Source organism: Alkaliflexus imshenetskii DSM 15055 (assembly GCF_000517065.1).
Classification (GTDB): domain Bacteria; phylum Bacteroidota; class Bacteroidia; order Bacteroidales; family Marinilabiliaceae; genus Alkaliflexus; species Alkaliflexus imshenetskii.
The window spans coordinates 2,567,206-2,678,570 of sequence record NZ_KI912105.1; the positions used below are offsets into that span (position 1 = coordinate 2,567,206).

Sequence of the window (111,365 nt, forward strand, 5' to 3'; positions counted from 1 at the left end):
TATACCTAGTCCCATGGGAATGAGAAAGGTGTACATGCCGAAAATGATGCTTTTTTTGCTGTTCTTTTTAAAGTCGGCCATGTCTATCTCTAAGCCGGCAAGAAACATAATGTATAACAATCCTACCGTGCCAAACAGCTCTACGCTGCTGTCGCGCATGAGTAAATTCAGTCCGTTGGGGCCAAGTAATGCACCGGCTATAATGAGGCCTATCAGATGCGGTACTTTGAAGATGTTGAGAATGATAGGTGCAAACAGAATAATGAACAGGATAACTGAAAATATTAGAACTGGGTTTTCCAGAGGAAATGTCAGTCCATTGATTCCATGTACATTTAAAAACACCATACGCGAATCCTGTTGATTTTGGTTTACTGCCTCAGCGAAGAAAGCCAGGCTTCCTTTTTCATTTATGCCTGAGTGTTATTTTTTGATGCCTCTGGTTATTCTAACGATAATAAACACCTTAAGAACATTGGCATTTATCCAAAAATAAGAAAAAAGAGTAGAATGCGCATGATTAGGTTGTTAATTGTGCAGGAGAGGAGTGAAGGTAAATTATCAGTTGGATAATAAACATCTGTGAGTCAAAGGCTCAGATATGATTCAATTGGGCATAAAAAAAGGTTGATCTCAAACGAGATCAACCTTTTTGTTTTTATGGTCAATGATCTTGAACTCCAAAAATGCGAGAGAGTCGGAGGGTACAACTCTGATTCCAAAGCCATATTTCCATCTCCATTTAAGTATGGTTGAGGGAAATCCCTTTTTGAGGTAAGCATAAAGGAATGGATGTACCCACAGGGTCAATTTCTTTAACTTGAGCTGTTGCACAGCTAACCGGATGTTGTGTTCTATTTTATCATTAAACAGAATAGAGGGACCAATAACGCCTGTGCCGAGACACGAGGGACATTTTTCAGCTGTTTCGATATGCATTTCGGGGCGTACCCGTTGACGCGTAATTTGCATCAATCCGAACTTGCTAAGCGGCAATATGTTGTGTTTGGTTCGGTCGGTAGCCATGGCTTCCTTCATTTTCTCAAACACTTTTTGCCTGTGATCCGGATCTTGCATGTCGATGAAGTCCACCACAATGATGCCACCCATATCGCGCATACGAAGCTGACGGGCTATTTCATCTGCTGCGGCAATGTTTACCTCTAGTGCGTTACTTTCCTGGTTGGCAGCTGATTTGGAGCGGTTTCCGCTATTCACGTCAATCACGTGAAGTGCTTCGGTGTGCTCAATGATAAGGTAAGCACCACTTTTAAACGAAACCGTTTTGCCAAAAGAGGCCTTAATCTGTTTTTCAATTCCAAACTGGTCAAACAACGGGACGTTGCCACTGTGTAATTTTACAATTTTTTCGCGACCGGGGGCGATTAGTTCCACGTAATCCCTCATTTCCCGATAGGCATCATCGTCATTGACATAGATGGCATGAAAGGTAGGGTTAAACAGGTCTCTAAGGAAAGCTGTTGTTCTGCCAATTTCACCAACAACGAGGCCCGGAGCCTTGGTGTCTTTAAGCTTGAGAGCAGATTCCTCCCAGCGTTTTACCAATGTGCGAAGTTCCTTATCGAGCTCTGCTACGCGTTTACCTTCTGCTACGGTTCGTACAATTACGCCGTAGTTTTTGGGTTTAATACTTAGCAGTAGTCGTTTTAATCGGCTTCTTTCTTCTGGTTTTTCAATTTTTTGGCTCACAGAAACCCTGTCGGAGAAAGGAATCAGGATGAGGTTTCTGCCGGCAATGGAGATTTCGGAAGTAAGCCGTGGCCCTTTTGTAGAAATGGGCTCTTTTGCAACCTGAACCAAAACTTCCTGACCAGAGGAAAGCACTTCGGAGATTGTCCCGTTTTTGTTAATGTCGTTTTCCGGTTTCAACTTGTGCAAAGCAATTACTCCTTTTTTTGCAGATGCTGTGTTGACATATTTCTGTAGGCTGCGAAACTGGGGTCCAAGATCGAGATAATGCAAAAATGCGTCTTTTTCGTATCCTACGTCAACAAATGCGGCGTTCAGACCGGGCATGATTTTCTTAACCTTTCCCAGATAGATGTCGCCAACTGCAAACTGAACGTTACTTTGCTCTTTTCTTAGCTCTACCAACCTGCGGTTTTCGAGCAATGCAATGGTAAGTTCTTTGGGAGTAACATCAATAAATAATTCTGCACTCACTTATAGTAAATATTGATTGTTATCAAATTTCAAAGAACGTTTAATGTCAAAACAAAAGAACAAACAGACACTATTTCTGTTTGTTCTTTGATTTCTTCAGAACAGACTACTTCTTCTTCTTATGTCTGTTTTTTCTCAGTCTTTTTTTCCTCTTGTGAGTGGCCATCTTATGCCTTTTTCTTTTTTTACCACTTGGCATAGTGCTTGATTTTAAAAGTTAAACTATTACTTCACGTTGTTCTTCACTTTGGTCACGAAGCTCTTAGAGGGCTTGAAGGAAGGAATGAAGTGTTCAGGAATGATAATGGTTGTGTTTTTAGAGATGTTGCGTGCGGTCTTCTCAGCTCTTTTCTTGGTTACGAAGCTACCGAATCCTCTCAGGTAAACGTTCTTACCTCTTACCAGGTTACCTTTGATGGTTTCCATGAAGGCTTCAACAGTCTTCTGTACTGTAACCTTCTCAATTCCTGTATTTTTCGAAATTTCGTTTACAATATCAGCCTTTGTCATTGCTTGTAAAATTATTTAATTATCAGTTAATTAGAGACTCGTTTTCAAAAATCAGATTGCAAATATAAACCCTTTTGCATTCAAAAAAAAACTAAAAGAACTATTTTTGGATAAATTTTTAAAAATGACCGGTTTCGCTACCTCTATTATAAGTTGGTACAATATAAATAAGCGTGATTTGCCATGGCGACAAAATGCCAGCCCCTATCATGTGTGGATATCTGAAATAATACTACAACAGACCCAGGTTAAACAAGGATTGGATTATTACAATCGTTTTATCAGTTTGTTTCCGGATGTGGTTTCTCTTGCCAATGCTTCGCAACAGGATGTTTTACTCGCATGGCAGGGACTGGGGTACTATTCACGTGCCCGGAATTTGCATGCAGCGGCTCATCAAATTGTTGAGCGGTACAATGGTGTGATGCCCGATACCTATGCTGAGCTCATCAATCTGTCAGGAATTGGCCCTTACACTGCCGCTGCCATTGCTTCAATTGCTTTTGGTGAACCTCATGCCGTTGTGGATGGTAATGTTTTCCGACTTCTGGCGCGCTGTTTTTCTGTGGAGTTACCCATTGATACTGGCGAAGGAAAGCGTTTTTTTACAAATTTGGCTAATGAATTGCTGGATAGCACAAACCCGGGAGACTTTAACCAGGCCATGATGGAACTGGGAGCTTTGGTATGTACACCGGCCAACCCTGATTGTGCCATCTGCCCGTTACGCACAATGTGTAATAGCTATCGGTTGGGAAATCCATTTAGTTTCCCTGTAAAATCCAGAAAGACAACTAAGAGAGATCGCTATTTCTACTATTTTGTTCACGAAAGTGATAAACAGTTGGCTATTACCCGCCGCGAGAAAGGAGACATCTGGCAAGGGCTGTGGGAACTTTTGCTTATTGAGTCTGACAAGAGACTCTCAGAGAATCAAATCGTCAGGCAGCTTTCTGAATCTTTGAATATGGCGCCTTTAGCTGTGTCGCATGTTGTGGAGATGCGCCACTTGCTTACGCATCAAAACATTTTTGCTTCGTTGCACAAGGTGAAAATGCCTGAGAAGTTTAACCTTGTCACATTTAAGGATAAAATAGTGGTTTATACTGGCAGAGAGAACCTGACAGATTATCCACTGCCAAAACTAATAGAAAAGCTATTGGCGCAATATTTTGATTTGCCGCCGAAAGTTTTGTAATTTTAGCTCTCTTTTTATCTCTTAACCCTTAAATGTCAATATTATGGTAAATAAAGTAATTCTTATTGGAAATGTAGGTAAAGACCCTGAGATACGCTATTTTGACAACGATCAGGCTGTGGCAAATTTCACGCTTGCTACCACCGAACGCGGATTTAAAACACGCGACGGGCAGGATGTGCCCGAAAGAACCGAATGGCACAACGTGGTTGCATGGCGCGGTCTTGCTAAAGTTGTAGAAAGCTATGTGAAAAAAGGTACCCAGCTATATGTGGAAGGTAAACTACGCACCCGTACATACGATGATACCAATGGTGTGAAAAGATATGTGACTGAAATTGTTGCCGACTCACTCAACCTGCTCGGACGACGCCCCCTGGGCGATGGCGAATCCGCACCCATGACTCAGGCCGCAGCAGCTCCAGTGCCACCAAAACAACCGGTGCAGAATAGCGGCAATGAATCTCCTTTTTTAAGTGGCGATAATGGTCCGGAGGACGATTTGCCATTTTAATGTAAACTAAAATCATCATCTACGAACTTGGAAACAGATTCGGTTATTCAAATACTTATAGCAGCCCTACCGGTGGTTCAGTTTAATGCACTCACCACCGGTATGATTGCAGCCATTATTGCGATAGGGCTCTTGTTGGTGAGCTCAGCACTCATATCAGGTTCCGAAGTGGCCTACTTTTCACTTAAGCCTTCTGATATTTCAGATATGAAGGAGAACAACTCCCGTTCATGTCGAATGGCACTCAGGCACCTTGCCAATCCCGAACTTTTACTTGCATCTATCTTAATCGCCAACAACTTTGTTAATGTGGGCATTGTTATTCTCTCATCTTATGTGGCGGGAGAATTGATATTGTTTAGTCAGCCCGGGGTTCTGCAGTTTATTTTTGAGGTAATAATTATTACTTCCATGATTCTTTTCTTCGGGGAGATAATGCCAAAAGTATACGCAGGACAGGCATCGCGAAAGTTTTCTGCTTTCATGGCGTATCCACTACTGTTTATTACCCGGTTTTTTTTACCGCTGAGCATGATAATGGTGAAATCTACCAATGTGGTGAACAGGCGTCTGGCCCGTAAAATGAAGGGGATATCACTTGACGACATATCCCATGCACTCGACCTTACTGACGATGAGCTTACCGAAGGAAAAGAGATACTGAAAGGCATTGTAACTTTTGGTAACATCAATGTGGAGAAAATAATGACTGCCCGAGTGGATGTGGTGGATGTGGACATTAAAAGCGAGCTCTCAAAAGTAATTTCTGTTATTGTTGATTCAGGATACTCGCGAATGCCGGTGTATGAAGATGGACCCGACGATGTGAAGGGTATATTGTATGTGAAAGACTTACTTCCACATCTTGGTAAGGACAATACCTTTAAGTGGCAGGATTTGATTAGGCCGGCTTATTATGTGCCTGAAACAAAGCGTATAAATGATTTGCTCCAGGAGTTTAAAACCCATAAAATCCACATGGCTGTGGTGGTTGATGAATATGGAGGAACCTCTGGTATTGTTACGCTTGAAGATATTCTGGAAGAGATAGTGGGTGATATCAGCGACGAACTGGATGAGGAGGAGGTGAATTTCTCCATATTGCCCGATGGTGATTATCTTTTCGAAGGCAAAACACTACTCAAGGATTTCCTGAAAGTGACTCTGCTGCCAGAGGATACTTTTGATAAAATAAGCGGTGAAGCTGAAAGTCTGGCAGGGTTGCTTCTCGAACTAAAAGGAGAAATACCTGCCAAACATGAGTTAATAGAGTACGGAAGTTGCAGATTTACCATCGTGGCGGCCGATAACAGGCGCATTAAAAAGGTTAAGTACACAAAATTATAATCATCAGAAATGGTTAATTTGATAAAGAAAGGCATACTCCTGATGGCCGGAGTTGTGGTGTTTGCATCCTCTTGCCGCGACATAGGCACGCCAAAGCCCAGAGGCTTTTTTCGAATTGATTTGCCCGAGAAGGCTTATAAGCTTACAGAAGTAGAGATGCCCTATCGTTTTGAATATCCTGTTTATGGACGAATTGAAACCGATGTTTCACCAACTGCTGAGCCATACTGGATAAATCTGTTTTTTCCCGAATTCAAAGCGCGCGTGCACATCAGTTATAAAGAGGTAGAGGATAACCTCTATTTTCTGCTGGAAGACAACATCCGGTTTGCATACAACCATGTGGTTAAGGCTGAAGCCATCGATGAACATATCTTTTTTGATGAGGAGAATGATGTGTATGGGATGTTATTTGAAATCAGGGGTGATGCGGCTTCGCCCGTACAGTTTTTTGCCACCGACAGCGTGCGGCATTTCCTGCGTGGATCCTTATATTTTCAAACCAAACCCAATAAAGATTCTCTGGCGCCTGTGGTGAGTTTTTTAACCGAGGATTTGGTGCATATGATTGAAACTTTGCGTTGGAACGATTAACAAAGCACTAGAGTTCTTAATATCAAAGGGAAATTGAGTGAATAGCCTTTTTATGCACCCATAATGATTCTTTTTTGCGATGTTGAGGTTTTTGTATTTATGCGTTAAGCATCAAATTTTTATGTAGTTGTATGCCATTAATAGTAGATGTTGCCAACAGTAATGGCGGACGACTCGCGGTCTGGCAAATAAATGAGACTGAACAGTATCTTTTGGATGCCTTGTCTCCCACGGATGAGATGGTGCTTCAACTCAAGCGTATAACGTGTGAAGAAAAGCGCCTTGAATGGTTGGCATCAAGGGTTTTGTTGCATAAACTTACCGATGGCTGTGCAGATGTATACTACAATCCCAACGGAAAGCCTTTTATTCCTGATTATTGCGGCACAATAAGTATTTCACACACCCGCGGGTTTGCTGCCGTGGTGCTGTCGCCAGATTTGGCAGGTGTCGATATGGAGTATCCATCGCCCCGCATCTCCAGAATTGCTTCAAGGTTTATTCATCCATCGCACGAAAACTTTTTTACTACGCACGAGGCTGATTTGTATCATGCGCTTATCTGGTGTGCAAAAGAGACTCTATATAAGATGGCCGATTGTCCAGGTCTTATCTTTAAAGATGATATGATTGTTCTGCCTTTTGTTGCAGAAACGAATGGCGTTTTTAGTTGTAGACTGAGAAAAGCAGATGTGTGGCACGAGTATAAACTTAATTATTGTATTACGCCATTGTACTTCATTGCTTGGCATTGGTAACAATCTTATTTTTGCATTACTTTGTATAGTAAGCATTCCCCGCTTTTTTGAGAATATTTTGGCATGATTTACGATTTCATTACAGATAAAATACGCCGCAAGGAGAAAATCCTCGCCTTGTTAATCGACCCTGACAAATGCAGTGGCGAGAAACTCGATGGCTTTATTGCTCAGGTGCGACGCAATCCGCCACAACTTATCCTGGTGGGTGGCAGCCTTATCAGCAATCCGGTTGAGCCGGTTGTTGCTGCTCTTAAGGATGGATTGAACATGCCGGTTGTTCTTTACCCCGGCAACCCCAATCACTTGACCCCAAATGTAGATGCTGTCTTATTTTTGTCGATGATTTCCGGCCGTAATCCGGACCTCTTAATTGGCAGTCATATAATTGCTGCGCCATATATCCGAAAGCATGGCATAGAGCCTATCCCAACCGGATATATGCTTATAGATGGAGGATGTCCCACTTCGGTTGAGTATATCAGTCAAACGCGCCCGATTCCTGCCAACAAAACGGATATTGCTGCTGCAACCGCAATGGCTGGTGAAATGCTTGGGCTGAAAATGATTTATATGGATGCCGGCAGTGGAGCGGTTAACCCTGTTTCGCCAGCGATGCTAAAGGCGGTGCGTGCCTCAGTCGCGATTCCTCTGATGGCCGGTGGTGGAATAACATCGGCTGAAAAACTGAAACTTGCCTTTACTAACGGTGCGGATTTGGTGGTAGTTGGAAACGTTCTGGAAAAATCACCTGAGTTACTCAATAGTTTTCTGAATATTACGGCATCTGTGTAAATCACAAACCGTTATCGTTTAGTGTATTTCACTGTGTTTAATGATGATTTTCGTGTCATCGTTCTGAATCCATAAACCATTGTAAAGTTTGCCGGCAGGTGCGTTTTTTGAGTTGGTATATCCCCCGCTGTGTTCAATGGTCGTCCATTTAAGGGTCACTTTTTGGGCTTTTTCTGAGCATTGAATGCCTCCCCAAAGTTGAGCGGATTGATTTCTGTTATCTTGAAGATTTTCGGCAACAGTGATAAGATTGGGATTGGCTGCTGTTCCCAGGCTGGTGAAGGTTCCGTGGTTGATTATCCTAATTGGAGGCGCCAGTTGCGGCACTTCTATAAGCAATGTTACCCCTTCCTCCATAACAATCTCACCATTGAATGGTATAATTAAATCTGCAGTAACCCGATATGTGCCACCTCCTCGCAGGATGCCGGTCATTGGCCCTGTAAGTTCAGTTGTACGTGAAGAAATTTGTGTGATGTGAACCGGTGATTCATCAACTTGGGTGCAGCTCTGAATCAGTATCGAAATGGTGAGTAGAATCTGAATTATATTGTATTTGCTCATAGTGTCTGATTATTGTTGTCAGACACAAATGTTGCATTTTCACATTCAAAAGAGGTTACATAAGTGTTATAGTTGCTTTAAAAATGTGTTAACGATACTATACTTCTGTTGTTTTTAATGGGCTTTCTTGAAAATGGGGACATCGGGTGTATTGACATCAGATGGATGACTTATGCCAAGTTGTTTGAGAATGATTGGTGTTACCATGTAATGAGGGAGATTGTTGAGCCATGCTCCTTCTGAAACGTTCCAACCCCGAATAATAAACGGGAGGGTTGTTTTGCCACTACGTCCACTTTGTCTGGTACCTGCTTCGGTGGCAGGTGTTTGCCAGCCGGGCGAAAGTGTGATGATAATATCGCCGGTGCGCATTGGAAACAGATTTGAGGCGTATAGGGTTTCTGCATGGTTGTTGAACAGCAAATCGTATGTTGGCATGGTGCGTTCAATGCCTGAAACCTGCAATAGAAATCTTGCGGAAATCTCTTGTATCTCTTTTAGTGAAAGACCTTTCTCGTCTATTAGCTTGTGGTTCAGATATACGTTGTTGTCGTGAATGTCGAGAACCCAACGTCCCTGTCCGTGAATGGCCATCAGATAAAGGTTTAGCAAAGCTGCTGTTTTCGGAAATTCAACCACGCCACTGTTCAGCCCTTGACGGCCTGAGGTGGATTGGTCATGGGCACTGCTTGCTCCCGCTGTAAGTATCAACAGATAGTTGTTTCTGCCAAATTCTACATCCATAAACTCAATTAACGATGCGATGTCGCCATCGAGACGAATCAGCATGTCTTCTTTCTCGGCCGGAAGCAGCACACCGTTGGTTTTAACAAACGGACGGGCTGTAAATCCAATTGTCAGCAAGTCTGGCGTATTGTCCTTCCCAAAATCTGAATTGGAAAGAAATGCCACAGTAAAATCTCTGAGTAACGTATTGGCGTAAGGTGAACCTGCAAACTGCCTGAAACGACCGTTGTTGCTTCCATTTCCATTTAAGCCATAGTAAAAGCTTCTGAAATTCTGCTTGTGTTTATCGTCCAGAAACCGATATTCGGTGTAGGAGGTGATGTCGTTGCGTGGGCCCCAATAGCGTTGGAGGTAATTCGTCTTACGTATTTGGTTGTTGAAGTCGGCAAACCATCTTTGCTCTACATAACCTGATGAACAGGCATCTTTAAAGGTTCCGTTATCCAAATCGAGAGAGAAGAAGGCATCCGGTGAATAACCCAGCGCGTGGACCATCCATGGCGTGTTTAGGGTGATGGCCGCCGCCCGCGATGTGGGGCCGAATACTGATTTTAGATAATCGGCCATGGAAGGCGACTGGCTTAAGCTGGAGCCAATTTTAATTTGCGCGGCATCATTTGTAACCGGTTCAACATATCTGTTTGTGCGCTGGTCGAACCATCTTTCGCCAATTACGCCGTGTACCGATGGTGTGGTTCCTGAGAACAGCGAGGTGATGCGGGTGCCCGGATAGCCAGAAATATCCGAAGAGGTAACCGACATCAACCTGAAGCCCTGACGCGAAATGCGGTTTATTCCATTTTGAGAAAGTGATGGCTGTAGCATAAGCAGTTGCTCATTGTCCAGCTCATCAATAACCAAAACAACAATTAGTTTCGGATGTTTTGGACTGTTAGGCAACACCGGGCCTGTAACTAAGAATAAAAGAAGAAATAACCCCAACTGCCGCAAATTCAACTTCATACTTCTTTTTTGAAAAAATAAATCATCTGTTTGTTCGACCGGGGTATACGGATAATGCCTCCCTTAGGGTTTCAATGGCGTTGCGCAAGTCATCGATATTTAATACGTATGCGATGCGCACTTCATCAATTCCTTTTCCGGGTGTGATGTAGAATCCGCTCGCGGGAGCCATCATCACCGTCTGGTTTTTATAACTGAAGTCGCTCAGTATCCATTGGCAGAATTTGTCTGCATCATCTACTGGTAACTTGGCCACAGTATAAAAAGCGCCTTTTGGCATTGGCGTGTAAACCCCTGGTATCTTATTTAGTTCTTCAACGAGAAAATTACGACGTTTATTGTACTCGGTGTTTACTTCTACAAAATAATCATTGGGCGTATTTAATGATGCTTCCCCGGCAATCTGACCCAGCGATGGCGGGCTTAAACGGGCCTGGGCAAATTTTAACGCAGTTTCCAGAATGGCTTGATTTCTGGTCACGAGCATACCTATCCGCAATCCGCACTCACTAAAACGTTTGGAAACAGAGTCTATCATTACCGCGTGTTCATCGAGTCCTTCAAGCTCCATTACCGAGGTGTGTGTGGCACCGTCGTAACAGAACTCACGGTACACCTCGTCAGAGAAAAGGTAGATGTTGTGCTTAATGACAATTTCTTTGAGCTGTTCCAGTTCTTCTCTGGTGTATAGATATCCGGTAGGATTGTTTGGGTTGCAGATGAATATGGCTTTGGTACGTGGGGTAATGAGCTTTTCTATCTCAGTGAACGACGGTAACGCAAAGCCGCTGTCAATATCTGATGTTAATGGAACTACCTTTACACTTGTGGATGAGGCAAATCCATAATAGTTGGCATAAAATGGCTCAGGTACAATAACTTCATCACCGGGATCGAGGCAGCTAAGGAATGTCAGTGAGATGGCTTCTGAACCACCCGTTGTCACCATTAATTGGTTGCTGTTGATTTGGATGCCGATGGTTTGATAGTATTCGGCCAGTTTTTTACGATAAGACTCATTGCCGGCTGAGTGACTGTACTCAATCACTTTAAGATCCAGATTGTGCATGGATTCAATGGCTACTTCCGGTGTCTTTATGTCGGGCTGGCCTATATTGAGGTGATATACCCGAGTGCCTTTTCGTTTGGCAGCCTCTGCGTATGGAACCAGTCTCCTGATGGGAGAAGCTGGCATGATTGTTCCTCTTTTTGAGATGGTTAGCATAGGGGGTGTTGTTTGTTCAGTTGAGGCAGCTATATGGTTCTGCTTCGTAATTCTGTAATTGTTATATAATTTTATAATAGTTACACTACAAAAATTATGATTTATGACAGGTTTTCGAAATGCGAAAGTAAAAAAAACATTACTCCTTAACTACTAAGATAAGAATTTAATTTTTGCCCGACAGCTTAACTGGTATTGATGTTATGGCATGATGGCACTAATGTGTATGGTTTGATTTTTGATGATAGTTGTAAACCAATTACCTATCAATATTTTTATGTTGAAAAGATACGCTTTTATTCTCTTGTGTGCTCTTTTGTCGTTTTTCATCACGGATGTGATGGCTGGTGGTCTCAGGGGACGCGTGGTGGACGAACAGGATAATCCAGTTCCCGGTGTCTCAATTTTTATTGCGGAACTCATAACTGGCACCTCCACAAATAACGATGGGGTGTATGAAGTGCGCCTGACTGCGGGAAACTACAATCTAAGCGTACAGTCATTGGGGTTTTCGCGGCAGGATTTCACGGTTTCTGTTGAACCGGAAAAATGGATAGAACTCAATGTGGTATTGCGTCCGGTGGCTTTTCAAATTCGTGAGGTACGGGTTTATTCGGGTGGCGAGGATCCTGCTTATGCCATGATGCGTAAAGCCATTGGTTTGGCACCGTACTATCTTCGTCAGGCTCGCAGCTACGAGGCAGAGGTTTATCTGAGAGGTTCTTTAAAGATGGATAAGGTGCCACGTTTGTTGGGACTGGAGGTTAATGGTGAGCGGCTAAAATCAGGCCAGTCATTCGCGGCCGAATCACTAAACCGCATTCGTTTTGCAGCACCGGATACTTTTCATCATACGGTTCTACATTCGCGCAGCAGTTTCTCTTTTGGTGAGGAGGCTTCGCCAATTGGTTATATCACTTCCAGTGTTTACGACCCTTCAAACGAGGTGTTTATTTCTCCACTCTCACCCCAGGCCATGCGTCACTATAGGTTTCGGTATGAGGGTTTTATCGATGATGGAGGTCTAATTATAAATAGAATACGGGTTATTCCCCGTCGCAAGAGTCAGCAATTGCTCGAAGGGGAGCTATTCTTGGTGGAGGGTTACTGGAATGTCCATTCTCTCGATTTTACTTTAAATCCATTTTTTGGTAAAGTGCGCATGCAGCAGGTTTTTGCGCCGGTGCTTGGCGACATCTGGCTTCCGATTAACCATCGGTTTGATGTGGATTTGTCGACCATGGGCGTGAAAGGGCGATTCGATTATGTGGGGTCGGTAAAATATCTCACCGTTGAACCTGATCAAACCATTGCGCGCCCATCAACTCTTACTCAGGTGGATTTGGCCCGCATGGATGCTGCCAATGAGATGCCTGTGGAGCAGCCTGTATCTAAAAACCAGCAGCAGATAGAGCGCATTCTCGAGAAAGAGGAGATGAGCAATCGGGATATGATTCGACTGGCTGCTCTGGTCGAGAAGGAAGCTTCTGTTAATGAGCGTTCTCGCGAGGTGCCTTTGCGAATAGAGGGGCGCTACCGTATCGATTTTCAGAAAGATTCAGTAAGACGCGATTCTCTCTTTTGGTCGGGTATACGTCCTGTTCCGCTTACAAACACGGAGCAACGCTCTTTTGCACGTGGCGACAGTCTCCTGGCCTTGACAAAGGCATCTAATAACAATGACACGCTGAATGCAAAGAGCCGGTTTGCCAATACCCGAAAGATGATTCTGTATGGTGGTAGTATCCCCAGAACGGGACCAAACCAATTCCAGTATAACGGACTTGTTGATTTCTCAGCCATAGGTTTCAATGCGGTAGATGGCTGGAGGTATGCACAACAGGCGGGCTTTATATGGGGCAAGGATTCTCTATCTCAATTAAAGGCCGAGGCCTCCCTTGGCTATGCATTTGCCCGGAAATCACTTTTTGGAAGGGTGGCAGTTTCTCAGTGGTATGCTCCTTTGCGCCGCGGTGTTCTCAAATTGGAAGCCGGCTCTGGTGCCTCCGATTTTAAGGGTGATGCAGGCCTCTTTCCGCTGGTAAATATGGCATCGTCTTTACTTTTTAAAGAGAATTATTCGCGCTATTACGATCATGATTTTGTTTCATTGACCAATCAGGTTGATTTGGTGAACGGATTTGTGGTGGATGCAAGTATGGCATACCATCGTTTCGCGCCATTGCAAAATCAAACGAACTACTCTTTCTTTAAGAGAAGCAGTCAGTATCATCCCAATCAGGTAGTGCATACGTGGGCCTCTGATGCACATTTTAAGGCACAAGATGCTTTTGTATCCAGAGTGGAATTGTCATACACTCCCCTACATCACTACATGTTGCGTAATGGCCGAAAAGTGATGCTACACTCAAAATATCCCACATTTGTGTTGGGTGCCGAACACGGCGCGTCTCTTTTCGCAAGTTCTTCTGATTATCTCTTGCTTGAGGGTGGCATCTCCAAGCGCTCAGGCTTTACCTTTCAACCTGCACTTTCGTGGGCGGTTAACGCGGGTCTGTTCTTGCGAAATAACAATATGCACTTTTCGCGTTTTAAGCATTTTGCGGGTTCTGCTGCACCGCTGGTTGTTGGCAATGGAATGGGATCGCTCTATCTGGTTGATGATTATGAAATGTCTACGGCACGAAATTATTTGAAAGCAGATCTGTTGTATTCAACGCCCTGGCTGGCATTGAAGTATCTGCCACTATTCAGTAATCGGCTCTGGAATGAAGATTTATCCTTTACCTATCTTCCTACACCTGAGAGGCCTCACTATGTTCAGGTTGGATACGGCATTAGCAGAATATTTATGGTAGGCGGTTTAGGCATATATGCCGGATTTGACAAAGGACGTTATCAACATTTGGGCTTGCAGGTTACATTTTCCGGATTTTAACGCAAATTTGACTTTTCCTTTCCAACTTATTCTTTATTAAAATTTCCTATTTTTGCATTCTTATGCCTTATAGTTTAGCTAAATGATATTTAGCAAGGGGCATACAGATTGTAATCATGAAACTTTAGAATCAAACATACATCATGGAGATAGCAAGCAAGTACGATCCTTCACAAACCGAAGACAAATGGTATGCATACTGGATGGAAAAGGGCTTTTTCAGGTCTTTGCCCGATGAACGTGAACCATATACCGTAGTAATTCCTCCGCCTAACGTTACCGGCGTGTTGCATATGGGACACATGCTAAACAATACCATTCAGGATATTTTGGTGCGCAGGGCGCGTATGTTAGGCAAAAATGCCTGTTGGGTGCCCGGCACCGACCACGCTTCCATTGCTACTGAGGCTAAAGTTGTTAATAAACTGCGTGATGAGGGCGTTGAAAAATTCAGCCTGTCGCGCGATGCTTTTCTCGAGCACGCCTGGGAATGGACAAACAAGCATGGTGGGATTATTCTGGAGCAGTTAAAAAAACTGGGTGCTTCATGTGACTGGGATCGCACCAGCTTCACCATGGATGAGGTGCGCAGCCAAGGTGTTATAAAAACGTTTGTGGATTTGTATCGCAAAGGTTACATATACCGCGGTATCCGCATGGTTAACTGGGATCCCAAGGCTAAAACCGCTGTTTCCGATGAGGAGGTGGTGTATAAGGAGGTTAAGTCTAAACTCTATTATATCAAATATCAGGTGGATGGCTCCGCCAACGAGTTTGTGACCATTGCAACTACACGCCCTGAGACAATTCTGGGCGACACAGCAGTCTGCGTTAATCCAGCCGACGAAAGGTTCGCCCATCTGGCCGGCAAGCGGGTGCTTGTGCCACTCATCAATCGCTCAATTCCTGTAATTCTTGATGAGTATGTGGATATGGAGTTTGGAACAGGATGTCTGAAAATTACGCCTGCTCACGACATCAACGACTACGAAATAGGCATGCGTCACAATCTGGAGTCTATTGATATTTTAAATGACGACGGAACATTAAGCGAGAAAGCTGGCATTTTTGTGGGAGAGGATCGCTTTGTGGTGCGCAAGAAAATTGAAAAATCCCTGGAGGAGTCTGGCAACCTTGCCAAAGTGGAAGATTATACCAACAAAGTAGGCTACTCTGAAAGAACCGATGAGGTTATTGAACCCAAATTGAGTACACAGTGGTTTTTGCGGATGACTGATATTGCAAAACCTGCTCTGGATGCTGTGATGAGCGATGAGATTCGTTTTCATCCACCAAAGTTTAAAAACCTTTATCGCCACTGGATGGAAAATGTGAAGGATTGGTGTATATCCCGTCAATTGTGGTGGGGACATCGAATCCCTGTTTATTATCTGTCCGATGGTACGTTTGTAGTGGCTGAGTCGGATGAGTTGGCGTTGGCTGAAGCTCAAAAACTTACTGGCAACGCGGCTCTCACCATGGCTGATTTACGTCAGGATGAGGATGTGCTGGACACCTGGGCTTCGTCATGGCTCTGGCCAATTACTGTATTTGATGGCTTTAGCAAAGATACCAAGGAGATAGATTACTATTATCCTACCAACGATTTGGTAACCGGCCACGACATTATTTTCTTCTGGGTTGCGCGTATGATTATGGCCGGATATGAATTTAAAGATACGTATCCTTTTAAAAATGTTTATTTCACGGGTATGGTTCGCGATAAAATCGGACGTAAAATGTCCAAATCGCTGGGAAACAGTCCTGAACCGCTTGAGTTGATTAAAACATTTGGTGCCGATGGTGTGCGGGTGGGTATGCTGCTCTGCTCGCCGGCAGGTGGCGATCTCAGGTTCGACGAAAGCTTACCCGAGCAGGGACGAAATTTCTCGAATAAAATCTGGAATGCATTCAGATTGGTTAGACAGTGGGAAGTTGATGAGCAAATAGATCAGCCCGAGAGTGCTGCTTTGGCCATCGAATGGTTTGGCCATCGTTTGCAACAAGAGATGGAGGTGATTAACGATCATTTTGAGAAGTATCGCGTGTCCGATGCCCTCATGTCTGTGTATAACCTCTTTTGGGATGAGTTTTCGAGTTGGTTCCTGGAGATGATTAAGCCTGCTTATCAAATGCCGGTTGACGGGAAAACTTATCGTGCTGCCATAGGCTTTTTTGATGATTTGATGCGGCTTTTGCATCCTTTCATGCCTTTCATTACCGAAGAGATATGGCATCATATTGCAAACCGAAAGGATGGCGAAAGTATCATGGTAAGCCTGTTGCCGGAGGTGAAATCTTATGACGAATCAATTCTGAAGCAGTTTGAATTGGTGAAGGAAACCATAGTTAACGTACGAACAGTGCGCAAAGAACGTAACATTCCCATACGCGACCTGCTCAAAGTAAATGTGCTTGTTGGAGATGATGGTTACATTGAGCGATTCAATCCGGTAGTGCAGAAATTGGTGAATTTGGAGTCTGTTTTAAAGGTTGATAAAAAAGTTGAAGGCGCCGTATCCTTTTTTGTGAAATCATCAGAATTTTTTGTGCCGCTGGAGATGAATATAGATGCGGCCGAAGAGCTGGAAAAACTTCAGAAGGAGCTGGCGTACACCGAAGGCTTTTTAGCTGGTGTAATGAAAAAACTGAGTAACGAGCGATTTGTTGCCAGCGCTCCGGAGCAGGTTGTGGCCTTAGAGCAGCAGAAAAGAGCCGATGCTGAAGCAAAAATCAGCGCCATTAAGGAGAGCATTGCGCGATTGAATTAGTGCTTTTAAGATTTATAGCAACAAAAAAGGGATTGTGTTTTCACAGTCCCTTTTTTTGTTGGCTTAACGCCATTTTATTTTTACAAACTCCTTAGGTCGGTCGATATGAGGTGGCAAAGAATCGCGGATTGCAGATTTTAACCGGTCGATAAGCAGTGAACGGTTAAAGCTGGAGTGCGTTACAATGCTTATTTCTCGCACCGGCTCCGGTTTTTCAAATCGTTTGTAATGGTTCTTATCAATGCCGTTGATGGCCAGTTCGGGAACCAGTGTGTAACCCAATCCCTTTCTAACCAGACTTTTTAGCGTTTCAATGGAGCCGCTTTCGTAATGAAAACCGATACTTTTTTTCTTGAGGTTGCTTTGGCAAATGTGAAGAGCCTGATTTCTGAAACAATGGCCTTCGGTCAGTAACAGCAGATTGTTGGTGTCTAACTGTTCGGGCAATATGGTTTCGCTTTTGAGCAGTTTGTGGGTTTCCGCCGCATAAAATACAAACGCCTCGTTAAAAATAACTGTCTCTTTTAAGTCGCGTTCTCCGGTAGGTGTAGCCATAATGGCCATGTCGAGCCGGTTTTCGTTCAAAGCTTTAATTATCGATTCTGACTCCATATCTTCAATACGCAGAATGGTGTCCGGGTTTTCTTCGATAAAACGTTGGAGAAACAGAGGCAGAAGATGCGGGGCTAGTGTTGGTATTATGCCCAGCCGGAACTCTCCTTTAATGCTTGATTGCTCATCTTTAATGGCTTCCTGCAGGTTTTGGAGTTCCAATAGGATGCGCCGTGCACGACTAATGAAAACGTCTCCTTCTGGCGTTGGGCGCAACGGTTTTTTTGTGCGGTCGAACAACTGTACGCCAATCTCTTCCTCCAGCTTTTTTAACTGCATGGTAAGGGTTGGCTGTGTAACGTGGCAGGCATCGGCAGCACTCACAAAATGTCTGTGATCGTCAAGCGCCACAATATATTCCAGTTGTTGAATGTTCATCTTAAATTAGGCGTTGCCGCCAGAATTGGTTAGTCAAACATGTTTTTCATACGGCTAAAGAAGTTCATCTCTTCGCCTTCCTTCGGCACGAATGAAGCTGAATCTTTCAGTTTTTCAACAGACCGAATCTCTTCTTTTGTGAGGTCTTTGGGAATGTATACATTGATTCGAACCAGCAAGTCGCCTCTGTGATAGCCATTTACTTCGGGGAGTCCTTTGCCTTTCAGACGAAGTATTTTTCCCGGTTGTGTGCCAGCCTCAATTTTCACTTTTACCTTTCCTTCAACTGTCGGAATTTCTACCGGTGCACCAAGAATTGCATCAGGAATGCTTAGCGTGAGATTGTAAATAAGGTCGCTGCCATCGCGGATTAGTTCAGGATGTTTCTCTTCCTGAATGAGCACCAGGAGATCCCCATTGATGCCGCCTCTGCGTGCTGCGTTTCCTCTGCCTGATACCGAAAGCTGCATGCCTTCTTCTACGCCGGCAGGTATGTTAATGGTAACCACTTCATCCTGACGCAAAAGGCCTTCGCCATTACATTCAGCACATTTTTTTGTAATAATGCGGCCTTCTCCGCTACAGGTAGGGCAGCTTGATGTGGTTTGCATCTGCCCCAGAATGGTGTTGGAAATACGTGTTACCTGTCCGGTTCCCCGACAGGTATGACAATCGCTGAAAGAAGATCCCTTGTCGGCACCTGTACCATTACAATGGTGGCAGCTCACATATTTCTTTACCTTAATTTTTTTCTCTACACCGTTGGCAATCTCCTGAAGTGTAAGCGTTACTTTAACCCGAAGATTTGAACCTTTATTTACCCGCTGTCCGCGTGACGATCCAAACCCGCCAAAGCCACCAAACCCGCCAAAGCTGCCGCCGAATATATCTCCAAAATGGGAGAAAATATCTTCCATGCTCATTCCCCCACCAAAACCACCGCTTCCGGATGCACCGCCAACACCTGCATGTCCAAACTGGTCATAACGCCTGCGTTTCTCATCGTTGCTCAACACTTCGTATGCTTCAGCAGCTTCCTTAAATTTCTCCTCAGCATCCTTGTTTCCTTGATTTTTATCAGGGTGAAATTGGATGGCTTTTTTTCTGTAAGCTTTTTTTATCTCTTCGGCCGAAGCATTTTTGCTTACTTCCAGTATTTCGTAGTAATCTCTTTTTGACATGACAGGTGGCTTTAATTTATTCTCCAACAACTACTTTAGGATACCTGATGACTTTTTCGTCTAACAGATAACCTTTTTGAACACAATCCACAATTTTACCTTTCATATCTTCCGATGGTGCAGGTATTTTTGTTACCGCTTCGTGCAAATCTGCATCAAAATCCTGGTTGTTTGTGTCAATTTCCTTAACACCTTGCTGGTCTAAGAAATTGATGAATTTGTTATAAATGAGTTCAATCCCGGCTTTCACCGCATCGAGGTCGCTTGCTTTGTTAAGGTGCTGTAATGCACGATCAAAATCGTCAACTACTGGCAGAATGCCAACAATCAGCTTTTCTCCTGCTGTTTTCGCAAGCTCCATCTTCTCTTTCAGGGTGCGCTTGCGGTAATTGTCGTATTCAGCGATAAGTCGCAGGTGCTTGTCGTTGAGTTCTTCAACTTTTTTCTCGAGCATTTCTATTTTACTGTCGCAAGCGTCATCTTTAGCCTGAGTCTGGTTGTCACCATTGGTTTCTGATGTGTTGTCAGCTGCTTGCTCAACTGTTTCATTTTCTGGGGTTATCTCTTCCTGCTCTTTATGCTTAGCGTGTTTTTTACTCATGTCGATGAATAGTTTCTTGTTTTCTGTTTAATAATCTCTCAAATAGTCGTGAACGATTGCATTTTGAGACCTGCAAAAGTACTCAATTTTTTTGCCAATTTGTTAATACGGGACATTTTGACAGTATCTTCAGGTGTGAGGCTTTGTGCTACTGAAATAATGACAAAGACAGCATCAGAAATACTGACACTGTCTTTGTTTTCTCTGTTTGGCAATATATTCTATTACCTGATAAGTTGTTTTAAAAACTGGTTTAGTTCTTCACCCTTAATGTTTTTTGCTAAAATAATACCGTCTCCGCTTATCAGCACGTTAGATGGTATAGAGTTAATGCCATATAACCGTGCTGCGTCTGACTGCCATCCGGCCAAATCGCTTACATGCGTATTCCATGCCAGTGCGTCATCCTGTATTGCTTTTTTCCATGCATCGGCGTTTCTGTCTAGTGACACGCTGAAAATGGTAAAGTCATTGCCATTTTTAAACTGTTTATTTTTAAACTCATTATAGATGGCCACATAATTTGGGCTTTCTCTGCGGCAGGGACCACACCAGGATGCCCAAAAGCTTATGAGAACCACTTTGCCTTTTAGTTCCGAGAGTGATAATTGTTCACCGTTTGGGTTCTTGAGGCTTATCTCAGGTGCTTTATTCCCAATTTCCAGACCGGGTTTGGGTTGTGCTCCAAATTCAGGAAAAGAAAGAAAAAATAGTAAGCCAATCAATGTGATTCTGAGAGTAATGGTTTGCATGTTTAAACAGATTAATGTGGATGATTCAGTTTGTAATTAGCGTCTGTAAGCGGCAAATCGGTTTCTGTCAACCGACTGGAGGCGCTCCAGGGTGGCTTCAATTTTATCGAGGTCAACGCTTCTCTCAACAATGCGTCCTTCTCCATCGATAAGAAAATTGGTCAGTTTCTCGCTGACTCCAAAAGTGCTGGCTAGCTCTGATTCGCGACCGCTAAAGTCACAAAGGTGAAAAAAGTCGTGTAATTCATCTCGCTCTATGGTGCTAAGCAATGGCGTCCTAAACCTGTCAAGCGATACACTAACAATAACAAAACCGTCACTGTTGTAAAACTCAGTGTCATGGTATTGTTGCAATAGCATCTTCTTTCTGAAATTGTCAATTCTTGATGGCGCATCGTAGGATGCCCAAAAGTCAATCAAAACCATTTTCCCTTTCAGGGAGTCAGAGGTAAAGCGTGTGCCATCGAGTAGTTGAGAGGTAATTTGTGGCGCTTTGTCTCCTATTTCGAGCCCTATGGCCGGAGTAAAGGCGCCATTCATGAATGAGAGAAATGCCAGCCCTGCTATTAAAGTCAAAATCACTGCTTTAATTCTCATATAATTGTTTTTGGTGAATAATCACGGAACAAATTTCTGCCTATTTTTTGGTTTGTCTGGTATTTTTTAGATGAATGGCAGAGATTCGTTGACCGGTGTTTTATATGCAGCAAAATTATGCTACAAAGCAGGTATTTTCCAAATCGAAGTGTTTGCTTAAGTTAAAATGTATGTTTATATTATAAAACAAAAACACCAATCGCCTGTTAGTAAGGTGATTAGTGTTTTGTTAAAAAGGCACAAAAATGACCAACGAACGTATTTCTTATGTGAACGACGCCTTAGATTCTTCGGATGGATGCGCCCAATTGATTTAACCGGGTGTCAATGTTCTGATAACCACGGTCTATCTGTTCAATGTTGTGAATAATGCTTTTCCCCTGTGCCGAAAGGGCGGCAATAAGCAGTGCTACGCCGGCACGAATATCAGGAGAAGTCATCACACTGCCCCTTAATGGCATTTCGTGGTTGTTGCCTATCACTGTGGCTCTATGCGGATCGCAGAGTATGATGCGAGCTCCCATGTCAATAAGCTTATCTACGAAAAAGAGACGGCTCTCAAACATTTTTTGGTGTATCAGCACACTCCCTTTTGCCTGGGTGGCTACAACCAGAAAGATGCTTAGCAAATCAGGGGTAAGTCCAGGCCAGGGTGCATCGGCAATGGTCATTATAGACCCATCGATAAAGGTCTCAATAACATACTCTTTTTGCGAAGGGATGTAAATGTCTTCTCCCCTGATTTCCATTTGAATGCCCATTCGGCTGAAAGCCAAAGGAATAATGCCCAAATGGTCTGGGGCAGCATTTTTTATGGTAAGTTCGCTCTGGGTCATTGCAGCCATGCCGATGAAACTGCCAACTTCAATCATATCTGGCAAAATCTCATGTTTGCATCCGCCCAAGGAAGTTACACCTGTGATGGTAAGCAGATTGGATCCTATGCCACTTATTTTGGCGCCCATACGTGTTAGCATTTTGCATAATTGCTGTATGTATGGTTCGCAGGCTGCATTGTAGATGGTGGTGGTGCCGGGTGTTAAAACTGCTGCCATAATAATATTGGCAGTTCCGGTTACCGAGGCCTCATCGAGCAGCATATAGGTGCCTTTCATGGATTCGGCATGCACGGTATAGAAAATCTCATCCGGATTAAATTCAAAACGCGCACCAAGTTTCTCAAAGCCATAAAAGTGGGTGTCCATTCGTCGGCGTCCAATCTTATCACCGCCTGGCTTTGGAAAAAAAGCTTTTCCATATCGTGACAGCAGTGGCCCCATAATCATGATGGAACCTCTTAACGAAGAGGCTCGCTTACGGAACTCCATGCTTTGAAGATACTCCAGGTTGATGCTGGCAGCCTTAAAAAGGCATGTGTTGGCAGATGTTCGCGTGATTTCAACGCCTAACTCGCCAAGTAATTCGATAAGGTTGTTTACATCCAGAATATCCGGGATGTTTTGTATTTCAACGGTTTCGGGTGTCAGGAGTGTAGCGCAGATTATCTGAAGGGCTTCGTTTTTTGCTCCCTGCGGAATGATTTCACCCGACATACGACAGGGGCCGGCTATTTCAAAACTGTTCATGAATCAGGAGTTTTACCTCAATTGTTTGATTAGTCGCGGGTTTTACGAACAAAATGTTTTTTTCTCTGACGGTTCTGGGGTTCACGCGTTTCCAGTGTTTTGGTCTGCTGAACCGATACTTCCAGTTTGCCTTTTGACAGGTATTTTATATCCTGAACAATGCGCTCATCGGTGGCATAATCTTTATTCCAGTTGAGAAGTGATTTGCGCATATGGTTAGATATGAGGGCTATGAGGTGATTTTTAAGCTCTCCTTCCTCCATTTCAATGGCTTTGTCAATCATCTGCTCAATGAGTTTGCCGTAGTGGCGAAAATTCATGCGGTTGACGCTATAAGCAACTTTTTGCGGCTTCGAAGTAAAATTGGCTGCTTCGGGCAAATCATACGGAAAGTCGATGTCTAACTTAAAATCGGACATGATGGCAAGATGATCCCAAAGTTTATGCTTGAAATCACTCACATCGCGAAGGTGGGGGAAAAGATTGCCCATTACAGTAACGATGCCGTGCGCACAACGTGTGCGTTCTTCGCGGTCTTCTATGCTCAGCGCATGTTCAACCATTTTGTGGATGTGCCGCCCATACTCCGGAAGAACAAGCGGTTTGCGTGTTGAATTGTAATCCATTTATTGATTCAAATGAAGTTTAATGTTTCTTGTATTAAGGAAAGCTATCGTTTTATCAGTAACAATCTGTATCACATGCAACTGGCAGGGTCTGTCAATATTCGGAACGTAGAGGTCAATGTGTAATACATTGTTCACGTTTAGTGATACTATTTGAGGTTGTTACGGAGAGTGCAACGGTGGGTTTCGTCAAAGTCTCAAAATTAGTTCAATATTTTAAGTTTGGCAAACTTTAGCAATAATTGTTTTTCACCGGCATTTTTAAAAACCACTGTGGCTTTTACGTTAGGAGGGTTTCCTTCGAGCGCAATTACTTCGCCATATCCAAAACGTTCATGCTCAACTTTTGTTCCAATAGATATTTGGGCGCCACTGGAGGATGCGGTTTGCGTAAACCGGGGCTGTGGGGTTTCACGCTGTTTAAAATTGTATGCCGGCTTGGTTTGTGCCGACTGGGTATTGCCAAAAGGCGCTTTCTTTTCAAACGGGGGCTGGCTTCGTTCCTGTTTTTTGAAAACCGGCAAATCGCTCGCATTGTCTATGTAGTTCTTGTCTATGTCGTTAAGAAAACGGCTTGGGCTCACAAAGTTGTGCTCTCCATATTTAAATCGGCTTCTGGCATAGGACAAGGTGACACTTGCTTCGGCGCGGGTAACAGCAACATAAAACAAACGTCGTTCCTCTTCAATGGATTGCTCCGAATGGGATGCCATGGGCGAGGGGAAGAGTCCCTCTTCAACTCCAACAATATATACATGGTTGAACTCAAGACCTTTTGCCGAGTGGATGGTCATCAGGGTTACTTTGTTCAAATCGTCAGGGTCTTCGTTATCCTGGTCGGTGAGTAGCGAAACCTCTTCCAGAAAATGGATGATGGTGTTTTCTGAACCACTCTCTTTTCTTTCGTCGGTAAATTCTCTTACACCGTTCAATAATTCATCCAGGTTCTCTACTCTTGTTTGTCCTTCGGTTGTTTTATCCTGATGCAGCTCCTTTAAAATGCCACTTTGTGTCACAATTTCAGTGGTAATTTCAAAAGCATTCATCACGGGTACTAGTCTGCCAAATTCATTTATCAAAACAATAAATGCATTGAGTTTTTTTAGTGTGCCGGCATTGAATCCCAGGCTCGGCAATGCAGGGTGATTCAGCACTTCCCAAACGGATACCCCATGATGAGCAGCGGCAGCTTCCAACTTGTCGAGCGTGGTTTTTCCAATGCCTCTTGCCGGGTAGTTGATGATTCGTTTTAGTGCTTCCCCATCCTTGGGGTTAACAGCCATGCGCAAGTATGCAAGCAGATCTTTTATCTCCTTGCGCTGGTAAAATGAGAGACCTCCGTAAATCTTATATGGGATGTTGTTTTTCCGCAGCGCCTCTTCGAAAATACGTGACTGGGCATTGGTTCGGTAAAGTATCGCAAAATCGGCGAATGTACAATGTGCCGTTACTCTTTTTGAGACTATATCATTCACAACCAGGAAACCCTCTTCAATATCAGAAAATGCATTGAGGAGCCTGATTTTTTCACCCATATCGTTTTCGGAGAATACAACTTTTTTTATCTGCCCCTTATTGTTGGCTATTATGCTATTGGCCGCGTTAACAATAGTTTGGGTGGAGCGGTAGTTCTGCTCAAGTTTAAAGAGTTTGTAACCAGGATAGTCGTTTCTGAAGTTGAGTATGTTCTCAATTTTTGCACCTCTAAAACTATAGATACTCTGTGCGTCATCGCCAACTACGCACACATTTTTATGTTGTTCGGCAAGTTTGCGCACAATCAGATATTGTGAGAAATTGGTGTCCTGATACTCATCAACCAGGATGTATTTGAATTGCTGTTGATACTTTGCAAGTACATCCGGATGGTCTCTGAAAAGCAGATTGGTATTCAAAAGCAGGTCGTCAAAATCCATTGCGCCTGATTTAAAGCAGGTTCGCATGTAGCGCTGGTATATTTCATATATCATTGGCATGCGTGCTGCCTTGTCGGCCATCAATCTGTGTTGATCTCTGGCGTATGCCGGGGGCAATACCAAGTCGTTTTTTGCTGAGGATATTCTGGATAGTATTTCGCCGGGTTTATACTCTTTTTCGTTGAGATTTAATTCTTTAACAATCGACTTGATGAGGCTTTTGGAGTCAGCGGTATCATATATTGTAAAGCTTGATTGAAAGCCAATACGCTCTGATTCGGTTCTGAGAATACGTGAAAAAATGGAGTGGAATGTGCCCATCCAGAGTCTGCGTGCAGTTTCGTTTCCAACAATCGAGCCAATGCGCTCTTTCATTTCACGTGCCGCTTTGTTGGTAAATGTGAGAGCCAGGATGCTCCATGGTGCTACACCGTTGGACAGCAGGTAGGCAATGCGGAAAGTGAGAACACGTGTTTTGCCTGAGCCGGCACCGGCAATTACCAGAGCGGGACCTTCAGTGTTTATTACGGCCTCGTTTTGTGCTGTGTTTAGCTGTTCCAGATGATTTTGCACGTCGGTGTGATGGAGGTTGGTACTTTTCTTTTATCACACAAAAATAATCAAACGCCCATGTAATACAAACACAAATTTATCTGGCTCTTTGATAATTAAAATTGCAATATTCCGTTAAACAGTAATGATATAAAGATGAAAGTTGTAATTTCGCCTATGTTTTGGCATCTGCCTGTGGCTTTTGTATCAATTGTTTGGTGAGGATGAGAGCAGATTGCCATACACATGTACGAGATTGTATTTTGTAAAGAAATCAGGGTATCTGCTTCTATCTTTATTTCATTAGCTAAAGAGAAGATACCATTAATACGATATTGCCAATGAGATTGTTGGTTCACCTTTTAAAAGTGATGGCATTAGCAGGGGTTTTGACTACGTCATCGGTTCATGCCCAAATTACGGCTGTTGGCGCCTTGTCAACAGGTTCAACTTCTTATCTTCCTTCGGATCCGGTGTATTTGTTTAGTCCGTTGCAAAATGCAGTGCTTCAGTATCAAACCAATGATCCAGAAGCCAATTTTACCTTCCAGTGGACACGTCACAACCCATCAGATAACAGTTGGACGCAGGTTTTGCAGTTGCAAACCGGCAATTCAGCATCAATTCTGGTTTCCGATGCTGGTGGTTACCAGTTGCGTGTTACCCGCGCTCCCGGCGATGAAGTGGTGTTCCGGTGCTGGGTGTATGAACCTGTGTTGATGGACGCCACCATAGATGTGTTGTATGAGGATTGTTTTAAGCTGAATCTTTTGGTGAAGAACGACTCTCTGCCACTGGCATATTATGATCCTGTTTCAGGTAGTCAGGGATTTGTCAATTACAATCGTACGTATCAATGGCGAAACACGCCGGTGAGTTCAGTAGGTACGGGAGCTTTTGTAGATATAGACGCTCCGGTTGAAAACACGCAGTTTGAGGTTACCGTTCGCGACAGGGTAGGGGGTTTGGCCAATGCCGTACTTAATTATACAGCATTGGCGGTCAAGGCTGATTACAAGGCTGACTTAGTGAAAGCGGAGGTGTTACATGAGGTACACAGCAGTGCCGAGGGTTCAGCGCCTATTGAGATTCGTTTTCAGGATCAGAGCAAAGGCAATATCACAGGCTGGTCATGGCAATTTGGTCGTTTTGGCCGGGCTGTGGAGCGAAACCCGTTTTATGTTTTCACCTCATTTGGAACCGATACAGTAAACCTAACGGTAATAAATGATTTTTCGGGATGTGTGCATCAGATGGAGTCTCCTCTGGTTGTGAATGTGATGGAGTCGATGCTCGAAATTCCAAATACCTTTACCCCCAATGGCGATGGTGTAAATGATGAGTTTCGTGTGGTATATCGCTCGTTGCGTAAATTCAATATGTTGATATATAACCGCTGGGGACGAAAAGTGTTTGAATCATCCAATCCTGCCGAAGGATGGGATGGCACAGTTGGTGGAAGTATGGGTGCGCCAGGTGTCTATTTCTATTACATCGAAGCCGAAGGATATCAGCCCAACGAAAAATACCGACGCCAAGGCCCCATTCACCTGATACGAGGCAAGTAGCCTTATTTGGTGGAAGAGCTTAACGCCTGTAATATTTATTTAATGTGCGACGGCAACAGAATTGCCACCTTGCTGCTTATGCCCTGGTGAAATTCTCCTGGTGAATGAGTGGTTCGCCTTTGAAACGCAGAAACAATTGCGCTGTGGCAAACACATCCTTCTCACAATAAACAGCTATGCGCTCAATGTCACGTTCCTGGTAGTAAACCGCTGCCACCTGACTTCCATCTATGTCATCTTTAGGGGTTGGAATACCCATGATTTTGGTGAGCAAAGCCAGTGAGGTGTAGTGTTTGTAATCGCCAAATTTCCATAAATCCAAAGTGTCCAGAAATTTTATCTCCCATGGTTTTTTCCCGGCCACATCCAGTACCGGAGGAAGTGTAATGCCATGAATAATCATCCTGCGCGCTATAAATGGAAAATCAAACTCCCGTGAATTGTGACCGCAAATGTGATTTTTAGGGTCGCTTGTAAATCCGGATAAAACTTTTGCAAACTCCTCAAGAAGTGCTTTTTCGTCGTCACCAGCGAATGATTTGGCTTTGAAGTGACGTTGTCCATTTTTGTGAAAAATGACTCCTGCAGAGATGCATACAATCTTTCCGAATTCGGCATAGATGCCTGCACGCTCATATACTTCGGCAGCCAACTGGCCCTCTTTTCTGAAATAGGTTGACTTTTTGTCCCACAAAATCTGCAGCTCAGGATCAACTTCCTCAAACGCCGGATGCTGTGGCACAGTTTCAATGTCGATGAACATGATGTTTTCGGCCGGGTATTGCTCCAACATAATCTGATTAGTTACCGTTTTTTAAGTTTCTGAGGATATATTGTGTAAGGATGTCGATGGCAGCACGGTTGTTACCCCCTTGCGGCACTATCAAATCCGCATACCTTTTGGTAGGCTCAATAAATTGCAGGTGCATTGGTTTCACGGTTTGTTCGTAGCGGTGCAGCACTTTGCCCACCGTGCGTCCACGCTCTTCAATGTCGCGCTGAATAACCCGCATGAGCCTATCGTCAGGCTCCGCATCAACAAACACTTTCAGGTTCATTATATCACGAAGTCCCGGATGTGAAAGAATGAGAATGCCCTCTACAATTACCACGTCGCGCGGCTCAACACGTATGGTTTCACTTTGTCTGGTGCAGGTGAGATAGGAATAAACCGGTTGTTCGATGGTATGCCCTTTTTTAAGCGCATTAATGTGCTCAACCAGCAGGTCAAATTCGATGGCATCAGGATGGTCGAAATTGATTTTCTGCCTCTCCTCCAAAGGCATGTGTCCATTGTCGCGATAGTATGAATCCTGAGGTAAAACAGCCACTTCTCCCATGGGCAGCTGCTCCATAATTTTACGCACTACAGTGGTTTTTCCTGAGCCGGTTCCGCCGGCAATGCCGATAATCAGCATATGGTTTCTTTTTAGTATATTTACACGTAATCAATGGCAAAATAACAAATAATTCCGACAATGATTAAACATGTTGTTCTATTTAAATTCAAGGGTGATTTGTCAGAGGATGTGCGTCAGAAGAAACTGAAGTCGTTCAAGTCTTCACTGGAAGCGTTAAAGCTATCCATTTCTGAATTGCGCCATATCGAAGTAGGTCTCAACGAGAATCCTCAGGAGAGTTACGATTTGGTACTCATCAGCGATTTTGCCTCATGGGACGACCTGAAGGCCTATGTGGTGCATCCTGAACACCAGAAGGTGGCTGTGGAGATTCGTGAGATTCTGGAACAGCGCGCTTGTGTTGATTATGAATTTTAAAAGAAACGACCGGTTGTTGGCCGGTCGTTTTTCTTAGGTTTAGATAGTATCTGAAAAAAAGGATTTTGGCAATTCGCGCAGGTTGTATTGTGAAGCCATAATTTCGCCATAAGCACCGGCTGACCGTATGGCAATGATGTCTCCGCGAGAGGTGTGTGGCAACGACAATGCCTTGCCAAAACAGTCGGATGACTCACAAATTGGCCCTACTACATCATATTTTTCTTCGGTGGCTACGCTCGAGAGGTTTTCAATTTTGTGGCTGGCCTGATAAAGTGCCGGACGTATCAGTTCGGTCATTCCGGCATCTACAATGGCAAATTTGGTTTTTACACCCTCTTTCACATATAAAACCTTGGTGATAAGGTTGCCCGATTGCGCCACGAGCGATCTGCCCAGCTCAAAATGCACTTCCTGATCTGGTTTTAGCTCCAGAAAATCGTTGAAAATTTTGAAGTAAGCCTCAAAGTCAGGGATTGGATTCTGATTCGGGTCGTTGTAATCAATTCCCAGACCACCTCCTACATTGATGATTTTTGGATAAATCTGACGTGAGATGAACCACTTTTGTAATTCGTTGATTCTGACACAAAGATCGCGGAATGTGGTGAGATCCGTGATTTGAGATCCTATATGGAAATGGAGTCCTTCCAGATTGATGTGCTTCATTTTACTGATTGCATCCGTCACTTTCTCCAAATCCCACTGGTTGATACCAAACTTGTTCTCTTCCAGGCCGGTAGTGATGTAATGGTGGGTGTTGGCGTTCACATTGGGGTTTATACGTATGGCCACATTAGCTGTTTTGCCTTTGGATGCAGCAATTTCGTTGATGATTTCCAACTCGGGCACCGATTCCACATTGAAACAGGCGATGTCATTATCCAGTCCAAGTTCAATTTCCCAATCGGCTTTGCCTACACCGGCAAAAACAACGCCTTTGTTGCCGAAACCGGCCTCCAGCGCTTTTTTAACTTCATAACCGCTCACGCAGTCAACACCAAAACCAAAGCTACGTATCATTTCCAGAATGCGGTCATTTGCATTTGCTTTAATGGCATAGTGTACGGTGAAGTTGTACTTCCGGGCTTCTTCACTAACTTTTTTCAGAGTGCTTTCCAATAGCTCCATGTCATAATAATAGTATGGAGTGCGGATGTTTTGCAGTTTTTTCAGCGGGAAGTTATTGTTCATTCGAGAAGTGTTTTTTAAGGTTGTTTTTCTTAAAACGGATGATGATTAGAAAAGTTTTGCACTAAGCGCCTTTAGCGCCTCTTTTTTGTAGTCGGCAGCCACTACCAAAGAGATGTTATGGTCGCTGCCACCATAAGAAATCATGTGCAAAGGCACCTCTTTAAGCGCATCAAAAATGCGGTTTGCATATCCTTTGTGCTGTTTAATCAGGTCGCCTACCACGCATATTATTACCTGGTCGGTTTCCACGTCTACGGTGCCAAATTTCTTCAGGTCGTCAATAATATCGTCCAGATGGCGGTTGTTGTCGATGGTAACAGAAACACCAACTTCGGAGGTTGTAACCATATCAATGGGCGTTTTGTAGCTTTCGAATATCTCGAATACTTTACGCAGAAAACCATACGCCAACAACATCCTACCCGATTTTATTCGTATGGAGGTGATGCCATCCTTTGCAGCCACGGCGGTGATACGGCCTTTGGTTTCGGTACCTGAGATGCGGGTGCCGGGTGCCTTGGGATCCATTGTGTTGAGGAGTCTTACCGGAATATTGGCCAGTTTGGCTGGCAACACGCTGGTGGGGTGCAATATTTTTGCACCGAAATATGCCAGTTCAGCAGCCTCGTCAAACGATAGTTCGGCTATTGATTTGGTGTTTTCCACATAGCGTGGATCATTGTTGTGCATACCGTCGATATCGGTCCAAATCTGAATCTCTTCGGCATCGATGGCAGCACCAATGAGCGACGCAGAATAGTCGCTGCCTCCACGTTGCAGGTTGTCAATTTCGCCAAATGCATTTCGGCAAATATAACCCTGTGTGATATAGATATCTTTTTTACCTGTCTCTTCCAGAATGCGTGTCAGGTTCTCGCGTATGTAGCTTGTGTCAGGCTCGTTGTTTTTATCGATGCGCATGTAATCAAGCGCAGGCAATAGTTCAGATTTAATTCCACACTCCTGAAGATAGAAATTGAACATGCCGGTGGATAAAAGCTCTCCTTGCGCAAGAATTGTTTTCTCCTCGAAAACGGTAAACACATCTTTGGTGAATGATTTGATGTAGTCAAAATGGTTACGAACCAGCTCGCGGCCTTTATCTTTATAGTCAGTGGTAGCATAAAGCGCATCAACTTCGCTGTTATACTTGCGCTCCATCTGGCTTATTATCTCATTGGCGCCATCGTTGTTGTTTTTATAGAGATAATTGGCGATTTCGACAAGGTTGTTTGTAGTGCCGGCCATTGCAGATAAAACCACGATGTTGGTTTTTCCATCCAGAACCAGTTTTGCAACTTCTTTCATACGGTCGGCAGAACCAACCGATGTTCCGCCAAATTTCATTACTCTCATTTTGACTTAATTTTTAAATGGTCGTTGTGAAAATGATTCGCTTTTGTTTAAAGAACTGTTTTGTAAACTATTGGTTCATTGGCAGGCATCTATAAAAACAGAAAGGTTGCATACCTCGAAAACCAAAAAGCATCCGGGCGACAGAGGATGAATTTCATTTATTCTCCGGCCAATATTGGTTGCAAATTTATAGTAAACAAATCAATTTGGTGAAAAAAAATAATGATTTTCACCAAATTAATTACAGATTATATCTGATGGGTGTCTGAAATTTTAATTTTTGATTTAAAAGACAATTTACCACATCTAAATCAGATCACTGGCATGAACGTTTCCAGTATTTTGGTTTTGCCATTGGGCATAATGGTGATTTGCCTTAAGTCTGCCGGAACCAGTATCGTGTCGCCTATTTTCATGGTTTCATGCAAGTTGTTGCCATAGGTAATGGTTGCTTCTCCTTCAACACATATAAGAATTACAAATGAATCCAGAGGATAATAATCACGCGCTACAGCGTTCTCCGCTTCGAGCACGTTGGTCTGGAAATAGGGCGATTTAACTACTTCAACGGCAGTGTTGAGTTGTGGCTTATAGTCCGTGCGATAGTTATCGTACTTTTTGTAGTCAATGGCATCCACGGCCAGTTCGGTGTGGAGTTCGCGACTGTTTCCGTTGGCATCGCGGCGGTTGAAATCATAAATCCGGTAGGTAATATCCGAAGTTTGTTGAATCTCTGCAATAAGAATACCTGCACCTATGGCATGTACGCGTCCGGCAGGCATAAAAAACACATCACCCGAAGCAACCTTATGCTGCGCCAGAATATCTTCCAATGTGTTGTTTTTTACGGCTTCTACATAGGTTTCAGGTGTAACTTTCTGATTGAATCCGCTTATAAGTTGGGCACCTTCTTCCGCTTGCATAACATACCACATTTCGGTTTTTCCAAATGAGCTATGCCTCTCTTCGGCCAGTTTATCGTCCGGATGAACCTGTATTGATAACGCTTCGCGAGCATCTATAAACTTTATGAGCAGTGGAAATTCAGTGCCAAACTTAGCAAAAACGCGCTCCCCCACCAGATCGCCCATGTAGATTTCAATCAGCTCACTCAGGTTGTTTCCTTTCAGAAAACCGTTTTCAACAACTGAAATGTCTCCGTCAACGCCTGACAGCTCCCAGCTTTCACCAATGCCTGATTGTCCGTTAAGGCTTTTGTTTAATACCGTCTCCAGTTTATTTCCGCCCCATATCCGATCTTTTAGGATTGGCGTAAACTTTAAAGGATAAAGTTGTGTTGATGTCATTTTTTGTTAGGTGTGTTAATAATTTTTGTTGTGTGTTATGTGTTGCAAATGTAGGTAAAAGCTAAGGAAAATGCCGGATGAGTTTGATGTGTTTTACAGATAGTTCTGTCAATAATAGGGCATTTACCGAATCTATCGTTATTTTTGCAAGAAAAAAAGTGATTAAGGAAGCGCGTTTTTTGACGAGCAATCAGAATGCTGCAAAGTGTCCGGCGCCAAATAAACCAGAGTATGCGTTTATTGGCCGGTCAAATGTTGGCAAATCATCGCTCATAAATATGTTGTGCCGACGTAAGAGTTTGGCAAAAACATCCTCTACCCCTGGAAAAACTCAACTTATTAATCATTTTGTGATTGACGATAACTGGTATCTTGTAGATTTACCGGGGTATGGATATGCTAAAATAAGCAAAACCAAACGTGAGGTGTTCGGGAAAATGACACTCGATTACCTTACCACACGCACCAATTTGGTCTGTCTGTTCGTTCTCATAGATATCCGGCTTGAGCCGCAGGAGATTGATTTGGCCTTTTTGAGGAAGATGGCAGAGTTGGAGTTGCCTTTTGTGATGGTATTTACCAAGGCCGATAAACTCAAGAAAGGACAGGTGACCAACATGGTTGAAAAGTATTGCAATCAAATGCTGACTGAGTGGGATGAGATGCCAAAGTTTTTTGTAACCTCGTCGGAGAGCGGTGATGGACGTGATGAAATTCTTCATTTTATTAAAGAGTTGAATGTCATCTGGAAGTCATCAGAAAAATAGAGTGTCTTTTATATTGATGTTCTATTGGAGAACCAGATGTTTGTAAGTTAGATTTACGTATCAAGGGCAGCGTTTTAACCCAATCGTTCATTATTTATTATAAAACCCGCCTGTTTTGTGCCGTAATAGAAATTTATATGGTTGTCAATGTTAATCTCTTGTCATTATTCTCTTAAGGAATTATGATTTTTGTTACCTTTGCAACAACAGCTTAATTTTATAAAAATCTGATAAACAGAAGATTAATGCCACCCAAAGCACCGATTAAGATTTTCGCCGGAAGTCAAACCCGTTATCTTGCCGAAAAAATCAGCTTATGCTCCGGGCGTGAGTTGGGAAATGTAAACGTGATACATTTCAGCGATGGAGAGTTTGCCACCGCTTATGAAGAGACCGTTCGAGGTTCGCATGTGTTTCTGATTCAGTCAACATTTCCACCTTCAGATAATCTTTTTGAGCTTCTGATGATGATAGATGCTGCCAAAAGAGCTTCGGCATATAAGATAGTGGCTGTAATACCTTATTTTGGTTTTGCCCGTCAGGATAGGAAAGATCAGCCCAGGGTGTCCATTGGGGCTAAGCTGGTAGCCGACATGTTAAGTACAGCCGGCGTTAGTCGCATCATTACCATGGATTTACACGCCGATCAGATTCAGGGTTTCTTTGATATTCCTGTTGATCATCTCTATGCGTCAAGCATTTTTGTGCCTCACATCAGGTCTTTGGGGCTTGATGACCTGGTAATTGCATCGCCCGATGTGGGTGGCACCAAACGGGCTAACACCTATGCAAAGTTTCTGGAAACGCCCATGGTCATCTGTCACAAATACCGCTCAAAAGCCAATGTGATTGATGAGATGCGTATCATTGGTGATGTGGAAGGTAAAAATGTTATCATTTTGGATGACATGATTGATACCGCCGGTACCCTTACCAAAGCTGCAGAGATGATGATGGAGCAAGGAGCCAAAAGTGTTCGTGCTTTTGCAACCCATCCGGTATTGTCAGGACCAGCCTACGACCGCATCGAAAACTCTGCGCTTACCGAATTGTTTGTGACGGATTCCATTCCATTGAAACGAGAGTCGTCAAAAATTAAAGTGCTTAGTGTGGCCCAATTGTTTTCTGACACCATCGATAAGGTGTATAATTATCAGTCGATAAGTACCCAATTTGTAATTTAATTCATATATTTGCGGCCCCGTTTGGGGAAATCGTGTGATGGGAAATTAAGGTTAAAACATCATCCGAAACCTGAATTTTGAGTAGCACAACTTAATTTATTAAACATGCAAAACATTGAAATCAAAGCGGCCAAGCGTGAGAATCTTGGAAAAACCGCTACCAAAGAGTTGCGTAACAATGGCGATGTGCCTTCCGTATTGTACGGTGGCGATGAAGTAGTTCATTTCTTTGCTTCAGAGAGAGAGTTGAACAAACTCATTTTTACCCCCGAGGTATACATTGTTAAGCTCAACGTAGATGGAAAAATCTACGATGCAGTTATCAAAGATCTTCAGTTTCATCCGGTGAGCGACAGATTGTTGCATGCTGATTTTCTGCAGATTTCTGAGGACAAGCCTGTTATTATCGAGATTCCAGTTAAGATGGAAGGTTTAGCCGAAGGTGTTAAGGCGGGTGGTAAACTTCAGTTGGAGCAGCGCAAACTTCGCGTAAAAGCTTTTGCTAAAGATCTTCCAAATGAGCTGACCGTTAACATTTCAAACCTTGGTCTTGGTAAAAGTATTCAAGTGGGTTCACTTTCATACCCTAACCTTGAGCTTTTAAATGCCAAGAACTCTGTGGTAGTATCTGTTAAACTTACTCGTGCTGCTCGTGCTGCAGCGCAGCAGAAAGGTTAAGATATTTTATTTTTTCAAAAACCCCCGTATGTTTATATGGGGGTTTTTGTGTCTTATCACCTGGCCTATTTGACGCTTTGATGAGCCAATATGCGCGTTTTTGCTAATACAGCCAGTGAGAAAGTATCAATAACCTTGTTTATTACTTTGCCATGTGGTGCAGATTGTTAAATATATTCCGGAAGAATACCTCCGTAAAGGATAATGAACCTGCTGAAATGAAATACCTGATTGCAGGCCTTGGAAATATAGGCTCAGAATATGCCCATACCAGGCATAATGTTGGTTTTGATATTGTTGATGCGCTGGCCAAGGCCGAAGGTGTACCATTTGAAGACGAACGTTATGGCATGGTAGCGAATTTCCGCCATAAAGGGCGGGTTTTTATTCTTTTAAAGCCTTCTACATATATGAATTTGAGTGGAAAGGCCATCAATTACTGGATGAAGAAGGAGAGTGTGCCCATCGAAAACCTGTTGGTGATTGTGGATGATTTGGCACTCCCTTTTGGTGTACTGCGCCTTAAGGCAAAGGGGAGTGATGCCGGTCACAATGGACTTAAAAATATTCAGGAAACTTTTGGACATAACCAGTACGCACGCTTGCGATTCGGTATTGGAGATAATTTTCGCAAAGGACATCAGGTGGATTATGTGTTAGGACGATGGGACAGACTCGAAGAGGACACGTTGCCACTACGATTTGATGTGGCACATGAAATGATTAAGAGCTTTGCGACCATTGGTACGGCACGTACTATGAACTTGTATAACAATAAATAGCTCGTTCTATGGAAGCGTCATCAATTGTTCGAATCGATAAATTTCTGTGGGCAGTACGACTCTTTAAAACCCGAAGTCTGGCCATTGAGGCCTGCAAAAAAGGGAAGGTGATGATGGGCGGATTACCTGTTAAATCTTCACGGGTGGTTAAAAAAGGCGATGTTGTTGCAATTAAGGAGCCGCCCATTATGCGCCAGTATGAGGTAATAGGGTTGGCCGAAAAGCGGATGGGCGCAAAGTTGACACCCGATTTCATTAAAGAGGTGACACCTGCTGAGGAGCTGGAAATTCTGAGACTTACGCAGATTGCAAATACCATGAACCGTGGACGTGGCTTGGGAAGACCCACCAAAAAGGAAAGGCGCGATTTGGATGGGTTCTTTGATAGTGGTTATGAATCGGACGATTAATGTTCAGTAGATTGTTTTAATTGAAGATATTATTATGTATACAGCCAGACAAAAGAAACGCGACAATGTTGCTGAATATGTGCTTTATATGTGGCAGGTTGAGGATTTGATTCGCGCCAATGGTTGTGACATGGATCGTATTAAGGCCAATGTTATATCAGGTTATAGTCTTGCCAAATCCGAAATTCAGGAAGTAACAGATTGGTGGGAGAACCTGGTTGAAATGATGAAGTTGGAGCAAAAGGAGGCTAAGGGGCACTTACAGTTTATTGTAAATACCATCAATGAATTGAATACTTTGCATGGAAGATTGCTTCAATCGCCTGCGCACATCTCCTATCATGTGCGTTTTCAGCAAATAGAGTCTTTTCTGAGAGAGCTGGAAGGAGTTACGAACCCAAAGCCGTCCAACGATATAGAGTTGATGCTCGGCGCTTTGTATAATGTTTTTCTGCTTAAGTTACAGGGTCGTGAGATAAGCATCGGTACATTAAATGCAGTTCAGGAGTTTGGTAAGTTTTTAGCTTTGCTGGCTCAAAAGTATAGAGAAGACCAACAGGGCAAACTGGACATGGAGATTTAGTGTGTCCCATTTGATGGTGGTATATAACAGATGTCTCTTTTCCCAAACCATTGATAGCGGTTCTTTGCAATCAGTCGGTAAAGTTTGTTTCGCAGGCCACGCGGCATCATTGCAGCAATTGCCCCTGCAACAGGCATCCATCCGCTTAAGGAACGCATCAGATGAATGATTGCATCTGCGCCCTTATATATTTTGCCTTCACATAATAGTATTACTTCGTCGGGCATTAATGCAAGCATCTGTTTTTGCAAAATTTCTTGTCCTGCTTGGGACTGGATGGGCACAATACTCAGCGATTTACCTGCCTTTCGTATCACTATGCCTATAAAATTGCTGCATAGAACACAATAGCCATCAAAGAGCAAGATTCCTTGTTTGGTGTCCATATTTTACAATGTATTGTCTGGTAACTAACATGTAACTCTGAATTCTGTTCGTGTTAACCGAAAAAAGAAAAGCAGTCTCCTTACGTTAAAGGGACTGCTTTCCATTTTGGGTAAAAAGAAAAGATTATTCTCTGAAAACCATATCTACCCTTCGGTTGGCCATTCGCCTGATTTGTGAGGTCGACAGTTCAGAACCAACAAATGCATCGGAACTTCCTCTGGGAAAAATACGGATTGCATTGGGGTTTGCTCCCAAATCGTTTACCAGATAGTCAAGCACTTTTTCGCACTGAGCCCGGCTTGTATCATAGTGATCCCCCTTGTCTTCGGGGTCAACGTAACCATACAGTTGCAATTCTTTTTCGGGATTGTGTTTCATGAGCACCGCTATTTCGGCCATCAAAATTTGATCTTCTATGCTGAAGGATATCTCTGTATTGGGTTTGAAAAACAGAGATTTGATGTAAACTGTCTCGTAAATTGTTGTCAATGTGTTTTGTATCACAACGGAGTCTCTACCCATTGGTGGTTGGGAGGCGAGTTTTTGAATTTCGTCTTCCATCCGTTGAATCTCCTCTCTTAGCATATCTTTACGCGGCCGTCCCAGAAGATTCATCCCCAGGCCTCTGAAAGTCCAGCGCATGTGCGGCTTGTCTTTTTTACCTATTTTATAACTGAGGTTCACCGTGGTATAAAAGTAACGGTCATTAGTTGAACCAGTAAGGATGTTGTCAAGATGATCGGTAGTGGTTAGGCGCATTGTTGTTTCCACTCCAGCATCAAAATGCTCGTTTATGCGGTAGAGTACACCTCCTCCAACAGGCACCACAATGTCTCGTTTTCTTTTAACTTCTTCTTCAGGACTATACCTGTCGTAGCCGGTTACCATGAAGTGATTTGGCAGGTTAAATTCCGTGCCAGACACAAAATCACCCGTTTCTTTGAATTTGAGTGCGCTGCGATAATAGTTTGCTCCGGCTCCTGCTTTAATATAGAAGTTCCAAACATGGTTTACAGGCCCTGGTCTGGCACCAAGCTGATTGATATATAATACGGCATTCAGGCTGATATCTCTAAAGTCTCCTTCAAAAAAGTACTTGTCCTTTTCACCATACATCTCGCTGAACATATATTGCAAATCAATGGCCAGCGGTGGCACCAGTTGTTTGCTCAGGATGATGGTAGGGCCAAAATTCCAGTTGCTTTTTGGGAAAAAGGAGTAGTCACTGATATCGGTGTGCATAATTACCGGGCCATAACCAGCGGTAAGTGCCCATGAGTTAAATCTCTTTTCAACAGAATAACGCATCTTCTCGCTGATGTCCCGAGTATCGGTCAGCCTGATTTGAGCCGTTAGCTGGCCTAAACAAATAATAAAAAAGAGGTAGCAGAATATGGTTCTCTTCATCTGTTTTTAGTTTGGTCGTGTCCGGGTTCTCTTTAATCAATGTTCCTGATTTCTGAAAAAACCTGCCTTGTTATGGGAGGTTGATTCAGATGTGGGTCATGGCGATTGCCTGGATTCTAATCGTTTAATAAGATAATGTCTACCCGGCGATTAACCATGTGAACACCTCTAGGTGCCAGTCTTCTGGTATCCGATAACAATTCGTTTTTGCCTCTGGCATCAATCGTAAATCTTGACTCACTGATGCCAAAGTCTTTCACGAGCAGGTCTCTGACTGCGCTTATTCGTCGCTGGCTCAATCTAAGGTTGTACTCTTCGCTTCCACGGTCATCGGTATATCCAAGAATTAACATTTTTGCATCCGGGTTGTCTCTCATGAATCGTGCTACACCTGCCAATGAACGTTGACCGGTTTGGTTGATTTCGGTTTTGTCAAAGTCAAAGAATATCGAAACTGAGAATGATTCGTTTTTAAACAACTCCTGTGTTGAGATAAAGGTTGTGTCAGATACCGCCGTATCTCTGGTTGCCAGATGATCCAGTTGTTTTCGTAATGAATCCAGACGTTGTACAAGCGGGTCGCGTTCACGCTGACGTTCGTATGCCAGATTGAAATCTTTGTAAGTCCAGGAGGCATGGCGTTTGTTTTTCTTGCCTATTTTGTAGGTGAGCGAAACGGAGGTGTAGAGATAGGAGTCGTTGTCAGCTCCGGTCATATCCACGTCCAGATTGTCAGCCATCAGGTTACGCAGTGTTGTTTCAATACCCAGGTCAAAACTTTTGTTGAGTCTGTATCTTACGCCCATACCAACGGGCACAATGAGTTCTGTCTGGCGCGAAGTTTTTTGTAGTGGCGGATAGGATTCATTTTCTCGCTTATAGCCCATTACCAGATAATCTGTGGAATTCCATCCGGTATAAGCATTTGGATACCCTTGGCGCACCGGATCAAAGTAGCCCACGGTGATGAGTTCACCGGGTTCAAGAATGACGCCAATTGGTTGTCCATCATAATATTCCAATACGCCAAGGCTTCGCATAGTGCTTCTAAAGCCATTCACGCCTATCCCTACTTTGGCATATAGGTTCCATCTGTCGCGCATTGGTCCGTTGAAAATGAGCTGGTTCAGATAGGCTTTCACGTTAAGCGTTACCTCTCTGAAATCACCTTCAAAATACCGTCTGTATTTCTGTCCGTACATGTCGGCCATCAGAAAATGACCTTCAACCGCCCAGGAGCGACCAAATTGCTTTGTAATAGCTGCCGATGGGCCAAACTTGAGGTTGTGTTCGGGGAAGATGGTGTAATCAACGATATCGGTATAGTATATCACCGGTCCATAACCAACCGTTACCGACCATGTATTGTATTTGTTGGTCGGTCTGTAGATTTGCTCATCATCCAGGCTGCCAAAATCAATCTGTGCAAAGGATGAAGAAGCAATCAGCATAAATATCAACAGAAGTAGTAAGTGTCTTAGCATAGTACAATTATATAGTGCTCTTAGATGATAATATGTGGGTAAATGTATGATAGAAATGATATATTATCCAATTATTGAATGTGGCATTTTTATTAACTGAGCATATTGTTACATTAAATGCACTACATGGGCGACTATTATTTGTGCTTTACCCATAATAAAACACCCCGGCAGAATAATTTATGCCGGGGTGTTTTATTAGTTTTAGATAATTATGTTAGTTTGAGTAGTCGCTTAATCCCATTTGCAACCAACTTACAAATGCGGGTATGTCTGTATTATAACCTCGTGGAGCAGCGAGTGCAGTTTCGTTGTGGTCTATAAGTACATAAAATGGTTGACTGTTGTTTTGGTATCGGGCAATCTGAAAGTCGCTCCATTTATTTCCAACTGTTCTAACGCGTCGGCCGGTTGTTTCTGATACGTATTGCTCATCTAAAGGGAGTTGTTCGCGGTTGTCAACATAAAGGGAAATGATGACATAATCGTTGGCCAACATGTTGCGAACAGTGTTGTCAGACCAAACCAAATTTTCCATCTTCCGGCAATTGGCGCACCCAAGTCCGGTAAAATCCAGAAATACAGGTTTGCCAGCTTCACGGGCAGCCTGCATGCCTTCTTCGTAATCAGTGTATTTCATCAACCCGTATGGCCCTTCCTTTAAGCTTGTTCCGGAGAGTGAAAGTGTTTTTTGTCCCTGCCCGGCAGATGACGTGAAGTTTTGACTCAGATTAAAGTCTTGCGTAACGATTGAGGGAAGAAATGAACTCACAGCTTTTAGCGGTGCGCCAAAAAGACCCGGAATCAGATAAAAAACAAATGAAAAGGTCAAAATTGCCAGCATCAGTCGTGGTACGCTTAGGTAAGGCAAATCGCTGTCGTGCGAAAACTTTATCTTTCCTATAAGGTAGAGACCCATCAACAAGAATATGGCTATCCAGAGAACGATGAATACCTCTCTGTCCAGAATGCCCCACTGACCAACCGCATCGGCCACCGAAAGAAACTTTAGTGAGAAGGCAAGTACGATGAAGCCTAACACAACTTTAACCGAGTTCATCCATCCACCAGATTTTGGAAGTGACTTCATGGCAGAGGGGAAGATAGCAAAAAGTGTAAAGGGAATGGCCAGGGCAACGCTAAACCCCAACATGCCAATGGCCGGCGAGAACATGTTGCCTCCTATGGCTGCTTCTACCAGCAGCGTGCCAACTATTGGTCCGGTACAGCTGAATGAAACCAAAACAAAGGTCAGACCCATTAAAAAAACGCCAATTAACCCTCCTGCTTTGTCAGCTTTACTATCGAGGGCTGTGGACCACTTTGCCGGCATGGTAAGTTCAAATGCGCCAAAAAATGAGGCTGCAAAAAATATCAACAATCCGAAGAATATAATATTAAAGAGGGGGCTTGTAGCCATGGCATTGAGTGCGTTGGCGCCAAAAATAACCGAAATCGCCAGTCCCAGAAACACATAGGCAAAAATGATAGTGGCGCCATACGCAAATCCATCGCGTAGCGCCTTTGCTTTATTGTCAGCGTTTCTGATAAAAAAACTCACAGTAAGTGGTATCATCGGGAATACGCAGGGTGTCAGCAGGGCTGCCAATCCTCCTAAAAAAGCGAGCCAGAAAATCCCCCAGGCGCTCTCTTTGTCCGAATCGGAGTCATTACCCGGTATCGCTTCGATTGATGGGGCTGCTGCAGATTCAGAGGTTACTTTGAGTTCAAATTCAGCGTGGTCGGGTGGCAGACAGCGATGGTCGTCACAAGCCATAAACTCTACGTATCCTGAAATGGTCACCGGAAGGTCACCTTTGATTTCTACTTGTTGAACCAGGCGTGCCGTTTTAGAGAAATAGCCCAGTTCCATCTGAAAAGCTTCATCAAATGATGGTTTTGGCTCGGGAGAAACCTGAAGTGAACCCGTTGGCACATAGTCGTCGGATGGGTTAATGTTGAGTGATGTGGCAATGGGCCCTCCGTCGGGTATTTCAGTTGAATATAAATGCCAATTGTTATCGATGGTTGCTTCTGCAATGACTTCAACAGTTGTGTCATTCAGGCGGTTTACCGAAAAAGTCCATTTTACCGGTTCCAACACCTGTGCATCAAGGCGTGGCATTGCAAGCAACAGCAAAAGTGGTAATAACCATATTTTGGTCTTCATAGCAGTAAATATTTTTAAAGACGTATTTATAAAGTTAGATATTTAGAAGTTTCAAAATTAGCGTTTTTCTTTCAATATCCAAAATAAACGCATTTGCAGATAAAATCGTTCAAATCATCTGATTATATTTTGGTTTTGTGGCCTGGTGTAGTTTTTTTTTGGAACTGCTTGATGATGTTCTATTTTCCATTAATTGTATTTTAAATATACGCCGGATTGATGATTTGCCTTGTGTGATGCAGGTGTTTTAACTTTTGAATTTAATTGTTTTTCGGATGGATGTTTTTTGTAACTTGTGATTTAGTTTCCTTACCACATTTTTAGCTGTGTTGCCAGTTGAATTCAAATCTCAAATAAATAATATTGTATGAAAAAAGTTCTTTTGTTAGTGTTTGTAGTTCAGTTTTTTATGGGCTTTTCACTCCTTTCGCAACAGGCGTTATGGGGAGGGTCAGAAATTGTTTCTCCGGAGATAAATGCTGATAAATCAGTCACCTTTCGGTTGTTTGCTCCTGACGCTCAAGCGGTAAAATTAACCGGTGATTGGTTGCCTTCCGAAGGGTGGGTGCCGGGCACCGTAGCACTGGAAAAAGGGGATAATGGCGTTTGGCAGCATACCACCCTACCGCTTGCATCCAACTTGTATGGATACTCATTTTTTGTGGATGGTCTGAGACTCAATGACCCTTCTAATGTATATCTTATTCGTGATGTGGCTACCTTAACCAATGTGTTTATAGTGGGTGGCGGTCAAGGTGACTTATATAAGGTGCAGTCTGTTCCTCATGGCAGTGTTACACGGAGATGGTATAACTCGCCCGGTAATAATATGAACAGGAGGATAACCATCTACACGCCACCAGGCTATGAGGCAGGAAAGGAAAAATACCCTGTGTTGTACTTATTACACGGCATGGGCGGTGATGAAGAGGCATGGATGGCTTTGGGGCGTACCTCTCAAATTCTTGACAATTTGATTGCCAGTGGTAAGGCCAAGCCGATGATTGTTGTGATGACCAATGGCAATGTGGCTCAGGAGGCTGCACCGGGAGAGTCTGCTCTTGGATTTGTGAAGCCCACCATGCAGTTGCCAAACACCATGGATGGCAAAATGGAAGAAACATTTATTGATGTTATCCGATTTGTTGAAAGTAACTACCGAGTGGTAAATAAAAAGTCGCACAGAGCCATTTCCGGACTGTCGATGGGTGGGTTTCACTCTTTACACATATCCAGACATTACCCCAATATGTTTGATTACATTGGCCTCTTTTCAGCTGCTATCTTTCCTCCAGAGGGTGCAACTTCTGAAGTTTATAGCAACTGGGAAAGCTCACTCATCAAGCAAAAGAACAATGGATATAAGTTGTATTGGATTGCAATGGGCAAAACAGATTTTCTTTTTGAGCAAAATGTAAAATACCGTGAGATGCTTGATGCCATTCAAATGCCTTATGTATATCGCGAAAGCGAAGGCGGACATACTTGGGATAACTGGCGTTTGTATCTTTCAGAGTTTGTACCTATGTTGTTTAAGTAAATCGATTTGGGCGTGAATGGTACTTTTTGCAATCACTTGTGAAATAGTACCAGTGATAGGCAAAAAAAACAGTTAAGTCATGAGTTCTGTCAGGAATGAGGAAGCTTGGGATTGTGACAATTGTCATAATTTTTTCAGACTAAGAAATCGTGCTGATAATCATGGGTTAGTGATGTTTTTTTGATTTAAATTGTAGTATGACGTTGAAAAAATATAAGAATAATGATTTGGAATTTAAAAAATCATTACATAAACTTGCATAACAATTAGAGACAGAAATCATGAAAACAACATTTCGCAATAACAATTGGTGGTGGCGTACTTCAACCCTTTTTACCGGGAGGTGAAGCGATGCCCTATTGACCATTTGCGAAATACAAATGAAATACCAATAAAGGCTTGTCGGACTCCCGGCAAGCCTTTATTGCTTTTTAATAAATCCAAAATCCTTAAAAAATAAAATATGAATGCCTTTCAATTAAAAGTTAATTGCAGTCGGATTCCCCCTCATATTGGCGATGTGGTTACGCCCGTAAGCATTTATCTGACACTGCGCGATCTTTACCCCAACGCAGTACTGCTCGAAAGTTCAGATTATCACGGAAACAACAATTCGCTCTCTTTTATCTGTTTTGACCCCATTGCCGATTTTATCGTTAACAATGAAAAAGTACTCTGCCGATATCCCGACGGGCAAGAGGAGGTGACACAACTGCCTGCTCAAGAGTCGCTGACTGATATTTTGCAAGGATTTGTAAACAGGTTAAAAACCGATGGTGCTGCATGCCCTGTGCCTGCATCAGGACTTTATGGCTACACCACTTATGATGCAGTGCGCTATTTTGAGGATGTGAAACTGGATGTAGATCCTAATGCGCCAAATGCAATTCCTGATATGCGCTACCATCTTTATCGATGCGTAATTGCTTTTAATCATTTTACGAACCAGCTCTATCTGGTGGAACATCTGATGGATGGAGAAGCCTCGCAGTTCGCCTCTCTTCTAAATATTCTCAAGAATAGGACAGTACCTTCTTTCCGGTTTCTACCTGATGGCGATGAGCGCTCACCACTTACCGATGATGCATACCGTCAGATGGTAAATAATGGGAAGGAGCACTGTTTTAGGGGTGATGTGTTTCAAATAGTGTTGTCGCGTCAATTTACGCAACGTTTTACCGGTGATGAGTTTAATGTGTATCGTGCTTTGCGCAACATCAATCCATCACCGTACCTTTTCTTTTTCGACTATGGGAATTATCGTCTCTTTGGCTCTTCGCCCGAAAGCCAGTTAGTAGTAGAGAAAGGTGTTGCAACCATCAACCCCATTGCTGGAACGTTCAAACGTACCGGAGATGACATGAAAGATCTGGAACTAGCCGAAGCTCTTGCCAAAGACCCTAAAGAAAATGCCGAACACGTGATGCTCGTTGATTTGGCGCGCAACGATTTGGGGCGTAACTGCACGGGGGTGACTGTGAAAACTTATAAGGAAATTCAGTATTACAGTCATGTGTTACACATGGTTTCTGAAGTAAATGGCAAGCTTAAGCCAAACTCTTCGGTGCCCAGAGTAATGGGTGATACGTTCCCGGCAGGCACCTTATCAGGAGCTCCAAAGTTTCGCGCCATGGAGCTGATAAACAAGTATGAGCCACATCAGCGTAGTTTCTATGGCGGCTGTATCGGAAAACTTGGCCTCGATGGTAGTTTTAATCAAGCCATTACCATACGCTCCTTTTTAAGTAAGGACAACACCCTTTTTTATCAGGCTGGCGCCGGTGTTGTATCAGAAAGCAGCGATGTGAGTGAGCTCAATGAAGTGAATAATAAATTGGGGGCATTAAAAAAAGCCATTGAGCTGGCCCGGGAGTTTTAACATTATAATTGTGCTTAATACCATTGATATGAAAATATTAGTTCTCGATAATTACGATTCTTTTACCTATAATCTGGTACATTACCTTGAAGAGCTGGCTGGTCATGAGGTTGATGTTTTTAGAAATGATCAGATTACTGTTGAGCAAGCTGCCGCTTACGACAAGATTGTTCTTTCGCCGGGTCCTGGCATTCCTGATGAAGCAGGAATCCTGAAACCACTCATTCATCATCTGGGGCCTACACACAGTATTCTGGGAGTATGTTTGGGCTGTCAGGCCATTGCCGAAGTGTTTGGCGGTTCAATATTAAATCTGTCCAAGGTTTACCATGGTGTGGCCACACCTGTGAAGGTAATCGACAACAGTGAGTTGCTTTTTAAATCTCTGCCTACTGAGTTTCTGGCCGGACGTTACCACTCATGGGTGGTGAACGATGCCGATTTGCCCGATACACTTCAGGTGACAGTACGCGACAGTCAGGGACAGATAATGGGTTTGCGGCATAAGGAGTATGATGTGCGCGGGGTGCAATTTCATCCGGAATCCATACTTACAGAATTTGGGAAAGAGATGATTAGTAACTGGCTTAATAGTTAATCTGATATCATTTGCACCTCTAAAATGTTTAGAATCATGTTACAACCTATATTAAAGAAGTTATTTGATTACCAAACCCTGAGCCATGATGAGGCTCGCGAAATACTTGTAAACATTGCGGGTGAGGTTTACTCCAAGTCGGAAGTAGTGGCTTTTCTATCTGTTTTTATGATGCGCCCTGTTACTGTTGAGGAGCTTTCCGGTTTTCGCGATGCGCTGCTTGATCTTTGCCGGTCTGTGGATTTGTCGGGCTACGACTGTATCGATCTTTGTGGCACCGGAGGCGATGGAAAGAACACTTTTAATATCAGTACGCTAACCTCTTTTGTGGTGGCAGGTGCAGGTGTTAAAGTAGCCAAACACGGCAACTATGGAGTTAGTTCGGGCTGTGGTTCCAGCAACATGATGGAGTATTTGGGCTATCGGTTTACCACCGACAATGACCTTCTGCGCCGGCAGTTGGATGAGGCAGGCATCTGTTTTCTCCATGCTCCCCTTTTTCATCCAGCCATGAAGGCGGTGGCCCCTATTCGCCGTGAACTGGGAATCAAAACTTTTTTTAATATGTTGGGGCCAATGGTTAATCCTTCCAACCCCGGAAGTCAGTTGGTCGGCGTTTTTGATTTGGAGTTGGCCCGTTTGTATCAGTATATCTATCAGCAGGGTAACAAAAGGTTTGCTATCATTCACAGCATCGATGGTTATGATGAAATTTCGCTTACAGCACCATTTAAGGTCATAACCCAAAAAGGGGAGCGGCTGATGACGCCGGCTGATTTGAACCTCAGAGTGAATGCGCCCCACGAGATCGAGGGTGGGCATGTGGTAGAGGAAGCGGCTAAAATTTTCACTTCGGTGATTGAGGGCCGAGGTACCGATGCGCAAAACAACGCGGTTATTGCAAATGCGGCCATGGCCATTCATTGTTTTAATCCTGATTATGCGTTAGATAGTTGCCTGGAGATGGCAAGAGACTCGTTGATGGCAGGTAGTGCCGAAAAAGCACTAAAAAGGTTGTTGAGTATTTCCATTTAAAATGATTTTTTCAGAAAAGGGCAAATCAGGATGATTAGTTATTTGTCTTTTATTTTTTTTTTTTTTCTTTGCACAATGAAAAGGATATTCTAGGACGTCAATGGAGTTTAGAGTTTTCTTTTTAGCCTTAATTAATTTATAGTATGCGCCTTAACCCTCGCTTTCGCAGACATAATAATGTCTCTCAATTCCTTGCTTTGCACTACTTCATTGTGCAGGCTTACTTCACCTATTTTTGCTTCAACGACTCCTGATCAAAACATTTTTCACTTCATGATACAGGAGATAATCAATCTTTATTGGAAGTTATGAGGAGGGGTTTAGCTTCCCCCTTAATTCGGGTATTGCCCTTCACAAAAAAAATCTTTCAATAAACATCTAAATCCTACATCTTCAGTAAGTATATAAGATGTTAACCTTTTTGAAAGTGTTTGGATGATTTTAATTAAAAATGGTTTAAATTAATCTGTAATACCTATATCTCTGGTAATGTAAGTAGTTTCTATACAGTGATTTTAAAATGGCGGAAGCACAGTACGCCTTTTTATGCGGGGCAAAAAAAGAACGTCCGACCCCGAAACCGAGACCGGACGCCAAGTAATAATTATTAACGGGGTTGCAGCCCCACTAATTTTACAAAGTTATGAAGAAATTTAATTTATTGATTTTATTGGGAGTATTTATTTTTGTTGGGTGTAGTGATAATGAGCTGGATAATAATTTTAATCATGAGAATCCTGATTTTGAAGAGGTAGTTGATACAGAAAAACATTTGGTGGAATTTGCCAAAGTATTATCGAAAGCAGTGCACGAAAGAAAAGATGTACGTGAGTTTTTGAAAAATGAAGCTCTTAAGCAGTTTGATTGTAACTACAATGTGTTGTATTATTTGGTGAGTGATGAATTAATCGGGGATGAGTCTTTTAGAGACATTTTAATATCTTATTCTTCGGAAGAAGTTATTGATCAAGTTGAGAGAAATGTGCCGTTATTGAATATTTTAATTCCTGAGCTTCATTTTTTTGAAGTCTTCCCGGAAGAGTTAGATATTGAAGATGACGAAACACCTGTGGCGGTAATAAGAGAATTGGTTAATACTCTTTATTTTAATGGAGATGCAGAAATTGATTTAAAAAAGGATATAATTCCTGATTTTCATGTTTTTGTTGTTAATCAAAATAAACACGTGAAAATTCCTAAACAAGACCTTAAAAGTGGAGGAGTAAAAAGCATTGAATTTAAATCTCCAAACTTTGATGGTCGAAACGTAAGTAATGGTAATCCTATTTTGAAATCTTCAACTAACCGAGTTGATGTTTTAGGATCCAGAGCCATTGACTCGTGGAATCATTTTTATGCAAATGATGGAAGTATAAGACAAAAGGCTTTTCAAAGAGATTTTATCTATTATGGTCTTACGCCGAACAATAGGACTGGTAATTTTGATCACTCAATTAGTGAATACATTTGCTATTTTGAAGTACCTCCATCCACATATCAGCGTTTTGTAGATTCGACAGATCCTGATCATAGAAATGGTGATGGATGGAGAACGGAAACAAGTCCTGAGACTGATTTAGACGTTATATATGATAAAATCTGGGGTCAAAATTATTTCGTTTTCAGGTTTGATGTAATTAAGTCAAACGAATCTAATAAACTTCCTCTTTATGCGAGTATTAAGCCTAAGGACTTATGGGATTTTGAATACAGAACATGGAAAGCACGAAATGCAAGCTGGCGAAAAAGAGCCCATTATGCCCATGCAGTAGATGTCGAATCAATGAAGGCTAAAAAAATTTACTTGAAAGATCTTGATAAGGAGGGTAATATGGGTCCATGGAATTTAGCTAATGAAGGTTCTATTCGCACAATACATTTATATGAGGAAGATGTAGATGTGAAGGTTTCACTTACTTATGAATACACAACTGTTAGATCACATAATGGCACTGTTTCAGGTAATAGGAAGACAGACATAGGGGTATCAAAAACTGAAATTTCAGCAGCTTTTAATCATACAAATTCTCGTACTGAGAAGACTTCTGTAACTCGATCGTGGAATGAGGGTGATGACTATTTGGGGAGGTTTGATTTTTACTTTTATACACCTGTTATCAATTCGAAAAGCGCAAATAATTACGAAATCTATACAGTGAGTTATGATGGAATTAAAATTGGTATTACAGTAAAATAACGTTTGATTATTTTCTTTAAAAGCAGCTAATATAATAATTTATTGGCTGCTTTTTAGAGAAGATGAAACATCCATGTCAGGGAAATTGACCCACAGGCGGATGATTATTTAGCGTGTTCCATGTGGCCATTGAAAAACAAATTATAAATACATGAAACGAGTATGAGAAAATCGCTCACACACAGAAGAATGACTCGAACAGCGAGTTCCATGTGGCAATTAAAAAGAAATAATGGACACATGAAAACTATTGCATTGTTGTTGAAAAAAACAGAATCTAGTATGTTAACTAAATAGATTATTGGTTTCCTTTTTAACAAACAGATATTCTTTTTGATATAATCAGTTTTTTTTTAAAAAAAAAGATGAAAAAAATTTTGCTATTGATTTCCTGTGCAATCGTTTTGTTCGGTTGCAAAAAAGAAAAAGAAGAAAACAGTCAGATTCCCTTTCTGCGTGAAAAGTTCCAAGGGAAGTACAGAATACTTTCCTCTTATTCAAGTATTCCTGTTGACTTAAACAATGATGGAGTTGAATCTACAAATCTACTTACTGAGAATTCATTGATCTTGTTCGACGCCAAACTGATATGTAGAATACCTACCGGATATGATTCAGATAAAGTTTTCCTCCTTGATGAGATTTGGCCTACAGAGACTGATAGGAGACCTGAGATTACTGAAGTTATACCGATATATGGTGTTCCCACTGAAACAGGTGCATATAATCCATATATTACTCTAATTAATGCGACTTTTACCGATGATTTCAAAAGCGCCAGCGCAACTATATTTTTTCCCGGCATGTATGGAAAGACTTTAATTGATATTTATTTTGAATTTTTAGAGGACGAAATCATTAAAACTACTGCGACCCGAAAATTATATACAAGAACAGGCTGGGTTACTGTAGAGATAGAATCTGTATATAGAAGATACACAGAAGTCTTATAAGGAAAAGCGCATTAGAAGAAAGTCTGTTTGTTGCTCACATCGTTTTGGTCACGGATTAACTGTTGGTGTTGTTTTACAAATGTAGCAATATTACGGTCTATTGTCATTTTTCATGGTTTTATCAAACGCTGAAAATGAAATGGATTTTAATTGCTATCCATAAGGCTTATAAAAGAATTAGCCTTGTGGCCTCTGGGAGAAATTCCCAATCAGGATACCGGTATTATGCTTTATTTTGGGGTAAAACTACCCCTCTGGTCAAAAAAATAATTTCAATATCTTGTATTTTTAAATATCATTCCCTAAACTTGCAATGTAATAATGACAAAAATCATGATACGGGGTTTTCGTAATAATAATTGGTGGTGGCTTAGCTCATTTTCTATATCGGGAGGTGAAACTATGCCATTATGACCATTTGCGAAACAAATGATATAATCAGAAAAGGCTTGTCGGACTCCCGTCAAGCCTTTTTGTTTTTTTTGTGTATTTGTTTTGTTTTTCAAGCGGTTGAGGTGTGAAGGATAAAAAGGAATATGTCTCAAGTAACAATGATGTAGAGTATGATTTTCTGAATTAATTTGTTATTCAATAAATATGTTAATCTGATGAATATCCTGGATAAAATTGTTGCCCGTAAGCGAGAAGAGGTTCGTGAAGCCAAACAGAAGGTTTCATTAAGTGAGTTGGAGCAGTCGGTTTATTTTTCGCAGATAGTACCATCATTTAAGCGGCAGATTCTTGCCGAAGGTTCTACCGGTATCATAGCCGAGTTTAAGCGGCGTTCGCCCTCAAAAGGTGATATAAACGGAAATGCACGCGTGGAAGATGTTCTTCCGGGTTATGAAAAGGCCGGCGTGGCTTGTGCCTCAGTTTTAACCGATCGTGATTTTTTTGGTGGGTGCGATGCCGATTTAATTCAAGCCATAGAGTTGGTTAAGTTACCCATCATACGTAAAGAGTTCATCATCGACCCTTACCAGGTTTATGAGGCCAAATCTTTTGGTGCAAGCGCCATTTTGCTGATAGGTGCAATTCTCAATGCTTCACAAACGGCCGATTTGGCTGCTCTTGCCAATGCTTTGGGTCTGGAGGTGTTGTTTGAGATTCACGACGAGGTGGAGCTTAATCAGTTAAATGATCACATTCAGCTAGTGGGTATCAACAATCGCAACCTGAAAACTTTCAAGGTCGATTTGGAACAATCCATGCGTTTGGCTGGGATGTTGCCCCCAGAGATGGTTCCTGTGGCCGAAAGTGGAATCGCATCAGCTGATGACTATTTTATGCTAAAGAATGCAGGGTTTAAAGGTTTTTTAATGGGTGAATACTTTATGAAACAGCCCAATCCCGCCGAAGCATGTGCGGCTTTTTGTAACCTGGTTCGCAATGAAGCAGCAACAGCATAACCCATAAATATTCACAGGATGCTGATAAAGGTATGTGGAATGCGCCAGATGGCAAATATTGGTGAATTGTGCAAGCTCAAACCGGATTACATTGGTTTTATTTTTTATCCAAAATCGCCAAGGTATGTGGGAGAAATCCTGACGCCGGAATCAACCCGGCTGATACCCTCGGAGATAAAGAAAACAGGTGTTTTTGTAAACGAGTCGCTAAAGATTATTTTAAGTGAAGCCAAAAAATATAGCCTGGATGCCATTCAATTGCATGGAGTAGAAGGTCCGGATCTTTGCGGGCAATTGAAATCAGAGGGATATGAGATTCTTAAGGCCATCAATCCTGAATCAATTGACGTCCCGCAGAGGTTGTCAGCCTATGAAACGGTTTGCGATTTCTTTCTGTTCGATACACCATCGGTGAGTCATGGTGGAACAGGTCGCAAATTCAACTGGGATCTGCTGAACCAGTATGCAGGAAACCTGCCATTTTTCTTAAGCGGAGGCATTGGCCCGGATGATGCTGGTGAAGTGCTGAAACTTGAGAATAAGTATTTGGCAGGGATAGATATCAATAGCCGTTTTGAATCAGCCCCCGCATTGAAAAACATTGATGCCATAAAACTGTTTATTGATGGATTTATAAATTTAAAACAGTAGAAATATGAGACGTACCATTTTATTCGTATTCGTGATTGGCTTAATCGTGTCGGCTTGTAAAACTTCAGGAAGCGATAGTGCCAAAAACAATGCTCAGGATGTTCAATCTAACGGATTTGATCTAACCAAAATTCCAATAAGCACTGCTCAAATTGGAATTATCCCTTATTTTCAACTACCCGATGGCTATACTTTCTCAACCAGATACACCAATGATTACGATTATCTGAGATTCTGGACAGGCTCCGAATTTCTCTTGCCCGAAGGAAAAGTTTTTCAGTCCCGAATAACGCCTGTTTCAGGAAAATCTTTTTCATCACTTGAATTCATGAAAGGCTTTGAAGCTACTCTTAAAGAGGCAGGGGCAGTGCAAATATTTGAAGGCAAAGTGCCCAGAGAGGAAATTGGTAAGTTTGAAGAGATCAATGGAACGCAAAACCGAATCAACAACTTGGATGCTTATGGGTTTCAAGGTTATGCCAAAAGCTGGATTTATGTGGTTCGTCAGCCAAATAAGTATGTCTGGTTTCAGATTAATGAATCTGATGACAATGCCAGTATAAATCTTGGAATTGTGGAGTCTGAAATGCCTTAAGATAGTGTCACCCTGCCCCGGTTTTCGCTCTTTAGAGATTAATGATTGTCAAACTAAAATTATAATATCACCAATAAACCATGCATCAACCCAACGAAGAAGGATTTTACGGTAGGTTTGGAGGAGCATTCATTCCCGAAATGCTTATTCCCAACATCGAGGAGCTGGAAAGCAAGTATCTTAACATTATCTCATCAGAATCGTTCCAAAAGGAATACCACCGTTTGCTCAACGATTATGCCGGACGACCGTCGCCTCTATTCAAAGCCGAGAGGTTGTCGTCGAAGTACGGCGCAAACATCTGGCTTAAACGTGAAGATTTGAACCATACCGGCTCTCATAAACTGAACAACACCATCGGTCAGATTCTGCTTGCCAAAGAGATGGGGCGGCAACGTATCATTGCTGAAACCGGAGCAGGTCAGCATGGAGTAGCCACTGCCACCGTTTGTGCGCTCATGGGGTTGCAGTGCGTGGTTTATATGGGCGAAACCGACATGGAGCGTCAGGCTCCCAATGTGGCACGGATGCGTATGTTGGGCGCTGAGGTACGTCCGGCCTTGTCGGGCAACCGAACATTGAAAGATGCCACCAATGAAGCTCTGCGTGACTGGATTGCCAATCCTACAGATACCTTTTACCTTATTGGCTCTGTGGTGGGGCCGCATCCGTATCCCGATATGGTTGCCCGATTGCAGTCTGTCATCAGTTCCGAAATTAAGCAGCAACTAAAAGAGAAGATTGGAACGGAATTACCCGATTATGTTGTAGCTTGCGTGGGGGGTGGCTCAAATGCAGCCGGCAGTTTTTATCATTTTTTGGATAACCCTTCGGTAAAACTCATTGGTACCGAGGCGGCCGGACTGGGCGTGGATTCAGGTGAAACAGCGGCATCCATTGCTTGTGGAGACTTGGGGATTATTCATGGAAGCATGACTTATCTTATGCAGAGTGAGGATGGCCAAATTACTGAGCCCTATTCCATATCTGCAGGCTTGGATTATCCTGGAATTGGGCCATTGCATGCCTGGCTTAAAGATTGTGGCCGTGCAGACTACTTACCGGTGACAGATGACCAGGCTCTTGATGCTGTGATGGAGCTTACACGGCTCGAAGGAATTATTCCCGCACTGGAGTCGGCTCACGCTTTGGCTGCATTGGTCATGTTGCCTTTGAAATCTTCAGATAACGTGGTGGTTACTGTGTCGGGACGAGGCGATAAGGACATGAAAACTTATATGGAGCGTTTTAGCTTGTAGTGCGTTATTTTAAAAACAGATATTGATTATGAATCGACTTAATAAGTTGTTTGAAACCCGAAAGAATCTTTTATCGATATATTTTACTGCCGGATTTCCTAATCTTAACGATACTTTAGTAATTTTACAAGCGCTTCAGGATAGTGGTGTCGATTTTATGGAAATTGGCATGCCATTTTCTGATCCACTGGCCGATGGTCCTGTGATTCAGGCCAGCAGTACTGCCGCGCTCAATAATGGAATGAGCCTGAACTTGCTTTTTGAACAACTCCAGACGGTGCGTCAAACCATATCCATGCCACTGGTTTTAATGGGATACCTTAACCCGGTTTTGAAATTTGGCGTTGAGAAATTCATCCAAAAATGTTCCGAAATTGGCGTAGATGGTGTTATTCTTCCCGATTTGCCTTTTGAACTTTTTAACAGAGAGTATCGTTCTATGTTCGAAAGTAAAGGAATCAGCAACATTTTCCTTATTACCCCCCAAACACCTGAATGCCGCTTAAGGATGCTCGATGAGGCTTCAACGGGCTTTCTCTATATGGTGTCATCCGCTGCTGTAACAGGAGCTAAATCCGGAATAAGTCAGTCGCAGATAGACTATTTTGAAAGAGTAAATGCCTTAAACCTTAACTCACCCCGAATGGTAGGTTTCGGAATTAGTGACAACGAGAGCTTTAAGCAGGTTTGTAAATATGCAAACGGCGCAATCATCGGAAGCGCTTTCATACGTATGATCGAAAAAAGTTCTGACATTCCTGGTGATACCGCCCGTTTTATTAATGCCATTAGGGGTGGCAAGTAGAGCATCTTAGTTGTTTTGAATTTATTATGCATGCGCCTTTTCCTAACTCCATTTTTTAGTTAATGACACAATTATTTTACAACTATATTCATAAGAAAAATAAAGTTAATGACGAAAATTATTGGTGCCGATGCAAAAAGAAACCTTACCCGAATTGGTGTTTTTTATGATGGCAACTATTTTTATCACGTAAGCAATTATTATAACTACGTTCACGATAAACAGAGCAGAATTAGCATTGCCGGACTACACAACTTTATCAGACAAAAAGTATCTGATCTGGAAGGCGACTCAAAGGATATTCATCGTTGTCAGATTGTTGATGCCCACTATTTTAGAGGGCGCCTAAATGCTATGGAGGCCAGCCAAAAAGGCAATCAACTCTATTATGAGCGGGTGTTTGACGACATCCTCATGTCTGAAGGTGTTACCACTCATTATTTTCCGGTAAAATCGGTAAATGGACAAAGACAGGAGCGCGAGGTGGATCTTTGGCTGGCGCTTGAGGCTTTTGAGCTGGCCCTTTACAAGCAGTTTGATATTTTGGTATTGTTAGCATCTGATGGCAATTATGTGCCTTTGGCCCGCAAGCTGAACACACTCGGAACGCGCGTCATGCTTCTTTCTTGGGATTTTGAGTTCAGAGATGACTACGGGAATCAACGTGTGACCCGAACCTCTCAGGACTTACTTGATGTGGTAACGTACCCTGTTCCAATGCATGAGCTGATAAATGGCAGGAGCGAGCGAGATAGGCTTTTGGTAAGTTCATTGTTTGTGCCTAAAGACAACAACTCCTATTCGCGAAAACCCGCACCTGAGGTTGATTTCGGAAATGAGGATGTTCATGTAAGTTCTATTCTTTCGGTCAAGTCGGGGTATGGGTTTATTAAGTACCCACCCACCAATCTTTTCTTCCATTTTCAAAGTGTCAATGGATGTGATTTTTATGATTTGGAACCGGGTGACAAGGTGCAGTTTCGCGTGGCTCGTAACGAGAAGGGCGACGATGTGGCCATTGATGTGGAGCTGGTAGAGTAGTTCAATTTTATTGTTGACTAAATAGAATAGCAAGAGGCTGCCCTGTTAAATGGAGCAGCCTCTTGATATTAAAAACAGATTGCGTTAATCTTCTTTCTGCTCTGCTTCGTACGTAGCAAGCAATTGTTCCTGTACTTCTGGTGGCACTTTATCGTAACGGGAAAAGGACATGGTATAGAACGCTCTTCCCCCTGTAATCGAGCTCAGTGATGTGGAGTATTTATTCATCTCCTTAAGAGGCACTTTTGCCTTTATTACCTCAAAGCCTTTTTCGCTGCTCATCCCTTCAATCAGCGCTCTTCGGCCTTGTAAATCACTCATTACATCACCCATCCTGTCGCCTGGTACGCGTATTTCAACTTCATATACCGGCTCAAGAATTTTTGGTCCTGCATCTTTAAATGCGGCTCTAAATGCATTGCGCCCGGCGAGTTTAAACGATATTTCATTGGAGTCAACAGGGTGCATCTTACCATCGTAAATGCATACGCGTATGTCGCGTGCATAGCTTCCGGTTAGGGGGCCTTCTTCCATTTTTTCCATAATGCCTTTTAGGATGGCCGGCATGAACCGGTTGTCTATTGAACCTCCTACTATACAGTTGTGGAACACGAGTTTTCCACCCCAGGGCAGTTTTATCTCTTCTGTATCGCGCACGCTCATCTTAAATTCTTGTCCGTTAAACTTGTAAACGGTTGGATTTGGCATGCCTTCACTGTATGGCTCAATAATCATGTGTACTTCGCCAAACTGGCCGGCACCACCCGATTGTTTTTTGTGTCGGTAATCCGCACGGGCCTGCTTCGTGATGGTTTCGCGATAGGGGATTTTGGGTGCGAGAAACTCAATCTGTAGCTTGTCGTTGTTTTCGATGCGCCATTTCATGGTGTTGAGGTGAAACTCACCCTGGCCGTGCATAATAATTTGCTTCAACTCCTTCGAGTATTCGATTACCACAGTGGGGTCTTCCTCGTGAATGCGGTTGAGTATTTCTCCCAATTTCTCTTCATCACCCTCGTTGGCTGATTTAACAGCTACCCGGTATTTTGGATCCGGATATTTAATTGGGGCAAACACATATTCACACCCTTTAATGTTAAGTGTATGGTTTGTTTTGGTTTCTTTGAGTTTTACAGTGGCGCCTATGTCGCCGGCAAGTAGCTCAGATACTTTATGTCGGTTGTTTCCTGCAACACAATAGAGTTGCGAAACGCGTTCTTTCGATTCACGGTTCATGTTTATCAGGTCCATCCCCTCAACGATTTTTCCCGACATCACTTTAAAATAGCTTACTTCTCCAAGGTGAGGTTCAATGCTTGTTTTAAAGACGAAAATAGAAGCCGGACCAGATGCGTCAGGATTCACTTCTATGTTGTCATTGGTAATGGGTTTGGGCATTTCTGATACAAACGGGACAATGTTGCCAAGGAATTCCATTAGACGACGCACGCCCATATCCTTTAAAGCCGATACGCAAAAGATGGGGAAGAGGTCACGGGCAATGAGACCTTTTTTTATGCCACGGCGCATCTCATCTTCATCCAATGTGCCTTGCTCAAAGAAAAGCTCCATCAGGTTTTCGTCGTTCTCTGCAGCAGCTTCAACCAGTGCATTGTGTAGTTCATCTGCTTTCTCTTTTTCGCTGTCTGGTATTTCTAAGACTTCCGGGGCTCCGCCTGTAGGCGCCCACTTGTACATTTTCATCTTCAACACGTCAATTACGGCGTTGAAGTCCGGCCCGATATTAACGGGATATTGAACAACGATGGCTTTTCTGCCAAAGGATTCATGTATGGATTCTATAGATGTTTCGTAATTTGCCTTTTCATGGTCTAGCTGATTGATGAGGAAAATTACTGGTTTGTGGTACTTTTCAGTGTAGCGGAAAAGGTTTCCTGTGCCAACTTCTACGCCCTGAGTAGCATTAATGAGCATAATGGCCGTGTCCGTAACATTTAGGGAGGTAATGGCACCATTGATAAAGTCGTCAGAGCCCGGACAGTCGATGAAGTTTAGTTTCTTACCCAGCCACTCGGTAAATAGCACCGACGAAAAAACCGAGTAGCCATATTCGTGCTCTACCCGGTTATAATCCGATACAGTGTTTTTATTGCCAACATCGCCTCTCCGGCTGATGACCCCACCCTCATAAAGCATCGCTTCAGCAAGGGTGGTCTTACCCGAGCCGCTACTACCAAGCAGCGCAATGTTTTTTATTTGATCGGTTTGATATACTTTCATGGCAAAATGTTTAAAAAGGTTAATAAAAATGAGTGCTTAAAACAGGAATAATAAGGGTACGTCTTCAAAATTAATAATATTTGGTTAAGATACAACTAAAGATGTATTAAAGTTGATTGGGTTTTTTTGTGATATTTTGTGTTTCATATTCCGTTGCTGATATTTTGTAATCTGATATTTGGTGTTGCGTTTTAATTCTCCTGCATTTTAATTGTCATGAATAATAATTTGCAATAATAAATTGACTTGAATTTATAATTGCTTATTCTTAACTTGAATTATAATTGATGCGACCCTGATTTTCAGCCAAATTCATAAGTGTAAATTTTAAACCAGCCAGAGTTTATTTTATTGAGATTGGCATCATACCTAGTATGATGGGGAGTCTTATTTTCAGACTTTGCTACACTGCTATGCTGAATGTGCATCATTGTCGTTTTCAATAATCTGTTAGATGGTGGCATTTATATGCGTTATTGCTGACAAATTTTGGTCACTCTGTTTGAAAATGCCGCAGTTGTGTTACAAACCCTTAAAAGGATGATTATGAATCTGAATGGTAATGTTGTTAAGTTGAAGATCATCATCGGAGAAGACGATCAGGTATATCAACGCCCCCTATATGAAGCGATTGTGTTTGCTGCAAAAAAGTATAAACTCTCGGGAGCTACAGTTGTCAAGGGTATTATGAACTATGGTGCCGGAAGCCTGAATCAAAGCATAAAGGTATTTGCGCTATCTCACGATTTGCCTGTTGTGATTGAAATGATAGATCACCGGGAGAGACTAACGGATTTTGCAGCAATCGTGAGCCGCCTCATGGATAAGGCCGGAGCCGGCGGTATCATCACAATGGAGGAGGTTGAGGTATTGTATTACATTCAAGGCGAATCCTAATCACCCTAGCTTGCTGGTATCGTAATAAACCGTTTTAACCCAGCCGCTGTTTAGGTAACAAGCTGCTCAAAACCGATTGACCCGCAAAGAAGTTTAGGGTCTTTAAAAACCATCGGTACTTTTTTTTACCTTTGTGGAAAAGCAACCGACTTGAAACCAGAATTTTTTATAGCACAAAAAATACGCTCAGGAGGTGTGTCCGGGAAGAAGTTTGCCGGGCCTGTACTGAAAGTGGCTGTGGGCGGAATCGTTCTCGGGATGGTGGTAATGATTCTATCTATTGCCATAGGAAGCGGATTTAAAAAAGAGATTCGTGAAAAAATCGTAGGGTTTGGCAGTCATATTCATGTGGTTAACTATGACTTTAACCTCAGTTATGAAGCTAACCCAATCCGAAATGACGAAAATCTGGTTGCTGCCATCAATGCGCTTGAAGGCGTGCGGGCCGTGCAGCGCTTTGCCACTAAGCCAGGCTTGTTGAAAACCGATAGTGAGATGCAAGGCGTTATCTTAAAAGGGATAGGCCCCGACTATGATATCTCTTTTCTCCAATCGATACTTGTTGAGGGTGAACTACCGGCAACTTCATCCGAAAGCCCATCTGTCGACATTCTTATTTCGTCCGCTTTGTCAGGCATGTTGCATCTTAATGTAGGTGACCCTGTTTTTATGTATTTTTTTCAGGAGCAAATAAGGGTACGCAGGTTTAATGTAACTGGCATCTACGATAGTAATCTTCCCGATTTGGATAAGATGTACGTGGTTGCCGATATACGCCAAATTCAACGACTCAACGGTTGGGACGAAGATCAGATGGCCGGTTACGAGATTCTCATACATGATTTTGACCGCATCGATGAAGTAGGGATGGATGTTTATGACATAGCGGCCACCTACATTTCTGCTGAGGGCACTTTGCTGCGAACTCAAACCATTAAACAGACCCAACCGCAAATTTTCGGCTGGCTCGATTTACTCGATATGAACATTGCTGTTATCATCGTACTCATTGTGCTGGTGGCAGGGTTCAATATGATTTCCGGTTTGTTAATTCTGATTCTGGAACGTACCAATATGATTGGGATTCTGAAAGCTTTGGGCATGGACAATTGGCCACTTCGTAAGATTTTCTTGTATCTGGCTACCCACATTGCTCTGCGTGGGCTTATATGGGGCAATGTAATTGGATTGGGAATCTGTATTTTGCAGCAGCAGTTTGGGATTGTTAAACTTGATCCCGCTAACTATTTTCTTGATACGGTGCCGGTTTCACTTAATCTCGTGCACTTGTTAATTCTAAATGCTGGCGCTTTGGTGGCGGTATTTCTAATGATGATAGGTCCTTCTTATTTGGCTGCACGTATTTCTCCCGTGCGTGCCATTCTTTTTGATTAACTATACCGTAAACGGACAGCACGTGTACGCTTGCGTACAATTTTAAGTCTTAAATTCAAACAGTTTTCTTCCGGCCTAGGCTTTTATTCTGATTTATCTCATTCTTATTTTGGGTTGAGTTTTGGATTGCTGCTTTAACGACCTGATAATCAGTAGCTGGGGTTCTGTGCAGACAGAAAAGCCCTTTGCTATGTTATTTATGACATTAAGTTTGGCATAGTTTTTATAATACTATAAGCAGGTTTAGATTAGTAATGGGACAAAGTAAAAACCACCGCTTCAAACGTGAAGGGTGGTTTTTTCATTTCATACAACCAATGGTTTAGTATTGCATTTGGGATAAATGCGCCATGGTCCGGAACACTTCAGCTGACGCCACGTCGGTTATAATTCAACAGGTAGAAAGTTTTCTTTGCATTATCAGCAAGATAGTTACGTGTGAAATGGAATAATTCGCGGGGTTTCATTATTTTTATAGCATAATACAGGCTACCTGAGACCGTTACCAAAACCAACTGTTATGAAAGGAGGGGAGAGATGATATCGTTGATAAAGTCCTTGATTAAAGCATTGGAACCACCGTTGCCGGGTGATGCCGCGCACGCGTTTATGGCGCCTTCGGTTCGTTTTACCGGCACCGAGCCACCGGATCCGTTAAAGGCCCGGCAGAGCAGTGTCCTAATTCTTTTATATCCATCGGGAGAAAATTTTAGCGTCCCCTTCATCCAGCGTACCGATTATCCGGGTGTTCATGGAGGGCAAATTAGTTTGCCCGGTGGAAAATGTGAACCCGGAGATCAATCTTTTTGGGATACTGCTCTTCGCGAAACCCGCGAGGAACTTGGTGTGGATACGGATGATGTCGCTTTCCTGGGACAGCTTTCGCCTCTCTTCATTCCCAATAGCAACTTTGTGGTTTATCCTCAGGTGGGTTATCTTAATCAGGTGCCTGATTTTATTCCAAACTCTACCGAAGTGGCGGAGGTATTTCAGGTGCCGTTGGCAACTTTTTTTGATTCCGCGAATATCCATCGCTTCACCCGTCAGGTAAACGGATATTCCATTGAAGCACCCTATTACGCTGTGGATGGCCGCCAAATATGGGGCGCCACTGCTATGATTCTTAGTGAATTGGTGGTGGCGTTGCGCTTAAAAGCGCCTGATTTGATTAGCGCATTACATTTTTGTAATGATCATACCTTTCAAGAATCTCCCTGACATAGTAAAAGGGTTCTTCTCCTCTGCAATAACCGAAACGAACCACGGGATCGTTATAGTACTTTGGATTGGATTTGTTGAGTATGTAATAGTCCACATTGTCGGTCCAAACAGTTGGATTTTTGCCGTTTTTTTCGGCCAGTCGCATGGCATCCAGTACATGTCCCAATCCCACGTTGTAGGAGGCAAGCACAAACTTAAGTCGCTCCTCCTGATCTTCAATACGTGATATGAGACGTTCATCGAGCCATTGCAGAAATTCCATGCCGCCACGTATATTGTCGCGAGGGGAGGTGATGTTTTGAACCCCGAAACGGTCGGCTGTTTCAGGCATCAACTGCATAAGGCCAAGTGCTCCGGCCCAACTCTCTGCATCCGGTATAAAGCGTGATTCCTGATAAATTATTGATGCAATCAATCGCCAGTCCCAGTTAAATTTCTCACTTTCCTGTCGAATGAGCTCATCGTATATTGAAACGCGCCCTCCCTTAATGGAGTGAAAACCAGCATCAACAATATGCATGGAGCGTTTGTTGAGGAAATATTTCTGATAGATGCGATGGTATTGAGCTGTTTTTTTGAATCCAACCATCCAGTTGTTAACTGCATTGAGTAGTTCAGGTGCATTCTTGTTTACTGCCCACGCATGCTTTTGCGAAAAGCTGATGGCTGTTTCCACATCAATATTCGGAAAAAAGTTGAGGTTTACTCTTGCCAGATTTTCATCGGCAACCGTGTAAGGAATTTCGCCTTCTGCCACAAGTTCAATGAGTTGCTCTACTTCGTAGTCAGGTATTTCAACAATATGAATGCTGTCGCCTATCTCGTTTGAGAGGTTGCGTAAACGCTGAACAAATGCAGAGCCTTTTTGCACATAAATGCTTTTTCCAGCCAGTTCCAACTGGTTTCTTATGAGTGGATTTAATTGAGCGCCTGATAGATTTCTGTAGTTTTCGGGAGGAAATGCCTGCTGTATTAAAACCTGACGACTATAACTATGCGGCTCTGTGAAAGTAACCAACTCTTCGGTTTCGCGGGTAACGGCCAGACTACTGGCTATGATATCTACCAGCCCCTCCTGTAAATCGCTGTAGTTTGCCTGCAAATCGTTATTAACAGTCACTTCAAGTTTCAAATTCATGAAATTTGCAAATTCCTGGAGCAGTTCAAACTGGTAACCCATTGGGCGCCCTTTGTACACAAAGTAGTTTGTCGAATTGTAGTTGGTTACCACGCGAATGCGGCCAGATTCAATAATTTGCGGTAAATCAGGGATGTTGTTTGGTATAATGGATTTGCTTTTACTTTTCTGAACGGTTTCGTTGCACGATGCAAATAGCACAATTCCCAATATTACAAGTATGCTTAAGATGTGTTTCATCGAAATTAAATCGTTATTTTTTTTACCTGAATGCCCTTTTTTTCAGTGGCAAGTAACCCATCCTGTTCAAAACGGCTTTCTATATCATTCTCGTTATGAGATGCATTCTGTATCTGATACAATTCAAAATGATGATGCATGTGTTTTATGTCATGCCTTAAGCATCGTTGTCGCAACCTATTTTTTTAATACGATCCAAACGCACCATCAGTTTCAATTATCTGTTCCTACTTATAATTCAGTTGTATTAATGGCTCAGGGAGAGTGGTTTATATGCAGTGGCTCTACCTTGCAGATGAGTATGTGGTGCAGACAATCTTTAGTTTAACCAAATTGTGACAAACTTAATTTGATTTCTACATCACTTTAACAAATCTCGAACCAATGAGTTTATGGTGTTTGATTTCTGATTATTCAGGAATCTGAAACATGCTGATAGTCAATGGTTTGCTTAGTCGTAAAAATTCCACGAAACGCCAAATCTTAAACCTCTTGGATTTGCCGGGTAGTTGATGGTGTGAAAGTAGTTGTTGTCCGGGAATCCTTCATTGACGTGATCCATCTTGATGAATATTCGGGCGCGTTTGAGTTGCATGTTTAAAAATGCATCAACAAAGGGATAGTTTCCCACTTTTCGTTCGTTTTGTGCGTGAAACTGACCGGTTGCCGGCATATAGGCCGGAGCATACCATAGCGAGGTATATCTTACATCAAATCCAAGTTGCACAAACAGTACGTCGAATAAGGTGTTTTCGTAGTAGATTGAACTGTATATAGCCCATTGGGGCAGCGGAACAATATCCTGATGGCTCGAAATCTGATACAAAACGGTGTTGCGATTATGGAAATTACCTAAGCTGAAATGTTTGAATAGTTTTAATTCAATCAGTTTCAGATAGGCATTTGTTTGAGTTGGCATGGCCTCCTGATTCCAGTATATGTAATCGTTAATAAACCTGCCTTCCACAGAAATCTCAGCCCTTCTGGTCGGTATTTTCAAACCGCCTCTTACTTTCAACGTTTTGGTCTGGTTGAATCGCTCATCCCAAATAAAGTGATTGGAGGTGTATCGTGATTCAAAAAATGAGGGTGTGGTAAGAAATAAACCTCCATTGGCAAACAGTCCAGCAGTGTCATTGGCAACTTTAAAGCTGCTGCTGATGGCTCCCGTCAGCTCACTGTCGCCTGTGCGATAACCCTGAAAATAGAAGCGCATTCCGGCATTCCATCGAAAGCGTTCTCCCAGATTCTTAAAAATCTGTCCGCCTAAATGGGTGTTGGCAAATGTAGAATCAGCGCTCATGTAAACCGGTGGGGTAGAGTGTGTGCCGGGTTGTTCAGGCAATTTTGGATATTGCAGGTTTTCAATCTCATTTGTAACAAATACGCGCAAACCAAACTTTAAAAGTTCATTCGCTTCTTCGTTAAATTTTAACTGAAAACTATTTTTTACACTTGTGTGATAAATTAAATCTCGTGTTGCTGTGGAGTCAATATAGATGCCTTTGTAGAAAAACTCATCTGCTCCGGTATCAATAGCTCTTGAAAGATTGTCTATTCGGTGATTACGCCGGTTTCGGTTAAGATGAAATGTGTGAATGGCAGTGCCCAGAGGTAATTTTACCGATTCTGTATCTCTTCGGCTCACCGTGAGGTTACCAATTCTTAAAGCTTGATTCACATATAGCTGGTGGTTATCGATTCGGTTCGATGCTGAATAAAAATTTACAGGAATACTCTCTTTCTGGTCAAAATTGTATCTGCCTGGGTTAAAGATATAATCATCGTCTTCAATTCCACCATTTTCAAGTTGATCTGTTTTATTGTAAACGTATGAGCCATGCACTTCATATTTCAAACCCGAATAGCTGGAGAAGAATCTGAAATTGCGGTTTTCTACCCGCTGGGCTTCATATTTTCCAATAGATGAAATCACTTTATAATCAAATCCTGCATTCCATCTTTTATTGATATTTTGCGTAAACAGTACGCCTATTGCCTCTTCAGAACGTCTTTTGGGGCCGCCATATTGGTAGTAGAGGTTTGTGTAAGGCGTTCGGGTATTGTAGTAACGCCAGTTTTCGGGCGTGTCAAAAAAGTAGCTTAGGTTTTTGGCGAACAGAAAGTCGTTTCTGATAGACATTTCAGAGACCATCGCCGGTTGAGAAGGGGCTCCAAGGTTTCCGAGCTGAACGTTTACAGGTGATTTTCGGAAGGCCGGACTGTGAACCTGAAAACCTGTTGATAGCGTGTCCACAGCGATTGTATCCGAAAAACTACCCAATTCCTTGAGTTGCCAGTTTTTTACATGATGTTCGATGGTGGTACTGCGCGGTCTGTTTTCTGTTTCGGTCTGTGTATTTGATAATCCACCTGCTGCCTGATCCAAAGGGCGGTTGGCCCCGGTCAGAGAGCGGGATTGTGCTGTCAGCCCCATCGGGCTCAGACAGATGATTAATATTGATATCAGGATTTTTCTCATGCTGGGCAAAGATATTGAAAAATCCACAACTCAAATACATAAAGTTGTTTCACTAATTGTTAAATGAGATTTTTTGCAGTATCTATCAGATTGGATGATACCTCTTATATACTATATGTAAGCAGGTTTTATCATCGCTAATTTTTATACGAGGAAATCAACTTCAAATTGTCATTTTCCTGTCCAAAACAATAAGAAATACCTGCTTGCAAATAGGTGATTTTAGCTGGTTTGCCATTTGTCTTTCCTGCCTTTTCCAGATTTTACCAACAAATATAAGTTTGACAGCGCAACCATTAAAAAGAGTGCCGGAATATATGGTGGTTTAATTTTAAGAGGTAAAACATCAGCAGGTACGTTTGGATGTAGGTGAACATAAATACCTGTGAGCATCATTATGCTGATTGTTAGAAAAGAGATGGTTGTCAAAAAACGATATTGTTTTATTGAAATTTTCTGTCCAAAGATTAAACAGAACAAGAGCGTTACACCAACCCCAATCTCGCCCATAATACCCATCGCGTAAGATATTTGCCCTAAATCACTATTTAGTATCTGTACTGCGTACCAGTCTTTAAATGGATTTACAAATTTAAGAATGCCAAACATAAACATAGATATGGCTAAAAACCAGGTTGTAATTTTTAAGTATTTCATATTTTAGTTCTTTAAAATTTCTGTGATTGGCAAATGGTCGCCGACGTTTGTTCCGTAATGCACTGCTTTTAATATGCCATTTTCATCAATGATAAAGTCGGCAGGTAATCTTGTTAAGGATCCATCTCGTTTGAGTTTCTGGGTAAATAACCTATTTCCTTTTCTCATTGCTTCTTTTGGTTCCTTTTTAAAAGCAGAGCCTAACATTTTCCAAAAGGACTTTTCAACTCCATATTTCTTATAGAGTGTTAATTTCGAGTCTCCAATTACTTGAAACGGTACTGGTGTCTCTGAGAGGTAATTTCTTAAAGTATTGTTTTCCGATTCATAAATAGCAATAATTTTGAATCCTTCCGAATCAATACTTTCATAGTTATCAATAAGTTCGTGAACCCTATAGTTGCACACAGGGCAACCAGCATACCTAAAAAAGGCAATCACTAATTTTTGTCCTTTATAGTTGCTTAATTTGATGGTATCACCATTTGTATCAATTGCTTCAAAATGGGGAGCTTTATCTCCAATTTTTAATTTTTGGCATATAGCAATATTCTGAAACAGTATCAGGAAAATGACGAAAGGCAAGCATCTTTTTTGTAGCATATTCTGACTGTTAAGTTCAAGACAAAATTGCAACAAATGGGGAGAAGTGATTTGGTTAAAAAGTCCAATAAATGGGAAAAGAGGTTCAGTTGATTATTTCAGAACTTTAGATTTTCTGAACTCGGAAGGCGTTGAATTGTATTTCAGCTTAAATAATTTGGAAAAATGAGAGGTGTCGCTAAATCCAACTTCATAGCATATTTCACTAACAGAAAAATCAGTTGTCATTAACAATTCATTTGCCTTTAAAAGTTTTTGCTCTTTCATATAATTTGCAGGAGTATCGTTGAAGTAGTTTTCAAAATCTCTTTTAAACGTAGACAAGCTGCGACCTGAAAGTATAGCCAATTCTGGAATTGTGATGTTTGAGTATAAATGAGCTTGAACTACTTCTTTAAAATTTGCTTGTCGTGGTGTAAAAAGATGAGAAAACAAACTGATAATGTTGTCCGCATTGTTGGTTTGAAGCAGCAATAGTATTAGTTCCTTTATCTTTAGTATCAACAACTCATCGTTGACCAAAGCCGGATTTTGAAAGTAGAACTCCAGACTTTCAATATAGTGAGTGACAATGGCTTGTTTTTCATTTTTTTGAGCAGAAGGCTTGTCTCCATTCGACTTAATAAAATCAGGTATTTCATCTTTGTAAAGCGCTTTTAGGATCTCCTTGTGAAGATGTATTGCGAAAATTTCACAATGCTTATGTTCAGATTTTTGAATAAGCTCAGCAAAATAGTTGCCGCATTTCAGCAATACACTTTCTGAAACATGCAAGTTCACGTTTTCTGTCGAAGATTTTAGTATGGTTTCACCATCTTTAATAAATAGAAAGCAGGCTTCATTTTGAAATATCGCCCCATATTTAAATGGCGTCTTAATGCGTAATTTCTCAATGACACATTTGTTTTTCAAATCAAATTGTTTTCTGTCTGTTATCATCTGTTCAATTCAGGTTTTGGTGTCGCATAGGCTTACAGCTAACTATGTCATCTCCCATTGTTACATCATCCCAAATTTAAAGCACTTGTTCTGTATTATTCGAATTTTAATCAACTCTATTGCCAAAACTCTTTCAATCTTGAAAATAATCGTTTTTGTGCAGTATATCCTAAATCTTAATATGAGATGCTGTTTGTAATCATACCGTACATACAAATATGACTGCAAAACGAGAGATTTCTGTTTTGCAGTCATTATTCAGTTACCTGAAATTTAATTAGAAGTTTCTCAGGTTATTTTACTTCCCATACATCTCCTTCGATAGCCAAATCGCGAAACTTCCTGATTTCTGTTTTTCTCTGCACAAAGTTGATTTGATTGTTGAGTTCCTGGTTATAAACGGCAGCTTTTACGCTTCTGATTACGCCAAGAGCAACTGGGTATTCAGGATACTCCATGTTGGCAAGTTTTAGGTGCAGGGTGTTGTCTTCGCAAGTTGCATCATGCACCAGAATGTCTTTTTCTGTGATGCCGTTTTCGCCGATGGTGACAATTTTTAGATTAATTCCTTCAAGAATAAAACCTTTGTTGCGGTTCACGCCAAATATCATGGGTTTGCCATGTTCCAAAATAATTGTTCGGTCTTCTTTATGTTCTTTATCTGTTATGGCATCATGTGTTTTGTCGTTGTATATCACGCAGTTTTGCAATATTTCAACCACCGAAGCCCCTTCGTGCCTGGCTGCTTCTTTGAACACATCAACACAAAGCTTAAGTTCTCGGTCGATGGTGCGGGCAAAGAAGTGTCCTCTGGCGCCAATGGTCAGCTCCCCTGGTCTGAAAGGGAATTCCACTGTGCCGTATGGTGATGTTTTGGATATGAACCCATGTTTGGAAGTGGGCGAAAACTGGCCTTTGGTTAGCCCGTATATTTGGTTGTTAAATAACAGGATGTTTAAATCTACATTGCGCCTCACAGTGTGAATGAAGTGGTTGCCGCCGATGGCCAGGGCATCGCCATCTCCGGTAATGTGCCACACTTTCAGATTCGGATTGGCCACTTTAACACCCGAAGCAATGGCAGAGCCACGTCCGTGTATGGTGTGAAATCCGTAGGTGTTCATGTAGTATGTGAAGCGCGAAGAACAGCCAATGCCTGAAACCACAACTACCTCCTCGGGGTTAAGATGTAATTCAGCCATTGCTTTTTGTACGGTATTCAGCACAGCATGGTCTCCACAACCGGGACACCATCTCACATTTTGGTCACTTTTATAATCGGTGAATGTATAGTTTTTTGTTTCGCTCATGATTTCAAGCCTCCATTTGATTGATGATTTCCTCTGCAAGCTCATGAACCGTAAATGGTTGTCCATGAACTTTGTTGTATTGGCAATAGTTGAATTGTGGGTGTTTCATTCTCAGATATCCGGCAAATTGTCCCAGGTTTAGTTCGCAAATCAGAATCTTTTTAAACCGTTTCAATATATCGGCTGTGTTTTTTGGGAGAGGATTAATGTATGTGAAGTGGGCAAGCGCCACTTTTTTTCCCATAGCGTTGAGCTGATCCACCGCAGTAAGCAAGTGGCCATAGGTGCCACCCCATCCTACCACCAGTATATCAGCGCTTTCATCTCCCATTACTTCCAAATCCGGAATGTAATTGGCTACGCGATCCAGTTTTTCCTGTCTTATCGTCACCATCAGATGGTGATTAGGCCCATCGTGTGAGATATTGCCTGTTACCGCATCTTTTTCTAGTCCGCCAATGCGGTGTTCATATCCCGCCATCCCTGGAAATACCCAGTCGCGTCTTAGTTTTTCGGCGTCTCGTAAATAGGGTTTGTACGCTTTGGGTTCCTGATTGGTGCGCGGTACTTTTATTTCAGGGAAGTCATTGTCTTCGGGCACGCGCCATTGTTGAGTGCCATTGGCGAGAAATCCGTCCGTGAGCAGAATGACAGGTATCATGTGCTCCACAGCAATTTTTGCAGCATAAAAGGCGTAGTCAAAACAGTTTACCGGTGTGCTGGCAGCAATCACAACCAAGGGACTTTCACCGTTTCTGCCGTATAAGGCCTGCAACAGGTCTGCCTGTTCTGTTTTTGTTGGCAGTCCGGTGGAAGGGCCACCCCGCTGAACGTCTACTATTACAATGGGTAGTTCAGCCATAATGGCGAGACCCATTGCTTCGGTTTTAAGTGCCAATCCAGGCCCCGAAGTGGTTGTTACAGCAAGGCTTCCGGCAAAACTGGCACCTATGGCCGTACATATTCCGGCAATTTCGTCTTCGGCTTGAAAAACTTTTACGCCCAAATCTTTCCTTTCGGATAACTCCTGAAGAATTTCAGTAGCCGGAGTAATGGGATACGAGCCAAGAAATAGTTCCAATCCGCTTTTCTCTGCAGCAAGCAAAAATCCCCAGGCTACTGCTTTATTGCCATTTAGGTTTCGATAGATGCCCTTGCGCGACTCCGTGGGTGATACATGAAACGATGGCGTTATGGCTTGAATTATGTTTCCATAATCGTGGCCTGCCTGCAACACCCTTAGGTTTCCTTCCATAATTGCCGGCTTATGGCCAAATTTCTTGCGGATATACTCCTGTGTGTGTTCCAGCGGTCGGTTAAAAAGCCAATAAACCAACCCCAGTGCGAACATGTTTTTACTGCGAATAACACTCTTGTTGTCAAGGCTCAAATCAGTTACTGCTTCGCGGGTTAATGAGGTGATTGGCGCTTTAATCACATTGAATCCTTCCAACTTATCTTCGAATATTGGATCCTCTGTTTTGTAGCCTGCCTTTTGAAGGTTTTTGGAGTCGAAACTGTCAACATCCATAATGATGGTGCCGCCAGGTTTCATGAATCGTGCATTGGCTTTTAATGCCGCAGGATTCATAGCTACAAGCACATCAGTAAGATCACCCGGTGTGGTAACACCCTGGCCAAAATGAACCTGAAACCCTGAAACGCCTCCGATTGTTCCCTGAGGGGCACGTATGTCAGCCGGGAAATCCGGAAAAGTAGAGATGTCGTTGCCATAAATGGCCGAGGTATGTGAGAATAGAGTGCCTGTAAGCTGCATTCCGTCGCCTGAGTCTCCCGAGAATCGTACGGCCAGCCTGTCCACTTCTATCACTTTAGAACTTTTTCCCATAAGTATTGTTCGATAATTTAACGATAGATAGGTGTTTTTTGTAAATCGTTTCTGTTGCGAAAAACAGCCTCTAAATTACCTTTAAAATTGTTAAATAACAAAAAACACTGTGCTTTACAGCCCGTTGATGTGCTTTTATTTACGCTGTAAGGATTGGTTTTTAAACTGTCTCTTTATTAATGAGATGTGTGCTGCAATCAGCCTAAGGCTTTGTTCTTAGTGCCCTGTTATTAATAAAAAACAAGATCAGAAGTTCCAATGCTTCCGCGTATTATGCGCTTTAATGGATTTTCCGATTTGTTTTATGGCTATTGATAAAGAGAAATAGCATCGGTCGTTGTATTTTTGTAGTCTTTTGCAATACAGTATCGGCAGATGGAGTTGGTCGTTTTTAAGCTGAATAGGCCAGGTGCATATTTTTCTGGCATATCATAAGATAAACATATTGTTATAAATATAATTATGGCATTGATAAAAGAGGTGAGGGGTTTTACCCCGGTTTTTGGTGAGAACGTATTTCTTGCAGAGAACGCAACAATTATAGGTGATGTAGTAATCGGTGACGATTGCAGCATTTGGTATAATGCAGTTTTAAGGGGCGATGTAAATTCTATTCGCATCGGTAACCGTGTGAATATACAGGATGGCTCAGTATTGCATACTTTGTATCAGAAGTCGGTAGTTGAGATAGGTAACAATGTTTCGGTAGGTCACAATGTGACCATTCATGGTGCCAAAATAGAGGATAATGTGCTGATTGGCATCGGTGCCACAATCCTCGACCACGCTGTTATAGGCTCAAACTCCATTATCGCTGCCAACTCATTGGTGCTTACCGGAACCATTGTGGAGCCAAATAGCATTTATGCAGGTATTCCTGCAAAAAAGGTGAAAGACATTGAACCTGAACAGACTGCTGAGATGATTAACAAAATTGCCAACAATTATCTCATGTATGCCGGATGGTATAAATAATTCGCTCTTATAGATTGGCATCCAGATGAATCGCATCAATGTCGTTCCCAAGAAAGATGGATGCTGTTTCATTGAAGCGGCTGGGATATTCAGAAGTGTAGAAGGTTCGTGTGCCGCTTCTCGATATTTTTGCAGCCATTTCGGGATGCCGATCAAGGTAATCTTTTAAACTATCGGCTACTATTGGGCCCTGTGATATTATCCTAACGCTTTCAGGAACGTGCTGTTTTATTACGGGCATCAGCAGAGGATAATGGGTACATCCCAATATGAGCGTGTCGGTTTTTGGTGCTTTATTAAAAAGGTTCTCCAGATTTTTCTTTACAAAAAAATGTGCCCCTTCCGATTGGTATTCGTTGTTCTCCACCAGTGAAACCCACATAGGACAGGCTTCCTGCTCTACCTTGATGTGTGGGAACAATTTATTTATTTCGATGGGATATGAATTGGATGCGATGGTGCCTGAGGTGCCTAAAATCGCTACGTGTCCTGTCTTTGTAAGGGCACCCAACTGCTCCACACTTGGCCTGATTACGCCCAAAACGCGTCTCGACGGGTCAATGCGTGGCAAATCAACTTGTTGAATGGTACGTAACGCCTTTGCCGATGCCGTATTACAAGCCAGAATGATAAGGTGCGCATTCATGTTAAACAGCGTGTGCACTGCTTCCCGAGTGTATTCATACACTACTTCGAACGAGCGGTTACCATAGGGAGCTCTAGCATTGTCGCCAAAATAGATGAAGTCAAAATCGGGAAATGCTTTCATCAAATCCTTCAATATGGTAAGGCCGCCATAGCCAGAGTCAAATACTGCAACAGGTCCGGGATGAATCATGAATGGATGTTGTTTCCTTGTTTTTTAATGTAATAAAGGTAAATAAAAAGGCGATACACTGCGTACCGCCTTAAAATTGTTCCTGCCAAGTGAGTTTTTAATTACTTCACACCGAGTTTGGCTTTCACCAACGGACCGCAATCCACACTCTTGTTTGAATGGTAAAGAACTACTTGTGAGCTTAGGTCAAAAATATAGATGAACCCATTTTCAAGTCCAACAGCATCCACTGCCCTTTGAATTTTCTCAAGAATTGGCTGATACAGTTCCTGCTCTTTTCTTTGAAGGGTTTGTTGTGCCATTGTCTGATAACTCTGAAGGCGCTGCTCTATATCCTGAATCTCTTTTTCCATGGTAGTGCGAATCAGCTCTGGCAATGTTTCGCGCTGTGACAGATACTCTCTGAATTTTCTTTCATGCTCTTCGCTCATCACACGCATACGATCCTGAAGTAGTTGAGCTTCAGCCTGTAGTTTTTTGTCAGCGTCCAATTTATCAGGAAGTTCCATAATCAGTTCCTGCATGTTGATGTGCCCGAATTTGAGATCCTGTGCGGAAACCATTGATGTGGTCAGAAAAAGGGCGATGATTGCGATTAGATTAAAAATCTTCATATTACGAATGATTAAGTTGTTCAACAATTAAAGTTTAAATCTGAAATATTAGATGCCCAGTTTTGTCTTCACCAACGGGGTCACATCTACACTTTTTGATGATTGATACAGTGTTAGACCTGAATTGGATTCGAAGATATACAGAAAACCATGCTCTAAACCAACGGCATCAATAGCCTGATTGAGTTTTTCAAGCACCGGAACCTGCAACTCTTCTTGTCTTCTCTGTAGTGTTTGCTGCGCGTTTACAAAAAACTCCTGTACACGCTGTTGCATAGCCACATATTCCTGTTCTTTGGCATTTTTTTGCTCTTGAGTGTATTTGTCAAAATTGTTTTCATAGTCAATCTCGATTTTTTGCAGCTCTTCGCGCATGGAATTGAACTGCCTCTCAAGCACGGATGTCTCTGACTCCAATACTTTGCTGATGTTTTGATACTCCGGCATAAGCAGAACTACATCTGCCAAACTGATATGTCCAAATTTGACCTCTTGGGTCATCGCCGTTAAGGGTACGGACAATATCACAGCAATCAGTGTAATCCGGATAAAATTTCCTATTCTCATTTGTCCTGTTTTTTCTAACTTAATTCTTCTTGGTTATTTCGCTAATTTAAAAACTATCTTCTATGACCGAGTCGTTCCAGTACCTGATCGCTTTTGTCATGGCGCGGATCCAGATATAGTATGCCGGATGATTTGTCAAATATCGCAGCCAGATCCTCCGCACGGGCAATCTCCCGGATTACGGCCGCTACCTGATCCTGTATTGGTTGAATGAGATTTTGCTGGCGCTTCGACATCTCTCCTTCCGGACCGAAATATTTATGTTGTAACAGTTTTGCCTCTTTTTCCTTTTCAATAATAGTCTCTTCACGGCTTATACGCATCTCATTTGAGAGAAAGACACTTTCCGTCTGATAGTTTTTATACATACGGGAAACCTCTTGGTATATAGCCTCAATTTCCTGCTGCCACCTTTGTGATTGCTGGTTGAGTTGTTCTTGTGCTGCCTGATAGGCCGGAATATTTCTCAATACATATTCTGTGTCCACGAATGCGTATCGTTGGGCTACTGTTGCAAATTGCAAACTTAAAACGCCCAGCAAAATTAGAATTGTTTTTTTCATTCGTCTCTGTTTTTGTTATTTCATTAGTCGGTTGGCCTGGTTCTGTGATTAAATTTAGACTCTGGTCTGTTATGACGTTTCTTTAAGGGTGAATCCAAATCTTTTCATGAAGCCTTGCCTTCTTTGCTGTTTATGTTTTGATCTGCCTTCAAAACCTAAGTAACTAATTTTTAGTTCGCATTGTTTTGGGGTAGGCAAATATATCATGGTTTTGCAAAAATCAAACCAAAAAATGATATTGACCTCCTGGGTTAGGTTTTTTGGTATATCTTTTCGGAGGATTGCTATATAAACATGGCCGGAATGATTTAAAATACAAACCGGCCATGTGAAAACTGTTTAGAAATTCTGACCCATTACAAAGTGGAAGTTGCTGCCACTTGCTCCGGGTTGGTTTGGCACATTGTCGAATCCATATCCCCAGTCAATGCCCATAAGCCCAAACATTGGCAGGAAGATACGCAGACCTACCCCTGCTGAACGCTTCAATTCAAATGGGTTATAATCACGGAATTCAGACCAGGCATTACCTGCTTCTGCAAAGATGAGTCCGTAAACTGTTGCCGAAGGCTGAAGGGTTAGCGGATAACGCAGTTCCATGGTCATTTTGGTATACATGTTACCATCATTCATATAAGAATAGGATCCATCCTGATTTAATACTCGGGTACGAGGAGTCAGAGTGTTGTTTTCATACCCCCGTAATCCTATGGTTTCGCTACCATAGTAACTATATCCGGCCATACCATCGCCACCAAGTGTATATTTCTCGTAGGGAGATCTCAGGTTCTTGTTAAAGTATCCAAGGAATCCTCCTTCAACGCGCGCTGTGAAAACCAGTTTGTCAGCTCTGTCAAGCGGCTTAAACATACCACCTTTGAATGTCCATTTATGGTATTCAATCAAGCGGTACAACTCTTGTTCATCAGTGATTGTAGAGTAGTCTTTATCGCTAAAGATAGAATAGGGTGGTGTAACCTCTAAGCCCAATGAAAAATCGGAGCCGGTACGTGTGTAAAGCGGGTTGTCAATACTTCTTCGTGAGAGCATCACACGCAACTTCAGGATGTGTGAATACCCCGTTCTTGGCATGAAATACCACTCTTTTGAATCGTACAAACTATAACTTATCTCATTGTACAAGGTGAAGAAGTCATCGGGCCAGGATAATCGACGTCCCAAACCAACAGCAATTCCAATGGTTTTAAAATGTCGGCTGTCGTCACCTTGCATCGAATAGGGATCGTAATAATTACCGTATCCATAACCATAACCTGAGCCATACCCGTAGCTTCCAGGATAGTACCTGCTGCTTACACCCGTTTGTATGGAGCGTGAAAGTGATACACTCAAAGAGTTTGGTTTTTTACCTCCAAGCCAGGGCTCAACAAAGTTCAGACTGTATGCCTGATAGTAGCGGCCATTGGTCTGTGCGCGTAACGCCAGGGTTTGACCATCACCGGTAGGCAGTGGGCGCCATGCTTCCTTGTTGAAGAAGTTGCGCATGGAGAAGTTGTTGAATCTCAAACCGAGCGATCCTACAAACATACCTGCTCCCCAGCCACCTGAAAGCTCTATCTGGTCATTGGCCTTCTCTTCAAGGTTGTATTCAAGGTCAACTGTCCCTTTGTCGGGGTCGGGAATGGGCACCGGATTAATTTTCTCCGGATCGAAGTGTCCCAATTGCGCCAGCTCCCGAACGGTACGTATCAGTGCTGCCTTGTTGAAAAGTTCACCGGGCTTAGTACGTAGTTCTCTGCGAACCACATGTTCGTGTGTTTTGGTGTTCCCTTTGATTATGACGCGGTTGATACGTGCCTGATCACCTTCGTATATGCGCATCTCCAAATCTACTGTATCATTCTCAACGCGAACGTCAACGGGGATGATGCGGCTAAAGAGATATCCATTGTTCATATATAGGTTGTGTACGGCATCGTCGTCCATAAATAACCTTTTGTCCAACAGGGTTTGGTTAAAGATGTCGCCTTTTTCAATGCGTAGCACGTAGCTTAGGTATTCGCTTGGATAGATGCTGTTTCCTACCCATGTAATGTCACCAATGTGATATCGGTTTCCTTCTTCCAGGCCAATACGAATGTCAACGGTATTGTCATCGTTTCGGCTTATCGAATCAAAAACAATGTAGGCATCGCGGTAACCTTTTTCATTATATTTTTCGATAACAGCACGCAAATCGTTGCGATAGTTTTCCTCAACAAAACGTTTTGTTCTAAAGAAGTTTCTAAGCTTTTTCCGCTGATTGGTTTTCTTCATAATCCGGTTGAGCCGGTTGTGCGAAAACTCTTCGTTGCCCTCAAAGGCCAGATGACTTATTTTTACTTTCTCTTTTTTATCTACATATACATCCAGAATTACATGATTCACTCTGGTGGTGTCGTCACGTTGCACGATGTTTACCTCGGTGTTGAAAAATCCTTTATCAACAAAGTGGTTTTTGATGAATCTCTCGGCACGTGATATCAGGTAAGGAGTTACCTGGCTGCCTTTCATCATGGATACCTTGTCGTTTACGGCATCAATTTCGGCGCGCTTTAACCCTATATAGTTCATCTCCGACAGACGTGGCCTCTCCTGAAGATATATTTCAAGATAGACATTGCGACCTTCGATGCGGGCAGCTGAAATCTTAACGTCTGAAAACAAGCCGTAGTCCCAGTATTTTTTTATGGCATTGGTAATCTCATCGCCCGGAATGTTTATTTCCTGACCTACGCGCAGCCCTGAAAGGTTCGCGAGTATTTTTGGGTCGTTGTTGAGATCGCCAGTTACTTCAATTTCTGCTATTACGTATCGTCTGGGTTTACCTGAGTAGGATATTTCCGGTGTTTGAGCGGAAATGGATAAGATTGGCAGTATTAAAATTAAAGAGAGGAATAATCGGTGCAACATCATTATTTGTTTAAAATTAACTGGTCACTTGTTTTTCCGAATCGTCTCTCCCGGTTTTGAAAATCCAGGAGTGCTTCATAAAAATGTTCCTTACGAAAATCAGGCCACAAAACGTCGGAAAAATATAATTCTGAGTAAGCAATCTGCCAAAGGAGGAAATTACTAATGCGAAATTCGCCGCTGGTTCTTATAAGTAGCTCAGGGTCAGGCATATTTCTGGTTTCCATGTAGCCGCTGAATAAATTGCTGTCGATATCAGAAATGTCCACGTCTCCTTTTTTTACATCGCCGGCAAGATTTTTAACGGCTTGTATTATTTCCCATCTGGAGCTGTAGCTAAGGGCTAAAACCAAAGTGAGGCCTGTATTGGTAGAGGTTTGCTTCATACACGAAGCCAATTTCTCCTGCACATTGTTTGGAAGACTCTCTTTGCACCCTATTGAAAAAAGTTTGACATTGTTCTTCATGAGGGTTTTGGTTTCCGATGCAATGGTGGAAACCAACAGCGACATCAGCGCATCGACCTCATTTTTGGGTCGGTTCCAGTTTTCCGTTGAAAAGGCATAAAGTGTCAAATAGTCTATGCCCAGTTCTGCGGCGGCCTCAGTTACTTCCCTCACGGCCTTTACGCCGTTTTTATGGCCGAATACGCGTGCCGTGCCTCGTTGTCTGGCCCATCTGCCATTACCATCCATAATGACTGCAACGTGTCGCGGCAATTTTTCTGTAATCAACTGTTCTTTAACTGACATACTTTGGGATATTCCGATGTTCATTAAAATCCGTCATGACATTTGTCGCGTCGTGAAAAGATGCTGAACGTCATATACAGACCAACCACAGAATACCAGTCGTTATTGTGTGATAACGTGTTCTGGTTGAATCTGTATGGGTCGGACGGATCGATTGGGTTATTGAAGCCAATCAGGTCCAAATCATCGGTGAAAGTTTTTCTGAAAGTCCACTCTGCACCCAGTTTCATCCAACTGTTTACCTTCCATTTTACACCTGCACCGAAGGGCAAAGATAATACAAAAGTCGGTTTTTCAGTGTGATTATCATTCTCTTCTCGGTATCTTTTATAAATTGTTGTACCAAACCCCAAAGTGGCATAAGGTGTAAAAACGGCTTCACGGTTGTGCGGATGATCAAAGGAGAAAAAGTTTATCTCGGTAAGCGCTGTGATGTCAATAAGGTTGCGTTTAAAGCTATAGGTTACATTTTCAGCGCCAGGCAGGTAGACCTCCTTTGCCGGGTATGCACCACTGATACCCACAAGTGATGCACCTCCCCGAAAGGCTATTCGGTCGTTTATCGAATATCTGATGATGCCTCCAATGGCCGGATGTACTCTATAGAATTGGCGTTGTGGGTTTAAATCACCATTGTACCACGAAACACCAATGAATGGCCCGCCTTCCAGTTTTGCCTGAGCACTGATTTTCTGAGTGGTTATGATGAGTGATAGGAGTATAAATATAAGGTGTTGGAAAACGGTGCTTACCATTTTGGGAAATTTGTGTGATTAGCTTTAGTCAGATTTGAAGGAAACAAAATTGTCCTACATGCACAACGTCAAAAAATGGGTTTTATTGCTGATTAGTTTCTGCGATCGACACCCCACATCAGTTTCGACCTGAGGGTTGCGTAAAACGATGTCCCTATTCGGTCAATCACCGGTATTGTAAAATTGGCTTTGCGGATGGTGAGACTTACCGAATCATCCAGAATGCAACTTCTGGAATCGAGTGAAGCCAGATATTTGCCGCCGCGCCCTTCAATACGGAGTGAAATTTCAAAATCGTTGGGTACTACCAGCGGCCTAACGGTAAGGTTATGTGGTGAAATGGGTGTGATAACAAACTCTTTTGCCGTGGGATGCACAATAGGTCCTCCTACGCTCAATGAATATGCTGTTGAGCCGGTAGGTGTAGCCACAATGAGCCCATCAGCCCAATAGGAGTTTAAAAATTCGTTGTTCAAATAGGTGTGTATGGTAATCATGGATGAGCTGTCGCGCTTTTGAACTGCCAGCTCGTTTAGTGCAAAATTAAGTTCCCCAAAGCAGGGTACCGAAGTCTCGAGTGAAAGCAAATCGAGCTGTTTTGTGGTGTATTTTCCCTGAAGTATTTCAGATACCGCCGTTGGAAGTTCTTCCATGGCAATATCGGCAAGGAAGCCGAGCCTGCCGGTGTTGATGCCTACCATTGGTATGTTGCGGTTACGAATCATCGTCACTGCATCCAGAAAAGTGCCATCACCGCCAATGCTGAACATCATATCACATTCGGGCAAATCCGCATATCCGTTGAATAGCCCGTTGCATTCGATTTTAAGATGTGCCGTTTGAGTTAAAAACTCATAAAATGGCCGGTAGATATATATTTCGGCTTTGGCTTGCAAAAGATGTTTTAGAAGGCATGCGCACTTTTCGTAGAATATGTCTCCGAATTGCTTGCCAAACAGCGCTATTTTCATTTACGGGATATGTTAGGTTGATTATGTGTTGGCTTACATTGCCAGGTTGAAATGAACAAATATACTATGTTCACCGAAATTATTAAAAGAATAGTTAAGACTCAAAACTTTATCGTAAAAAGTGACCATGTCGAGTCCAAAACCATAACCCAGCAAAAGTGTGTTGGCCATATTGTTAGCTCCGTTTTGGTTATCATTAACCACATAGCCAACATCCAGATGCAGCTTAGCGAACACAGAGTAGTGAATTCTGGAGAATTGCGGTAAGGGCACCCATTTGATATTCTTCTCTCTTCTGGGAATAAGTTCATAGAGGAGCTTGTTTTGTAAGGCACCAAACGATGAGCCATCAATCACACGGTATTCAAAACCATTCAGATAATCCTTGTATCCCAGTCCGGTACGAAAAACGTATGGCACTTCTCTTTTGTCGATGGCAGACAGAAGCACCCTTGAGCCTGAGTAGAGTCTGTTTGCCAGTGGATATTGGAACGAAGCAATCAGGTCGCCCTGGAAAAAGCCGTCGTATTCTGAGTTTATTTCAAAGCCACGACGCGAGAACCCCACCTCATAGGAGTTGCCTGAAAGGGGATAAACCTTAGAGTCACGGCGATCCCATGAATATCGGTAGCTGATGTCGACTGCCCGGCTGTGTGTTTTGCCCTCGGGTAAAAAAGTAGGGTTCACAATTAATAAAGTATCAGATGCTTTGGTGTCGGTTATACCTACCTTTATCGAATGGATGTGGTCCAGTTGAAATCGGTATGAGTAGTTGAGATGAAACGATGTTTGTTCCAGTAGCCTGTTACCCAAAGTTTTTAAAAATACTTGTTTGTCCAACACCGTGGAGTAGGCTGTTTGGTCATATATGAGCCATCCCGCAGTGAAACCCCAGCCCGAGCGCTGGTTTAAACTCGGCTTTTGATAATCGAACAGAATTTGGTTGCGATAGCCGGTCAGTAGACGCAATTTAAGAGACTCCCTTCTGCCTCTAAAATTGTCGTGTTTAAAATATACCCCATAGTTTATATAGGCGCCATCATTAAGTCTTAAAAAGTCGCTAAAATTGCGTGCTTCCTGTTCAAATAGCGGAAACGCCCAAATGTACCAGCGTTCTTCAACTTTTATCAGAAATTCAACGGAGTTTCTGTCAGGATACCTGATACTTATTTCTACAAAGTTAAATAGTGATGTGTTCAGAAGGTTTTGGCGTGCCCTCTCAGTCATTTGGGGTATGTCTGATTCGTTAACCTGCCAGTTTAGCTGAAAAGGCAATTCGGTGAGTATTGTCCGTAGGTTGGTTTGGTGGTTTCCGATAATATCGATGGCTGTAACTTTTCGGGCGTAGGAGCGGGGTTGTGGTATTTCCTCTGCCACAATTTGTAAAGGTAGGCCAATCGCCAATATCCATATACACAATAACCTTTCAAAGCCCGATCTGCCCATTCCCCAACAGTAAGGATTGTGATTTGTAATCAGATGCTCAAATAGCGAATTAACGATTCGTAATTGCGTCTGGCTGTTTCATCTATCTGTATTTCTGCGCCATATTCGGCTCTGATTTTATACCCGTACCTTTCAAATGCGTGAACAACGGGCTGCATATCAGTTCTATTTAGCTTTATGGTGATGTACAACAATCCCAATACCTGGTCGTGTGACACATATAAGCTAAGAATTTTACTGTCTGAATCTTCAACAATGCGTGCAATTTCCGAGAGGGCATAATCACGCAGGCCAACTTCAATTTGTATGATGCCACCAGGGGTATGGGCTGCAATGAGTTCACTGAATCTTTGCATCAGATCAAATTGGGTGATAACACCCAAATACTCTTTTTCAGCACTTAACACCGGGATGATGCTCAGCTTTAGCCGCGAAGCAATCTCAATCACATCGTAGATATGCTGGTGACTGAAAATATATGGCTTCATAAGCGATAGCCGATGGTTCCCCAGCGGTTCATTGGCCGAGTTTAAGTCATATATATCACTATCGGATATTAATCCAAGAAACAAACGGTTGTTCACAATAGGCAGATGGGAAACTCTGAAGGCTTCCATCCAGTTTAACGCATCCAGCCCTGAGTCAGATGTTTTGAGAGCCGGAATAACATCCGATATCAAATCTTTTGCCAGCATAAAAATCGGAATAAAGAAATACTTGTTAACTTTGCCTTTTTGTTTTGAGCCGACATACGTTTGTAAAAAGTTTGTCGTTGTAATCTTAAACAAAAAATACCGCTAATAGGTTTAATCACTTTTAACGGATACTACAAATTAAATACCGAAGATGACAAAGTTAAGTGTAAACATAAATAAAATCGCCACATTACGCAATTCCCGCGGAGGAAATATTCCCGATGTAGTAAAAGCTGCAGTGGATGTTCAGTTGTTTGGTGCCGATGGTGTGACAGTGCACCCCCGTCCCGATGAACGTCACATTCGCCGAAAAGATGTTTTTGACATCCGAGGGGTTATTACCACTGAGTTTAACATTGAAGGGTATCCTTCCCCGGAGTTTATTCAGCTGGTGAAGAATGTTAAGCCGCATCAGGTGACGCTTGTGCCTGATCCGCCTGAAGCCATCACATCAAATGCCGGTTGGGATACAATTACCAACTTGTCGTTTCTGAAGGATGTAATTGCCGAATTTAAAGAGTATGGCATTCGTACCAGTATCTTTATTGATACAACTCCGGAATTTATTGCAAATGCCGTGGAAACAGGTACCGATAGAGTTGAACTTTACACCGAGCCTTATGCTACGGGTTTTGTGAAGGATCCTGAAATGGCCATTGCTCCTTTTGTGGAAGCGGCCAATCTGGCTCATAAGGCTGGACTTAAAATTAACGCAGGCCATGACTTAAACTTGCAGAATCTGAAGTTTTTCAATGAGCGAATCCCTTTTCTGAAAGAGGTTTCCATTGGTCATGCCCTTATCGCCGACGCGCTATACATAGGTCTGGAAAAGACCATCTCAATGTATAAAAATCAGCTGGTAAAAGGTTAAGCAATGGAGTTGTTTGGCAGGGAGACCGGCAAAGGGGAGCGTACGGTTGTAATTGTACATGGTCTATACGGAGCTTCAGACAATTGGATGTCCATAGCATCGAGATTGGAGAACAGTTTCCGCGTTTTATTGCCCGACTTACGAAACCATGGGCGAAGTTTCCATCATCCTGAGCACAACTATGAGGTTATGGCAGCTGATTTACTTCATTTTATCAGCAGCAGAACCAGTGAAAAGGTAGTTTTGTTGGGGCATTCCATGGGTGGGAAAGTGGCCATGCGTCTTGCGTTGGAACATCCGCAAATGGTTGAACAATTGGTAGTAGTAGATATTGCGCCTAAGGATTATGGCCGCTTCACTAATTATGGTGAAGTAACCAATGATCATGAACTTATTTTAAAAACTTTAATTGCGCTTCATCCAGAGAATTTCGATAGCCGAACGGATATGGATGAAGCACTGAAATCTCAGTTTAAAAGTAAGCAGTTGCGGCAATTCTTGCTAAAGAATGTGAAGCGTTCAGCCGATGGTAAATACCAATGGCAACTAAACTTAGAGACCCTCCTTGAAAACCTTGAGGAGATTATGGATGGCTTTTCAAGTATGACAACAAGTGCACGCGATTTGCCAACACTCTTTATCAGAGGCGATAAATCACCCTATGTGAGAGACGAGGATGTGTTGCCCATTTCGAGGTTTTTTCCGAAAAATCAGGTTGTTACAATTCCGGATGCCGGACACTGGGTTCATGCCGAGCAGCAAGAGCTTTTTTTAAAAACGCTCTTGTATTTTATCGAATAACTTTGGGTTTTTGGTGTCATTTTGTTAATTCAAAGGGTGGTTTTGCTTATACCTTTGATAAAAATCACTAATTTTGCAGGCAATATTATAAGTTATGAGTAAAAATCACAGCGAAACAGCTATCATTCGGATACATTGCCCGGATCAACGGGGAATAGTGGCCCGGGTAACTGATTTTATCCATCGCAACAATGGAAATATTGTGGCACTGGATCAGCATACCGACCGCGATGAAAAGCGTTTTTTTATGCGTGTTGAATGGGAACTTGATGGTTTTGAAATTGCCCGTGATCAAATTGAGCCTGCCTTTGAGTTTGCCATTGCCACGCCATGTAAGATGACCTGGAAACTCCATTTCTCTGATAAAACACCAAGGATGGCCATCTTCGTATCTAAAATGGCACACTGTCTTTATGATATTCTGGCTCGATACCAAAGTGGAGAGTTAAATGTTGAAATTCCACTGATAATCAGTAACCACAAAGATTTGGAAGATGTGGTAGGTAAATTCGGAATTAAATTTGTCTATGTTCCCATCACATCTGCCAACAAGGATGAACAAGAGAAGATGGAACTGGAAATACTGAAGGAGCATCAGATTGATTTCATAGTGCTTGCCCGGTATATGCAAATATTGTCTCACGATTTTGTAGAGCACTATCCTGAACGCATCATCAACATACATCACTCATTTTTGCCGGCTTTTGTAGGTGCAAAACCTTATCATGCGGCGCACACCCGGGGGGTTAAAATTATTGGTGCAACCAGCCACTATGTTACTTCTGATTTAGATGCGGGTCCAATTATAGAACAGGATGTGTCGCGTATCAGTCACCACGACAGCGTTGAAAGGTTGGTGCAGAAAGGTCGTGACATTGAAAAAATAGTGCTCTCACGTGCAGTGATGGCACACGTGGAGCGAAAAACACTCGTGTATAAAAACCGGACGGTGATTTTTCAATAGAAGCAGAACCAACGTCCGGCGAAAGAATACAATAAAGATATGGCTAAGCAAAATATTGTAATTATTAAGTATAACGCCGGAAACATCCGCTCAGTTAACAATGCCTTGTTACGTGTTGGGTACGATGCCGAAATTACGGCTGATCCGGAGAAAATCCGAAGTGCCGACAAGGTTATCTTTCCCGGGGTTGGTGAAGCGAGCACCACAATGCGATACCTTAACGACAGTGGACTGGCAGACATCATCGTTTCTTTGAAGCAGCCTGTGCTGGGTATCTGTTTGGGTATGCAGCTGATGGGGAGTTTCAGCGAAGAGGGTGGCGTGAAATGCCTTGGCGTTTTTAATGAAGAGGTACGGAAGTTTAAACTGCCGGACACCAATTCCGACAATCTGAAAATCCCACACATGGGGTGGAACCGTATCTTTGATCTCAAAAGTGACCTTTTCGACGCTTCACTCGAAGGACAATACGTCTATTTTGTGCACAGTTATTATGTGGCGCATGGCGTGGATACGGCCGCTACTACCGATTATATCCTTAATTACAGTTCAGCCTTGCAAAAGGATAACTTTTTTGCCACGCAGTTTCACCCTGAAAAGAGTGGTCCTGTGGGGCAGCGCATTCTCGAAAACTTTTTGAAGTTATAGGTTAATGATGGCTATTATATTTCATAACCAATTCTGATTTCGCTTCAAGCATCATCATTTTAATTTTTAAACAGCAAAGATATGTCCGGCATTCACAAAATTGAACTCATTCCTGCCATCGACCTCATTGATGGAAAATGTGTTCGATTGAGCAAAGGTGATTACGATACCAAGAAAGTATATAACGAGCATCCGCTGGAGGTTGCGCTTGAGTTTGAAGCGCATGGCATATCCCGCCTGCATCTTGTTGATTTGGATGGAGCAAAAGCCGGTCGTATCATTAACTATAAAACCCTTGAATCCATAGCAAAAAAAACAAATCTTATAATAGATTTTGGAGGCGGATTAAAATCAGGTGATGATTTACGTATTGCTTTTGAGTGTGGTGCCCAGATGGTTACAGGAGGTAGTATTGCCGTAAAAAACAGGGAGGAGTTTTCAGGATGGATAGAGAAATACGGAGCAGAACGTATTATTCTGGGTTCTGATGTAAAAGATAGAAACATTGCCGTGTCGGGCTGGTTGGAAACTTCTGACCTCGAGTTGTTTGATTTCTTGCAGGGATATATTCAGCTGGGCATAACAAAAACCATCTGCACAGATATCAGCAAGGACGGAATGCTCCAGGGACCTTCATTAAGTCTTTATAAGGAGATTCTTGAGCGTTTCCCCGATTTATATCTCATTGCCAGTGGCGGAGTTAGCAGTTTAGCTGATATTGACGCCCTTCAACAAGCCGGAGTACCAGCAGTAATTTTTGGAAAGGCGATTTACGAAGGTCGTATCACCTTAAAAAAGCTGGAAAAGATGGTCTTTTAGCAATTTTCTGAAAAACTTTTTATCTTTCACGACATTATTATTTTAATCAGACCTAATTCATGCAGTTGTAAATTATAATGAACCAGAGTGAAACTTAAACCTGTGTAGCTAAAGAGTTAGAAAGTATAGGTTTTTACAGCATTTTCCGTGGTTCATAGTTTTCATATTCCATTGGCTCAACAAAGTGTAAGGTTTTCCTTCGTTCTTAATACAATGACTTAGCGTCAATACCATAGCAGTATTTATATTAATAGCTTCTGAATCATGTTAGCAAAACGAATTATTCCTTGTTTAGATATCAAAGACGGCATGACTGTTAAGGGGGTGAAGTTTGTGGAACTTAAGACCGTGGGCGACCCGGTTGAACTGGCTTCCGCCTATGCCGATCAAGGTGCCGATGAGTTGGTATTTCTTGATATTACCGCGTCTCATGAAGGAAGAAAAACTTTTGTGGAATTGGTTCATCGCATTGCGCGACATATCAATATCCCGTTTACAGTAGGTGGAGGTATCAGCGAACTTAAAGATGCTGAGGCCTTGCTAAACGCAGGAGCCGATAAAATTAGCATAAACTCTTCGGCTGTGCGTAATCCCCATTTGATTGATGAGATGGCCAAAAATTTTGGCAGTCAGTTTGTTGTTGTGGCCATCGATGCCAAAAAAGAGATGGATGGCAACGATTGGGCGGTCACAGTGAACGGGGGGCGCATATTTACCGAAAAGCGCTTGTTCTCATGGGCAAAGGAGGCCGAGGAGCGCGGAGCCGGGGAGATTCTCTTTACCAGTATGGATCATGATGGGGTGAAGCAGGGTTTTGCCAACGATGCACTGGCAGAGCTAAGTCAGTCTCTCTCAATACCAATTATTGCATCCGGAGGTGCAGGCAACATGGCGCACTTTAAAGATGCATTTGTGCTGGGCAAGGCCGATGCTGCCCTGGCAGCCAGTGTGTTCCACTATAATGAAATTTCAGTGCCCGATTTAAAGCACTACTTGCGAAGTGAAGGCATCGTAGTGCGATAGTTTGGCGAACCGTATAATACAAAATAGCGATGAATATAGATTTTTCAAAATCACCTGACGGATTGTTGCCGGCTATAATTCAGGACAACAATACCGCAAAAGTTTTAATGCTGGGTTATATGAATGCCGAGGCATTGGAGAAAACCAAAGTAGAAGGACGTGTTACTTTCTTTAGCCGTTCAAAAAAACGTTTGTGGACCAAAGGAGAAGAGTCAGGCAACTTTTTAAATGTTGTCTCAATGGCATCTGATTGTGATGCGGATACCATTCTCATAAAATGTGTACCTGTAGGGCCTACCTGTCACACCGGCGCCGACACGTGTTGGAATGAGCGTAACGATGTTGATGATATTTTGTTCCTCAAGCATTTACAGGATTTTATTGATAAGCGAAAAGCTGAAATGCCCGAGGGTTCCTATACCACATCGTTGTTTAATAAGGGCACACGTAAGATTACGCAAAAAGTGGGTGAAGAAGCAGTTGAAACCATTATCGGCGCCATGGCAAACGATGATGAGAATTTTCTTTACGAAGGAGCCGATTTGCTTTACCACCTTATTGTGCTGCTCACGCACAAAGGGTATCGCTTAGAGGATCTTGCACGCGAACTGAAAAAGCGACATAAATAGTGTGTTTTTACGAACAGCTTCGATTTAATAGGTTTTTTGCCGCTCAATACCAGGTTTTGGGCGGCTTTGTTTTGTTATATAACCAGAGGGAGTGCAAAAATAATATAGCCGAAAGCAAAATATTCATTTGGGATAGGTTAATTGAAACAATATCTTTGTCATTTAGCATTTATTGATAATTTTTAGTTAAAATTCTCTGACGAATTATCTTTTTTGCTAAATTGCCAAACGAAACGCATAGCTTGAGTTTATGCGAAAAGACAATTTTTGTTGTGTAATCGATTGATTTAACCCGGTTCTGGTGCTGGAATCCGGGTGTTTTTAGAAGCTTGAGCCTGCATAGAACAGAATAGACCTAGTGCCGGCAAATTGTTGAGATGTAGTGCTTTGTAATTATGTGTTTAATTTTGGTTATAATACTAACATTATTTGTATGAGTAACAGTTCACAAAAACTTTCAGTTCTCGAAAAAGTTGGCTATAGCTTGGGTGACTTGGCTGCCAACCTGATTTTTCAGACTTTGATGACTTTTCTGGCCTATTTCTACACCGATGTGTACAAAATTCCGGCCGATGTAGCATCTCTTATTATCTTTTTAGGAGGTATGATAGGCGCCTTCTTCAATCCGGTGATGGGTATTATTGCCGACCGTACAAGCACACGCTGGGGAAAATTCCGCCCCTGGATTCTGTGGACTTCCATTCCTTTTGGTGTTGTGGCCTTGTTAGCCTTCAGTACGCCAAACTTTGGTCCGTCCGGAAAAATTGCCTATGCAATGATAACCTATGTGTTGTTGGTGCTCGTTTATTCTGCCAATAACCTGCCTTATGCCGCACTTAGCGGAGTTATCACCGGCGATATGAAACAGCGTAACAGCCTATCGGCTTACAGGTTTACCGCAGTTACAATTGCTCAGTTTATTGTACAGGTGATTCTTTTACCACTGGTGCTTATCCTTGGCGACGGTGACCGCGCTGTTGGATTTGAAAATGTAATGGGCATTTTTGCCGGAGTAGGTATATTGTTCTTTATCATTACCTTCTTAACTACCAAAGAGCGTATTTCGCCACCGGCTGAACAGAAAACCTCTGTTAAACAAGATTTGTCCGACCTGGTGAAAAACCGCCCATGGATTGTGATGCTTACCGTAACTGTTTTTATTTTCATCACATTGGCGCTTAAAGGTGGTATTTATATCTACTATTTCGAGAACTACCTGAGCGAACCACATCTTGCCGAATTCCTTGTTTCAATCGGATTTGTTGGCTTTATCGATGGTTTGAACAACTTGTTGACTAGCATGGGAATGGTTGGATTTGTCTGGCCAGAGGATCCCGCCTCTTCAGGTTTTAGTTTGTTCAATGCCGGCGGTATCATCATGATGATTATTGCCATTGCACTGTCAAAACCTATTGCTGACAAATACGGAAAAAGAGACCTCTTTATTCTGGCGCTTTCGCTTTCTGCAATAGCTCAGCTTATGTTCTTTTTTATCTCCCCCGACAAAATTGGTCTGGTATTTATCACGCAGATAGTTCATGGTTTCTTCTATGGATTGACCATCCCATTGCTTTGGGCTATGATTGCTGATGTGGCCGACTTTTCCGAATGGAAAAACAACCGCCGCGCCACTGCCATTGTTTTCTCTGCCATGATTTTTGGATTAAAAGCCGGATTAAGCGTGGGAGGTGCTTTGGTTGCGTTGATTCTTTCTTTCTATGGTTATGACCCACTCCTTGATGAGCAGGGACAGTCCGCAATCAATGGCATATTGATGACAATAAGCGTTTATCCTGCCATTACTTTCTTTATTGCTGTTGGTAGTTTATTCTTCTATGAGATTAATAAATCGATGGAGAATATGCTCGAGAAAGAACTTGGAGAGCGCAGAAAACCAATCAATCCCATTGTTGAATCAGAATAAGTTGAACAATTATTTTTAATAATTAGATTATGAGTTTAGTAGGTAGAATTGGTTCTGTTGTTTTGGCAGGTGCACTTTTTGCATGCAGCGCGCCACAACAGAAGGAGGTGACATTAAAAGATGCGTTGAAGAACTATTTCTATATTGGCGCAGCCATTAACACAATACAGGTTGATGGTGAAGATCCTCAGGCCATAGCAGTTGTTGAGAAGCACTTTAACTCTGTTGTTGCTGAAAATTGCATGAAAATGGAAAGTGTGCAACCAGAAGAGGGTGTGTTTGACTTTGCGGATGCCGACGCATTTGTGGCTTTTGGAGAGAAAAACAACATGAAGATTATTGGCCATACACTGGTTTGGCATTCACAGGCACCCAAATGGTTGTTTGTGGACGACGAAGGAAATGATGTCTCCAGAGATGTGCTTATAGAGCGTTTGAGAACGCATATTTTCACCGTAGTTGAGCGCTACAAAGGACGTGTACATGGTTGGGATGTGGTGAATGAAGCCATTCTTGATGATGGTTCATGGCGCCCCAGCAAACTCTATCAAATTATTGGCCCTGAATTTGTTCAGATGGCTTTTGAATTTGCACATCAGGCTGACCCCGAGGCAGAATTGTATTACAACGATTACAATGTGTCAACACCCGCTAAGCGTGATGGTATCTACAATATGGTAAAGGATCTGATTGACAATGGCGCACGTGTTGACGCTGTGGGGCTGCAAGGTCATTTGTCAATGGATACTCCAACTGTTGAAGCAAAAGAAGAAGCTATTCTTAAAATGGCAAGTCTTGGGGTTCAAACAATGATTACTGAGTTGGATATCACCGTTCTGCCATGGCCATCAAGAAGGCTTTCGGCAGAAGTGTCACTCAACTATGAATTGATGCCTGAGTATAACCCTTATCCTGAAGCGTTGCCCGACTCAGTTAATCAAGCATTGAACGACAGATATGTAGATTTTTTCCGGATGTTTTTGAAGCATCATGACAAAATCGACCGCGTTACACTTTGGGGTGTGGACGATGGTCAATCCTGGAGAAATGGATGGCCAATCAGAGGTCGTACCGACTATCCGCTGTTGTTTGATCGCGCTTATCAGCCAAAAGAGGCGGTTACTCGCATCATTGAGATGGCTCAAAAGAAATAAATTGTATCATCATTAAAATATCAGGATTATGATTAGAGGACATTTGGTTAAGGATATGTACATTGCCGACCCTGCTGTTCATGTGTTCAACGGACGCTTGTACATCTATCCTTCGCACGACATTGATGCAGGCATTCCTGAGAATGATCTGGGTGATCACTTCGACATGAGAGATTATCACGTTTTCTCAATGGACGATGTGGATGGTCCTATTACCGACCATGGCAAAGTGCTTGATGTGAAAGATATTCCTTGGGCCGGACGTCAGCTCTGGGATAGCGATGTAGCCTTTAAAAACGGAAAATATTATCTCTATTTCCCTTTAAAGGATAAAAACGACATTTTCCGCCTTGGGGTAGCCATTAGCGACAAGCCCGAGGGGCCATTTATCCCTGAAGCCAATCCGATAAAAGGTAGTTATTCCATCGACCCTTGCTTGTTTCAGGACGATGACGGTACGCATTATATGTTTTTTGGCGGTTTGTGGGGTGGCCAGTTGCAGCGCTATCGTAACAACAAAGCCATAGAGTGTGGTCATGAGCCTGCCGACAATGAGCCTGCACTTTGTGCAAAAGTGGTGAAGATGAGCGATGATATGCTCGATTTTAAAGAAGAACCACGCGACCTGGTTATTTTGGATGAGAACGGTAAGCCGTTGACAGCCGGAGATCATGATCGTCGCTTCTTTGAAGCCTCATGGATGCACAAATACAATGGCAAGTACTATTTTTCATACTCTACCGGAAATACCCACAAACTTTGCTACGCAATTGGTGACAACCCATACGGGCCATTCACCTACAAAGGTGTGATTCTTAATCCGGTAATCGGTTGGACTACGCACCACGGTATTGTAGAGTTTAAAGATAAATGGTATCTCTTTTTCCACGATAGTCAGCCTTCCGGAAAAACCTGGTTAAGAAGCGTACGCTTTGCTGACCTCGTTCACCGTGCCGATGGTTCTATAGAAACAATAACCGTAGATTATAAGTAGAGATTTGTTAGTTTGCACTGTGTTTTAGGTTATACAGAAGAAAAGGCCTGCTTCCATTTGGATGCAGGCCTTTTTGAAATTATGCCCCTGTAAGGTATGTGTATGGTGCATTCATCAACAAAACCCTTATCTTTATAACTTGAAATATCTGATTATGACACTTAAGGATTTTAAAACGCGCATTAAGATAAAGGCTGAACTGGATGATGTTTATGCCGCTTTTACTAACCCCTTTACCATTGAATTATGGTCTGGCTATCCAGCTGTTATGCCAACTGAACCAGGAGGAGAATTCTCTCTTTGGGATGGCGACATAGAAGGGGTAGTTTTGGAGTTGATTCCAGGAGCCAAAATTGTGCAGCAATGGTTTTTTGGCGATCAGACTGAGCCTTCTATCGTTACAATTAAGTTATTTAAAGATGCCGGCAAAGTGCAGGTTGATGTGTCACACACCAACATTCCGTCAGAGGATTTTGAAGATATTGCCCAAGGATGGACTGAATACTTTCTCGGAGCTGTCAAAGAGTTTCTCGAAGTTAACTAACAAAAAAAAGGTGCCAGAATCAACTCCGGCACCTTTTTTATAATTTAAGTTTACTTGTTTATTAGAAGCGGTATCCTACTGAAAGACCAAAGCCGTTGTTTCTAATTATTACACCTTCATAATCTTCAGGAGCAATATTTTTCAAACCTAATTGGGCTTTAAACTGAGCAAAGAGACCATTTTTTAACATGTAGCCTAGTAATAGATTACCTCCCATATCAAAGGGTTTATAGTCCTTATTTTTTCCGAAATAGATATCCTCACCATTACGATCTTTATCAGATTTATGACCTCCAATTCCATAAGCCAAATAGGGGCCAAAGCCAAGAATCAGATTGCCCCCACCAAGCATTGGTTTGTACAAAAAGCTTAGAGGTATCTCAAAATAGTTCAAACGATGTTCTATTTCCTGATCTAGGAAAGATGATACCATTACTTTAGAATTGAATAACAGACCCGGTTGGATGTATATATCTGAAACTACCGGTATTTCCATATCAAAACCGAGGTTAAATCCTGTACGAGCTTTTGTGTCAAGTTTTAAGCCGCCAAAATTGATGGATTAGTTCGAAAAGTTAACTCCTGCGCTTATCCCTACAGTAGGTTGCGCTTGCGCGGTAGGTAGTGCCAAAAGCATGGCAACAATAAAAACAGCTGATAGCTTTGTCATAATGATCAAATGTGTTTAGTTAAGGTAAATAAGAAATGATTATTTTGTAACAAAGCAAAGAAAGCAATATTAAATATACCTACAAAGTTCAACTTGGTGTAATTGTGTAGCCAAAATATTGAAGTGATTCAATCTCAACGTAATTTTTTCTAGGTGTCTGTTTTTCGATTTCTATTAAGGTTAACTGAAAAGTGACGCTGCAAATAATGGTTCTCAATCACTCTCCTTATTGAATTGTACTCTTGCAATAACTCTTTTAATTTTAATTATCACAAAAAAGCGCATATACCCCACTTGGATATTGATGTTAGCAATAATGAAAATAAGGAGCTATAACGGTAAATAGTATTGGTTTATGGTGTTTTTTTTAAAAAATCAGAACTAACAAAAAAAGGTGCCAGAATCAACTCCGGCACCTTTTTTATAATTTAAGTTTACTTGTTAGAAGCGGTATCCCACTGAAAGACCAAAGCCGCTGTTTTTCATTGTTACATCTCCAGAATCTTCAGGAGCAATGTTAATAAGGCCAAGTTGGGTGTTAAACTGAACAGAGAAACCTCCACTAAACATATATCCGAATGATAGATTACCTCCCATGTCGAATGGTTTGTAATCCTCATCTTTTCCAAATTTGATATCCTCTGTTTCATTTCCGAATTTGGCTTTGCCTCCAATTCCATAAGCCAAATAGGGACCAAAAGCAAGAATCAGGTTGCCTTCACCAAGCAATGGTTTGTAAAGAAGATTTAAAGGAACTTCAAGATAGTTTAATTTGGTGGTGATATCATCGCCCATCATTTCATACTTCATCCCTTTTGTGGTGAATAACAGACCTGGTTGGAAATAGAAATCAGGAGCTACTGGAACTTCCAAATCAACTCCGATATTAAATCCTGTAAGCATTTTTGTATCAAGTTCAATGCCTCCACCTTTAATGGTTTGGTTTGAAAAGTTTACGCCACCTCTTACTCCAAAAGTTGTTTGTGCTTGTAAGGCAGGTAGTGCCAAAAGCATGGCAACGGTTAAAATTGCTGATAGTTTTTTCATGATGATTAAAAGTGTTAGTTAAGGAAAATAAAAATGATTACTATTTAGCTGCTTCAGCTTCTGCTTCGGCTCTCATTTTTTCGTTCGCTGTAATTACAAACTCAACGCGACGGTTCTGTACACGGCCTTCTTCTGTATCATTCGAATACTTAGGAGAAGTAAGTCCATATCCAACGGTTTGCAGTCTGGCAGTTGAGATACCCTTCGATACCAGATAGTCGGTAACCGATTTGGCACGGCGTTCTGACAAACGCTGATTGTAGGCTGCTGAACCAGTACCGTCAGTATGTCCCTGAACTTCGATGTCGGTGTCGGGATATGCTTTGAAAACGGTTATCATCTGGTCAAGATTGGTTTTGGCTTGAGCAGAAAGATCAGCGCTGTCAAATCCAAAAAGGATGGCGCTGCTTAGCTCAACAATGATGCCTTCACCCACTCTTTCCACTGTAGCGTCAGGCATTTTGGCCTTCATCTCTTCAGCTTGTTTATCCATTTTATTGCCAATGATGGCTCCGGTAACTCCTCCTACGGTAGCTCCTACTACAGTTCCCACAGCTGTGTTACCTGCTGTACGGCCTACAATGGCTCCGGCAGCAGCACCAGCAGCAGTACCTATCATGGCACCTTTTTGCGTGTTACTTAGCGATGAGCATCCTGAAAGTATCATTGATGCCACAGCTGCCAACATAAACAGTTGTCTTAATTTGCTCATAATCAGTTTTGTTTTAAAGTTAATAAGTTTAAGTTACAGACTTCAATATTAAGCTGATTTCACATGATATGCAACAATATTTTTATTAATGTGAAACTGATAGTGTTCTACCTTGTTATTTCTAAACTAAATATAACTCTTTGAAAAGGATTTTGTTCATCTACAGGCTGTTGCTTATCTCTATTATTCTGTTAATATGGAAGATAAATATTTTAGTCCGGATTTTTATTTTGGTCTCACAACCTACCTTTAAAGCTTGATTGTCGAATATTGGAACTATTATTTTTAAATTTGACACTGTTTGTCTTTCGCAATCCTTTTATTTGCAAATAAAATAGTTGAAATATGGATATATTATTATTGGCACTTTTGGTTCTCTGTATTGGTTTGCTGGTTATTATTATTTTCAAACCTACAGCTAATAAAAACAATGAAATAATGGATCGGCTAGGTAGTCTGATTCAGGCTGAGTTAATGGAGAATCGTGCCGAATTTTCGTTGGGTCTCAAGCAAAACAGGGAGGAGCTTTTGGGCGGCATCGATCGGCTTACCATTAAACTCGAAGAAAAACTTAATGCTATAAATGAAGGCATCCATAAAAATGCGCGTGAGGATAGGGAGGAGTTGTCGGGAAACTTGACTCAGTTAACTCAAAAAATCGAGGAGAAACTCGCTGCAATGAATGAGGCGATGACTGTTAATGCGCGTGTTAGCCGTGAGGAACTAGGAAAGTCGTTGCAGCAGTTTCAGGATACATTTTCTAAAAATGTACGCGACTTTAATGATCTTCAGAAACAGAAGTTCGATGACATGGCTCGCCGTCAGGATGAGCTGGTGAAATCTACTGAGCTGAAACTGGAAAAAATGCGTGAAACGGTTGATGAGAAGCTGCATAAAACTTTGGAAGACAGGCTTGGGCAGTCATTTAAACTGGTGAGCGAACGTCTGGAAGCGGTACAAAAGGGGCTTGGCGAAATGCAAACTCTTGCAAATGGCGTAGGCGATTTAAAGAAAGTGCTCACCAATGTAAAAACCAGAGGTGTGTTGGGCGAGATTCAACTTGGCAATATCCTGGAACAGATTATGGCGCCCGAGCAGTATGATGCCAATGTGAAAACCAAACAGGGTTCTGGCGATCATGTGGAGTATGCCATTAAGCTGCCCGGTAAGGACGATTCCGGCAATGTGGTGTATCTGCCCATTGATGCGAAGTTTCCGCAGGAGGATTATTTACGTCTCCAAACTGCTTTTGAGTTGGGCGATAAGCTGGCTATTGATGTCGAGAGTAAGCGTCTGGTGCAGTCTATTAAAAAGAATGCACGCGACATCCGCGATAAGTATATCGATCCTCCAAACACAACTGATTTTGGCATCATGTTTTTACCTGTTGAGGGATTGTATGCCGAAGTGGTTCGCCAACCTGAACTTATTGCGCAATTGCAAGGCGAGTTTAAAATTATCGTCACCGGGCCAACCACCCTTGCTGCCATGCTGAACAGTTTGCAAATGGGCTTCAAAACGCTCGCCATTCAAAAACGCAGCAGTGAAGTTTGGCAAATTCTTGGAGCCGTGAAAACGGAGTTTGGTAAGTTTGGCGAGGTGCTGGAAAAGGCCAGAAAGAAGATTAATGAAGCGGACAAGGAGCTTGATGCTTTGGTGGGTACGCGAACACGGATGCTCATGTCAAAATTGAAAAGGGTGGAGCAACTTCCGGCCGGTGAAACGGTGAAGCTTCTGGATGGTACCGCCGATTCCGATGAGGAGGAGGGTGCGGTGGAGTAATTCGGTTGATTATATCCTTAAAAATAGAGCGCCGGTGCATTGTCAAATATGCATCGGCGCTCAATTTTGTGTTGTATTGTGGTTAATCCATTGCTTTAAGACTTAAATCCAGGCTTTTGATGTGATGCGTCAACGCCCCAACCGAAATGTAGTCAACTCCGGTTTCGGCATAGGCTCTAATGGTCTCTAGAGTGATAGCTCCGGATGATTCCGTTTCGAAGCGCCCGTTTATTAATTTTACTGCCTCCCGCGTGGTGGCTACATCAAAATTATCGAGCATGATTCTGTTTACCTGACCCACTCGCAAAACCTCGTTTAGCTCCTCCAAATTTCGAACTTCCACCTCTATTTTCAGATTCTTCCCGGCCTTGTTTATGTAGTTGTTTGCCGACAGAATGGCTTTTTCGATACCTCCCGCAAAATCTATGTGGTTGTCTTTGAGCATTATCATGTCATAAAGCCCAAAACGATGGTTTTTGCCTCCGCCAATTTTAACAGCTTCTTTCTCTAAAAAGCGCATCCCCGGTGTGGTTTTGCGGGTGTCCAGAATTTTAGTCTGTAGTCCGTTAAGTTCGTCAACATACTGACGGGTGCGGGTGGCAATGCCACTCATTCGCTGCATCACGTTAAGTGCCAGTCGCTCTGCTTTTAACAGCGTCCATACGGTGCCTTCTACCGTGAAAGCAACATCGCCCGGCTTTATACCATCGCCATCCGAAAGTATCTGCTCAATTTTAATGTCAGGTTCTACTTCGCGGAATATCGCCATTGCCACCTCTACGCCGGCCAGAACGCCATTCTCTTTTACCAGAAGAGCCGCTTTACCCTTGGCATCAGGCGGTATACAAGCCATTGAAGAGTGGTCGCCATCTCCTATATCTTCATCAAGTGCATCGTTTATAAACTTCCGGAGTACACGTTTATTCATCTTGCTTTTCTACTCTGAGTTGATGTATAAGTGTTTGGTTACCTGTGGTTTTTGTGAGAAACAGAATGCGGAACTGTCCCCTGTTGTAATTATACCTGCCAATGGCAAAAGTGGCGTTTTCGCGAATTCCCTGATGTATCACCTGAAAGGATACTGGTGGGTAATTGTCGAAGAAATCCTTTATAAGGAACTGGGCCTGCTCTTTACTGAAAACACCTGATTTGGACGGAAGCACCAATTCAACTTTATTGTTGAAGTATGATGCCAGCTCAAATGCATCGCCATTTCGGGTAGCTGCAGTAATTGCCTCGGGCAACTTACCTTCTGATTGCGCATGGCCGCTAACAATTCCAATTAGCAGCATGCCGGTTATCATTAAAATAGTTTTTAGCGTTTTCATGAAACGATTATTTTGGTTTTTCTGATGCAGTGTAAAAACGATCCTGCACATAAGGCTTAGTTTCTATCAACTGCTTTATACGAGAAATGCATACACATGTTTCGTATAGTTCAATTTGAAGGTACAAAAACTAAACCATAAATTTGGATAGGGTTTCTTATTTTTGTTTTTTGCTGATGCTTTGCGTATTCTTACTGGTTTTACCCGAATACTTTTTGGAATGTAGAATTATCAGATTATTGCATCCTGTCAGTATTTACAAGGTATTTATCCTGCAAATAAACGAACTTATTTGAATATGGGGGGCTTGATTGGTGCTTTTTTATGTTGTTACCCATTCAGATTTGTTCGTTTTTTCAATAAAATTAGGATTTGAATAGCAAAAATAGAGACGAAACGAGTCATGAGCAAACCTTTCTCAATCATAGGAATGATTAAGTGGCGTGTTGCGTATGGGAACTAAAAAACAAATTTTAAACAGATGAAAACGCACCTCTTAATGATTGGACGCACAGACGAGGCCTGGCTTGGTACAGGAATTGCTGAGTATTTTAAACGTATCACCAGATACATCCCTTTTCAGGATATGGTGATTGCAGACATAAAAAAGGGTAAAAATACCACTGAAACTATTGTTAAGGAGAAAGAAGGGGAGCTGATTTTAAAGCAGGTGTCGGCTGGAGATATTTTGGTGTTGCTAGATGAAAATGGGAAACAGTTAACATCGCGTGAGTTCTCTTCTTTTGTGGAAAAGCAGATGGTTGGCGGGGTGCGTAACCTCTTTTTCGTCATTGGTGGAGCGTATGGATTTTCAGATGCTGTGTATGCTCGTGCCGACCATAAATTGGGGCTTTCGCGAATGACGTTCTCCCATCAAATGGTGCGATTGATATTTGCAGAGCAGCTATACCGGGCAATGTCAATTTTAAACAATGAACCTTATCATCATGATTAATTTCTGATACATTTTTTCAACCTATGCAACAGTACACCCGCACCATATTTATATCACTCATTTTCTTTGCATTGTTCATCATATTGGGAGGAAGCATGCGCCACTACGCAGGCTTGCGACCCGTTCGTGATTTTAATGCCGACAAAATAGAGCGGCTCGTGAACTCAAGCAGAACGGCCATGTTGTCGCAATTGGAGCGGATGCCGCTTGAATCTTACACGTCACATGAAGATTTATGGAGGGGTATGGATTCTCTTCAGTTTCGCAACATGGATGTGTTGGTGTTTCAGGGGTTCGAACTCGTGGCATGGAGTAACAGGTTATTGCCTGTTGATGGCATAAATCCGCAGTATTTTAAACATCAGCTGGTACGTCTCGACAATGGCTGGTATCTTACCGCATTTAAACAGCATGGGCAGGTTCTGGCAGTTGGGTTCACATTGTTAAAGCATGAGTTCCCTTATCAAAACCAGTTTTTGCAGGATGGCTTTCCTTCGCGCTTTGGCCTGGAATCATCAGTGATGATTAGCCGTGAGCAATCACCTGATTATGTGCCTGTCAGGGACGAGGCCGGTAACTTCCTTTTCAGCTTTATTCCTGCTGGTTCGCAGACAAAGCAGTCCATTCTGTTGGTTCTGTCAGGTATCTCTTTTTTGCTGGGACTTGTCGCCTTTTGGGTGTTTATCTATTACCTTCAGCGGCATTTCAGGTATCGGAATTGGATAAACCTCTTGTGGGTGGCATCTTCAGTGGTTTATGGCCTCATATACTATATGTTGATTTGGCGGGTTGGCCTTTCGGTTATTCAGGAGCAGGAGCTGTTTTCTCCGGTACATTTTGCCATGTCGGCATGGCTACCCTCGCTGGGCCACTTTCTTTTATACGTTTTTCTTCTGTTCTCTGTATGTTTCTGGTTTTTTAAGTTCTTTCGTTTACCGGTTGTATTCCGGTCTGGGAGGTTGTCTAAACCTTCCTTGCTATTGGCACTGTTCCTGTTTTTAATTTTGTGTGCGTTTTATCTTATATACATTAGTCGACTGCTCTATTTGCTTGCAGAGCACTCTTCTGGCTCCATGATTCTCGTTAAGGTTATCGATATGGATTTGGTGGCCTTGGTTAAAATCGTGATGGTAGCTTTTTTGCTGCTCTCGTTATTGCTGGTTTTTGAGCGTGTTGTGCTGATGTTCGTGGTGCATCTGAACCGTTTGAGCTTGTTTGCTACAGTGCTTGGTGTTTCCATTCTTTTAGCGTTTGTGTTTGGCGGAGTCGGAGTGGGTGAGAGTGATTGGGCCTTTGTGTTTTTTCTGTTGGCAGGAAGTATGCTTATATTTCTTCGACGTAAGCCCCATCTGGCACATTCTTATTCAACCTATCTTTGGTTTGCCGGTCTCTTTGCTGTATATGCGGGCATGGTGATGATGGATATGACCATACGAAAGGAGGAGTCAAATCGCGAATTGTTGGTCGAGAATCTTTCATTTCAGTTGATGCGCGATGAGGATCCGGTAGCTGAAATGTACCTTTCCGAAATTGAAAAACAGATATCAAACGATGCCACATTAATGCGTCTGCTTGCACAGCCCGATTTAGACCCTGATGCCATACGCAACCATCTGGTGAAATTTTACTTTTATGGATATTGGGGTAGGTATGAGATGCAGATAATTCCCTGCTGGCCGCAGGGTGATCTGTTTATTCAGGAAACGGGAGAGGTGCGCAACTGTTATAACTATTTTTTTCAGTTGCTCGATGGTTTTGGTTACACAATTCCTGGTAGCAATCACTTTCATTATCTAGACAATCACAATGGCCGGGTATCCTATTTTGGTGTTTTTCGGTTTTTTCCAAACGATCCGGTTCGTGAAACATCTTTGTTTATTGAGTTACATTCCAAAGCTTTTTTTGAAGGTCTGGGATACCCTGAGTTACTTATCAGTGATCGGGAACAGGCTCGCCTCAGGTTGTTTAACGAGTATTCACATGCCAAATATATCAATGGGCGGCTGGTAAAACGCTCCGGCGACTATCCCTATAAAAGCGAATCTCATCATTATAAAACGGTTTTAAATGATAAGGTGTTTCTCAAAGAGGGCGATTATTCTCATCTTGTTTATCAACCCGATGAGAATACTACAGTGCTATTAAGCCGAAAGGATTATACCGTTTCGGATGTGTTCATGGCATTTTCAATCTTTTTTATCATTTTCTTTTTTGCTGGTTCTATAATCATACTGCTGCTTCAATGGCGATCCACAGGGTTTTCTGTCCGGCTTTCCATTCAAAAGCGGATTCAAGTGGCGTTTGTATTATTAATGCTGGTTATGCTGATTATAGTAGCAACGGGTACCGTCTATTATACTGTGCAGCAATTTAAGCGTAAGCATCTTGAGTTGCTTGAGAATAAAATCCAGTCTGTATTGCTCGAGTTGGAGTATAAGATTGGTTTTGACGGACCTGAAACTTCAAGTCCCGAAGAGTATCTTAATTATCAGCTACAGATGATATCCAACGTATTTTATTGCGATATAAATCTATATGGAATCGACGGAAAGTTAATAGGAACATCGCGACCCGAGCTATTCAGAAACGGGTTGGCCGGATTGCAAATGAATCCCAGAGCCTATTTTAGTCTGGCCTATACAGATGCCGTGCGTTTTCTGGATGAAGAGCGCATCGGAAACTTAAGATATACTTCCTTTTATGTGCCGGTTCTCTCAAATGACAACCGGTTGGCAGGCTTTGTGAATCTTCCATACTTTGTGGGAAACAATGAGTTACGTGAGGAGGTGTCCTCTGTAATTGTTACTGTTATCAATTTTTACCTGATGTTCTCATTTCTGGTAATTGGGCTGGCGGTTTTTCTGGCCAGACAGATTACACGCCCCTTGCTCATGTTGCAGGATAGGATTTCACGCATCAAACTGGATAGATTAAATGAGAAGATTGATTATAAGGCCGACGATGAAATTGGAGAGTTGGTTCAAGAGTACAACCGTATGGTTGAGGAGTTGGCAGTGAGTGCCGATAAACTTGCCAAAACCGAGCGAGAATTGGCCTGGCGTGAAATGGCCAAACAGATTGCCCATGAAATAAAGAATCCTTTAACTCCAATGAAGCTGAGTATTCAGTATTTACAACGTGCTTGGAACGATAAGGTTGAAGATTTTGACGACTATTTGAAACGCGTAACCAATACCCTGGTAGAGCAAATTAACAATCTTTCATCTATAGCCTCGGAGTTTAGTAAGTTTGCGCAAATGCCTTCAGCAAAAGTAGAAGTTGTAAATCTTGTTGAAAAGGTTGAGAATTGCTGTATGTTGTTTTCAAAATCAACCAAAACTGAGATTTTGTTGAACAATACGGTAGGTGAAGAGATTCTTGTGAAGGCGGATGGCGAACAGTTGCTGGGTGTTTTTAACAATCTGATAAAAAATGCCATTCAGGCAATCCCGTCCGGGCTAAAAGGTGTTGTAAAACTGGAAATTTCTGTACACGATGAAATGGCTCGAGTTACTGTGAGCGACAATGGCAAGGGAATAGCAGAAGAGATCCGCAGTAAATTGTTCGTGCCCAGTTTTACTACAAAAACCGGTGGTATGGGACTTGGACTCGCCATTGCCCGACGTATCATTGAAAATGCAGGGGGTGAAATATGGTTTGAGTCCACCGAAGGTGTTGGTTCGGTTTTCTTCGTAGAACTCCCTTATTTTTCTGACTCTTCGCTATAAATAACATCCGTGTGTGCCCATTTGTCTGCCAGTCGCTTGCCCTTCGAAAACAAAAACCAGAGGTCAATGAGATTTACAATGGGTATTAGCGTTACAAGTCCCCTTATTACCGATTTCTCGGGATAGGCTGTTAATGATTCGTTTTGAGGCAATGCCACCGTTTTTATTTTAAGCAGGTGCTTGCCAAAACTCTGGCCTTTCAGGAAAGGCAAAGCGTCACGCATTAGGTGATATATAAGTCCAAACATCCATCCAACCCGCGGAAAAAAACAGAGCCCTACGGCAATTATTAAATCTATTATTGCAGCGGTGATTCGTTCCGTTAGAGGCGCTGATAAGGCTTGCTTTGTGGGTTCTGACATTGCCATTCGATTAATTTCTTGTGCGCCCAAATATAGAAAGTTTTTGCATTCCTTCTAATCAGATTTTTCTTTGTGTTTTGGAGTATTTAATATGGTCTGTTCTGTTATCGTAATTTTTTCTAAGTGTAACTCGTTGGAAAATAAAAGCATGTGGATTTACGTGTTCGTTTTTTGCATTTATTTTATTAATTATTACATCTATTAAACTTTTGTTCTTAGATTTGCAACAAGCGTTATATTAGCGCGCGAACAGTCACTTATTCACTATTTTAACTACTATTATGAGAAAAGTTTACACACTCCTGCTTTTTGTCTTTTTGCTGCTGATATGGCAGTCTGGTTTGTTCTGTTCCGAAATACATGCCAATGGCCCCTGGGGAAACAATACTCCTCCATCGGCAGTAATAACCTATCCTCATAGCAATGCTTATTATCAGGAAGGCTCTGATATTGTATTCAGAGTTTACTCTACGGATGTGGGTGGTTCTTTTCCTGCCGGCACTGTTTCAAAGGTTGAGTTTTTTGTTGACGATGTAAAAGTGCACGAATCAGCAACGCATGTCAATCATACCTACTCGTTTGTGCTCGAGGATATGCAGGTTGGGGAGTATCGGCTTACTGCTCGTGCCACAGACAATCTTGGCGCAACCTTCACTTCTGCGGGGGTACTATTGCACGTAGGTACACGGCCTGCTATTAAGCGAGGAATGAGCGCAGGTAAGGGCAAGTATCTTGGGAATATTCTCGCTGGAAGTAGTGTTCGTGCCGATTACCTGGATTTGTGGAATGGCGTAACTGCCGAAAATGCGCACAAATGGGGTAGTGTGGAAGGTACAAGAGATGTAATGCGGTGGACAACAGGTGACAATATCTATAATTTTGCCAAGAACAACAATTTAGTATTCAGATACCATGCCGTTGCATGGGGTAGTCAGTACCCTGGGTGGTTAAATTCTATATATCCTTTAAGCCTTGAAGATCCTGAAGTTACTGCTACCGACGAAGAAATGGAGGCGTTTGTGACAATTTTCAGGGCAGAAATTGATAACTATATGGCCGAAATGGCTGCCAGATATCCATACATGGATCAAATTGATGTGCTAAACGAGAACCTTTATTTAACTACCTACAACGGAAAGGAACATGCGGCTGGAACTCCTATTTTCAGAGCCGGGATGGGTGGCCCCGGAGAAACTGGATACGATTGGGCAATTTGGTTGTTTGAAAGGGCTCGTCATTATTTTCCGAACTCCAAATTGGTGATGAACGATTTTGAACTGGAAAGTAATCCTGCTGGCATTAACGAGATGCTTGATGTGATTAAAGTACTTCGCGATAGAGGACTTATTGACGGATTTGGAACGCAGGCTCACACGTTCAATATTTATGGTATGTGGAATGCTACATCAACGTTGAAACAGCGCATCGATTTGATGGCTTCAGGCGGTGTGCCGGTATATGCTACCGAATTTGACATTGCAAGTGGCTCACCGGCTTCTGAGGCCAATCAATTGCGTTCATATCAGAATGTGTTTCCGGTGTTTTGGGAGCATCCTGCAGTTGCCGGTATTTCTTTATGGGGATATGTTGAAGGACAAACATGGATATCTGGTACCGGCCTGCTTAATAGCGACGGAACAAAACGCAGTGCCATGATTTGGCTCGAGAATTACATGGCAAACCAGCCCAATGTTGGCTTTCCCTTTGTTGGTGAGGAGCCCGACAATCAGCCAACGAGCAATATGCTAATAAATGGTGATTTCGAAATGGGCACCATGGGCTGGGATATACAGAATCACAGCGGTGCAAATGGCACTATCGCTGCGATTGAGAACACGGATATGTCAGGTTCTTATGCCTTGCAAATCTGTGCATCAAGTACCGGTACAGCAAACTGGCATGTGCAGGTGCGACAAAATGCGCCTTTTGTGGCAGGTAAGAAATATGAGATTTCATTCAAGGCCAAGGCCGATGCACCACGTAACATCGCAGTGGCCGTACAGCAAGAAGGTGGAAGTTGGACAACTCATTTCCAGAATGATGTTAGTTTAACAACCGAGCCTCAATCATTCAGTTTTGAGTTTAGTCCAACAGTTACTGATGCTACAGCCAAGCTGAAATTCTACACAGGAACCAATTCTGTATGTGTATATGTTGATCGTGTCGTTTTCCGCGAAATGGTTGGTTCCTCCATTAATGACCCTGCCAAACAGCGCATCATGCAGGTATTTCCCAATCCTCTTAAAGATCTGCTTTACATTACAGGCGATGGGAGCCATGTAGATGTGAATTATGAGATATATAATTCTACCGGACAGATGGTGATGCGTGGAGTGGTTGCTGAAGGTACAGGCATTTCAACATCAAGCCTGCTTAAAGGTGTCTATATTGTTCGCGCTACTTATGGCAATTCATTTGAGGTTCATACTGTTATTAAACAGTGATAGCATGATTAATTAAAACAGATATAATAGCAAAAAATAGTTGGTATAAACCTCTGTGTGCCTTGTATCTATTGAGATTTGATAGAGTTTATTGAAATTGGTTTCAATAAACTCTGTTTTTTTCGTTCTTTTTATGCCAGAGACATCGGCTCGTATCTGTTATGTAAGGATGGACTTTAGTCCATACAAGTGCTGAAGTCTATGTTGTAAGAGAGCTGTAGGCTCGGTATATCATGGTCGTTTGTAAAAATGCATCGTTCCTCCGGAACTTTTTAAAACAACAACGCCTCATGTCAATCAATATGAGGCATTGTTGTTTTCTGCATTTTCACGAGATGTCATCCATCTTTATAATCCCATTTAGAATGGCATATACCGTAAGTCCGGATACACTTTTAATGTCAAGTTTTCGGGTGATGTTCTTTCTGTGCGAAATTACCGTATGGGTGCTAATGAAAAGTTTGGAGGCAATTTCTTTGTTTGTTTGGCCCAAAGCAACATGTTTCAAAATGAGCTTCTCTCTTGATGTCAACTCTTCGGAGTTTTCGGGCTCTTCTGAATCATCCATTCCAAGCGGACGCACACAAAGGGTAAGCTTTTCAGTAATGGTTAATTTCGAGTCGTAGATGGAAATTTGATTGGATGGCGATCCCGGTGGGAGCGGTGTCGTAATAAGGTGAATTATTTTTGAGGGATCAACCACTTCGTTTTCGAAAGAGCGATCGGGCAGTGCTGCTTCAATCGAGGTGTTGATGATTAGGATATCCGGCACAAAATGATGCAACACTTCATTGAGCCCCATGTGGGAGCCCAACACTTCAATCTGGGTAACTTCGGGAAACTGTTCCAAAATTTGAATCAGGCCTTTCCTTACCAGATAGGATTGTTCAACTATCAATATCTTAATCATTCGAACCTGAATTATTAATTGGATTCACGATTTTTGAGTTCTGCTTCCATTCTTCGTACTTTTGGTATAAGCACGTTTTCTTCAAGCAACGTGTGATCCTTTAAATCTTTCCCCAAGCGGTATATCTCAAGCAACAGGTTCGTGAAGTGACAGTTGTTGGATGGTGGCGGCAGATACTTTAACAGAATGGACTGCAAATCGAAAATTTTCTCCTCCAAATCACTGTGGTTGTCCAAATATTTATCAATAGTGTAATCGGGATATTTCTGTTTAAAATCGGCTAAAGATATTTCACCTTTTATTACGTTCGAAAGTGCTGTAATGTATGGAAATGTTCTGCACTCTTCATCCTCTATGTGCTCAGTAAACTCCCTGATGTATTCTCTGAAAAATTGTATCATCAAGCGGGCAGATTGATCCGGAATGTCGGTTAGCTCTTCGAGTAGTTCAATCTCCTTTTCAATTCGTGGTATTTGGTAATGAAGATAGCATCTATGCGTATGTTGCAGGTAGGTGATTAACCATTGCGGATCACCTTGAATCAGTTCTTCCTGCGGGAAATTATCACGCTCGTTGAACCATTGCGCCAGTTGAAGGAAAAAATCCACATCAATGGCTGCCTCCTGACAAACTGAGGTGATGGTTTTATCCTTAAACCCGAATGGAATCTGAAGGCGCTGAATTACGGCTAGTATCTCGAAGTTGAGATGCACCAAATCGGTCATCTTCATATTGGCATGTATGCGCATGGCGGTTAGTTAGCTTATTTAGACCGCGTAAAAATAGTAAAACTTTTTATTTTTTTGATGTGATGCCATTCGCGTCTAACCATTTATTAAATTTTTATAACATGATATAGTTGTCATATCCATTTTTGCCACGTGTACTAAAGACCAATTATGGCGATGATTAACGCGGTTTTGCCCCCGCAATTGGCAGATATGTTTTGGGATTGCCTTTTGGGGCGTACATCAGGACAAAAAAATGCCTGACAAATGGCTGGTTTGTCAGGCTTTTTTTTGAATTCAGAACTTCTACATGCTTATTTTTTTCGCATGAAAATGTTGATTGGCACTCCTGATAAATCCCATTTGCCACGTATTTTATTCTCCAGAAAGCGTTTGTACGGCTCCTTAATATACTGAGGCAGGTTGCAGAAAAATGCAAATGAAGGCGTGGTGGATGGCAGCTGAGTGATGAATTTGATTTTTATGTATTTACCTTTTGTAGCCGGCGGTGGCGTGGCTCCAATAAGTGGTAACAGATATTCGTTAAGTTGTGAGGTCGGAACTTTACGCTTCATATTCTCGAAAACTCTTGCAGCCTCTTCAAGGGCTTTAAAAATCCGTTGTTTTGATACTGCTGAGGTAAATACGATGGGGTAATCAACATAAGGAGCGGTTTTTGACCTGACTTCGGCTTCGAAGTTTTTCACTGTATGGTTGTCTTTCTCCATGAGATCCCATTTGTTCACCACAACTACAACCCCCTTTTTGTTGCGTTCAATCAGACTGAAAATTTTCTGGTCTTGTCCTTCAAACCCACGGGTAGCATCAATAAGTAGCAAACAGACATCTGAGTTTTCGATGGCACGTACGGCACGCATCACCGAGTAAAACTCCAAATCTTCATGCACTTTGGTCTTCTTGCGTATGCCGGCTGTGTCTATCAGCAGAAAGTCGTGACCAAATTTGTTGTAGCGGGTGTGGATGCTGTCGCGCGTAGTTCCTGATACAGGCGTAACTATGTTGCGGTCTTCTCCGATAAATGCATTTACAATTGATGATTTCCCGGCATTGGGACGTCCCACCACTGCAAATTTTGGCAGCTCTTCTTCATCTTCGTTCAGCGTCAACTCCTTCTTTGGTAATGCCTCAACCACCGCGTCCAGCAAATCGCCGGTTCCGGCTCCGTTTATCGACGAGATGGAAAACAGATTTTCCAAACCTAGTGAATAGAAGTAGGCTGCTTCGGGAATTCTTTCGTTGGTATCAACTTTGTTCACCACAACGAAGGCCTTTTTACCGGAGCGACGGATTATCTCTGCCACACCTTCATCGTAATCGGTAATGCCGGTGGTTACATCCACCACAAACAGCAACATGTCTGCTTCCTCAATCGCAATTAAAACCTGGCTGCGGATGGCTTCTTCAAAAACATCCTCTGAATTTACAGCATACCCACCTGTGTCAATTACCGAAAAATCAACACCATTCCAGTTGGCCTTGCCGTATATGCGATCTCTTGTTACGCCAGACATTTCATCTACTATGGCATGGCGCGAACTGGTAAGACGGTTAAAAAGGGTGGACTTCCCAACATTGGGACGCCCTACTATTGCAACGATACTACTCATCTAATTTATATGTATTGGCTTGTTATTACTTAATAAACGCGACTGCCAAAAGTTAATTGTCAATTATTTAAAATGCGAGTCGCAAAACCCTTCTGGTCTTTATATGACTTGAAAACGCTTTTTTTCAGCAGCCAAAGTTACCTATTTCTGCTCATAACCAAAGTTGCGTAACAGATTATCCTGATCGCGCCAGTCTTTAGTAACTTTCACAAATATTCGCAAAAACACCTTTTTGTCAATGAATTTCTCAATGTCCTTCCGGGCTTCTGTGCCAAGTTTTTTAAGCGCTTTGCCCTGATGGCCTATAATGATGCCTTTTTGCGAGTCGCGTGCCACATGTATTATGGCATTGATGTCAACTTGTTTCTCGGTATCTTTAAATTGCTCTATCTCTACCTCCACCGAATAGGGAATCTCCTTCTGATAGTACAATAAAATCTTTTCGCGGATAATCTCCGAAACGAAAAAGCGCTCAGGCTTATCTGTTAAAGCATCCTTATCAAAGTAAGGCGGCGACTCGGGTATCAACTCCAATATTCTTGCGAAAAGTCGGTCGGCATTAAATTTATGCATGGCCGAAATGGGATATATCTCTGCCTCGGGTATCAACTCCTTCCATTTCGATGCCAGTTCATCCAGATGCTCTTGTGTCGATAAATCAATTTTATTAATCGCCACAATCACCGGCAGGTTGGTTTTCCTAACCTCTTTCAGAAAGTTTTCATTTTTGTCTGATGTTTCAACCGTATCTGTCAGATATAAAATGATGTCGGCATCGGTTAATGCAGACTTGCTGAACTTAAGCATCGATTCCTGAAGCTTATAATTGGGCTCAAGCACACCAGGGGTGTCTGTAAAAACAACCTGATAGTCGTCCTGATTTACTATGCCAATAATCTTATGTCTTGTGGTTTGTGCTTTTGAGGTGATAATCGAGAGCCTTTCCCCAACAAGCAGATTCATTAAGGTAGATTTACCAACATTGGGATTGCCAACGATACTTACAAAACCGGATTTGTGCGTCATTATAAAATATTTCTTATTTATTTTGAAGCGGCAAAGTTACGATAAATGGCGGTTATTTTTTATGTTTTGACAGAAACTTAACCTTTCATAACTCTTGTATGTGCATTGCATATCAGTCGTTTTACATTTTTTAATACAAAAGAGTGTGTAAAAAGTTTGGAGCGTAAAGGATGAACGTCTACTTTTGCACTCGCTTTCCAAACGGGGAAAGGCACAAGAGGAGTCGGTTTGTAGCTGACAATTATTGAAGCAAGCGGCAAGATTTAGAGGTTTATTAAGAGGGAAAACATTTCTCAAAAAAACTTTGAAAAACATTTGGAGTTTAGAAATTAAATCCTTTATCTTTGCAGCCCCGAAACGCAGGACAGACATCGGTTTGTTGTGTGGGGAAACAGGAAGAAAAAGTTCTTTGAAAATATTGATGCAATACCAAAAAAGAAACAAGGTTAAAACAAGCAACGTCCTTTCGAAAATTTCTTTGAGGAGCACAGGAAAACATATTAAAATCTTTTCTACAACGAAGAGTTTGATCCTGGCTCAGGATGAACGCTAGCGACAGGCCTAACACATGCAAGTCGAACGGTAAAATGGTAGCAATACTATTGAGAGTGGCGCACGGGTGAGTAACGCGTATGCAACCTGCCTGTAACTGGGGGATAGCTACCCTGAAAGGGGAATTAACACCGCATAAGACTACGGCATCGCATGGTGCAGTGGTAAAATATT

The 111,365-nt window shown here is 42.4% G+C and carries 98 protein-coding genes and 1 other annotated feature (2 of these 99 only partly in view); of the genes, 47 read left to right on the forward strand and 51 right to left on the reverse strand.

The annotated features are described in order from the left end of the window. From ALKIM_RS0110800 to ALKIM_RS0110810, 3 genes are all read right to left on the reverse strand, one after another. Positions 1 to 348: the start of a cation:proton antiporter gene (locus ALKIM_RS0110800; protein WP_044117892.1), read on the reverse strand. It extends 1,821 nt beyond the left edge of the window; 348 of the gene's 2,169 nt are visible here — the first part of the coding sequence; its start codon is at positions 346 to 348; its stop codon lies beyond the left edge, outside the window. A gap of 285 nt (positions 349 to 633) precedes the next feature. Then, a complete protein-coding gene (locus tag ALKIM_RS0110805) occupies positions 634 to 2,184 on the reverse strand; it encodes an Rne/Rng family ribonuclease (protein WP_026474663.1) in 1,551 nt (516 codons plus the stop codon). Between the two features lie 225 nt (positions 2,185 to 2,409). Continuing rightward, complete coding sequence (locus ALKIM_RS0110810) at positions 2,410 to 2,694, reverse strand: HU family DNA-binding protein (RefSeq protein WP_026474664.1); 285 nt, start codon at positions 2,692 to 2,694, stop codon at positions 2,410 to 2,412. A 106-nt stretch (positions 2,695 to 2,800) separates the two neighbouring features. Between ALKIM_RS0110810 and mutY the strand changes: the two genes are divergently transcribed. The 6 genes from mutY to ALKIM_RS0110840 all read left to right on the forward strand — a co-directional run bounded on the left by mutY (position 2,801) and on the right by ALKIM_RS0110840 (position 7,900). Next, positions 2,801 to 3,892, forward strand: a complete 1,092-nt coding sequence (gene mutY / locus ALKIM_RS0110815) for an A/G-specific adenine glycosylase (protein WP_157363894.1) — start codon at positions 2,801 to 2,803, stop codon at positions 3,890 to 3,892. Positions 3,893 to 3,935: 43 nt separating this feature from the next. Further along, a complete protein-coding gene (locus ALKIM_RS0110820) occupies positions 3,936 to 4,406 on the forward strand; it encodes a single-stranded DNA-binding protein (RefSeq protein WP_084555865.1) in 471 nt (156 codons plus the stop codon). 27 nt (positions 4,407 to 4,433) lie between these two features. After that, on the forward strand, positions 4,434 to 5,753 hold the full coding sequence (gene gldE / locus ALKIM_RS0110825) for a gliding motility-associated protein GldE (RefSeq protein WP_235714405.1): 1,320 nt from the start codon (positions 4,434 to 4,436) through the stop codon (positions 5,751 to 5,753). A 9-nt stretch (positions 5,754 to 5,762) separates the two neighbouring features. Continuing rightward, positions 5,763 to 6,347 (forward strand): gliding motility lipoprotein GldD, encoded by a 585-nt coding sequence (gldD, locus tag ALKIM_RS0110830; protein WP_044117893.1) that lies wholly within the window; start codon positions 5,763 to 5,765, stop codon positions 6,345 to 6,347. A 131-nt stretch (positions 6,348 to 6,478) separates the two neighbouring features. Further along, a complete protein-coding gene (locus ALKIM_RS0110835) occupies positions 6,479 to 7,105 on the forward strand; it encodes a 4'-phosphopantetheinyl transferase family protein (protein WP_026474669.1) in 627 nt (208 codons plus the stop codon). Positions 7,106 to 7,168: 63 nt separating this feature from the next. Next, positions 7,169 to 7,900, forward strand: coding sequence for a geranylgeranylglyceryl/heptaprenylglyceryl phosphate synthase (locus ALKIM_RS0110840; protein ID WP_084555866.1), 732 nt, complete (start codon positions 7,169 to 7,171; stop codon positions 7,898 to 7,900). A gap of 18 nt (positions 7,901 to 7,918) precedes the next feature. Here ALKIM_RS0110840 and ALKIM_RS0110845 read toward each other — a convergent pair whose 3' ends face one another. The 3 genes from ALKIM_RS0110845 to ALKIM_RS0110855 all read right to left on the reverse strand — a co-directional run bounded on the left by ALKIM_RS0110845 (position 7,919) and on the right by ALKIM_RS0110855 (position 11,399). Beyond that, complete coding sequence (locus tag ALKIM_RS0110845; RefSeq protein WP_026474671.1) at positions 7,919 to 8,464, reverse strand: hypothetical protein; 546 nt, start codon at positions 8,462 to 8,464, stop codon at positions 7,919 to 7,921. A gap of 114 nt (positions 8,465 to 8,578) precedes the next feature. Next, positions 8,579 to 10,174 carry an alkaline phosphatase family protein gene (locus ALKIM_RS0110850; protein WP_026474672.1) on the reverse strand — a complete coding sequence of 532 codons (1,596 nt, stop codon included), beginning with the start codon at positions 10,172 to 10,174 and terminating at the stop codon, positions 8,579 to 8,581. Positions 10,175 to 10,196: 22 nt separating this feature from the next. Beyond that, entirely contained in the window at positions 10,197 to 11,399 is a 1,203-nt protein-coding gene (locus ALKIM_RS0110855) for a pyridoxal phosphate-dependent aminotransferase (RefSeq protein ID WP_026474673.1), read from the reverse strand. 277 nt (positions 11,400 to 11,676) lie between these two features. On the opposite strand from ALKIM_RS0110855, the gene ALKIM_RS0110860 reads away from it, so the two are divergent. Both ALKIM_RS0110860 and ALKIM_RS0110865 read left to right on the forward strand, forming a co-directional pair. Continuing rightward, on the forward strand, positions 11,677 to 14,298 hold the full coding sequence (locus ALKIM_RS0110860; RefSeq protein ID WP_162148811.1) for a DUF5686 and carboxypeptidase regulatory-like domain-containing protein: 2,622 nt from the start codon (positions 11,677 to 11,679) through the stop codon (positions 14,296 to 14,298). A gap of 143 nt (positions 14,299 to 14,441) precedes the next feature. Continuing rightward, positions 14,442 to 17,069, forward strand: coding sequence for a valine--tRNA ligase (locus ALKIM_RS0110865; RefSeq protein WP_026474675.1), 2,628 nt, complete (start codon positions 14,442 to 14,444; stop codon positions 17,067 to 17,069). A gap of 63 nt (positions 17,070 to 17,132) precedes the next feature. Here ALKIM_RS0110865 and ALKIM_RS0110870 read toward each other — a convergent pair whose 3' ends face one another. From ALKIM_RS0110870 to ALKIM_RS0110910, 8 genes are all read right to left on the reverse strand, one after another. Beyond that, positions 17,133 to 18,059, reverse strand: a complete 927-nt coding sequence (locus ALKIM_RS0110870; RefSeq protein ID WP_026474676.1) for a LysR family transcriptional regulator — start codon at positions 18,057 to 18,059, stop codon at positions 17,133 to 17,135. A 29-nt stretch (positions 18,060 to 18,088) separates the two neighbouring features. Then, positions 18,089 to 19,240: a molecular chaperone DnaJ gene (gene dnaJ, locus ALKIM_RS0110875; protein ID WP_026474677.1), complete on the reverse strand. Its 1,152-nt coding sequence runs from the start codon at positions 19,238 to 19,240 to the stop codon at positions 18,089 to 18,091. A gap of 16 nt (positions 19,241 to 19,256) precedes the next feature. Next, positions 19,257 to 19,841 carry a nucleotide exchange factor GrpE gene (locus ALKIM_RS0110880; RefSeq protein WP_026474678.1) on the reverse strand — a complete coding sequence of 195 codons (585 nt, stop codon included), beginning with the start codon at positions 19,839 to 19,841 and terminating at the stop codon, positions 19,257 to 19,259. Positions 19,842 to 20,065: 224 nt separating this feature from the next. Next, entirely contained in the window at positions 20,066 to 20,593 is a 528-nt protein-coding gene (locus tag ALKIM_RS0110885) for a TlpA family protein disulfide reductase (RefSeq protein ID WP_044117895.1), read from the reverse strand. A 36-nt stretch (positions 20,594 to 20,629) separates the two neighbouring features. Continuing rightward, on the reverse strand, positions 20,630 to 21,190 hold the full coding sequence (locus ALKIM_RS18295) for a TlpA family protein disulfide reductase (RefSeq protein WP_044117896.1): 561 nt from the start codon (positions 21,188 to 21,190) through the stop codon (positions 20,630 to 20,632). Positions 21,191 to 21,471: 281 nt separating this feature from the next. Further along, entirely contained in the window at positions 21,472 to 22,776 is a 1,305-nt protein-coding gene (murA, locus tag ALKIM_RS0110900) for a UDP-N-acetylglucosamine 1-carboxyvinyltransferase (RefSeq protein ID WP_026474680.1), read from the reverse strand. A gap of 29 nt (positions 22,777 to 22,805) precedes the next feature. Continuing rightward, positions 22,806 to 23,402 (reverse strand): DUF4290 domain-containing protein, encoded by a 597-nt coding sequence (locus ALKIM_RS0110905; RefSeq protein WP_026474681.1) that lies wholly within the window; start codon positions 23,400 to 23,402, stop codon positions 22,806 to 22,808. Positions 23,403 to 23,605: 203 nt separating this feature from the next. Beyond that, a complete protein-coding gene (locus ALKIM_RS0110910) occupies positions 23,606 to 25,891 on the reverse strand; it encodes an ATP-dependent helicase (protein ID WP_026474682.1) in 2,286 nt (761 codons plus the stop codon). Positions 25,892 to 26,211: 320 nt separating this feature from the next. Between ALKIM_RS0110910 and ALKIM_RS0110915 the strand changes: the two genes are divergently transcribed. Continuing rightward, entirely contained in the window at positions 26,212 to 27,438 is a 1,227-nt protein-coding gene (locus ALKIM_RS0110915; protein ID WP_084555867.1) for a T9SS type B sorting domain-containing protein, read from the forward strand. Positions 27,439 to 27,514: 76 nt separating this feature from the next. Here ALKIM_RS0110915 and ALKIM_RS0110920 read toward each other — a convergent pair whose 3' ends face one another. Next, on the reverse strand, positions 27,515 to 28,231 hold the full coding sequence (locus ALKIM_RS0110920; RefSeq protein ID WP_026474684.1) for a 3'-5' exonuclease: 717 nt from the start codon (positions 28,229 to 28,231) through the stop codon (positions 27,515 to 27,517). 7 nt (positions 28,232 to 28,238) lie between these two features. Further along, entirely contained in the window at positions 28,239 to 28,856 is a 618-nt protein-coding gene (udk, locus tag ALKIM_RS0110925; protein ID WP_044117898.1) for a uridine kinase, read from the reverse strand. Between the two features lie 60 nt (positions 28,857 to 28,916). Between udk and ALKIM_RS0110930 the strand changes: the two genes are divergently transcribed. Beyond that, on the forward strand, positions 28,917 to 29,216 hold the full coding sequence (locus ALKIM_RS0110930) for a Dabb family protein (RefSeq protein WP_026474686.1): 300 nt from the start codon (positions 28,917 to 28,919) through the stop codon (positions 29,214 to 29,216). Between the two features lie 39 nt (positions 29,217 to 29,255). Here the strand turns inward: ALKIM_RS0110930 and lysA are convergent, their stop codons facing one another. The 3 genes from lysA to ALKIM_RS0110950 form a co-directional block, all read right to left on the reverse strand. Next, entirely contained in the window at positions 29,256 to 30,410 is a 1,155-nt protein-coding gene (gene lysA, locus ALKIM_RS0110935; RefSeq protein ID WP_026474687.1) for a diaminopimelate decarboxylase, read from the reverse strand. A gap of 45 nt (positions 30,411 to 30,455) precedes the next feature. Next, positions 30,456 to 31,766 (reverse strand): aspartate kinase, encoded by a 1,311-nt coding sequence (locus ALKIM_RS0110940; protein ID WP_026474688.1) that lies wholly within the window; start codon positions 31,764 to 31,766, stop codon positions 30,456 to 30,458. Between the two features lie 311 nt (positions 31,767 to 32,077). Then, on the reverse strand, positions 32,078 to 33,073 hold the full coding sequence (locus ALKIM_RS0110950) for a type I phosphomannose isomerase catalytic subunit (protein WP_026474689.1): 996 nt from the start codon (positions 33,071 to 33,073) through the stop codon (positions 32,078 to 32,080). Positions 33,074 to 33,150: 77 nt separating this feature from the next. On the opposite strand from ALKIM_RS0110950, the gene yihA reads away from it, so the two are divergent. The 6 genes from yihA to ALKIM_RS0110980 all read left to right on the forward strand — a co-directional run bounded on the left by yihA (position 33,151) and on the right by ALKIM_RS0110980 (position 37,477). Then, positions 33,151 to 33,840 carry a ribosome biogenesis GTP-binding protein YihA/YsxC gene (gene yihA / locus ALKIM_RS0110955; RefSeq protein ID WP_235714406.1) on the forward strand — a complete coding sequence of 230 codons (690 nt, stop codon included), beginning with the start codon at positions 33,151 to 33,153 and terminating at the stop codon, positions 33,838 to 33,840. Positions 33,841 to 34,085: 245 nt separating this feature from the next. Next, positions 34,086 to 35,024 carry a ribose-phosphate pyrophosphokinase gene (locus tag ALKIM_RS0110960; RefSeq protein WP_026474691.1) on the forward strand — a complete coding sequence of 313 codons (939 nt, stop codon included), beginning with the start codon at positions 34,086 to 34,088 and terminating at the stop codon, positions 35,022 to 35,024. Between the two features lie 105 nt (positions 35,025 to 35,129). Next, the gene (locus ALKIM_RS0110965; protein WP_026474692.1) at positions 35,130 to 35,702 is read left to right on the forward strand and encodes a 50S ribosomal protein L25/general stress protein Ctc; all 573 of its coding nucleotides are present in this window, start codon (positions 35,130 to 35,132) and stop codon (positions 35,700 to 35,702) included. Between the two features lie 218 nt (positions 35,703 to 35,920). After that, the gene (gene pth / locus ALKIM_RS0110970; RefSeq protein WP_026474693.1) at positions 35,921 to 36,484 is read left to right on the forward strand and encodes an aminoacyl-tRNA hydrolase; all 564 of its coding nucleotides are present in this window, start codon (positions 35,921 to 35,923) and stop codon (positions 36,482 to 36,484) included. Positions 36,485 to 36,492: 8 nt separating this feature from the next. Then, complete coding sequence (locus tag ALKIM_RS0110975; RefSeq protein WP_026474694.1) at positions 36,493 to 36,894, forward strand: RNA-binding S4 domain-containing protein; 402 nt, start codon at positions 36,493 to 36,495, stop codon at positions 36,892 to 36,894. Positions 36,895 to 36,928: 34 nt separating this feature from the next. Then, positions 36,929 to 37,477 carry a DUF4924 family protein gene (locus ALKIM_RS0110980; protein ID WP_026474695.1) on the forward strand — a complete coding sequence of 183 codons (549 nt, stop codon included), beginning with the start codon at positions 36,929 to 36,931 and terminating at the stop codon, positions 37,475 to 37,477. Here ALKIM_RS0110980 and ALKIM_RS0110985 read toward each other — a convergent pair. The 4 genes from ALKIM_RS0110985 to ALKIM_RS0111000 form a co-directional block, all read right to left on the reverse strand. After that, positions 37,474 to 37,863, reverse strand: coding sequence for a thiol-disulfide oxidoreductase DCC family protein (locus ALKIM_RS0110985; RefSeq protein ID WP_026474696.1), 390 nt, complete (start codon positions 37,861 to 37,863; stop codon positions 37,474 to 37,476). The genes ALKIM_RS0110980 and ALKIM_RS0110985 overlap by 4 nt on opposite strands. Before the next feature lie 124 nt (positions 37,864 to 37,987). After that, on the reverse strand, positions 37,988 to 39,271 hold the full coding sequence (locus ALKIM_RS0110990) for an OmpA family protein (protein ID WP_026474697.1): 1,284 nt from the start codon (positions 39,269 to 39,271) through the stop codon (positions 37,988 to 37,990). Positions 39,272 to 39,387: 116 nt separating this feature from the next. Then, entirely contained in the window at positions 39,388 to 40,755 is a 1,368-nt protein-coding gene (locus tag ALKIM_RS0110995; protein ID WP_026474698.1) for an OmpA family protein, read from the reverse strand. A 217-nt stretch (positions 40,756 to 40,972) separates the two neighbouring features. Then, positions 40,973 to 42,925 carry a protein-disulfide reductase DsbD family protein gene (locus tag ALKIM_RS0111000; protein ID WP_026474699.1) on the reverse strand — a complete coding sequence of 651 codons (1,953 nt, stop codon included), beginning with the start codon at positions 42,923 to 42,925 and terminating at the stop codon, positions 40,973 to 40,975. A gap of 367 nt (positions 42,926 to 43,292) precedes the next feature. Between ALKIM_RS0111000 and ALKIM_RS0111005 the strand changes: the two genes are divergently transcribed. From ALKIM_RS0111005 to ALKIM_RS0111065, 12 genes are all read left to right on the forward strand, one after another. Then, on the forward strand, positions 43,293 to 44,465 hold the full coding sequence (locus ALKIM_RS0111005) for an alpha/beta hydrolase (RefSeq protein WP_026474700.1): 1,173 nt from the start codon (positions 43,293 to 43,295) through the stop codon (positions 44,463 to 44,465). Positions 44,466 to 44,928: 463 nt separating this feature from the next. Further along, positions 44,929 to 46,344 (forward strand): anthranilate synthase component I family protein, encoded by a 1,416-nt coding sequence (locus ALKIM_RS0111010; RefSeq protein WP_026474701.1) that lies wholly within the window; start codon positions 44,929 to 44,931, stop codon positions 46,342 to 46,344. A gap of 28 nt (positions 46,345 to 46,372) precedes the next feature. Beyond that, positions 46,373 to 46,942 (forward strand): anthranilate synthase component II, encoded by a 570-nt coding sequence (locus ALKIM_RS0111015; protein ID WP_026474702.1) that lies wholly within the window; start codon positions 46,373 to 46,375, stop codon positions 46,940 to 46,942. Between the two features lie 36 nt (positions 46,943 to 46,978). Further along, positions 46,979 to 47,977, forward strand: a complete 999-nt coding sequence (trpD, locus tag ALKIM_RS0111020; protein WP_026474703.1) for an anthranilate phosphoribosyltransferase — start codon at positions 46,979 to 46,981, stop codon at positions 47,975 to 47,977. 643 nt (positions 47,978 to 48,620) lie between these two features. Continuing rightward, positions 48,621 to 50,174, forward strand: coding sequence for a hypothetical protein (locus tag ALKIM_RS0111030; RefSeq protein WP_026474704.1), 1,554 nt, complete (start codon positions 48,621 to 48,623; stop codon positions 50,172 to 50,174). A 365-nt stretch (positions 50,175 to 50,539) separates the two neighbouring features. Then, a complete protein-coding gene (locus tag ALKIM_RS0111035; RefSeq protein ID WP_026474705.1) occupies positions 50,540 to 51,127 on the forward strand; it encodes a hypothetical protein in 588 nt (195 codons plus the stop codon). Between the two features lie 608 nt (positions 51,128 to 51,735). Further along, complete coding sequence (trpC, locus tag ALKIM_RS0111040) at positions 51,736 to 52,536, forward strand: indole-3-glycerol phosphate synthase TrpC (RefSeq protein ID WP_026474706.1); 801 nt, start codon at positions 51,736 to 51,738, stop codon at positions 52,534 to 52,536. An 18-nt stretch (positions 52,537 to 52,554) separates the two neighbouring features. Continuing rightward, positions 52,555 to 53,187, forward strand: coding sequence for a phosphoribosylanthranilate isomerase (locus ALKIM_RS0111045; RefSeq protein ID WP_026474707.1), 633 nt, complete (start codon positions 52,555 to 52,557; stop codon positions 53,185 to 53,187). 4 nt (positions 53,188 to 53,191) lie between these two features. Continuing rightward, positions 53,192 to 53,782: a hypothetical protein gene (locus tag ALKIM_RS18300; protein WP_026474708.1), complete on the forward strand. Its 591-nt coding sequence runs from the start codon at positions 53,192 to 53,194 to the stop codon at positions 53,780 to 53,782. Between the two features lie 80 nt (positions 53,783 to 53,862). Further along, a complete protein-coding gene (trpB, locus tag ALKIM_RS0111055) occupies positions 53,863 to 55,041 on the forward strand; it encodes a tryptophan synthase subunit beta (RefSeq protein ID WP_026474709.1) in 1,179 nt (392 codons plus the stop codon). A gap of 28 nt (positions 55,042 to 55,069) precedes the next feature. Then, positions 55,070 to 55,846, forward strand: a complete 777-nt coding sequence (gene trpA, locus ALKIM_RS0111060) for a tryptophan synthase subunit alpha (protein ID WP_026474710.1) — start codon at positions 55,070 to 55,072, stop codon at positions 55,844 to 55,846. A gap of 108 nt (positions 55,847 to 55,954) precedes the next feature. Beyond that, entirely contained in the window at positions 55,955 to 56,887 is a 933-nt protein-coding gene (locus ALKIM_RS0111065) for an NYN domain-containing protein (RefSeq protein WP_044117900.1), read from the forward strand. An 84-nt stretch (positions 56,888 to 56,971) separates the two neighbouring features. Here the strand turns inward: ALKIM_RS0111065 and ALKIM_RS0111070 are convergent, their stop codons facing one another. Continuing rightward, positions 56,972 to 59,128 (reverse strand): elongation factor G, encoded by a 2,157-nt coding sequence (locus ALKIM_RS0111070; protein WP_026474712.1) that lies wholly within the window; start codon positions 59,126 to 59,128, stop codon positions 56,972 to 56,974. A 546-nt stretch (positions 59,129 to 59,674) separates the two neighbouring features. Between ALKIM_RS0111070 and ALKIM_RS0111075 the strand changes: the two genes are divergently transcribed. The 3 genes from ALKIM_RS0111075 (at position 59,675) to ALKIM_RS18305 (ending at position 62,638) form a co-directional block, all read left to right on the forward strand. Continuing rightward, the gene (locus tag ALKIM_RS0111075) at positions 59,675 to 60,025 is read left to right on the forward strand and encodes a DUF190 domain-containing protein (RefSeq protein ID WP_026474713.1); all 351 of its coding nucleotides are present in this window, start codon (positions 59,675 to 59,677) and stop codon (positions 60,023 to 60,025) included. Positions 60,026 to 60,175: 150 nt separating this feature from the next. Beyond that, the gene (locus ALKIM_RS0111080) at positions 60,176 to 61,420 is read left to right on the forward strand and encodes an ABC transporter permease (protein WP_026474714.1); all 1,245 of its coding nucleotides are present in this window, start codon (positions 60,176 to 60,178) and stop codon (positions 61,418 to 61,420) included. 537 nt (positions 61,421 to 61,957) lie between these two features. Then, complete coding sequence (locus ALKIM_RS18305) at positions 61,958 to 62,638, forward strand: NUDIX hydrolase (RefSeq protein WP_084555868.1); 681 nt, start codon at positions 61,958 to 61,960, stop codon at positions 62,636 to 62,638. Here the strand turns inward: ALKIM_RS18305 and ALKIM_RS0111090 are convergent. The 7 genes from ALKIM_RS0111090 to ALKIM_RS0111130 all read right to left on the reverse strand — a co-directional run bounded on the left by ALKIM_RS0111090 (position 62,589) and on the right by ALKIM_RS0111130 (position 71,859). Next, a complete protein-coding gene (locus tag ALKIM_RS0111090; protein WP_026474715.1) occupies positions 62,589 to 64,019 on the reverse strand; it encodes an MltF family protein in 1,431 nt (476 codons plus the stop codon). The genes ALKIM_RS18305 and ALKIM_RS0111090 overlap by 50 nt on opposite strands. 451 nt (positions 64,020 to 64,470) lie before the next feature. Then, a complete protein-coding gene (locus ALKIM_RS0111100) occupies positions 64,471 to 66,501 on the reverse strand; it encodes a putative porin (RefSeq protein ID WP_026474716.1) in 2,031 nt (676 codons plus the stop codon). Between the two features lie 222 nt (positions 66,502 to 66,723). Then, a complete protein-coding gene (locus ALKIM_RS0111105) occupies positions 66,724 to 67,158 on the reverse strand; it encodes a hypothetical protein (protein WP_026474717.1) in 435 nt (144 codons plus the stop codon). 3 nt (positions 67,159 to 67,161) lie between these two features. Continuing rightward, positions 67,162 to 67,761: a peroxiredoxin family protein gene (locus ALKIM_RS19330; protein ID WP_052345524.1), complete on the reverse strand. Its 600-nt coding sequence runs from the start codon at positions 67,759 to 67,761 to the stop codon at positions 67,162 to 67,164. A gap of 93 nt (positions 67,762 to 67,854) precedes the next feature. Beyond that, on the reverse strand, positions 67,855 to 68,700 hold the full coding sequence (locus tag ALKIM_RS0111115) for a helix-turn-helix domain-containing protein (protein WP_026474718.1): 846 nt from the start codon (positions 68,698 to 68,700) through the stop codon (positions 67,855 to 67,857). A 293-nt stretch (positions 68,701 to 68,993) separates the two neighbouring features. Further along, the gene (locus tag ALKIM_RS0111125; RefSeq protein ID WP_026474720.1) at positions 68,994 to 70,010 is read right to left on the reverse strand and encodes a 2-oxoacid:ferredoxin oxidoreductase subunit beta; all 1,017 of its coding nucleotides are present in this window, start codon (positions 70,008 to 70,010) and stop codon (positions 68,994 to 68,996) included. A 4-nt stretch (positions 70,011 to 70,014) separates the two neighbouring features. Next, positions 70,015 to 71,859 carry a 2-oxoacid:acceptor oxidoreductase subunit alpha gene (locus tag ALKIM_RS0111130; RefSeq protein WP_026474721.1) on the reverse strand — a complete coding sequence of 615 codons (1,845 nt, stop codon included), beginning with the start codon at positions 71,857 to 71,859 and terminating at the stop codon, positions 70,015 to 70,017. A gap of 462 nt (positions 71,860 to 72,321) precedes the next feature. Here ALKIM_RS0111130 and ALKIM_RS0111135 point away from each other — a divergent pair, with 462 nt between their 5' ends. Continuing rightward, complete coding sequence (locus ALKIM_RS0111135; protein ID WP_026474722.1) at positions 72,322 to 72,834, forward strand: gamma carbonic anhydrase family protein; 513 nt, start codon at positions 72,322 to 72,324, stop codon at positions 72,832 to 72,834. 7 nt (positions 72,835 to 72,841) lie between these two features. On the opposite strand, the gene murI is transcribed toward ALKIM_RS0111135, so the two are convergent. The 10 genes from murI to ALKIM_RS0111185 all read right to left on the reverse strand — a co-directional run bounded on the left by murI (position 72,842) and on the right by ALKIM_RS0111185 (position 82,948). Further along, the gene (gene murI, locus ALKIM_RS0111140) at positions 72,842 to 73,672 is read right to left on the reverse strand and encodes a glutamate racemase (protein ID WP_026474723.1); all 831 of its coding nucleotides are present in this window, start codon (positions 73,670 to 73,672) and stop codon (positions 72,842 to 72,844) included. 101 nt (positions 73,673 to 73,773) lie between these two features. Beyond that, positions 73,774 to 74,286: an OmpH family outer membrane protein gene (locus ALKIM_RS0111145; RefSeq protein ID WP_044117901.1), complete on the reverse strand. Its 513-nt coding sequence runs from the start codon at positions 74,284 to 74,286 to the stop codon at positions 73,774 to 73,776. A gap of 48 nt (positions 74,287 to 74,334) precedes the next feature. Then, a complete protein-coding gene (locus tag ALKIM_RS0111150) occupies positions 74,335 to 74,853 on the reverse strand; it encodes an OmpH family outer membrane protein (RefSeq protein WP_026474725.1) in 519 nt (172 codons plus the stop codon). 53 nt (positions 74,854 to 74,906) lie between these two features. Beyond that, positions 74,907 to 75,416 (reverse strand): OmpH family outer membrane protein, encoded by a 510-nt coding sequence (locus ALKIM_RS0111155; RefSeq protein WP_026474726.1) that lies wholly within the window; start codon positions 75,414 to 75,416, stop codon positions 74,907 to 74,909. A 339-nt stretch (positions 75,417 to 75,755) separates the two neighbouring features. Beyond that, entirely contained in the window at positions 75,756 to 78,332 is a 2,577-nt protein-coding gene (bamA, locus tag ALKIM_RS0111160; protein ID WP_235714407.1) for an outer membrane protein assembly factor BamA, read from the reverse strand. Next, positions 78,332 to 79,081, reverse strand: coding sequence for an isoprenyl transferase (locus tag ALKIM_RS0111165; RefSeq protein WP_026474728.1), 750 nt, complete (start codon positions 79,079 to 79,081; stop codon positions 78,332 to 78,334). Before ALKIM_RS0111165 ends, bamA begins: the two co-directional genes overlap by 1 nt. Before the next feature lie 23 nt (positions 79,082 to 79,104). Then, entirely contained in the window at positions 79,105 to 79,836 is a 732-nt protein-coding gene (gene porG, locus ALKIM_RS0111170) for a type IX secretion system protein PorG (RefSeq protein ID WP_026474729.1), read from the reverse strand. A 92-nt stretch (positions 79,837 to 79,928) separates the two neighbouring features. Beyond that, complete coding sequence (locus ALKIM_RS0111175; RefSeq protein WP_026474730.1) at positions 79,929 to 80,807, reverse strand: NAD kinase; 879 nt, start codon at positions 80,805 to 80,807, stop codon at positions 79,929 to 79,931. Between the two features lie 33 nt (positions 80,808 to 80,840). After that, on the reverse strand, positions 80,841 to 82,184 hold the full coding sequence (locus ALKIM_RS0111180) for a BamA/TamA family outer membrane protein (RefSeq protein WP_157363896.1): 1,344 nt from the start codon (positions 82,182 to 82,184) through the stop codon (positions 80,841 to 80,843). Positions 82,185 to 82,282: 98 nt separating this feature from the next. Beyond that, complete coding sequence (locus ALKIM_RS0111185; protein WP_026474732.1) at positions 82,283 to 82,948, reverse strand: CBS domain-containing protein; 666 nt, start codon at positions 82,946 to 82,948, stop codon at positions 82,283 to 82,285. Between the two features lie 151 nt (positions 82,949 to 83,099). Between ALKIM_RS0111185 and ALKIM_RS0111190 the strand changes: the two genes are divergently transcribed. From ALKIM_RS0111190 to ALKIM_RS0111240, 11 genes are all read left to right on the forward strand, one after another. Continuing rightward, positions 83,100 to 83,819 carry a pyridoxine 5'-phosphate synthase gene (locus ALKIM_RS0111190; RefSeq protein ID WP_026474733.1) on the forward strand — a complete coding sequence of 240 codons (720 nt, stop codon included), beginning with the start codon at positions 83,100 to 83,102 and terminating at the stop codon, positions 83,817 to 83,819. A gap of 3 nt (positions 83,820 to 83,822) precedes the next feature. Beyond that, positions 83,823 to 84,620: an alpha/beta fold hydrolase gene (locus tag ALKIM_RS0111195; RefSeq protein ID WP_026474734.1), complete on the forward strand. Its 798-nt coding sequence runs from the start codon at positions 83,823 to 83,825 to the stop codon at positions 84,618 to 84,620. Between the two features lie 94 nt (positions 84,621 to 84,714). Then, on the forward strand, positions 84,715 to 85,584 hold the full coding sequence (gene purU, locus ALKIM_RS0111200) for a formyltetrahydrofolate deformylase (protein WP_026474735.1): 870 nt from the start codon (positions 84,715 to 84,717) through the stop codon (positions 85,582 to 85,584). 39 nt (positions 85,585 to 85,623) lie between these two features. Further along, positions 85,624 to 86,232 carry an imidazole glycerol phosphate synthase subunit HisH gene (gene hisH / locus ALKIM_RS0111205; protein ID WP_026474736.1) on the forward strand — a complete coding sequence of 203 codons (609 nt, stop codon included), beginning with the start codon at positions 85,624 to 85,626 and terminating at the stop codon, positions 86,230 to 86,232. 81 nt (positions 86,233 to 86,313) lie between these two features. Beyond that, a complete protein-coding gene (gene hisA, locus ALKIM_RS0111210; protein ID WP_026474737.1) occupies positions 86,314 to 87,051 on the forward strand; it encodes a 1-(5-phosphoribosyl)-5-[(5-phosphoribosylamino)methylideneamino]imidazole-4-carboxamide isomerase in 738 nt (245 codons plus the stop codon). 264 nt (positions 87,052 to 87,315) lie between these two features. Continuing rightward, positions 87,316 to 88,074, forward strand: a complete 759-nt coding sequence (hisF, locus tag ALKIM_RS0111215) for an imidazole glycerol phosphate synthase subunit HisF (protein ID WP_026474738.1) — start codon at positions 87,316 to 87,318, stop codon at positions 88,072 to 88,074. 29 nt (positions 88,075 to 88,103) lie between these two features. Then, on the forward strand, positions 88,104 to 88,703 hold the full coding sequence (gene hisIE / locus ALKIM_RS0111220; RefSeq protein ID WP_026474739.1) for a bifunctional phosphoribosyl-AMP cyclohydrolase/phosphoribosyl-ATP diphosphatase HisIE: 600 nt from the start codon (positions 88,104 to 88,106) through the stop codon (positions 88,701 to 88,703). A gap of 433 nt (positions 88,704 to 89,136) precedes the next feature. Further along, positions 89,137 to 90,627: an MFS transporter gene (locus ALKIM_RS0111225; RefSeq protein ID WP_026474740.1), complete on the forward strand. Its 1,491-nt coding sequence runs from the start codon at positions 89,137 to 89,139 to the stop codon at positions 90,625 to 90,627. Between the two features lie 29 nt (positions 90,628 to 90,656). After that, positions 90,657 to 91,781, forward strand: a complete 1,125-nt coding sequence (locus ALKIM_RS0111230) for an endo-1,4-beta-xylanase (RefSeq protein ID WP_026474741.1) — start codon at positions 90,657 to 90,659, stop codon at positions 91,779 to 91,781. Positions 91,782 to 91,809: 28 nt separating this feature from the next. Further along, on the forward strand, positions 91,810 to 92,775 hold the full coding sequence (locus tag ALKIM_RS0111235; RefSeq protein ID WP_026474742.1) for a glycoside hydrolase family 43 protein: 966 nt from the start codon (positions 91,810 to 91,812) through the stop codon (positions 92,773 to 92,775). Between the two features lie 154 nt (positions 92,776 to 92,929). Further along, positions 92,930 to 93,319 carry an SRPBCC domain-containing protein gene (locus ALKIM_RS0111240; RefSeq protein ID WP_044117902.1) on the forward strand — a complete coding sequence of 130 codons (390 nt, stop codon included), beginning with the start codon at positions 92,930 to 92,932 and terminating at the stop codon, positions 93,317 to 93,319. 61 nt (positions 93,320 to 93,380) lie between these two features. On the opposite strand, the gene ALKIM_RS0111245 is transcribed toward ALKIM_RS0111240, so the two are convergent. The 3 genes from ALKIM_RS0111245 to ALKIM_RS0111255 form a co-directional block, all read right to left on the reverse strand. Then, on the reverse strand, positions 93,381 to 93,878 hold the full coding sequence (locus ALKIM_RS0111245) for a PorT family protein (RefSeq protein WP_262480546.1): 498 nt from the start codon (positions 93,876 to 93,878) through the stop codon (positions 93,381 to 93,383). A 552-nt stretch (positions 93,879 to 94,430) separates the two neighbouring features. Next, positions 94,431 to 95,036, reverse strand: coding sequence for a porin family protein (locus ALKIM_RS0111250; protein WP_026474745.1), 606 nt, complete (start codon positions 95,034 to 95,036; stop codon positions 94,431 to 94,433). Positions 95,037 to 95,076: 40 nt separating this feature from the next. Beyond that, positions 95,077 to 95,748: an OmpA family protein gene (locus tag ALKIM_RS0111255; protein WP_026474746.1), complete on the reverse strand. Its 672-nt coding sequence runs from the start codon at positions 95,746 to 95,748 to the stop codon at positions 95,077 to 95,079. A gap of 345 nt (positions 95,749 to 96,093) precedes the next feature. Here ALKIM_RS0111255 and rmuC point away from each other — a divergent pair, with 345 nt between their 5' ends. Continuing rightward, entirely contained in the window at positions 96,094 to 97,530 is a 1,437-nt protein-coding gene (rmuC, locus tag ALKIM_RS18315) for a DNA recombination protein RmuC (RefSeq protein ID WP_044117903.1), read from the forward strand. A gap of 82 nt (positions 97,531 to 97,612) precedes the next feature. Here the strand turns inward: rmuC and nadC are convergent, their stop codons facing one another. Together nadC and ALKIM_RS0111270 are read right to left on the reverse strand one after the other, a co-directional pair. Next, positions 97,613 to 98,458, reverse strand: a complete 846-nt coding sequence (nadC, locus tag ALKIM_RS0111265) for a carboxylating nicotinate-nucleotide diphosphorylase (RefSeq protein ID WP_026474747.1) — start codon at positions 98,456 to 98,458, stop codon at positions 97,613 to 97,615. After that, a complete protein-coding gene (locus tag ALKIM_RS0111270; RefSeq protein WP_026474748.1) occupies positions 98,451 to 98,858 on the reverse strand; it encodes a DUF4783 domain-containing protein in 408 nt (135 codons plus the stop codon). Before ALKIM_RS0111270 ends, nadC begins: the two co-directional genes overlap by 8 nt. A 481-nt stretch (positions 98,859 to 99,339) precedes the next feature. On the opposite strand from ALKIM_RS0111270, the gene rlmH reads away from it, so the two are divergent. Together rlmH and ALKIM_RS18320 are read left to right on the forward strand one after the other, a co-directional pair. Further along, complete coding sequence (rlmH, locus tag ALKIM_RS0111275; protein WP_026474749.1) at positions 99,340 to 99,813, forward strand: 23S rRNA (pseudouridine(1915)-N(3))-methyltransferase RlmH; 474 nt, start codon at positions 99,340 to 99,342, stop codon at positions 99,811 to 99,813. A 23-nt stretch (positions 99,814 to 99,836) separates the two neighbouring features. Continuing rightward, positions 99,837 to 103,541, forward strand: a complete 3,705-nt coding sequence (locus ALKIM_RS18320) for a sensor histidine kinase (RefSeq protein WP_235714408.1) — start codon at positions 99,837 to 99,839, stop codon at positions 103,539 to 103,541. On the opposite strand, the gene ALKIM_RS0111285 is transcribed toward ALKIM_RS18320, so the two are convergent. Further along, complete coding sequence (locus tag ALKIM_RS0111285) at positions 103,517 to 103,903, reverse strand: RDD family protein (RefSeq protein ID WP_026474750.1); 387 nt, start codon at positions 103,901 to 103,903, stop codon at positions 103,517 to 103,519. The genes ALKIM_RS18320 and ALKIM_RS0111285 overlap by 25 nt on opposite strands. Before the next feature lie 281 nt (positions 103,904 to 104,184). Here ALKIM_RS0111285 and ALKIM_RS19335 point away from each other — a divergent pair, with 281 nt between their 5' ends. Beyond that, positions 104,185 to 106,347 (forward strand): endo-1,4-beta-xylanase, encoded by a 2,163-nt coding sequence (locus tag ALKIM_RS19335; protein WP_052345527.1) that lies wholly within the window; start codon positions 104,185 to 104,187, stop codon positions 106,345 to 106,347. 328 nt (positions 106,348 to 106,675) lie between these two features. Here ALKIM_RS19335 and ALKIM_RS0111295 read toward each other — a convergent pair whose 3' ends face one another. From ALKIM_RS0111295 to era, 4 genes are all read right to left on the reverse strand, one after another. Beyond that, entirely contained in the window at positions 106,676 to 107,257 is a 582-nt protein-coding gene (locus ALKIM_RS0111295; RefSeq protein ID WP_026474751.1) for a response regulator transcription factor, read from the reverse strand. Positions 107,258 to 107,271: 14 nt separating this feature from the next. Further along, entirely contained in the window at positions 107,272 to 108,006 is a 735-nt protein-coding gene (locus ALKIM_RS0111300) for a hemerythrin domain-containing protein (RefSeq protein ID WP_026474752.1), read from the reverse strand. Between the two features lie 293 nt (positions 108,007 to 108,299). Then, positions 108,300 to 109,613, reverse strand: coding sequence for a ribosome biogenesis GTPase Der (der, locus tag ALKIM_RS0111305; protein WP_026474753.1), 1,314 nt, complete (start codon positions 109,611 to 109,613; stop codon positions 108,300 to 108,302). Positions 109,614 to 109,754: 141 nt separating this feature from the next. Then, positions 109,755 to 110,639 carry a GTPase Era gene (gene era, locus ALKIM_RS0111310; protein WP_026474754.1) on the reverse strand — a complete coding sequence of 295 codons (885 nt, stop codon included), beginning with the start codon at positions 110,637 to 110,639 and terminating at the stop codon, positions 109,755 to 109,757. 514 nt (positions 110,640 to 111,153) lie between these two features. Further along, positions 111,154 to 111,365, forward strand: a sequence feature (mutual gap in cmsearch alignment for this rRNA model is longer than 100); it runs 1,072 nt beyond the window's last position.

What these genes read in the sequence shown, in the direction of transcription:
- ALKIM_RS0111105 (WP_026474717.1), bottom strand. Translation starts at nt 67,158, where the DNA reads ATGAAATACTTAAAAATTACAACCTGGTTTTTAGCCATATCTATGTTT.
- dnaJ (WP_026474677.1), bottom strand. Translation starts at nt 19,240, where the DNA reads ATGTCAAAAAGAGATTACTACGAAATACTGGAAGTAAGCAAAAATGCT.
- ALKIM_RS0111175 (WP_026474730.1), bottom strand. Translation starts at nt 80,807, where the DNA reads ATGAAAATAGCGCTGTTTGGCAAGCAATTCGGAGACATATTCTACGAA.
- ALKIM_RS0111225 (WP_026474740.1), top strand. Translation starts at nt 89,137, where the DNA reads ATGAGTAACAGTTCACAAAAACTTTCAGTTCTCGAAAAAGTTGGCTAT.
- ALKIM_RS0111045 (WP_026474707.1), top strand. Translation starts at nt 52,555, where the DNA reads ATGCTGATAAAGGTATGTGGAATGCGCCAGATGGCAAATATTGGTGAA.
- ALKIM_RS0111135 (WP_026474722.1), top strand. Translation starts at nt 72,322, where the DNA reads ATGGCATTGATAAAAGAGGTGAGGGGTTTTACCCCGGTTTTTGGTGAG.
- ALKIM_RS0111065 (WP_044117900.1), top strand. Translation starts at nt 55,955, where the DNA reads ATGACGAAAATTATTGGTGCCGATGCAAAAAGAAACCTTACCCGAATT.
- der (WP_026474753.1), bottom strand. Translation starts at nt 109,613, where the DNA reads ATGAGTAGTATCGTTGCAATAGTAGGGCGTCCCAATGTTGGGAAGTCC.
- ALKIM_RS0111000 (WP_026474699.1), bottom strand. Translation starts at nt 42,925, where the DNA reads ATGAAGACCAAAATATGGTTATTACCACTTTTGCTGTTGCTTGCAATG.
- ALKIM_RS0110850 (WP_026474672.1), bottom strand. Translation starts at nt 10,174, where the DNA reads ATGAAGTTGAATTTGCGGCAGTTGGGGTTATTTCTTCTTTTATTCTTA.
- bamA (WP_235714407.1), bottom strand. Translation starts at nt 78,332, where the DNA reads ATGATGTTGCACCGATTATTCCTCTCTTTAATTTTAATACTGCCAATC.
- ALKIM_RS0110930 (WP_026474686.1), top strand. Translation starts at nt 28,917, where the DNA reads ATGATTAAACATGTTGTTCTATTTAAATTCAAGGGTGATTTGTCAGAG.
- ALKIM_RS0110845 (WP_026474671.1), bottom strand. Translation starts at nt 8,464, where the DNA reads ATGAGCAAATACAATATAATTCAGATTCTACTCACCATTTCGATACTG.
- ALKIM_RS0110820 (WP_084555865.1), top strand. Translation starts at nt 3,936, where the DNA reads ATGGTAAATAAAGTAATTCTTATTGGAAATGTAGGTAAAGACCCTGAG.
- ALKIM_RS0111255 (WP_026474746.1), bottom strand. Translation starts at nt 95,748, where the DNA reads ATGAGCAAATTAAGACAACTGTTTATGTTGGCAGCTGTGGCATCAATG.
- ALKIM_RS0110870 (WP_026474676.1), bottom strand. Translation starts at nt 18,059, where the DNA reads ATGAACATTCAACAACTGGAATATATTGTGGCGCTTGACGATCACAGA.
- udk (WP_044117898.1), bottom strand. Translation starts at nt 28,856, where the DNA reads ATGCTGATTATCGGCATTGCCGGCGGAACCGGCTCAGGAAAAACCACT.
- murI (WP_026474723.1), bottom strand. Translation starts at nt 73,672, where the DNA reads ATGATTCATCCCGGACCTGTTGCAGTATTTGACTCTGGCTATGGCGGC.
- ALKIM_RS0111270 (WP_026474748.1), bottom strand. Translation starts at nt 98,858, where the DNA reads ATGAAAACGCTAAAAACTATTTTAATGATAACCGGCATGCTGCTAATT.
- yihA (WP_235714406.1), top strand. Translation starts at nt 33,151, where the DNA reads ATGAGTTTGATGTGTTTTACAGATAGTTCTGTCAATAATAGGGCATTT.
- ALKIM_RS0111150 (WP_026474725.1), bottom strand. Translation starts at nt 74,853, where the DNA reads ATGAGAATAGGAAATTTTATCCGGATTACACTGATTGCTGTGATATTG.
- nadC (WP_026474747.1), bottom strand. Translation starts at nt 98,458, where the DNA reads ATGAATAAACGTGTACTCCGGAAGTTTATAAACGATGCACTTGATGAA.
- purU (WP_026474735.1), top strand. Translation starts at nt 84,715, where the DNA reads ATGAGTAAAAATCACAGCGAAACAGCTATCATTCGGATACATTGCCCG.
- murA (WP_026474680.1), bottom strand. Translation starts at nt 22,776, where the DNA reads ATGAACAGTTTTGAAATAGCCGGCCCCTGTCGTATGTCGGGTGAAATC.
- ALKIM_RS0110905 (WP_026474681.1), bottom strand. Translation starts at nt 23,402, where the DNA reads ATGGATTACAATTCAACACGCAAACCGCTTGTTCTTCCGGAGTATGGG.
- ALKIM_RS0110950 (WP_026474689.1), bottom strand. Translation starts at nt 33,073, where the DNA reads ATGACATCAACACAACTTTATCCTTTAAAGTTTACGCCAATCCTAAAA.
- ALKIM_RS0110840 (WP_084555866.1), top strand. Translation starts at nt 7,169, where the DNA reads ATGATTTACGATTTCATTACAGATAAAATACGCCGCAAGGAGAAAATC.
- rlmH (WP_026474749.1), top strand. Translation starts at nt 99,340, where the DNA reads ATGAAAACGCACCTCTTAATGATTGGACGCACAGACGAGGCCTGGCTT.
- era (WP_026474754.1), bottom strand. Translation starts at nt 110,639, where the DNA reads ATGACGCACAAATCCGGTTTTGTAAGTATCGTTGGCAATCCCAATGTT.
- ALKIM_RS0111070 (WP_026474712.1), bottom strand. Translation starts at nt 59,128, where the DNA reads ATGAAAGTATATCAAACCGATCAAATAAAAAACATTGCGCTGCTTGGT.
- hisA (WP_026474737.1), top strand. Translation starts at nt 86,314, where the DNA reads ATGTCCGGCATTCACAAAATTGAACTCATTCCTGCCATCGACCTCATT.
- trpD (WP_026474703.1), top strand. Translation starts at nt 46,979, where the DNA reads ATGTTACAACCTATATTAAAGAAGTTATTTGATTACCAAACCCTGAGC.
- ALKIM_RS0111035 (WP_026474705.1), top strand. Translation starts at nt 50,540, where the DNA reads ATGAAAAAAATTTTGCTATTGATTTCCTGTGCAATCGTTTTGTTCGGT.
- ALKIM_RS0111300 (WP_026474752.1), bottom strand. Translation starts at nt 108,006, where the DNA reads ATGCGCATACATGCCAATATGAAGATGACCGATTTGGTGCATCTCAAC.
- ALKIM_RS0111090 (WP_026474715.1), bottom strand. Translation starts at nt 64,019, where the DNA reads ATGAAACACATCTTAAGCATACTTGTAATATTGGGAATTGTGCTATTT.
- hisH (WP_026474736.1), top strand. Translation starts at nt 85,624, where the DNA reads ATGGCTAAGCAAAATATTGTAATTATTAAGTATAACGCCGGAAACATC.
- ALKIM_RS0111145 (WP_044117901.1), bottom strand. Translation starts at nt 74,286, where the DNA reads ATGAAGATTTTTAATCTAATCGCAATCATCGCCCTTTTTCTGACCACA.
- gldD (WP_044117893.1), top strand. Translation starts at nt 5,763, where the DNA reads ATGGTTAATTTGATAAAGAAAGGCATACTCCTGATGGCCGGAGTTGTG.
- ALKIM_RS0111285 (WP_026474750.1), bottom strand. Translation starts at nt 103,903, where the DNA reads ATGTCAGAACCCACAAAGCAAGCCTTATCAGCGCCTCTAACGGAACGA.
- ALKIM_RS0110965 (WP_026474692.1), top strand. Translation starts at nt 35,130, where the DNA reads ATGCAAAACATTGAAATCAAAGCGGCCAAGCGTGAGAATCTTGGAAAA.
- ALKIM_RS0111130 (WP_026474721.1), bottom strand. Translation starts at nt 71,859, where the DNA reads ATGGGAAAAAGTTCTAAAGTGATAGAAGTGGACAGGCTGGCCGTACGA.
- ALKIM_RS0110985 (WP_026474696.1), bottom strand. Translation starts at nt 37,863, where the DNA reads ATGGACACCAAACAAGGAATCTTGCTCTTTGATGGCTATTGTGTTCTA.
- ALKIM_RS0111010 (WP_026474701.1), top strand. Translation starts at nt 44,929, where the DNA reads ATGAATGCCTTTCAATTAAAAGTTAATTGCAGTCGGATTCCCCCTCAT.
- ALKIM_RS0111015 (WP_026474702.1), top strand. Translation starts at nt 46,373, where the DNA reads ATGAAAATATTAGTTCTCGATAATTACGATTCTTTTACCTATAATCTG.
- ALKIM_RS0111125 (WP_026474720.1), bottom strand. Translation starts at nt 70,010, where the DNA reads ATGAGCGAAACAAAAAACTATACATTCACCGATTATAAAAGTGACCAA.
- pth (WP_026474693.1), top strand. Translation starts at nt 35,921, where the DNA reads ATGAAATACCTGATTGCAGGCCTTGGAAATATAGGCTCAGAATATGCC.
- ALKIM_RS0110915 (WP_084555867.1), top strand. Translation starts at nt 26,212, where the DNA reads ATGAGATTGTTGGTTCACCTTTTAAAAGTGATGGCATTAGCAGGGGTT.
- ALKIM_RS0111100 (WP_026474716.1), bottom strand. Translation starts at nt 66,501, where the DNA reads ATGAGAAAAATCCTGATATCAATATTAATCATCTGTCTGAGCCCGATG.
- ALKIM_RS18305 (WP_084555868.1), top strand. Translation starts at nt 61,958, where the DNA reads ATGATATCGTTGATAAAGTCCTTGATTAAAGCATTGGAACCACCGTTG.
- ALKIM_RS0110880 (WP_026474678.1), bottom strand. Translation starts at nt 19,841, where the DNA reads ATGAGTAAAAAACACGCTAAGCATAAAGAGCAGGAAGAGATAACCCCA.
- ALKIM_RS0111230 (WP_026474741.1), top strand. Translation starts at nt 90,657, where the DNA reads ATGAGTTTAGTAGGTAGAATTGGTTCTGTTGTTTTGGCAGGTGCACTT.
- ALKIM_RS19330 (WP_052345524.1), bottom strand. Translation starts at nt 67,761, where the DNA reads ATGCTACAAAAAAGATGCTTGCCTTTCGTCATTTTCCTGATACTGTTT.
- hisF (WP_026474738.1), top strand. Translation starts at nt 87,316, where the DNA reads ATGTTAGCAAAACGAATTATTCCTTGTTTAGATATCAAAGACGGCATG.
- ALKIM_RS0110855 (WP_026474673.1), bottom strand. Translation starts at nt 11,399, where the DNA reads ATGCTAACCATCTCAAAAAGAGGAACAATCATGCCAGCTTCTCCCATC.
- ALKIM_RS0110865 (WP_026474675.1), top strand. Translation starts at nt 14,442, where the DNA reads ATGGAGATAGCAAGCAAGTACGATCCTTCACAAACCGAAGACAAATGG.
- ALKIM_RS0110835 (WP_026474669.1), top strand. Translation starts at nt 6,479, where the DNA reads ATGCCATTAATAGTAGATGTTGCCAACAGTAATGGCGGACGACTCGCG.
- trpB (WP_026474709.1), top strand. Translation starts at nt 53,863, where the DNA reads ATGCATCAACCCAACGAAGAAGGATTTTACGGTAGGTTTGGAGGAGCA.
- trpA (WP_026474710.1), top strand. Translation starts at nt 55,070, where the DNA reads ATGAATCGACTTAATAAGTTGTTTGAAACCCGAAAGAATCTTTTATCG.
- ALKIM_RS0111190 (WP_026474733.1), top strand. Translation starts at nt 83,100, where the DNA reads ATGACAAAGTTAAGTGTAAACATAAATAAAATCGCCACATTACGCAAT.
- ALKIM_RS0110920 (WP_026474684.1), bottom strand. Translation starts at nt 28,231, where the DNA reads ATGTTGGAGCAATACCCGGCCGAAAACATCATGTTCATCGACATTGAA.
- ALKIM_RS0111185 (WP_026474732.1), bottom strand. Translation starts at nt 82,948, where the DNA reads ATGCTGGCAAAAGATTTGATATCGGATGTTATTCCGGCTCTCAAAACA.
- ALKIM_RS18320 (WP_235714408.1), top strand. Translation starts at nt 99,837, where the DNA reads ATGCAACAGTACACCCGCACCATATTTATATCACTCATTTTCTTTGCA.
- ALKIM_RS0111250 (WP_026474745.1), bottom strand. Translation starts at nt 95,036, where the DNA reads ATGAAAAAACTATCAGCAATTTTAACCGTTGCCATGCTTTTGGCACTA.
- ALKIM_RS18300 (WP_026474708.1), top strand. Translation starts at nt 53,192, where the DNA reads ATGAGACGTACCATTTTATTCGTATTCGTGATTGGCTTAATCGTGTCG.
- ALKIM_RS0110810 (WP_026474664.1), bottom strand. Translation starts at nt 2,694, where the DNA reads ATGACAAAGGCTGATATTGTAAACGAAATTTCGAAAAATACAGGAATT.
- lysA (WP_026474687.1), bottom strand. Translation starts at nt 30,410, where the DNA reads ATGAACAATAACTTCCCGCTGAAAAAACTGCAAAACATCCGCACTCCA.
- ALKIM_RS0111155 (WP_026474726.1), bottom strand. Translation starts at nt 75,416, where the DNA reads ATGAAAAAAACAATTCTAATTTTGCTGGGCGTTTTAAGTTTGCAATTT.
- ALKIM_RS18295 (WP_044117896.1), bottom strand. Translation starts at nt 21,190, where the DNA reads ATGAGAATTAAAGCAGTGATTTTGACTTTAATAGCAGGGCTGGCATTT.
- ALKIM_RS0111295 (WP_026474751.1), bottom strand. Translation starts at nt 107,257, where the DNA reads ATGATTAAGATATTGATAGTTGAACAATCCTATCTGGTAAGGAAAGGC.
- ALKIM_RS0110885 (WP_044117895.1), bottom strand. Translation starts at nt 20,593, where the DNA reads ATGCAAACCATTACTCTCAGAATCACATTGATTGGCTTACTATTTTTT.
- ALKIM_RS0111005 (WP_026474700.1), top strand. Translation starts at nt 43,293, where the DNA reads ATGAAAAAAGTTCTTTTGTTAGTGTTTGTAGTTCAGTTTTTTATGGGC.
- ALKIM_RS0111030 (WP_026474704.1), top strand. Translation starts at nt 48,621, where the DNA reads ATGAAGAAATTTAATTTATTGATTTTATTGGGAGTATTTATTTTTGTT.
- ALKIM_RS19335 (WP_052345527.1), top strand. Translation starts at nt 104,185, where the DNA reads ATGAGAAAAGTTTACACACTCCTGCTTTTTGTCTTTTTGCTGCTGATA.
- ALKIM_RS0111165 (WP_026474728.1), bottom strand. Translation starts at nt 79,081, where the DNA reads ATGTCAGTTAAAGAACAGTTGATTACAGAAAAATTGCCGCGACACGTT.
- ALKIM_RS0111115 (WP_026474718.1), bottom strand. Translation starts at nt 68,700, where the DNA reads ATGATAACAGACAGAAAACAATTTGATTTGAAAAACAAATGTGTCATT.
- ALKIM_RS0110860 (WP_162148811.1), top strand. Translation starts at nt 11,677, where the DNA reads ATGTTGAAAAGATACGCTTTTATTCTCTTGTGTGCTCTTTTGTCGTTT.
- hisIE (WP_026474739.1), top strand. Translation starts at nt 88,104, where the DNA reads ATGAATATAGATTTTTCAAAATCACCTGACGGATTGTTGCCGGCTATA.
- ALKIM_RS0110995 (WP_026474698.1), bottom strand. Translation starts at nt 40,755, where the DNA reads ATGCTAAGACACTTACTACTTCTGTTGATATTTATGCTGATTGCTTCT.
- ALKIM_RS0110990 (WP_026474697.1), bottom strand. Translation starts at nt 39,271, where the DNA reads ATGAAGAGAACCATATTCTGCTACCTCTTTTTTATTATTTGTTTAGGC.
- ALKIM_RS0111240 (WP_044117902.1), top strand. Translation starts at nt 92,930, where the DNA reads ATGACACTTAAGGATTTTAAAACGCGCATTAAGATAAAGGCTGAACTG.
- trpC (WP_026474706.1), top strand. Translation starts at nt 51,736, where the DNA reads ATGAATATCCTGGATAAAATTGTTGCCCGTAAGCGAGAAGAGGTTCGT.
- ALKIM_RS0110940 (WP_026474688.1), bottom strand. Translation starts at nt 31,766, where the DNA reads ATGAGAGTAATGAAATTTGGCGGAACATCGGTTGGTTCTGCCGACCGT.
- porG (WP_026474729.1), bottom strand. Translation starts at nt 79,836, where the DNA reads ATGGTAAGCACCGTTTTCCAACACCTTATATTTATACTCCTATCACTC.
- ALKIM_RS0111195 (WP_026474734.1), top strand. Translation starts at nt 83,823, where the DNA reads ATGGAGTTGTTTGGCAGGGAGACCGGCAAAGGGGAGCGTACGGTTGTA.
- ALKIM_RS0110960 (WP_026474691.1), top strand. Translation starts at nt 34,086, where the DNA reads ATGCCACCCAAAGCACCGATTAAGATTTTCGCCGGAAGTCAAACCCGT.
- ALKIM_RS0110975 (WP_026474694.1), top strand. Translation starts at nt 36,493, where the DNA reads ATGGAAGCGTCATCAATTGTTCGAATCGATAAATTTCTGTGGGCAGTA.
- ALKIM_RS0110980 (WP_026474695.1), top strand. Translation starts at nt 36,929, where the DNA reads ATGTATACAGCCAGACAAAAGAAACGCGACAATGTTGCTGAATATGTG.
- rmuC (WP_044117903.1), top strand. Translation starts at nt 96,094, where the DNA reads ATGGATATATTATTATTGGCACTTTTGGTTCTCTGTATTGGTTTGCTG.
- ALKIM_RS0111235 (WP_026474742.1), top strand. Translation starts at nt 91,810, where the DNA reads ATGATTAGAGGACATTTGGTTAAGGATATGTACATTGCCGACCCTGCT.
- ALKIM_RS0111075 (WP_026474713.1), top strand. Translation starts at nt 59,675, where the DNA reads ATGAATCTGAATGGTAATGTTGTTAAGTTGAAGATCATCATCGGAGAA.